The organism is Thioclava sp. NS-SX20 (genome assembly GCF_057380695.1).
Genome location: NZ_CM170816.1, coordinates 2,628,000 through 2,741,248, shown reverse-complemented (window position 1 = coordinate 2,741,248; position 113,249 = coordinate 2,628,000). Strand labels below are relative to the sequence as shown.

At 60.3% G+C, this 113,249-nt stretch carries 105 protein-coding genes, 5 tRNA genes and 3 rRNA genes (2 of these 113 cut by a window edge); 61 read left to right on the top strand and 52 right to left on the bottom strand.

The window, feature by feature from the left end; translation table 11 throughout:
- Positions 1-730 carry the 5' portion of a LacI family DNA-binding transcriptional regulator gene (locus AC2ISB_RS13485; RefSeq protein WP_339108738.1) on the bottom strand. 302 nt of this gene lie to the left of the window's left edge, so the window shows 730 of its 1,032 coding nt (coding positions 1-730); its start codon is at positions 728-730; its stop codon lies off the left edge, out of view.
- 304 nt (positions 731-1,034) lie between these two features.
- On the opposite strand from AC2ISB_RS13485, the gene AC2ISB_RS13480 reads away from it, so the two are divergent.
- The 4 genes from AC2ISB_RS13480 to AC2ISB_RS13465 all read left to right on the top strand — a co-directional run bounded on the left by AC2ISB_RS13480 (position 1,035) and on the right by AC2ISB_RS13465 (position 4,188).
- Positions 1,035-1,111, top strand: a tRNA-Arg gene (locus AC2ISB_RS13480).
- A gap of 293 nt (positions 1,112-1,404) precedes the next feature.
- On the top strand, positions 1,405-2,502 hold the full coding sequence (locus tag AC2ISB_RS13475; protein WP_486575439.1) for a helix-turn-helix domain-containing protein: 1,098 nt from the start codon (positions 1,405-1,407) through the stop codon (positions 2,500-2,502).
- Complete coding sequence (locus tag AC2ISB_RS13470; protein WP_486575437.1) at positions 2,495-3,832, top strand: plasmid recombination protein; 1,338 nt, start codon at positions 2,495-2,497, stop codon at positions 3,830-3,832. Before AC2ISB_RS13475 ends, AC2ISB_RS13470 begins: the two co-directional genes overlap by 8 nt.
- A 62-nt stretch (positions 3,833-3,894) precedes the next feature.
- A complete protein-coding gene (locus AC2ISB_RS13465; RefSeq protein WP_486575435.1) occupies positions 3,895-4,188 on the top strand; it encodes a hypothetical protein in 294 nt (97 codons plus the stop codon).
- A 196-nt stretch (positions 4,189-4,384) separates the two neighbouring features.
- Here the strand turns inward: AC2ISB_RS13465 and AC2ISB_RS13460 are convergent, their stop codons facing one another.
- The 3 genes from AC2ISB_RS13460 to AC2ISB_RS13450 all read right to left on the bottom strand — a co-directional run bounded on the left by AC2ISB_RS13460 (position 4,385) and on the right by AC2ISB_RS13450 (position 6,725).
- A complete protein-coding gene (locus tag AC2ISB_RS13460) occupies positions 4,385-5,590 on the bottom strand; it encodes a hypothetical protein (protein ID WP_486575433.1) in 1,206 nt (401 codons plus the stop codon).
- Positions 5,591-6,237: 647 nt separating this feature from the next.
- Positions 6,238-6,423, bottom strand: coding sequence for a hypothetical protein (locus AC2ISB_RS13455; RefSeq protein ID WP_486575432.1), 186 nt, complete (start codon positions 6,421-6,423; stop codon positions 6,238-6,240).
- Positions 6,420-6,725 carry a zinc ribbon domain-containing protein gene (locus AC2ISB_RS13450; protein ID WP_486575430.1) on the bottom strand — a complete coding sequence of 102 codons (306 nt, stop codon included), beginning with the start codon at positions 6,723-6,725 and terminating at the stop codon, positions 6,420-6,422. Before AC2ISB_RS13450 ends, AC2ISB_RS13455 begins: the two co-directional genes overlap by 4 nt.
- Positions 6,726-6,821: 96 nt before the next feature.
- Here AC2ISB_RS13450 and AC2ISB_RS13445 point away from each other — a divergent pair, with 96 nt between their 5' ends.
- From AC2ISB_RS13445 to AC2ISB_RS13435, 3 genes are all read left to right on the top strand, one after another.
- Positions 6,822-7,067 carry a helix-turn-helix domain-containing protein gene (locus AC2ISB_RS13445; RefSeq protein ID WP_486575428.1) on the top strand — a complete coding sequence of 82 codons (246 nt, stop codon included), beginning with the start codon at positions 6,822-6,824 and terminating at the stop codon, positions 7,065-7,067.
- A gap of 138 nt (positions 7,068-7,205) precedes the next feature.
- A complete protein-coding gene (locus AC2ISB_RS13440; RefSeq protein ID WP_486576803.1) occupies positions 7,206-8,567 on the top strand; it encodes an AAA family ATPase in 1,362 nt (453 codons plus the stop codon).
- A gap of 1 nt (position 8,568) precedes the next feature.
- The gene (locus tag AC2ISB_RS13435) at positions 8,569-9,162 is read left to right on the top strand and encodes a hypothetical protein (protein WP_486575426.1); all 594 of its coding nucleotides are present in this window, start codon (positions 8,569-8,571) and stop codon (positions 9,160-9,162) included.
- Between the two features lie 137 nt (positions 9,163-9,299).
- On the opposite strand, the gene AC2ISB_RS13430 is transcribed toward AC2ISB_RS13435, so the two are convergent.
- Positions 9,300-9,881, bottom strand: coding sequence for a helix-turn-helix domain-containing protein (locus AC2ISB_RS13430; protein ID WP_486575424.1), 582 nt, complete (start codon positions 9,879-9,881; stop codon positions 9,300-9,302).
- 136 nt (positions 9,882-10,017) lie between these two features.
- Between AC2ISB_RS13430 and AC2ISB_RS13425 the strand changes: the two genes are divergently transcribed.
- Positions 10,018-10,242: a hypothetical protein gene (locus AC2ISB_RS13425; RefSeq protein ID WP_406735753.1), complete on the top strand. Its 225-nt coding sequence runs from the start codon at positions 10,018-10,020 to the stop codon at positions 10,240-10,242.
- Positions 10,243-10,481: 239 nt separating this feature from the next.
- Positions 10,482-11,567, top strand: coding sequence for a tyrosine-type recombinase/integrase (locus AC2ISB_RS13420; protein ID WP_486575422.1), 1,086 nt, complete (start codon positions 10,482-10,484; stop codon positions 11,565-11,567).
- Positions 11,568-11,731: 164 nt separating this feature from the next.
- Here AC2ISB_RS13420 and AC2ISB_RS13415 read toward each other — a convergent pair whose 3' ends face one another.
- Entirely contained in the window at positions 11,732-13,318 is a 1,587-nt protein-coding gene (locus tag AC2ISB_RS13415; protein ID WP_486575420.1) for a TniQ family protein, read from the bottom strand.
- 53 nt (positions 13,319-13,371) lie between these two features.
- Positions 13,372-13,551: a TniQ family protein gene (locus AC2ISB_RS13410; RefSeq protein ID WP_339108732.1), complete on the bottom strand. Its 180-nt coding sequence runs from the start codon at positions 13,549-13,551 to the stop codon at positions 13,372-13,374.
- 478 nt (positions 13,552-14,029) lie between these two features.
- On the opposite strand from AC2ISB_RS13410, the gene AC2ISB_RS13405 reads away from it, so the two are divergent.
- The 5 genes from AC2ISB_RS13405 to AC2ISB_RS13385 all read left to right on the top strand — a co-directional run bounded on the left by AC2ISB_RS13405 (position 14,030) and on the right by AC2ISB_RS13385 (position 18,033).
- Complete coding sequence (locus AC2ISB_RS13405) at positions 14,030-15,436, top strand: aminotransferase-like domain-containing protein (protein ID WP_486575418.1); 1,407 nt, start codon at positions 14,030-14,032, stop codon at positions 15,434-15,436.
- A gap of 101 nt (positions 15,437-15,537) precedes the next feature.
- A complete protein-coding gene (locus AC2ISB_RS13400) occupies positions 15,538-16,074 on the top strand; it encodes a pyridoxal-phosphate dependent enzyme (RefSeq protein WP_486575416.1) in 537 nt (178 codons plus the stop codon).
- Positions 16,075-16,120: 46 nt separating this feature from the next.
- Entirely contained in the window at positions 16,121-16,417 is a 297-nt protein-coding gene (locus tag AC2ISB_RS13395; RefSeq protein ID WP_486575414.1) for a pyridoxal-phosphate dependent enzyme, read from the top strand.
- Positions 16,418-16,437: 20 nt separating this feature from the next.
- The gene (locus tag AC2ISB_RS13390; RefSeq protein ID WP_486575412.1) at positions 16,438-17,652 is read left to right on the top strand and encodes a benzoate/H(+) symporter BenE family transporter; all 1,215 of its coding nucleotides are present in this window, start codon (positions 16,438-16,440) and stop codon (positions 17,650-17,652) included.
- Positions 17,653-17,814: 162 nt separating this feature from the next.
- On the top strand, positions 17,815-18,033 hold the full coding sequence (locus tag AC2ISB_RS13385; protein ID WP_486575410.1) for a hypothetical protein: 219 nt from the start codon (positions 17,815-17,817) through the stop codon (positions 18,031-18,033).
- Positions 18,034-18,303: 270 nt separating this feature from the next.
- Here AC2ISB_RS13385 and AC2ISB_RS13380 read toward each other — a convergent pair.
- The 5 genes from AC2ISB_RS13380 to AC2ISB_RS13360 all read right to left on the bottom strand — a co-directional run bounded on the left by AC2ISB_RS13380 (position 18,304) and on the right by AC2ISB_RS13360 (position 22,766).
- Positions 18,304-18,380: transfer RNA gene (locus tag AC2ISB_RS13380), tRNA-Pro, on the bottom strand.
- Positions 18,381-18,441: 61 nt separating this feature from the next.
- On the bottom strand, positions 18,442-19,443 hold the full coding sequence (locus tag AC2ISB_RS13375) for a DMT family transporter (RefSeq protein ID WP_486575408.1): 1,002 nt from the start codon (positions 19,441-19,443) through the stop codon (positions 18,442-18,444).
- Between the two features lie 160 nt (positions 19,444-19,603).
- Positions 19,604-19,924, bottom strand: a complete 321-nt coding sequence (locus tag AC2ISB_RS13370; protein ID WP_339108726.1) for a DUF6280 family protein — start codon at positions 19,922-19,924, stop codon at positions 19,604-19,606.
- Between the two features lie 309 nt (positions 19,925-20,233).
- Positions 20,234-20,968, bottom strand: a complete 735-nt coding sequence (gene ygfZ, locus AC2ISB_RS13365) for a CAF17-like 4Fe-4S cluster assembly/insertion protein YgfZ (protein ID WP_486575405.1) — start codon at positions 20,966-20,968, stop codon at positions 20,234-20,236.
- Between the two features lie 55 nt (positions 20,969-21,023).
- Positions 21,024-22,766: an ABC transporter ATP-binding protein gene (locus tag AC2ISB_RS13360; RefSeq protein WP_406721580.1), complete on the bottom strand. Its 1,743-nt coding sequence runs from the start codon at positions 22,764-22,766 to the stop codon at positions 21,024-21,026.
- A 186-nt stretch (positions 22,767-22,952) separates the two neighbouring features.
- Between AC2ISB_RS13360 and AC2ISB_RS13355 the strand changes: the two genes are divergently transcribed.
- Positions 22,953-24,158 carry a pyridoxal-phosphate-dependent aminotransferase family protein gene (locus tag AC2ISB_RS13355; protein ID WP_486575403.1) on the top strand — a complete coding sequence of 402 codons (1,206 nt, stop codon included), beginning with the start codon at positions 22,953-22,955 and terminating at the stop codon, positions 24,156-24,158.
- 22 nt (positions 24,159-24,180) lie between these two features.
- On the opposite strand, the gene AC2ISB_RS13350 is transcribed toward AC2ISB_RS13355, so the two are convergent.
- The 3 genes from AC2ISB_RS13350 to AC2ISB_RS13340 form a co-directional block, all read right to left on the bottom strand.
- Positions 24,181-24,570: a DUF305 domain-containing protein gene (locus AC2ISB_RS13350; RefSeq protein ID WP_339108722.1), complete on the bottom strand. Its 390-nt coding sequence runs from the start codon at positions 24,568-24,570 to the stop codon at positions 24,181-24,183.
- A gap of 103 nt (positions 24,571-24,673) precedes the next feature.
- Entirely contained in the window at positions 24,674-25,786 is a 1,113-nt protein-coding gene (locus tag AC2ISB_RS13345) for a pyridoxal phosphate-dependent aminotransferase (RefSeq protein ID WP_486575401.1), read from the bottom strand.
- Positions 25,787-25,831: 45 nt separating this feature from the next.
- The gene (locus AC2ISB_RS13340) at positions 25,832-26,098 is read right to left on the bottom strand and encodes a DUF1674 domain-containing protein (RefSeq protein WP_406721577.1); all 267 of its coding nucleotides are present in this window, start codon (positions 26,096-26,098) and stop codon (positions 25,832-25,834) included.
- A gap of 85 nt (positions 26,099-26,183) precedes the next feature.
- On the opposite strand from AC2ISB_RS13340, the gene AC2ISB_RS13335 reads away from it, so the two are divergent.
- From AC2ISB_RS13335 to AC2ISB_RS13280, 12 genes are all read left to right on the top strand, one after another.
- Positions 26,184-27,458 (top strand): RsmB/NOP family class I SAM-dependent RNA methyltransferase, encoded by a 1,275-nt coding sequence (locus tag AC2ISB_RS13335; protein ID WP_486575398.1) that lies wholly within the window; start codon positions 26,184-26,186, stop codon positions 27,456-27,458.
- A 115-nt stretch (positions 27,459-27,573) separates the two neighbouring features.
- The gene (locus tag AC2ISB_RS13330; protein WP_406721574.1) at positions 27,574-29,355 is read left to right on the top strand and encodes a heparinase II/III family protein; all 1,782 of its coding nucleotides are present in this window, start codon (positions 27,574-27,576) and stop codon (positions 29,353-29,355) included.
- A gap of 16 nt (positions 29,356-29,371) precedes the next feature.
- Entirely contained in the window at positions 29,372-30,958 is a 1,587-nt protein-coding gene (gene purH, locus AC2ISB_RS13325; protein ID WP_339108718.1) for a bifunctional phosphoribosylaminoimidazolecarboxamide formyltransferase/IMP cyclohydrolase, read from the top strand.
- 48 nt (positions 30,959-31,006) lie between these two features.
- Complete coding sequence (locus AC2ISB_RS13320; RefSeq protein WP_486575396.1) at positions 31,007-31,273, top strand: hypothetical protein; 267 nt, start codon at positions 31,007-31,009, stop codon at positions 31,271-31,273.
- A gap of 60 nt (positions 31,274-31,333) precedes the next feature.
- Positions 31,334-31,828 carry a signal peptidase II gene (lspA, locus tag AC2ISB_RS13315; protein ID WP_339108716.1) on the top strand — a complete coding sequence of 165 codons (495 nt, stop codon included), beginning with the start codon at positions 31,334-31,336 and terminating at the stop codon, positions 31,826-31,828.
- 52 nt (positions 31,829-31,880) lie between these two features.
- Positions 31,881-32,414, top strand: coding sequence for a DUF3035 domain-containing protein (locus tag AC2ISB_RS13310; RefSeq protein WP_339108715.1), 534 nt, complete (start codon positions 31,881-31,883; stop codon positions 32,412-32,414).
- A 126-nt stretch (positions 32,415-32,540) separates the two neighbouring features.
- The gene (locus AC2ISB_RS13305; protein ID WP_406721572.1) at positions 32,541-33,881 is read left to right on the top strand and encodes a M16 family metallopeptidase; all 1,341 of its coding nucleotides are present in this window, start codon (positions 32,541-32,543) and stop codon (positions 33,879-33,881) included.
- Positions 33,878-35,179, top strand: coding sequence for a M16 family metallopeptidase (locus AC2ISB_RS13300; protein ID WP_406721571.1), 1,302 nt, complete (start codon positions 33,878-33,880; stop codon positions 35,177-35,179). Before AC2ISB_RS13305 ends, AC2ISB_RS13300 begins: the two co-directional genes overlap by 4 nt.
- A gap of 85 nt (positions 35,180-35,264) precedes the next feature.
- Positions 35,265-37,205 (top strand): DNA mismatch repair endonuclease MutL, encoded by a 1,941-nt coding sequence (gene mutL / locus AC2ISB_RS13295; protein ID WP_486575394.1) that lies wholly within the window; start codon positions 35,265-35,267, stop codon positions 37,203-37,205.
- 17 nt (positions 37,206-37,222) lie between these two features.
- Positions 37,223-38,653, top strand: a complete 1,431-nt coding sequence (locus AC2ISB_RS13290) for a DNA recombination protein RmuC (protein ID WP_486575392.1) — start codon at positions 37,223-37,225, stop codon at positions 38,651-38,653.
- A 69-nt stretch (positions 38,654-38,722) separates the two neighbouring features.
- The gene (locus AC2ISB_RS13285) at positions 38,723-39,067 is read left to right on the top strand and encodes a DUF3775 domain-containing protein (RefSeq protein ID WP_339108710.1); all 345 of its coding nucleotides are present in this window, start codon (positions 38,723-38,725) and stop codon (positions 39,065-39,067) included.
- Between the two features lie 139 nt (positions 39,068-39,206).
- The gene (locus tag AC2ISB_RS13280; protein ID WP_406721568.1) at positions 39,207-40,172 is read left to right on the top strand and encodes a hypothetical protein; all 966 of its coding nucleotides are present in this window, start codon (positions 39,207-39,209) and stop codon (positions 40,170-40,172) included.
- Positions 40,173-40,292: 120 nt separating this feature from the next.
- Here AC2ISB_RS13280 and AC2ISB_RS13275 read toward each other — a convergent pair whose 3' ends face one another.
- Positions 40,293-40,979: a response regulator transcription factor gene (locus tag AC2ISB_RS13275; RefSeq protein ID WP_339108708.1), complete on the bottom strand. Its 687-nt coding sequence runs from the start codon at positions 40,977-40,979 to the stop codon at positions 40,293-40,295.
- Positions 40,980-41,167: 188 nt separating this feature from the next.
- Between AC2ISB_RS13275 and ribA the strand changes: the two genes are divergently transcribed.
- Both ribA and AC2ISB_RS13265 read left to right on the top strand, forming a co-directional pair.
- Positions 41,168-42,241, top strand: coding sequence for a GTP cyclohydrolase II (gene ribA / locus AC2ISB_RS13270; protein ID WP_406721567.1), 1,074 nt, complete (start codon positions 41,168-41,170; stop codon positions 42,239-42,241).
- Positions 42,241-42,771, top strand: coding sequence for a L,D-transpeptidase family protein (locus AC2ISB_RS13265; protein WP_339109457.1), 531 nt, complete (start codon positions 42,241-42,243; stop codon positions 42,769-42,771). The genes ribA and AC2ISB_RS13265 overlap by 1 nt, the downstream gene beginning before the upstream one ends.
- Here the strand turns inward: AC2ISB_RS13265 and AC2ISB_RS13260 are convergent.
- Both AC2ISB_RS13260 and AC2ISB_RS13255 read right to left on the bottom strand, forming a co-directional pair.
- On the bottom strand, positions 42,768-43,427 hold the full coding sequence (locus AC2ISB_RS13260; RefSeq protein WP_486575389.1) for a YggS family pyridoxal phosphate-dependent enzyme: 660 nt from the start codon (positions 43,425-43,427) through the stop codon (positions 42,768-42,770). The two genes, AC2ISB_RS13265 and AC2ISB_RS13260, sit on opposite strands and share 4 nt — an antisense overlap.
- 121 nt (positions 43,428-43,548) lie before the next feature.
- Positions 43,549-44,565, bottom strand: a complete 1,017-nt coding sequence (locus tag AC2ISB_RS13255) for a porin (protein WP_486575387.1) — start codon at positions 44,563-44,565, stop codon at positions 43,549-43,551.
- Between the two features lie 329 nt (positions 44,566-44,894).
- On the opposite strand from AC2ISB_RS13255, the gene AC2ISB_RS13250 reads away from it, so the two are divergent.
- The 6 genes from AC2ISB_RS13250 to AC2ISB_RS13225 all read left to right on the top strand — a co-directional run bounded on the left by AC2ISB_RS13250 (position 44,895) and on the right by AC2ISB_RS13225 (position 52,260).
- A complete protein-coding gene (locus AC2ISB_RS13250) occupies positions 44,895-45,431 on the top strand; it encodes a DUF3576 domain-containing protein (protein WP_406721564.1) in 537 nt (178 codons plus the stop codon).
- A gap of 150 nt (positions 45,432-45,581) precedes the next feature.
- The gene (gene leuS, locus AC2ISB_RS13245) at positions 45,582-48,137 is read left to right on the top strand and encodes a leucine--tRNA ligase (protein ID WP_486575384.1); all 2,556 of its coding nucleotides are present in this window, start codon (positions 45,582-45,584) and stop codon (positions 48,135-48,137) included.
- Positions 48,124-48,621, top strand: coding sequence for an LPS assembly lipoprotein LptE (gene lptE, locus AC2ISB_RS13240; RefSeq protein ID WP_339108702.1), 498 nt, complete (start codon positions 48,124-48,126; stop codon positions 48,619-48,621). The genes leuS and lptE overlap by 14 nt, the downstream gene beginning before the upstream one ends.
- A gap of 57 nt (positions 48,622-48,678) precedes the next feature.
- Positions 48,679-49,701, top strand: a complete 1,023-nt coding sequence (holA, locus tag AC2ISB_RS13235) for a DNA polymerase III subunit delta (RefSeq protein WP_486575382.1) — start codon at positions 48,679-48,681, stop codon at positions 49,699-49,701.
- A complete protein-coding gene (locus AC2ISB_RS13230; RefSeq protein WP_486575380.1) occupies positions 49,698-50,879 on the top strand; it encodes a TIGR03862 family flavoprotein in 1,182 nt (393 codons plus the stop codon). Before holA ends, AC2ISB_RS13230 begins: the two co-directional genes overlap by 4 nt.
- 145 nt (positions 50,880-51,024) lie before the next feature.
- Positions 51,025-52,260, top strand: a complete 1,236-nt coding sequence (locus tag AC2ISB_RS13225; protein WP_486575378.1) for an MFS transporter — start codon at positions 51,025-51,027, stop codon at positions 52,258-52,260.
- Positions 52,261-52,322: 62 nt separating this feature from the next.
- Here AC2ISB_RS13225 and AC2ISB_RS13220 read toward each other — a convergent pair whose 3' ends face one another.
- From AC2ISB_RS13220 to AC2ISB_RS13205, 4 genes are all read right to left on the bottom strand, one after another.
- On the bottom strand, positions 52,323-53,000 hold the full coding sequence (locus AC2ISB_RS13220) for an outer membrane protein (protein ID WP_486575376.1): 678 nt from the start codon (positions 52,998-53,000) through the stop codon (positions 52,323-52,325).
- A 3-nt stretch (positions 53,001-53,003) separates the two neighbouring features.
- Complete coding sequence (locus AC2ISB_RS13215; protein ID WP_486575374.1) at positions 53,004-53,675, bottom strand: phosphatase PAP2 family protein; 672 nt, start codon at positions 53,673-53,675, stop codon at positions 53,004-53,006.
- Positions 53,676-53,759: 84 nt separating this feature from the next.
- Positions 53,760-54,647 carry an SDR family oxidoreductase gene (locus AC2ISB_RS13210; RefSeq protein WP_406721558.1) on the bottom strand — a complete coding sequence of 296 codons (888 nt, stop codon included), beginning with the start codon at positions 54,645-54,647 and terminating at the stop codon, positions 53,760-53,762.
- Entirely contained in the window at positions 54,644-54,946 is a 303-nt protein-coding gene (locus AC2ISB_RS13205; protein ID WP_339108695.1) for an Rdx family protein, read from the bottom strand. Before AC2ISB_RS13205 ends, AC2ISB_RS13210 begins: the two co-directional genes overlap by 4 nt.
- An 89-nt stretch (positions 54,947-55,035) precedes the next feature.
- Between AC2ISB_RS13205 and ade the strand changes: the two genes are divergently transcribed.
- The 4 genes from ade (at position 55,036) to AC2ISB_RS13185 (ending at position 59,760) form a co-directional block, all read left to right on the top strand.
- Positions 55,036-56,829, top strand: coding sequence for an adenine deaminase (ade, locus tag AC2ISB_RS13200; protein WP_486575372.1), 1,794 nt, complete (start codon positions 55,036-55,038; stop codon positions 56,827-56,829).
- Positions 56,826-58,301, top strand: a complete 1,476-nt coding sequence (locus AC2ISB_RS13195) for an AMP nucleosidase (RefSeq protein ID WP_486575370.1) — start codon at positions 56,826-56,828, stop codon at positions 58,299-58,301. Before ade ends, AC2ISB_RS13195 begins: the two co-directional genes overlap by 4 nt.
- A gap of 173 nt (positions 58,302-58,474) precedes the next feature.
- Positions 58,475-58,762 carry an HU family DNA-binding protein gene (locus AC2ISB_RS13190; protein ID WP_339108692.1) on the top strand — a complete coding sequence of 96 codons (288 nt, stop codon included), beginning with the start codon at positions 58,475-58,477 and terminating at the stop codon, positions 58,760-58,762.
- A 77-nt stretch (positions 58,763-58,839) separates the two neighbouring features.
- Positions 58,840-59,760, top strand: a complete 921-nt coding sequence (locus AC2ISB_RS13185) for a DMT family transporter (RefSeq protein WP_406721555.1) — start codon at positions 58,840-58,842, stop codon at positions 59,758-59,760.
- Between the two features lie 87 nt (positions 59,761-59,847).
- Here the strand turns inward: AC2ISB_RS13185 and AC2ISB_RS13180 are convergent, their stop codons facing one another.
- Complete coding sequence (locus AC2ISB_RS13180; RefSeq protein WP_486575368.1) at positions 59,848-60,462, bottom strand: hypothetical protein; 615 nt, start codon at positions 60,460-60,462, stop codon at positions 59,848-59,850.
- Between the two features lie 183 nt (positions 60,463-60,645).
- Here AC2ISB_RS13180 and AC2ISB_RS13175 point away from each other — a divergent pair, with 183 nt between their 5' ends.
- The 5 genes from AC2ISB_RS13175 (at position 60,646) to AC2ISB_RS13155 (ending at position 63,592) form a co-directional block, all read left to right on the top strand.
- Complete coding sequence (locus AC2ISB_RS13175) at positions 60,646-60,897, top strand: GlsB/YeaQ/YmgE family stress response membrane protein (RefSeq protein ID WP_339108689.1); 252 nt, start codon at positions 60,646-60,648, stop codon at positions 60,895-60,897.
- 110 nt (positions 60,898-61,007) lie between these two features.
- Positions 61,008-61,376 carry a hypothetical protein gene (locus AC2ISB_RS13170; RefSeq protein ID WP_339108688.1) on the top strand — a complete coding sequence of 123 codons (369 nt, stop codon included), beginning with the start codon at positions 61,008-61,010 and terminating at the stop codon, positions 61,374-61,376.
- Positions 61,377-61,551: 175 nt separating this feature from the next.
- Positions 61,552-62,820: a lytic murein transglycosylase gene (locus AC2ISB_RS13165; protein ID WP_486575366.1), complete on the top strand. Its 1,269-nt coding sequence runs from the start codon at positions 61,552-61,554 to the stop codon at positions 62,818-62,820.
- Between the two features lie 36 nt (positions 62,821-62,856).
- Positions 62,857-63,417, top strand: a complete 561-nt coding sequence (locus tag AC2ISB_RS13160; protein WP_406721552.1) for a DUF4202 domain-containing protein — start codon at positions 62,857-62,859, stop codon at positions 63,415-63,417.
- A gap of 34 nt (positions 63,418-63,451) precedes the next feature.
- Positions 63,452-63,592, top strand: a complete 141-nt coding sequence (locus AC2ISB_RS13155; protein ID WP_486575364.1) for a hypothetical protein — start codon at positions 63,452-63,454, stop codon at positions 63,590-63,592.
- 16 nt (positions 63,593-63,608) lie between these two features.
- Here AC2ISB_RS13155 and dapD read toward each other — a convergent pair whose 3' ends face one another.
- Complete coding sequence (gene dapD, locus AC2ISB_RS13150) at positions 63,609-64,436, bottom strand: 2,3,4,5-tetrahydropyridine-2,6-dicarboxylate N-succinyltransferase (protein WP_406721551.1); 828 nt, start codon at positions 64,434-64,436, stop codon at positions 63,609-63,611.
- Positions 64,437-64,575: 139 nt separating this feature from the next.
- On the opposite strand from dapD, the gene AC2ISB_RS13145 reads away from it, so the two are divergent.
- The gene (locus AC2ISB_RS13145; protein ID WP_339108684.1) at positions 64,576-65,424 is read left to right on the top strand and encodes an LOG family protein; all 849 of its coding nucleotides are present in this window, start codon (positions 64,576-64,578) and stop codon (positions 65,422-65,424) included.
- A 6-nt stretch (positions 65,425-65,430) separates the two neighbouring features.
- Here AC2ISB_RS13145 and AC2ISB_RS13140 read toward each other — a convergent pair whose 3' ends face one another.
- From AC2ISB_RS13140 to AC2ISB_RS13110, 7 genes are all read right to left on the bottom strand, one after another.
- Positions 65,431-66,156 carry a gamma-glutamyl-gamma-aminobutyrate hydrolase family protein gene (locus AC2ISB_RS13140; RefSeq protein WP_339108683.1) on the bottom strand — a complete coding sequence of 242 codons (726 nt, stop codon included), beginning with the start codon at positions 66,154-66,156 and terminating at the stop codon, positions 65,431-65,433.
- Entirely contained in the window at positions 66,153-67,127 is a 975-nt protein-coding gene (locus tag AC2ISB_RS13135) for an amidoligase family protein (RefSeq protein ID WP_486575361.1), read from the bottom strand. The genes AC2ISB_RS13140 and AC2ISB_RS13135 overlap by 4 nt, the downstream gene beginning before the upstream one ends.
- Positions 67,128-67,246: 119 nt before the next feature.
- Positions 67,247-67,576, bottom strand: a complete 330-nt coding sequence (locus tag AC2ISB_RS13130; RefSeq protein WP_339108681.1) for a DUF3140 domain-containing protein — start codon at positions 67,574-67,576, stop codon at positions 67,247-67,249.
- A gap of 118 nt (positions 67,577-67,694) precedes the next feature.
- Positions 67,695-68,876 carry a dual-specificity RNA methyltransferase RlmN gene (gene rlmN, locus AC2ISB_RS13125; protein ID WP_339108680.1) on the bottom strand — a complete coding sequence of 394 codons (1,182 nt, stop codon included), beginning with the start codon at positions 68,874-68,876 and terminating at the stop codon, positions 67,695-67,697.
- 168 nt (positions 68,877-69,044) lie between these two features.
- The gene (lpxK, locus tag AC2ISB_RS13120; protein ID WP_339108679.1) at positions 69,045-70,046 is read right to left on the bottom strand and encodes a tetraacyldisaccharide 4'-kinase; all 1,002 of its coding nucleotides are present in this window, start codon (positions 70,044-70,046) and stop codon (positions 69,045-69,047) included.
- Between the two features lie 25 nt (positions 70,047-70,071).
- A complete protein-coding gene (locus AC2ISB_RS13115; RefSeq protein WP_486575358.1) occupies positions 70,072-71,262 on the bottom strand; it encodes a 3-deoxy-D-manno-octulosonic acid transferase in 1,191 nt (396 codons plus the stop codon).
- A gap of 9 nt (positions 71,263-71,271) precedes the next feature.
- Positions 71,272-71,529: a DUF4170 domain-containing protein gene (locus AC2ISB_RS13110; protein ID WP_339108677.1), complete on the bottom strand. Its 258-nt coding sequence runs from the start codon at positions 71,527-71,529 to the stop codon at positions 71,272-71,274.
- 117 nt (positions 71,530-71,646) lie between these two features.
- On the opposite strand from AC2ISB_RS13110, the gene zapE reads away from it, so the two are divergent.
- On the top strand, positions 71,647-72,744 hold the full coding sequence (gene zapE / locus AC2ISB_RS13105) for a cell division protein ZapE (RefSeq protein ID WP_339108676.1): 1,098 nt from the start codon (positions 71,647-71,649) through the stop codon (positions 72,742-72,744).
- Position 72,745: 1 nt separating this feature from the next.
- The gene (locus tag AC2ISB_RS13100) at positions 72,746-73,675 is read left to right on the top strand and encodes a hypothetical protein (RefSeq protein ID WP_486575357.1); all 930 of its coding nucleotides are present in this window, start codon (positions 72,746-72,748) and stop codon (positions 73,673-73,675) included.
- 12 nt (positions 73,676-73,687) lie between these two features.
- Here the strand turns inward: AC2ISB_RS13100 and AC2ISB_RS13095 are convergent, their stop codons facing one another.
- From AC2ISB_RS13095 to AC2ISB_RS13080, 4 genes are all read right to left on the bottom strand, one after another.
- Positions 73,688-74,728 carry an LLM class flavin-dependent oxidoreductase gene (locus tag AC2ISB_RS13095; protein WP_339108674.1) on the bottom strand — a complete coding sequence of 347 codons (1,041 nt, stop codon included), beginning with the start codon at positions 74,726-74,728 and terminating at the stop codon, positions 73,688-73,690.
- A gap of 85 nt (positions 74,729-74,813) precedes the next feature.
- Entirely contained in the window at positions 74,814-76,085 is a 1,272-nt protein-coding gene (locus tag AC2ISB_RS13090; RefSeq protein ID WP_486575355.1) for a bifunctional folylpolyglutamate synthase/dihydrofolate synthase, read from the bottom strand.
- Positions 76,086-76,216: 131 nt separating this feature from the next.
- The gene (gene accD, locus AC2ISB_RS13085; RefSeq protein WP_486575354.1) at positions 76,217-77,185 is read right to left on the bottom strand and encodes an acetyl-CoA carboxylase, carboxyltransferase subunit beta; all 969 of its coding nucleotides are present in this window, start codon (positions 77,183-77,185) and stop codon (positions 76,217-76,219) included.
- Positions 77,186-77,258: 73 nt separating this feature from the next.
- Positions 77,259-78,143 carry a CPBP family intramembrane glutamic endopeptidase gene (locus tag AC2ISB_RS13080; protein WP_486575353.1) on the bottom strand — a complete coding sequence of 295 codons (885 nt, stop codon included), beginning with the start codon at positions 78,141-78,143 and terminating at the stop codon, positions 77,259-77,261.
- Between the two features lie 160 nt (positions 78,144-78,303).
- On the opposite strand from AC2ISB_RS13080, the gene AC2ISB_RS13075 reads away from it, so the two are divergent.
- Complete coding sequence (locus AC2ISB_RS13075) at positions 78,304-79,062, top strand: TSUP family transporter (protein WP_339108670.1); 759 nt, start codon at positions 78,304-78,306, stop codon at positions 79,060-79,062.
- On the opposite strand, the gene AC2ISB_RS13070 is transcribed toward AC2ISB_RS13075, so the two are convergent.
- Positions 79,043-80,944 carry an acyl-CoA synthetase gene (locus tag AC2ISB_RS13070; RefSeq protein ID WP_486575351.1) on the bottom strand — a complete coding sequence of 634 codons (1,902 nt, stop codon included), beginning with the start codon at positions 80,942-80,944 and terminating at the stop codon, positions 79,043-79,045. The genes AC2ISB_RS13075 and AC2ISB_RS13070 overlap by 20 nt on opposite strands.
- Positions 80,945-81,225: 281 nt before the next feature.
- Between AC2ISB_RS13070 and AC2ISB_RS13065 the strand changes: the two genes are divergently transcribed.
- From AC2ISB_RS13065 to AC2ISB_RS13055, 3 genes are all read left to right on the top strand, one after another.
- Positions 81,226-81,747: an invasion associated locus B family protein gene (locus tag AC2ISB_RS13065; protein WP_406721625.1), complete on the top strand. Its 522-nt coding sequence runs from the start codon at positions 81,226-81,228 to the stop codon at positions 81,745-81,747.
- Between the two features lie 218 nt (positions 81,748-81,965).
- A complete protein-coding gene (locus AC2ISB_RS13060) occupies positions 81,966-82,109 on the top strand; it encodes a hypothetical protein (RefSeq protein ID WP_486575350.1) in 144 nt (47 codons plus the stop codon).
- Positions 82,100-83,062, top strand: a complete 963-nt coding sequence (locus AC2ISB_RS13055; RefSeq protein WP_486576802.1) for a recombinase zinc beta ribbon domain-containing protein — start codon at positions 82,100-82,102, stop codon at positions 83,060-83,062. The genes AC2ISB_RS13060 and AC2ISB_RS13055 overlap by 10 nt, the downstream gene beginning before the upstream one ends.
- On the opposite strand, the gene AC2ISB_RS13050 is transcribed toward AC2ISB_RS13055, so the two are convergent.
- From AC2ISB_RS13050 to AC2ISB_RS13025, 6 genes are all read right to left on the bottom strand, one after another.
- A tRNA-Met gene (locus tag AC2ISB_RS13050) sits at positions 83,019-83,095 on the bottom strand. The genes AC2ISB_RS13055 and AC2ISB_RS13050 overlap by 44 nt on opposite strands.
- A gap of 63 nt (positions 83,096-83,158) precedes the next feature.
- Positions 83,159-83,273: ribosomal RNA gene (gene rrf / locus AC2ISB_RS13045) — 5S ribosomal RNA — on the bottom strand.
- A gap of 72 nt (positions 83,274-83,345) precedes the next feature.
- Positions 83,346-86,176: ribosomal RNA gene (locus AC2ISB_RS13040) — 23S ribosomal RNA — on the bottom strand.
- 286 nt (positions 86,177-86,462) lie between these two features.
- A tRNA-Ala gene (locus AC2ISB_RS13035) sits at positions 86,463-86,538 on the bottom strand.
- A 15-nt stretch (positions 86,539-86,553) separates the two neighbouring features.
- A tRNA-Ile gene (locus AC2ISB_RS13030) sits at positions 86,554-86,630 on the bottom strand.
- Between the two features lie 144 nt (positions 86,631-86,774).
- A 16S ribosomal RNA gene (locus AC2ISB_RS13025) occupies positions 86,775-88,242 on the bottom strand.
- Together the 16S, 23S and 5S rRNA genes with 3 tRNA genes alongside form the textbook arrangement of a ribosomal RNA operon.
- 712 nt (positions 88,243-88,954) lie before the next feature.
- Here AC2ISB_RS13025 and AC2ISB_RS13020 point away from each other — a divergent pair.
- Genes AC2ISB_RS13020 through AC2ISB_RS13010 form a run of 3 tightly spaced genes read left to right on the top strand, consistent with a single transcriptional unit; the run spans position 88,955 to position 93,335 of the window.
- Positions 88,955-89,518, top strand: a complete 564-nt coding sequence (locus AC2ISB_RS13020) for a PAS domain-containing protein (protein ID WP_339108667.1) — start codon at positions 88,955-88,957, stop codon at positions 89,516-89,518.
- 6 nt (positions 89,519-89,524) lie between these two features.
- Positions 89,525-92,950, top strand: a complete 3,426-nt coding sequence (locus tag AC2ISB_RS13015; protein ID WP_486575348.1) for a chemotaxis protein CheB — start codon at positions 89,525-89,527, stop codon at positions 92,948-92,950.
- Positions 92,934-93,335 carry a response regulator gene (locus AC2ISB_RS13010; RefSeq protein ID WP_339108665.1) on the top strand — a complete coding sequence of 134 codons (402 nt, stop codon included), beginning with the start codon at positions 92,934-92,936 and terminating at the stop codon, positions 93,333-93,335. Before AC2ISB_RS13015 ends, AC2ISB_RS13010 begins: the two co-directional genes overlap by 17 nt.
- 204 nt (positions 93,336-93,539) lie before the next feature.
- Here the strand turns inward: AC2ISB_RS13010 and AC2ISB_RS13005 are convergent, their stop codons facing one another.
- Together AC2ISB_RS13005 and AC2ISB_RS13000 are read right to left on the bottom strand one after the other, a co-directional pair.
- Positions 93,540-95,198: a BCCT family transporter gene (locus AC2ISB_RS13005; protein WP_486575346.1), complete on the bottom strand. Its 1,659-nt coding sequence runs from the start codon at positions 95,196-95,198 to the stop codon at positions 93,540-93,542.
- A 175-nt stretch (positions 95,199-95,373) separates the two neighbouring features.
- On the bottom strand, positions 95,374-95,547 hold the full coding sequence (locus AC2ISB_RS13000) for a DUF1328 domain-containing protein (RefSeq protein WP_339108663.1): 174 nt from the start codon (positions 95,545-95,547) through the stop codon (positions 95,374-95,376).
- 318 nt (positions 95,548-95,865) lie between these two features.
- Between AC2ISB_RS13000 and AC2ISB_RS12995 the strand changes: the two genes are divergently transcribed.
- The 4 genes from AC2ISB_RS12995 (at position 95,866) to queC (ending at position 99,209) form a co-directional block, all read left to right on the top strand.
- Positions 95,866-96,279 (top strand): phage holin family protein, encoded by a 414-nt coding sequence (locus tag AC2ISB_RS12995; protein ID WP_339108662.1) that lies wholly within the window; start codon positions 95,866-95,868, stop codon positions 96,277-96,279.
- Entirely contained in the window at positions 96,276-97,214 is a 939-nt protein-coding gene (locus AC2ISB_RS12990) for a hypothetical protein (RefSeq protein ID WP_486575344.1), read from the top strand. The genes AC2ISB_RS12995 and AC2ISB_RS12990 overlap by 4 nt, the downstream gene beginning before the upstream one ends.
- A gap of 148 nt (positions 97,215-97,362) precedes the next feature.
- Complete coding sequence (locus tag AC2ISB_RS12985; RefSeq protein ID WP_339108660.1) at positions 97,363-98,418, top strand: AI-2E family transporter; 1,056 nt, start codon at positions 97,363-97,365, stop codon at positions 98,416-98,418.
- A gap of 95 nt (positions 98,419-98,513) precedes the next feature.
- Positions 98,514-99,209 (top strand): 7-cyano-7-deazaguanine synthase QueC, encoded by a 696-nt coding sequence (gene queC / locus AC2ISB_RS12980; RefSeq protein ID WP_486575342.1) that lies wholly within the window; start codon positions 98,514-98,516, stop codon positions 99,207-99,209.
- Here the strand turns inward: queC and mog are convergent, their stop codons facing one another.
- Both mog and AC2ISB_RS12970 read right to left on the bottom strand, forming a co-directional pair.
- Positions 99,210-99,746, bottom strand: a complete 537-nt coding sequence (gene mog / locus AC2ISB_RS12975) for a molybdopterin adenylyltransferase (protein WP_486575341.1) — start codon at positions 99,744-99,746, stop codon at positions 99,210-99,212.
- Positions 99,743-100,972 (bottom strand): argininosuccinate synthase, encoded by a 1,230-nt coding sequence (locus AC2ISB_RS12970; protein WP_406721535.1) that lies wholly within the window; start codon positions 100,970-100,972, stop codon positions 99,743-99,745. Before AC2ISB_RS12970 ends, mog begins: the two co-directional genes overlap by 4 nt.
- A gap of 167 nt (positions 100,973-101,139) precedes the next feature.
- Here AC2ISB_RS12970 and AC2ISB_RS12965 point away from each other — a divergent pair, with 167 nt between their 5' ends.
- Entirely contained in the window at positions 101,140-101,883 is a 744-nt protein-coding gene (locus tag AC2ISB_RS12965) for a hypothetical protein (RefSeq protein ID WP_486575339.1), read from the top strand.
- A gap of 36 nt (positions 101,884-101,919) precedes the next feature.
- Positions 101,920-103,167, top strand: a complete 1,248-nt coding sequence (ilvA, locus tag AC2ISB_RS12960; protein ID WP_339108655.1) for a threonine ammonia-lyase IlvA — start codon at positions 101,920-101,922, stop codon at positions 103,165-103,167.
- 47 nt (positions 103,168-103,214) lie between these two features.
- Here ilvA and AC2ISB_RS12955 read toward each other — a convergent pair whose 3' ends face one another.
- Complete coding sequence (locus AC2ISB_RS12955) at positions 103,215-103,544, bottom strand: Hpt domain-containing protein (RefSeq protein WP_339108654.1); 330 nt, start codon at positions 103,542-103,544, stop codon at positions 103,215-103,217.
- A gap of 155 nt (positions 103,545-103,699) precedes the next feature.
- On the opposite strand from AC2ISB_RS12955, the gene AC2ISB_RS12950 reads away from it, so the two are divergent.
- On the top strand, positions 103,700-104,983 hold the full coding sequence (locus AC2ISB_RS12950) for a PP2C family protein-serine/threonine phosphatase (protein ID WP_339108653.1): 1,284 nt from the start codon (positions 103,700-103,702) through the stop codon (positions 104,981-104,983).
- 16 nt (positions 104,984-104,999) lie between these two features.
- Here AC2ISB_RS12950 and AC2ISB_RS12945 read toward each other — a convergent pair whose 3' ends face one another.
- The 5 genes from AC2ISB_RS12945 to AC2ISB_RS12925 all read right to left on the bottom strand — a co-directional run.
- Positions 105,000-106,172 carry an HlyD family type I secretion periplasmic adaptor subunit gene (locus AC2ISB_RS12945; RefSeq protein WP_339108652.1) on the bottom strand — a complete coding sequence of 391 codons (1,173 nt, stop codon included), beginning with the start codon at positions 106,170-106,172 and terminating at the stop codon, positions 105,000-105,002.
- Position 106,173: 1 nt separating this feature from the next.
- Positions 106,174-108,441 carry an ATP-binding cassette domain-containing protein gene (locus tag AC2ISB_RS12940; RefSeq protein WP_486575336.1) on the bottom strand — a complete coding sequence of 756 codons (2,268 nt, stop codon included), beginning with the start codon at positions 108,439-108,441 and terminating at the stop codon, positions 106,174-106,176.
- A gap of 14 nt (positions 108,442-108,455) precedes the next feature.
- Positions 108,456-109,724 carry a TolC family protein gene (locus AC2ISB_RS12935; protein WP_486575335.1) on the bottom strand — a complete coding sequence of 423 codons (1,269 nt, stop codon included), beginning with the start codon at positions 109,722-109,724 and terminating at the stop codon, positions 108,456-108,458.
- Positions 109,725-109,793: 69 nt separating this feature from the next.
- On the bottom strand, positions 109,794-112,700 hold the full coding sequence (locus AC2ISB_RS12930) for an Ig-like domain-containing protein (RefSeq protein WP_486575333.1): 2,907 nt from the start codon (positions 112,698-112,700) through the stop codon (positions 109,794-109,796).
- 180 nt (positions 112,701-112,880) lie between these two features.
- On the bottom strand, positions 112,881-113,249 hold the 3' portion of the coding sequence (locus AC2ISB_RS12925; protein ID WP_406721531.1) for an NUDIX domain-containing protein. Its footprint extends 87 nt past the window's final position; 369 of the gene's 456 nt are visible here — the last part of the coding sequence; its start codon lies off the right edge, out of view — the gene reads right to left on this strand; the stop codon is at positions 112,881-112,883.

The window sequence follows — 113,249 nt, the reverse complement described above, 5'->3', positions numbered from 1 at the left end:
TCAGGATCGTCTGGGTCATCTCGCGTCCCTTCGCCAGCGCCGATCCACCGCCATAGAATTCCTCATCGGCAATCGACAATCCCGCTGCGGCAAGCCCTTCCTTGAACCCTTCGAAACGCTTCCGTGCGCGATGGTCTTCCGGCATTTTGGACCCCAAGAAGCCGATCCGCTTATATCCCGCCGTCACGATGGCTTCGGCCATCTGCAAGCCCGCACGACGATGCGAGATCCCCACGACCGAATCCACGCCCTCGCCATCGGCATCCATGATCTCGACCACAGGAATACCCGCATTGATCAGCATGGCGCGGGCGGCCTCGCTATGTTCAAGCCCCGCGATGATCACCCCCGAAGGACGCCAGGACAGCATCTCGTACAGAACGCTCTCCTCCTTTTCAGGCGAATAATCGGTCACACCGACCACGGGCTGCAAGCCACTGCCCTCCAGCCCGTCGGAAATTCCGGCCAGCACCTCCGGAAAAACAAGGTTGCCAAGCGACGGGATAATCACCCCCACCAGATTGACGCGCTGCGAGGCCAGAGCCCCCGCAATCTTGTTGGGCACATAACCAAGCTGCTTTGCGGCTTCCAGAACCCTGCTGCGCGTGGTGGCCGACACATCTCCACGGTTGCGCAACACACGGCTCACCGTCATCTCGGAGACACCGGAGGCCTCGGACACATCACGCAGGGTCAACGGGCGGCGTGTATCATTGGGCGGTTTGGTCACGATGATGTCCTCGACTGCTGTTTATTCTTGTTAGCGTCAATTATTTGTCTTGCGCAAGTGCAACCGCTGCGCTATGTTAGCGATAACAGGAGGGGCAAGAATCCGAAAAACCCCGACTGACATAGGCAAGACCGCGTGTAGACTCCGATCGCGGGATCGCTAAGGCAAAGGGGAAGCGGTGGGCCAATTCGCTTCCCCTTTTCATTTTGCGACCATCATTTGTGATGCGAAAAGCAAATAGGCTTGAAACCGATAGCATTTGTGGGCATCAAGACCCTGCCTCAAGACCAAGTCAGTCTTGCGGGGCCCCGTGGCTCAACTGGATAGAGCAGCCCCCTCCTAAGGGGCAGGTTACAGGTTCAAATCCTGTCGGGGTCACCAATTTTCGCAGCAATTTCAGAAACTTGCGCGACGCACCCTGCAGATACCTGCAATATCATGCGCCGGATTACGCGCGACTACGGGGCTGATCCCCGAACATCCGGTACAAAACCTGTACAGCACCCTTGGCCATCAGGTCCAGTGCAGACAAACGAAAACCCCGGCTCGGCGGCAACCGGAACCGGGGTCAAACGTCAGAAGAAAGCACTCAACTTTCCTACACAGGGTATCGCAACCCCTGCCCGGCGATCAATCGCAAAAGTTATTCCGTATATTTTTTGCGGGGTGCGGGCATGACACACCACCTCACGCATACCGGTTTGCCGCCCGGTCTGGACCGTTGGGCACTGCTGCGATTCCTCAAAACCGCGCGCCGTAAACTCGGCTTGAGCAAGGGAGCCATCGGCTATCTGGCTCTTGCCATCGAGCGCACGATGGATGGCGATTTCGTCACAGGGCGCATCTGCGCCTTCTGGATGTCTGTCACCGAGATCGCGACGTCGCTCGACATGGAGCGCCGTCAGATCGCCCGTATCGAGGCCGAGCTGATGGCCCGAGGGCTCATCCACAAATCCAGCACCACGCGCGGAAGACGTTGCGGCACAAGGCTGCGCGGGCTCGTCCAGCATGAGTTCGGCATCAACCTCGCCCCACTGATCGAGCGCGCGCGGGAGATCAAGGCGATGGCGCTTGCCGTCGAAGACGAGCAAAAGGCCGCGAAAGCCCTCCGCCCACATATCAACAAGCTGTTCCAGCGCATCCGCGATCTGGATGACGAAGAGGCGATGATTGCAGCAGACACCATTCTGCCCAGTCATCGCCCCTCGCTGATCCATGATCTGGCGCGTCTGCAGGACGTGGCGGCGGCGCTTGAGGCGGTTCTGAACGACTATGATAGCGCGGGCGGTCATGCGGAAATGTCCCACCAGTGGGACATTTTGACCCCACCCAATACTCATAAGAAAACAATTCATAAAACCTGTAGTGCCAAGAAGCCGGAAGTAGCTCGGCTGCTCCGCACCACGGCACGGCAGATCTGGCTTCTGGCGTCGGAACCTTTCCGTGAATATCTGGCCTTCTACGCCTCGGGCATGGAAACGGGCGGGCTCCCCGATGAAAGGGCCTTGGTGCTCGCCGCGCAGGACTATGCCCAGAACCTCCAGCTTTCCATGAAGGAATGGCATCGGGCCTGTGAGACCCTTGGCGCGTCACGGGCGGCGCTTTGCCTCCTTATCGCGGATCGCAATGCCCAGAGAAACGATCAGTTCAGGGTCAGGGATGCCGCGCGGGCTTTTGTCGGCATGGTCAGAAAGGAGGCGCGTGAAGGTGCTGTACTGCAGACGCTCCTTGCCGAACTGACCGATTTCAGCACGAGGCATTCGAATGTCTGAGAACAGAGGCAAATCGATCTTCGCGCATAAGGCGACCTTCTCTGCCAAGGGCAACGGCAAGAACATCTCGGCCCGCGCTGTTGCCGAAGAGGCCGAGCGCCTTCAGGGCGCCTGCCCGCATGTGCCAAACCCCTTGCCCCCGATCATCATCGAGGGGATGCGCCCGACCGCCGCTATGGATCTGCTGGAAGAGCGCATCACTCAGCAGAACAAACGCCTGCGCGCTCTGCGCAAGGCGCATCCCGAGCGTAAGGGCGAATATCGCGGCATACGCAATGACACCCATATCCTCGTCGCCAGCGTCTTCAGCTTCCCTGATCCCGTGTCTGACATGATCGAGGAGGAATATCAGCGCTGGCGCGAGGACGTCATCGCCTTCGCCAAGGAGGATGCGGCCAGCAACGGCACCGAGGTACTAAGCGTTGTCGAGCATCGGGACGAAGCGCATCCACACATCCACATTCTGGCAGCTCCGATCTGCACGAATGACAATATACGGATGAACGCCAAGCTGTGCCACGAAGGGCATCGCGACCAGCAGGCGCATATCGATGCCAAATGGTCTGGCTCCCCTTCTCGTAGCTACAAGTTAGCCATGAAGGGCTGGCAGGACCGCTATCACGAGGCGGTCGGCAGCAGGCACAATCAGGCTCGTACCGGCCCGCGTCGTCGTCGCCTCGACCGCAAGTCGTGGAAGGCCGAACAGGAGCGGCTTGGCGCGCAGAAACGCACCGCAGTTGCCCTGCAGCGGGAGGACGTAGCCACCCGAGCCGCAGATGCCGCAGAGAGCCGCCAGAGGGCTGCGCTGGAAGTGTCCGTCGCGCAGATGATCGAAGAGGCGGAGTTGGCGCATATCATTGCAGAGGAAGGGCTGATCGCGGCCCTTGAGCACCGGCAAGCCGCCCCCGAGCTTATCAACCGCCTGAGTGCCCGTCGTGACGGCATGTCACGAACCTACCGACCGGAGGAACGCGCCGAGATGCGAACCGATCTCTGGCCCGCAATCACGGACGGCATCAACCGGCTGCAACAGCCGCCCAACGCGGCTACGCCGGTTGCAGGCTTCGAGCAGCTTTTCAGGCAGCTGGACGACTGGCTGGGGGATCTCGCGCGCATTCGGCCCCGCTGGTTGGCATGGGAAGATTTGGGGCAGGAAATCAGCCAAGAGGCGCGTAAAGCCTTTGATCTCCCCTTCACCCCGATAAATCTGGCCAACACCGTTGAACAGTCGCCCGCATGGAAGCAGCTAGTCGAAAGCGCCAAGACAGGCATGTCGCGCGCTCTAGGCGTCAAAGATCGCCTGATAAGCTTGCTCCCAGGGCGGCGGTGACCCGAGCGCCCTGCACATTTCCCCACTACGCAATTCCGGCTAAATCACGAGGAGAAACTTACATGAAAGACAAACTTCAAGACCTTCAGATGCATGCGCTCAAAGGCGTCCAAGACCTGCTCGCCGAAAACAGTTCCGAGATCTTTCACAGCGAAAGGCTGACCCACCTAACCGACAAACAGCTGCTGGAGGCCGTCACATGGTGGGGCACTTTATCTGAACACGAGAAAGAAGACCGCCGCGAACACGCCGCCAAACAGCGCGCCAGCTTCGGCATTCCGATCCCAGATCAAGACGAAGCATGGCTCGGAGGAGAAGGCTGGGCGGCGGTCTGTTACGAGGACGAGATTGCATAAAAACCAAGCAAAAGATCTCAATTAATCAGCAGTTTTAACTTCGCGAAGATGCTGAGCGGTCATTTATACAGCTTTGAGTGGCAAGCGGCATAAATGACGGCATAAGCCCGCACCTTATGAGGCCAACATTTCAGTCGCTAAGCTCACCCCACGTGGCCGAAGTGCAAAATTGATCTGCAAGGCGCACTAATCATTTTCATTCAGGGGCATAATAGATGGCATCGAGCATGGCCACGCGAGCATCCCAGAGTTCAATATCGCCACCCACCGGTCGCGGCTGATTGAACCAAGGTGCTTGTCGAATGGGCTCAATTACGCACTCCCAATAGTTGTCTAGAGTTATAGCGTTTGCGCATGAGAGAGCTCCGCGCAGACCATTCATGTTTTGGCTGTTTACACACACGAACAAATCAGGGCGCTTCATAGCAAGGAGGCGCGTCGCAGGGGGAAGACGACCTACTCTCGCCGCTTGATCGAAGGCTCGCGTGAAGGCTTCTACGTAGGCGTCGAACTGGTCTCTGGTCACGTCACCGCGTTTTGGAATGGCGTCCAAGGCGGCCGCTAAACGTTCATCGCGCTGCCCTATTAATTGTCTAAACGTTCCGGCACCTATCATCGAGCCGAACCAGCCCCATTCGAAATCAGCGAGGCCCTCTCTTTCAGCCTCATTGCCTCCAAGAATTCCGGCAACTGCTTTACATTCAGCAACTGACAGGTCACCGAAGGAAGCAGTCACCGCGAACATTTTCTGAATTTCACGAACCAAACTCATCCGTCTGTCAAAGTCGTGCTGCTCGTCACGATGGGCAAGCTTCGCGAATTTCTTCCATGTCATAGTTGCGAGCTCAGACGTAAAACGTTTCCGCTCTGCGGGGTCGGGCGGCAAAACCGGGTTTGGCGGTCGCGGCGCTCTGGAAGCAGCCTCGGACTGACGGCGATAAGTCTCTGCCAGTTCTTTTGTAATTGGAAGGTGAAGATGATGATAGGCTGCTAGCTGGCTACGGACCTGAACAAAGAAATCATCATCCGTCGCACCTTTCACGCGCACGCTAGCCTCAATATTCGTCTCTAAACCGCCCTTGGTAAAGTTGGCGCTCCCGACGATAGCCTCTGCTTTGTCTCCTGTCTGAAAATAAAAGATCTTTGGGTGGAAGCAGCCGGGGCGGTTTCTCGCGACGAAGGCATTAGGCACATCGACCAATTCATCAATCAAATCGGGGTCGGTGGCCGAGAAGTCGACGCCGATGAGGACCGATTTAGATTTATGACGGTTTTCTATCAGCCTCTTGGCAACCTCGGTCAGATCTCCCCAAGCAACGGCTATATAAATTTCGTCATGTTTCTCGATAAGTTTGCACAGGCGCTTCGCGATGGCTTTTGCCTCAAGCAGCTTGATCTTCATCTTCGTTAACTAAGCCTTTTCATTCAATTTCAGGATGACAAAATTTGCATTCCAGCGACAAGGAAACGACACCTTCACGCGCTGTCCGTTCAAAGGGATGGCGCGGGGTATCATCAACGACACTAGATCGGTAGGAAGACACCAACAACTTCTTCTTACGCTAGTTGGTCAAAGTACTGAGCCAACCGCCATACCTGAGTTGCGGCTAGCGGCAAGACAGTAATCGCAGCGATTAACCAACCCGCCAGTCACGCAGAAAGCACCATGAGTTAAGAATTTAAGTTGAAAAAAGTGGCGCTATCGCAAACTGAATTGTAGGCCACTCTAGCCCACATTTGCGATTTCGCTAAATATTAGTGACCGACTATTATTTTACGGGTCCCGAGGCGAAGCCCCACCCGTAAAATGTCGAACAGGGAGGCTCGCGCCCCTGTACCCCGCCCCACGCTTTTCAGGTTTCAATCACGTCATTTTTCAAGAGAGTTCTGCGCTTTTATTTCAGGCTCGGCACAGCCTGACTGCCGTCGATGGTGCGGGGAAATGCACCATCGACCGATTAGAATTTTTCGCGCTTCAAGTCGTTCAGATATGCCTCGAACGAGGGGCTGCAACCACGCATCGCACGATGCCTCCGGCTGCATAACGCCTCACTCTTCGAGGTCTTTGTTGGGGATGTCGACTCCGGCATCAACCAGCGCGCGCAGGATGAGTTGCCGCATCGTCATGTCCCGACGAATAGCTTCCATCCGCAGCGCCTTATGCGCATCGGGGCTCAGGGAGAATGCAGCACGGCTCCTCCCTTGAGCGGGCGTCTTGCCACTCGGGTTGCTCATCGGAACCATGCCTCCTGCAGCCTCGGAATCACGCGATGCATCACGAGCCCTATCGTTCCGAACAAGATGATGAACGGGCTGAAGAGCATGAAGAGGATCAGCCCCTCCTTGATCCCCATCGTCCAGGATGTTGATACCGCCCAGCTGGAGATAACCGCGCCAATGGCTGCCACCACGCCCGCGAAGGCGAACATGGGCATCGAATTGGTACGCCACCTTTCCGCCGACCAGCCAGGCTTCAGAATACCCTTCTGGGCACCGCATTTCGGGCATGTTGTCGCGTCGATATGAATCTCGGTCATGCAATGCGGACATTGTTGGGTCATGTGAGGCTCCCAATGTCGAATGAATGTTAAAACAGGTAGAGTTAAAAGCATCATCGCACAATAGCATTGTGCATGAAGACAACCCCCAAGAGCCCTCTGCGAGACACGGTTGCGCGCAATATGCGCAGGCTCCGCGCCGAGCGCGGTTGGTCGCAGGAATTTCTGGCGAATGAATGCGGGCTGAACCGCACCTATCTCAGCGCGGTGGAGCGTTCGGAGCAGAATATCTCCATCGATAACCTGTACCGCGTGGCACAGGGGTTTGGCATTGACACCTGGCAACTGTTGCAAGACACGGAAACTGGGATAGGGGAGTAAATTCTGTCCTATCTCGCACCAACCGTCGACGAGCTTTGTAGTCTGATCTTACGCGGATCCGAGATTTGTTGACCTATCAAGAACCACGTCTTAGACGTGCTACACGCGCCAAGTGCCGCTCAGGATTGAAAGTTGATCATGCAAATAAATTTCAAAAACTTTGGTCAAGCTGGCAGTGGATCAATAACGCTTTCTGATCTGACTGTAATCTGCGGTCCCAATAGCTCCGGCAAAACTTACATCAGTTACGCTGTGTACGCGGCTTTGAAACATTTTGTAGATTTGTTCGACTTTGGGGTGGAAAGCGACGTTATTCGTGCGCTCTTAAAGGGTGAGCCTGTCACAGTTGACCTCCCTCAGGTAAGAAAAAACTTTTCTGAATACTTAGCGACTGCCGGAAAAAACTTTGAACGCGGGCTCAATAGCTTTTTCAATGCGCCTGATGGCTTCTTCGAGAGCTCCGAATTCTCCTTTAAGTTGGCCGAACAAGAGCTTGACGCTGTAAGGGAATACGAAGTCTCAGTAAAAATCTCTAAGGAAGGCACGATTGCGGGGGAAATCGACCCCGATACCGGCAAGCTTACGTTAGCCCTAACTCATAGTGATGAACTGAAGATCCCGCGGCATTTAATTGCCGAACTTATCGACAGCATCATTTTCGGCGCGATCCTAGGTGCAGCTATTCCCTCACCGTTCGTTGTGACTTCGGAGAGAACGGGCGTTGCGCTGTTTTACAAGGACCTCGATTACAATAGCAACGCTATCGTTTCACACCTACGCGGATCAGATAAAATAGATCCCTTGAAGATAATCGAAGCAATGCGTTCGCGCTATGCTCAACCTATTCAAGATAACATTGATATGGTCAGAGATTATGAAAACGTAAGTAAGCGGAAAAGTTTTCTACGGGAAGAAAAGGAAAAATACTCCTATGTCTTTGATGCATTAAATGATTTGCTCAGCGGGGGAAGCTTTCGTTCAAACAACGGACAGCTGGCCTATAGCCCACGCAAAAAGCCTAAACAAGCTAAGCTTGTGGTCCCCCTTTATATCGCATCTTCTTCGATCAAGTCGCTATTTTTAGTCGACATGTACATAAACCATGTCGCTCGTGAGAACCAAATTCTGATTATCGACGAGCCGGAACTAAATTTGCACCCTGATAATCAGGTTAAATTTGCTCGCCTTATAGCTCGCCTTGTCAATGCCGGCGTCAAGGTCCTCCTGACTACCCATAGCGACTATATCGTTAGAGAAATTAACAATTTGATTTCGATGTCCAGCGTCGGGGAAGAAAAGAGTGATCTCCTACGAAAGTACAAGCTAGCAAACCAGGATGTTTTGCAGCCTTCGCAAGTAGGTGCTTACTGTGCGGATTCGACCCGTGACTTCCGCCCAATGTCCATTTCTCAGTCAGGAATAGACACTGCGATATTCGATAATATCATCGCCGATGAAAATTTGAAGGCGCGTGATATTTACCTATCCATCGAGGAATGAGTTGGAAGCAGCATTTAAAGCCTTACTAAGGCCCGAGTTATTTTTAACAATATCCAGCAATGGAGAATTGCTCGTGCGAGAGCACGACAGTTCTGCGGTATTAAGAGAACTGGTGATCACAGGAGTCCCAGTAGGATCAGTTGCATTCGAGCTCGACCATGCACCCAAAGGCCAGCTTAAAGAAAAGCTGAAGAATGCATTTTCTCAACTTTCCTGTCTGATTTACGGCGAACATAGATTAGCTAACAAAAGCTGTGATTTGGTTCTTGTCACTGAAAACGATGATGGCGTTCAGATTCTTTTGGGCGACCTGAAATCCTGCAGCCCGACTAAATCCAAATGTTCAGCGCAACTTAGAAATTCTGAAATGTTTGTGGAGTATCTTTTAAAACTTCTCGCTGAATATCACGACAAGGCTTTAACACCTAACTTCAAGAAAGTGATATTCTTCGTAGCAAGTGCGACCAATACAAAAGCGCCCACTCAACAAAAAAACCGCCAGTACCCAGATAGCATCAATGGAGTGATATATTATCCCGTAACGCTAGCTGGAAGAAATAACGCCTCGGCGAAAGTAAATTTCCGGCACATCTGACAAGCATCAAACTTCGAGAAAAGTCAGAATTCAGCCGAGAAGCTACGTTAAGCGTGAAGTAGATTTAAGTTAATTGTCACACGATGCGACCTCAAAAAAATCTTCACACATATTTCGAAGCAATCGCTCTTATTTAATTATAATATCCTGGTAGAAGAGAAATACTGAGTGTTAGTTTTCACAGCCTCTTCAATCTCTTCCCATCCAGGTTGGTAGGATAGATCGCGTCTGAGAGTGCGCTGTAGATCCCGCTCGCGCAGAACGGCCTTTACGACGTCGCGCAGCTCAGTCGCCGTTAGGCCCTCTTTCTGGCCGAACTTCGCCCCATCAACCCGTTGGTATGTCTTGTTGATATGCATGGCCATATCCAGCACGTCATCCACAACAACGTCATAATTCACCTTGGATGGCGAACCCATCAGGACAAGCCCAGGATCCACGTCCAGGAACTCGACCAAACGCTGAAGCACAGTTGCAGGCACATGAAGCGTCTCTTGTATCTCGTAGGATTTATATGAACGCAGGCTGATCCCCACAATCTTCGCCAATTGCTGTTGGCTCATGCCTTTCGCGCGACGTGCTTTCTTCAATAGATCGCCCAATTGCCCCGGCTTTTGGCGCCATTCATCCTCAAACGCGCCTTCCGCGTCTATTTGGGGCTCCCAATCCTCCTCCTCGTCATCACCGAAAGGGAGGTCTGGTGGGTTTTTGGGCTTCATTTACGCCATCTCCCTGCAGCTTCTTACAAAAAGTGCAGGATCCTGCACTAAAAATACCAATAAATAACAATGCGTTGACGAAAAGTACTTTTGACTATCATCTGTGAAGCATCCCGCCTTTCAAGAGGAAAATGATATGTCGAAAATCTTTGATCTCGGTCGCACCCCTGAAGAATGGTCCGCGAAGCTCCGCCCGCGCGGCGTCGAGCTCTCGCCCCGCACCCTGCGTTCGAAGGCGCGCGAGCATGGGCAGTATTTCTCCATCGGGCGCGCGATCTTCATCACCCCCGACCAGATGGACGAGATCCTGCTGCGCGAAGCCAGACATGCACAGGATCGTTCCCGACACATCACCCACTGACGCCAGAGACATGGAGGCCAAGCTGTGCAAAATGAACACCAGATCGAAACGGGATCGAAAATACTGGACACCGCCCTGACTCCGTCCGAATGGGTCGACCGTCTCAACACTCGTGGGCTCCGCATCTCCGAGCGTACCCTACGCGAAAAAGCCAATCGCTTCGGGACATGCTTCCGGTTTGGCAACACGCTTCTGATTACCCCAGCCCAGATAGACCAGCTCCTACAGGAGGATCAAAAATGCCGCTCACCCCGTACAAAAGAGGTAACGTCTATTGGGCGCGTGGCTGGATCGAGCTCGAAGGCCGCCCCATCGCTGGGCCATACCGCCAGACTACGTACTCACTTACAGAAGCTGGCGCGCGCGACTGGATAAACATCGAGACCGAAAAGCAGAAGCGCCGCCACATCGTAGGCGACGAGTACTGCATGGATTTTGCGGAAGCGCTGAGCAACTACCCAATTCCGGCCAAAGACGCGCGTCGTTACCTGCTCCTGCTCGATGAGCTCGGCCCCTACCCGCTGAACAAGATCACCGGTGCGCTACTGAAAGATCTCGCCCGCCGCCTGAAGCCAAATGTCTGCGCCGATACGTGGTGGCGCGAGATCATCACACCCGCGCGCGCCGTCATCAACTACGCGCATGAGCATCACGGCACCCCGATGATTAAGGTATCGTCCTTCGACAGTCAGGAACGCATGGCACAGGACCGCAAACGGGGCAGACCAAGCCGCATCACCCGCACACCCTCTACCCGTGCCTGGGTCGAGGCATTCTGCACCCATGCCGATCCCTACAACGCCGCGCTCTTGAGATTCATGTTCGAAACGGCCGCCCGCATCGATCAGGCCACATCGATCCGCCCCAGAGACCTTCACCCTTCGCAACCCAAGGTGCGACTGAAGGCCCAGAAGGGCCATATCGAATGCTGGGTGACGGTGTCGGACGAGATGATGGCGGAGATGCGCGCATTGCGCCCCAAATGCCCGCGTAATCGCAAGCTGGGTACGCTGCAGGAAGCGCGCGTCTTCGGGTACGGCTCTCCGACTGGTTACGCCAAACGCTGGCAAACGATCTGCAAGAAAGCGGATATCCAATATCTCTCGGCACACGCGGCCGGACGTCACGGCTTTTATACCCATCTTGTCGTTCACGAAGGGGTCGATCCCGCCACGGCAGCAGCAGCCGGTAGATGGGCCGATGTCAGCCTTCCGATGAGGATTTATGCCCATGCCAAAACTGATGAAGAACAGCAAATTCGGGCGCGTTTTCGTACAAAACCAGTACAGACACCCGATTCAGTTCATGCTAACATTCTGGGATAAAATGGAGAAACGGGAAATGACAGACACCCTCCTAAGGGGCAGGTTACAGGTTCAAATCCTGTCGGGGTCACCAATTTTCACAACTGCCAATGCACCATAAGCTTGCACGAAATGGCGTTTTTCCATGCACCCCCCTGTCAAGGACTATTTTCAGGGCTTTGTTCTTAGCGTTTGGCCAGATAATCCGCGATGGCAGGCATGCTCTCGTTCCTTAGATAGATCGGCCCCGCATCCAGCCCATCTGGCCGGAATGGTGTCACGCTCGCCGCCGAGAACACCGCGAAGATGGTATTGCGATGCAGTCCCGTCTCTTCTGTAATCATCGTCGGCGTCACGAATCGCTGCCGGAAAGCTGCTATCTCCGTGTCCGACATCATCCACTGGAACCGCGCGGTTTTTACGCTTTTGATCTGGGTGGCTGGGATTTGGCCCGCTTCGATCAGCGTGGTGAAAGCCGCATAGTCCCTCAGCCCGATCAAGCGGGCGAAAGCTGCGGCGGCCATCTGCTGCTCTTGGAGCCCTTCCAGAGCAGCGATCTCGACGACGATCCCATGATAGCCAAAGACCTCTGGCAGCTTCTTGGGCTGGAGGCGTCCCTCGCGGATCGCTTCTACGATCCGGGCAACTGGCAGCCCCACCTGTTTGCTCGCAAGGTGGATGGTTTCCCAGCCGGATGCTCCAGCAGGCAGCGGCGTCGCCATATGTTCCAGATCTTGCAGCAGCGCCAAGGCATCAGGAAGGTGCCAGGGGTTCTTGACCGTCTCGAGCTTCGATCTCGGCACCAAAACACCCTCTGCCACCAAGGCCCTGAATTCCGTCAAAGTTGCCCCTATGCCGTCGCGCATGGCCTTCGGCCCGACCCGGGTCGCGATCTCGCCCAGCAGGTCCGAATGGATCCGCGCATCGAAGATTTTGCGTGATGGCAGGCGTTGGTCGCCTTCCGCGAAAACGCCGGCTTCGGTCAACAGCGCGTCCAGAAGTCCCGGAACGATCTTCATTTCTTGCGACGCGCTCAAAAGCGAATGCACCAGTCGCTCCTCAAGCGGCTGGCCGAGCAAGGGCTCACCTGCGGCGAGCGGCCAGATCCGGATGACATGCGCGCGCAGAAGCGCACGAAATGCGTCAAAGTCCGGATCGTCGCGATAGATATATTCGAGCTTGTCGAACAGGGCGCCAAAGGCGCGGCGGCTTACATCCGGATTTCCATCGTCAGCGGTGCTCAGGATGGTGAAGGCGTCCTCGATCGCAATCGGGCCAGCCGAAGCGTATCGGAAGCCGAGCGCCTTGGCGGACCAGTCATCCTCAGCCAGACCTTGGGCGCACTGGAGCTCTGCCCCTAGCAATCCGCAAAATGTCATCGCGGCAAAGAGCGACTGCTCCGCCAGCCATGTCTGATCCCCGCAGCCCGACAGGCGGTCATCAAGCCAGCGATCATAGGGGGTCGGCTCGATCAGCGGCTGATCCAGCCGGCCGTCGCGCAGATCCGGCCAGATCGCGGTCAGCCGCGCGCCGATATCTTCCCGCACAATCGGCGTGGTCTCCTGCCAGAGCGGCACCCGCATGTGGTTATGCTCCACGCAAACATTGACACCGCGACACAGCCAGCTGCCTTGCATGACCATCTTGCGCAAAGGCGGTCGCTCATCCTTGCTGTCCCCGCGAAGACAGATCGGGCAACCACGGATGATCGGGTTGCGCAAAGCCCGCGACACCATCACCTCGCCCCGATAGCGCATGCGGACATCCCCCATTCGTCTCCTGTCCAGGACAGAAGCTCCGCAAGCTGGTCATCGGTCAGACCGGCTCAGGCGGCGAACGTGGCGATCGCCTCCGGGTCGTGATCCACGATCCGCTTGAAATTGATCCCGATATCCATCGCGAACCCGAAGGCTTCGGTGCCTTGTAACGCAGCCATACGGCAGAAAAAGGAGGGCAGTGTCTCGCGCTCATCAGGCACGACGGTAAGGGAGAGTTTCTTGAGCAAGGGCATGTTCTAATCGAGAAAATGACTGCTTTTGCATACCTCGGGATTTCAGCTGTCCCAAGTCATAATCGCACACCTTATCTTGGAAGTATTATCAAAAATAGGTCAAATCATGCTGCACGGAAAGAAGGGCGGATATCGTTAAAAAACTCCAATGCAGCACATTTCCTTTACTATATACTGATCTTCAGGCATGCCATGTAGCACATTTAGTATATAATTTCGGCGCCGCCTGACTTTTTCAACAATATGGGCGGTTTGCCGACTGTGAGGTCGCGGCATCGCCGCCGCAGCAACCGGCGAATAGCCGCCGTTCACCGGCCTAGGTGTCATTCCGCCCCCAGCCGGAATCGACACATATCTTTCCATTTGTGTCGGGGGCGAGCGATACTCCGGCGACGCAGCATTTAGATGTTGGGCGATTTGAGGAGCTTTCCCGATGTTGTGCCCAGTGACGCGCAAAGGTTTTTGAGACGCGATGAGAAAACTTTCCGAGAAATACATCTATCTGCAAGTTGCCCGGGCGATCGAGGACAAGATTGCCCGAAAGGTTCTGTGCCCAGGGGACAAGATCCCGTCCGTTCGGGTGTTGATGCGCGATGCCGGGGTCAGCCGGAAGACTGTCGAGAAGGCTATCGACGAGCTGCGGCGCCGGGCGGTTATCTACACGCGCGATCGCATCGGTCACTTCGTGGCCGACACCGGGTCGATGCGCAGCAACTGGCTGGATGGCTTCGACGCCGGGCAAACGGACGAGGCGATGGTCGCCCGGCTGATCCTGGGCGGGGAGGAACGCGAGCGGTCCTTTTCGTCGGCGGTTCTCGAGACGGATCTGATCCCGGCGGCGCGGATCGCGACCTTGGCCAAGCAGGCGATCGGACAATCTTGGGACGATTTCGTGACACTGGAATTGCCGCCGGGCAGCGTCCGATTGAGGCGCCTGATCGCGCAGGCTCTGATGCGCCGCGGCGTTCAGTGCTCGGCGGATGATGTTCTCATCACCGAAGGGGACAACACATTCCTGCGCCTGCTGCTACAATTTCTGTCGAAGAGGTTCGGCGCAATCGCGCATGACCGGATCTGCTATTTCGGCTGTCTGAGGGCCGTCGAGGGGCTGCAGCTTTCGGTGCATAAGCTGGAGTCCGATAGTGTGCGTGGCTTCGATACCGAGCGCGCGATCGAGCTTATCGAAGCGGACAAGATTGGGATCCTGTTCGTCAATCCGACCCTGAGCAATCCGTTGGGTTACACCTTGCCCATCGAGGACCGGCGCCGGCTGGTGATGGCTGCGCAGGCGCATGAATGCGTCATTATCGAGGATGATGTGTTCGACGGACTTCTCGAGGGCAAGGACAGTCCGCCGCCCTTGAAAGCCTTCGATGAGACCGGATGTGTCCTCTATCTTGGATCGCTCTCCAAGATTTTGGCACCCGGATTGCGGGTCGGGTGGTGTCTTCCGGGGCGCTTTCATGCGGATCTGACAGGCAAGCTGCTGTCCGAGAACCACTGCACCTCGACCCCTGGACAGAGGATTGCGGAGCGGCTGATCGGCTCGCAGATGCTCGAGGACCACTTGAAGGGCGTGCGCCAGATCTTCGCCCGCCAAAGGCAGGAGATCCTTGGCCTCATTCAGACCCATTTCCCCGCTGGAACGCAAATTTCCCGCCCGCTGGCCGGAGGGGTCTATTGGATCACGCTGCCCGATCGCACCGATGCCGAGGCCTTTTTCTCGACGTTGGAAGCGCGCGGGATCGAGGTTTCGCGCGGCACGATCTTCGGGGCGCCGCGGACCCCGGCAAGCTTTCGGCTCTGCGTGACGCGGAGGCTCTGTGTCTCGTCGCGCGCGGTGTTGATCGAGATCGGCGAGATCGCCGCGAACTGCTGAAATCCCCGGGTCTGTGTCTCTCCGAAATCGGCCTCTGTGCCCCTTTTGGTTGAGTTGGCACACGCATAGGCTGCACAAAATTTCAATCCTACGAGGTGGCTATGCTAGCGGCTGCAACGCGCTCGCTTTCACAAGATCGGCAAATCGGCGATACGGGGTTCCTGTGGAACCTGATCAGCCCGACGCAATTCGCCGAGATCGATTTCGGGCCGGATCTGAATGTCGTGGTGAAGTTCGAGGGCTCGAACCCGGGCGGGTCGATCAAGTTGAAGACGGCGCTTGCGCTGGTGGCCAATTGCGAAGCGGCCGGTCGGTTGCGCCCCGGCGGTCATGTGATCGAATCCTCTTCGGGCAATCTGGGTATTGCCTTGGCCATGGTCTGTGCCAACCGCGGGTACAAATTCACCTGCGTGGTCGACCCAAATGCCGCGAAAGACAGCCTCGAGTTGATCCGGGCGCTCGGCGGCAATCTTGTCGTCGTCTCCGAAAGGGACGCGAATGGCGGCTATCTAGGAAGCCGGATCGCCTATATCGAGACCGCGCTGGCGCGCGATCCGGCGCGCTCCGCCGTTGGTGCAGTGGCTCTTCCGGCCGGCGGCGCCGTCGCCATCGAAGCGATTATGGTGCTCGGCAAGTGATGAAGGTGTTCGCAGGTCCTGAAATGTCCGAACCCGGCAACAGATCATGACCGTTCATTTAACGAACCCGCAGTCACGGGCGCATGCGTTGCAATGCGTGCGCTGTGGCAGGCGTCATGTCGAAGTATCCGACGATCAGGTGTTGGATGCCATGCGTCTCATGGCACGCTGTGGCTATCTGGTCGAACCCGCAGCCGCGGCGGCCTGCGCTGGCGCGATCCGTGCGCGCGAACAGGATCTGCTGGGGCCGCGGTCCGAGGCCGTAATCGTCAGTACCGGCAATGGTCTCAAGGACATCTCCAGCCTGCGCCGCATGATCGCCATGCCCTATGCCCCCAAATGAGTACAAAAGGTCAACTTCCCGTGTTCCAGAAACTCCTTGAAGATACATCGCTCAGTGCGATCACCGCTGGCCTGGTGGCCGTGATCGTCTCCTATGCCGGGCCTCTGGTCATCGTGTTTCAGGCCGCCAAGACGGCCGGTCTGAGTGATATGCAGCTGGCCACATGGATCTGGGCGGTCTCGCTTGGCAGCGGCATTGCCGGTTTGATACTGAGCCTGCGCTACAGGCTTCCGATCATCACCGCCTTCTCGACACCGGGGGCGGCCCTTCTGATCGGTGCTCTGGGCATCTATTCCTATCAAGAGGCGATCTTTGCCTTTCTGGTCACCGGCGCGCTCATTCTTGCCTTGGGATTTTCGACGGGATTTCAGCGGTTGGTGTTGAAGATGCCCCCGCAGATCGCGGCGGCGATGCTGGCGGGGATCCTGTTGCAGTTCGGCTTGCAGCTGATCGGGTCGATGCAGAAAACCCCGCATCTTGTCATTCCCATGGCGGTGGTCTTTCTGCTTGGCCGGCGGTTCTATCCGACCTATGCGGTGATCGGCGCCCTCCTGATCGGTCTCGCGATAAGTCTGATCGGGGGCGAGGTGGACACCCACACCATGCAGCTCGCGATCGTCCATCCGGTCATGACCTGGCCCACCGTGTCGCCCGGGGCGCTTGTCGGGATCGCAATCCCGCTCTTCGTCGTGGCCATGGCCTCCCAGAATATTCCGGGGCTGGCTGTGCTCGAGGCAGCGGGCTATTCGCGGCCGCCCGTCACGGGGATCCTGCAGACCACGGGCGCCGTCTCGGTGGGCCTTGCGCCGTTCGGCTCGCATGGGATCACGCTGGCGGCCTTGACCGCGGCCATCTGCACTGGCCCCGAAGCCCACAAGGACCCCTCCAAACGCTATGTCGCCGGTGTCTTTTGCGGCATCTTCTATATCATCTTCGGCCTTCTCGGCCCCTCGGTCGCCAGTCTGATCCAGTCTCTTCCAGTGGAGTTCATCTCTGCCACGGCCGGGCTTGCCTTGCTCTCGGCACTGACCAATGGACTGACAGGTGCACTGAGCAATGCCGAGCATCGTGAGGCGGCGATGATCACTTTCCTTGTGACGGCATCGGGGATCGTGGTCTGGGGGATCGGGTCGGGGTTCTGGGGTCTGATCGCCGGTCTGATCGCCCTCGTAATCATGAGAAGCCGTCTGTCAGAGGTCCTGCGCAAGGGCGGTCGCGGAGCGCGCCTGCCGTAAGATGTGCCATCTGCCACTGACGAGGCGGCTCGGCCGTAGGGGCTTGGTCGCCGGAATGGATGCGCCGATCGGGCACATGTTTGAACACACAGTCATCTGCAACAACAACGATAGGCCATCCTCGTCGCCAGCGTCTTCAGTTTCCCCGACCCCGTGTCTGACATGATCGAGGAAGAATACCGGCGCTGGCGCGAAGATGTCATCGCCTTCGCCAAGAAGGATGCGGCCAGCAATGGCACCGAAGTGCTGAGCATTGTCGAGCATCGGGACGAAGCGCATCCCCACATCCACATTCTGGCCGTCCCCATCTGCACGAATGACAATATGCGAATGAACGCGAAGCTGTGCCACGAAGGGCAAGCACCACAGCCACGGCCCTGAGTTCTGGGCGACACTGAGCGCCGCTGACCCTGACTGGGAGCGCAAGAAGCAACGGCTTGATGCCGATGTCGAGCGGTTGATGGCGGCATAACGGGCGCGCAGGTGGGGAGGTGATAGCGGCCTACCAGTGCATATCGGCAGAGTAGCTTCAGCAAAAGAAGAAAAATCGATCCCGCCGGATCAGTGCACTGCCCTGCAGTGATTGCCAGAAGTGATGAAAGACAGTGTCCAATCAGGAAGACTATCGTGGCAATCCACAATTTCGGGAAATGGTCGGAGCGAGAGGATTCGAACCTCCGACCCCCTGCTCCCGAAGCAGGTGCGCTACCAGGCTGCGCTACGCTCCGACCGTGGGCGGGGATGTATCGCTCCGACGACATAAGATCAAGAGGAAATCTGCCTGCCGTTTCATTTTGTTTCCCGACCCCGCATCTCGCGTCCCGGACCCGGCGTCACGGGCCGCTTGAGCAGCCGCCCCAGAAGCGACGAACGGGGCGCATAGGGCATCTCCAGACGGTGGCGCGTATTGAGCACCGGCATGTTCTGCGAAGTGCCCGCGCTTTTCTCGCGCAGGACCATATAGACGCCCGAGGCAATCACGACGCCCGCCCCGACAAGGGTCGTCAGATCTATTCCCTCGCTGAAGAACAGGTAGCCGAAGACCACGGCCCAGATGATCTGGCTGTATTGCATCGGCGCGACAATCACCGCCTCGCCCTCGCGATAGGCCAGAATGGTGATGAAGCTTGCAGTCAGCCCGAATAACGCGATGGTTCCCATCAGGGCGAAATCGGTCATGTCCATCGGCACGTAAACGAAAGGCAGCGCCATGCCCATTGCCAGAAAATTGCCCATCATCGGGTAGATCAGCAAAACGATCGAACGCTCCTGCGTCCCGATCTTGCGCACAATGACCGAAGCCAGCGCCGTACAGAAGGCCGAGAGCACGGCGGCCAGATGCCCCAGTGCCAGATCCGCCTGTCCGGGGCGCACCACGATCAGCACACCGGCAAGACCGACCGCAATCGCCACCCAGCGCCGCAACCGGACCGTCTCGCCCAGAAGCGGGATCGACAGGATCGTCACCAGAAGCGGTGTCGCGAAGAGGATCGGATAGACCTGCGCCAGCGGCAGCGTCGAGAAGGCATAAAACGCCGTCAGCCCCGCAATGATCATACAGACAGACCGCAGGATCACCCAGCCCGGATAGGCTGGCCGCAGATGCCCCGCCTTTTTGTCGTTGAGCATGATGAATGACAGGATGGGAAAGCTCAGCAAGGCGGCCACAAAGACGATCTGGATCGCCGAGAACTTGCCGCCCAACCCTTTTACGATCGCATCATGCGACGCATAGATCGCCATCGCCAGCAGCCCGTAAAGCGCGCCCTTCAGATTGGATTTTTCCTGCATTACCTGCCTGTCCTCTTCCCGAAAAGACAGGCTAGCGACGGCCTCGTAGGTTTCAAGCCATCATTTGGACATAGCGGGCGTTTTAAAAACAAAAGACCCCGACGCCAAACGCCGGGGTCTTTTGAAGAGACGATCTTGCGGCGGAACCTCCGCCTGAAGATCAGGCAGCCTCGGCTTCTTCGGCTGCCATACGGCGTTCGCTTTCCTCACGCGACAAAGCGACAGAGGTCCGAATGCCCTTGGAAACGAATTCCATCAGGCCGCTGACAACCCGTTCGTTGGGGTCGATACCGGCACAGGACAGAACCTCGCGGCCATCGCGCGAGCGTGCCCAGCGTGCAATCTGCTCTGGGCCATTTCCGTATTTCTTATCGTCGGCAATCGCATCATCCAGAGCTGCCAGAACGACGGCAGCAAACAGCTTCCGTGCGCGTTGACCTTGTTCATAGTTGAATGCGGAGCCATCCACGAAATCGCGCATTATTCCGTCCTTGTATTATTGCTCTTGCGTTTCCGGGCGTGACGGTCATGTAGGCTGCTTAGCTTCCGATTCGATACAGCCAGCAAATCATATCTGATATGCACGCAGGGAATACCTTGTTGCAATAGCCGTGAATACGGTAGAATTTTATCTATCGAACACAATATGTAGTAGTTTTTATAAGTAGGGTCACATTGTGGCGCACGTTAACCAATTAACGCCGAGCTGTGCTCCGAACGCAACGGGCGCATGGCTCACAGATAAGTGACGGGGAAATCCGGCAAACCTGTCCGCTTTCCCCCAAGACACTCAACCATACGAGACCAGCGCATCGCCCGCCCGCATCTGCGCACCCGCGCGATCAAGCCGCAGATAGGCGATGGCATGCCCGCCGGACTGGGTGAACAGGACCCCCGCAGGCTTCTCTCCGGCGCGGATCTCGGTTCCGGGTGCGGCATGCCCGGTAATCGCGACCCGCACCAGCCCCTTACGCAGCTCGGTCTTGTGCTTCATCCGTGCGGTCACTTCCTGCCCCACATAGCAGCCCTTGCGGAAATCCACACCATGCAGGCGCTCGAACCCCGCTTCCAGAATGAAGGTGTCGGGCGTCAGCTCGATCCCAGTCTCGGGGATACAATGCTCGACGCGGATCGCGTCGAAATCACTGCCATCATCGCCCTCGGTCTCGCCATAAAGCCGCCAGCCCAGCGCGGGATGACGCGGGTCCATCACAGCCCCGTCGGGCCTGACCTCCGAGGTGCCGCGATACAGCTTGAGGTCCGTCTCCGAGATCTCGGCCTTGGCGCGCAGCTTATACATCATCAGGCGGCGGACCGTCGCCTCTGCCAGCCCCGCATCAATATCCAGCAGGATCTCCTCGCCCCACGGCACCAGCAGGAAATCGGCCAGATATTTCCCCTGCGGCGTCAGCAGCGCGGCATAGACCGGCCCGTCCTTCAGGCGCGTCACGTCATTGCTGACCAGCCCTTGCAGGAAATGCTCGCGATCGGGACCGCTGATCTTGTAGATACGACGCTGGCTCATGATGGTCTCCTTTGCGCCTGATATAGGCCCGCAACGAAGACGCGTCTATGGGGGCTCACTCGATCAACTGCATCGCGCAGAGATCGGCATAGGTGCCGCCGCGCGCCAGAAGCTCTTCATGCGTCCCCTCATCCTCGACACGGCCTTCGCGGATCACCACGATCTTGTCGGCATTGCGCACGGTGGACAACCGGTGGGCAATCACCAGCGTCGTCCGCCCCACAGACAGCTTCTCCAGCGCTTCGGACACCCGTTTCTCCGACGCCGTATCCAGCGCCGAGGTCGCCTCGTCCAGCAGCAGGATCGGCGCATCGCGCAGGATGGCGCGGGCAATCGCCACCCGCTGGCGCTGCCCGCCCGACAGAGCCGAACCACGCGGACCGGCAGGCGTGTCTATCCCCTCGGGCAGATCCTGCGTGAACTCGCTGACATAGGCCCCGTCCAGCGCCTGACGCAGACGCTCGTCGCTCACCGTCTTGCCCAGCAACACATTCTCGCGGATGGTCTCGTCAAACAGGGCCGCATCCTGCGCCACGGTCGAAAACATCTGGCGCAACTGGCCCAGATCCAGCGTCCGGATATCTGCGCCCCCCAACAGGATCTGCCCCCCGTCAGGGTCCAGCAAGCGTGACAGAAGCGCGAAAACGGTGCTTTTCCCTGCGCCGGACGGGCCAACCAAAGCCGTGGTCTGGCCCTCTTTGGCGGTGAAGCTGAGCCCGTGCAGAACCTGCGTTGCCCCATAGGACAGCGTCACGTTTTCCACCGTGATATCCAGCGAGGCCGGAACCTGTGCCGGATGCAGGGGCGCGGCCACCGTCGGGTGCAGATCGAACAGCGTATAGATCCGCTCAAGGCTTGCCGCGGCGGTCTGCCATTCACCGGTGCCCGCCGCCAGTCGCCGGATCGGCTGGAAGGTCAGCGTCATCGCGGTGAAGAAGGACATGAACTCCCCCACGGTACGCTGCCCCGACAGGATGCCATGCCCTGCCACCACCAGCACGGCAAAAAAGCCAAGCCCCGTCACGATATCCACCATTGCAGGGATCAGCGCACGGGTCGCGGCCATCTTGATCTGCTGACCCATGATCCGGTTGACCAGCACACGGAAACGTCCTGTCTGCTGGTCCTCGATCCGGTTCAGCTTGACCGCGTTGATACCGTGGAACATCTCGTCCAGCCGCGTCGCGCGCTGGCTGGAACTGTCGCGCATCTGCATCGTCTTGCGGCGGATATAGCGCTGCGCGATGACCGCAGGAGCCAAGAGCAGCGGAAAGCCAACCATCGCCACCAGCGTCCAGACCACATCCACCCCCAAAGCCACGGCCATCAGACCGACAAGCGAGATCGCGTCGCGCCCCGCACCGGTGATGAAGGCTTTCCAGATATTCTGCACCGCCTGCGTATCGCCCTGAATCCTCTCGATCAGCGCCCCGGGCGGATTGATCTGGAAAAAGGACTGGTCCAGCCGCAACACATGCCCCACCAGATCGACCTGCATCGCTGTCGATGTCGATTGCGAGATTTTCGTCATGATCGTCTTCGAGGCGATCGAGGTGGCCGCACGGATCAGGAACAGCGCAAAAACCGCACCGCCCGCCCAGTAGATCAGCCCCGGCTCCTTGCCGGAGAACACCTTGTCGAACAATGGCTGCAAGAGCCAGCTCAGCGCCCCCAGCGTCGAGCCTTCGACCACCATCAGCAGCAAGGCGATCGCCATCCACCCCACATGCGGACGCAGATAGTCGCGCCAGATCCGGGCGACCATATGGCGCGAGGTATAGATATTTCGTTTGGCCATCTATCGCTCCTGCGGGAAAGGCTCGGTCGCGCGGTTTTAGCCCAGCCCTTGCACCCCATGCAAGTTCGCCTGCGAAACAGGCAGTTGTGCAGGCTGGCAGAGCTTTACTTTGTATCGTCACAAAGCTGCGGATTGACCCTGCCAAATGGAGTTTTTACCGATAGGTCAACCACAGGGAGACACCCAATGAGCCTTGCCAATGGCCGCACCTATCTTGCCATCCCCGGCCCCTCGGCCATGCCCGACCGCGTGTTGCGGGCCATGCATCGCGCCGCCCCCAATATCTATGAAGGCGAGATCGAGACCCTTGCCGCCGGTCTGGTGCGCGACCTGAAATCCGTCGCGCTGACGCGCTATCATTGCGGCATCTATATCGCGAACGGCCACGGGTTGTGGGAAGCGGTCAACGCCAATCTCTTCTCGCGCGGCGAGACGGCACTGGTGATGGCCACGGGGCGCTTCGGGCATGGCTGGGCCGAGTATGCGCGCCGCATGGGGATCACGGTCGAGATGCTGGATTTCGGGCTGAAATCCCCTGCCGATCCGGCGCAGCTGGAGGCCGCGCTGCGCGCCGATACCGACCGCAAGATCAAGGCGGTTTTCGTGACGCATATGGACACGGCCACCTCGATCCGCAATGACATCCCTGCCCTGCGTGCGGCCATTGATGCGGCAGGCCACCCTGCCCTGCTGGCGGTGGATTGTATCGCCTCGCTGGCCTGCGACGAATTCCGCATGGATGACTGGGGGGTGGATATCATGGTCTCGGCCAGCCAGAAGGGGCTGATGGTGCCGCCCGGTCTGGGGTTCCTCTTTGCCTCGGATAAGGCGCTCGAGGCGGGCAAGACCGCCGATCTGCGCACGCCCTATTGGGATTGGACGCCGCGCCTGTTCCCCGACTATGTCTACGAATATTTCGGCGGCACCGCCCCGACCCACCATATGTTCGGGCTGCGCGAAAGCCTTGATATGATCGCCGAGGAAGGGCTCGAGGCCATCTGGGCGCGCCACGCCACCCTGTCGCAATCGCTCTGGGCGGCCTTTGACGCGTGGTCGGCGGGCGGGCATGACATCGCGCTGAATGTGGCCGACCCCGCGCTGCGCAGCCATTCGGTGACGGCGGCACGGATCGGCGGCGGCAATGCCGAACGGTTGCGCAAATGGCTGGAGGCCGAAGCCGGCGTGACCCTTGGCATCGGGCTGGGAATGGCCGAACCGGGCACCCCCGAAATCGACAGCTATCTACGGGTCGCCCATATGGGCCATGTGAATGCGCATATGACGCTTGGGGTGATCGCCTCGATGGAGGCGGGCCTGCAGGCGCTTGGCATTCCGCATGGTGCGGGCGGCGTGGCGGCGGCGGCCAAGGTGATCGCCCGGCACGGCAGGTAACACCCGCCCCTGACGATTACCCCTAACGATTGCTGTGCGCGGCCATCCAGCCTTCAAGCCATTGCAGGTCGTCCTGCTGCGCCTTGATCAGCTGGGCCGCGCGCTGGCGCATAGCGGGGTCCTCGCCGTAATCACGCACCACCTCGGCCATCGCGATTTCGCTTTTCTTCTGCGGGATCATCTGGCGCACGAAATCCAGATCGACATTGCCGCTATAATCATGCGGCAGGGTGCGCGCCATTCGCGCCCGTGCCTGCTGGAATGCCGCCGTCGAGGGCGAGGCATCGGCGGTGGCCATCGCCGCCTTCGATATCTGTGGATAGCTGGCATCTTGGGCATAGGCCCCGAAGGCCAGCGCAAAGGCCACGGGGCTGAGCATCGCGATCTTGTGGATACGTGTCATGCGGCTCATTTCGGATCTCCTTCTCGGATACCCGAAATCTGGCCCCTCAGGCGGCATTGCGCAAATCACCGCTGGGCGATAGCGCCGTGACGTCAAGCGCCCGTGACATATGTTACAATGCGGCGGCGGCCCGCTCTAGCGCCTCGGGCAGAGCCTTGGCCAGCAGGTCCAGCTCGGCATCCGGCCCGCAGGAGATGCGGATACAGCGGTCCAGAGGCGCCACCCCCGGCATCCGCACGAACACATCCGCCTTGGCCAATTCTGCAAGCACAGCACGGGCATAGGCCCCGTCGCGTCCGCAATCGACGGCCACGAAATTGGTGGCCGAGGGGACAGCTTCCAGCCCGTTTTCGGCTGCGATCTCGGCAATGCGGCCCCGCGCGCCCGCAATCAGCCGCGCCATGAAGGCCGACCAAGTGGTATCGGCCAGCGCCGCCAAAGCCCCCGCCTGCGCAATCCGGTTCACGCCGAAATGATTGCGGATCTTCTCGAATTGGGCAATCAGCTCGGCCGCGCCCATCGCATAGCCGATGCGCGCACCCGCCAGCCCGTAATGTTTGGAAAAGGTCCGCATGCGGATGACGCGCGGATCATCCACCGCCACCTGCGGCACGGCCTCTTCGGGGGCCATCTCGATATAGGCTTCGTCCAGCACCAGAAGACAGCCCTCGGGGATCTCCGCAATCATCGCCTCGATCGCAGCGCCCGTGTTCCATGTGCCCATCGGGTTATCGGGATTGGCGATATAGATCAGCTTGGCACCGACCTCCCGCGCCTTGGCAATCAGCGCCTGCGGGTCTTCATGGTCGCCCTTATAGGGCACCTTGTGCAGCACACCGCCAAAGCCCTCGACATGGAAGTTGAAGGTCGGATAGGCGCCCGCCGAGGTCACAACCGCGTCGCCCGTCTCGATGATCAGCCGCACCAGACAGCCCAGCAGCCCGTCCACGCCCTCGCCCACCACGATGGTGTTTGCGGGGCGGTCATGATGGGCCGCCAAGGCCTGACGCAATTCAAGGCTGGTGCTATCGCCATATTTCCAGACCTCGCCCGCCTCTGCCGCCATCGCGGCAATCGCCCGCGGCGAGGGGCCAAAGCCGTTCTCATTGGCCCCCAGACGGGCGGCAAAGGGGGCACCACGCTCGCGCTCAAGCGTTTCGGGGCCAATGAAAGGCACCGAAGCAGGCAGGGACGAAACGAGGCGGGTATAGCGAGGATATGTCATGCGCAAATGGCTAGCAGGTTCGCGGCCAAGCGCAAGACGGGCGGTTCAGAAATCGACCGCGATGCCCTTCTTTTCCCAATCGCCATAGCGTACCGGCTCGGGGCCGTCACGCCCGCCCAGTTCGGTCGGCAGGCTCTGTGCCTGCGCCAAGCGGCGGCGCTCTTCGGCCTCGGCCAAGGCACGCTGCGCGGCGGGCGGCAGGTCGGGGGCGGGTGTCGGCGGCGGGCCTGCGGGCAGATCCGGCTGGGGCATTGGCGGGGTCGCGGGCGGCAGATCGGGTTGGGGCTCTTGCGGGGCGGCGTCTTTCGACATGGGGCACCTCTTGTCATGAGAGTTGTCTTAACGACCCAACTGATATAGGCCGCGAAATCGATCCTCACAAGCCGGAGGCCAAGCTATGGCAAAACCCGACCCTGCCCGCCGCGCGGCCCTTGGCCTGATTGTTGGCGTGTTTGACGACCATCTGTCGCTGGCCGACCAGATCGCGATGGATGCGCTGGATGGCCTCAGCCCCGGTGAAAAGGCGCGGGCCCAGCGGCTGGCGACCTCGACCCTGCGCCATATGGAGCGGGCCGACAAGATGCTCAAACCCTTCCTCAAGCGCAAACCCACGCCCGATATCATGGCGCTTCTGCGGTTGGCGACGGTCGAGCTATGTGCCGAAGGCGGCGCGGATCATGGCGTGGTGGATGCCGCCGTGACCCTGTGCAAATCGGGCGGTCGCCGCACCGATAGTTTTGCGGGGCTGGTGAATGCCGTGCTGCGCAAGGTGGCCGAGGATAAGGCCCGCTGGGAGACCCTGCCCTATGGCCAGCTTCCGGGCTGGCTGCGCGGGCGGCTGATGTCGGCCTATGGCAAGGTCTCGGTGCAGAAGATGGAAGAGGCGCACCAGCGTCCCGCCCCTGTGGATATTTCCGTCAAGGAAAACCCCGCCGATTGGGCCGAGCGGCTGGAGGGCGAGGTTCTGCCCACGGGCTCCGTGCGGCTGCATCAACCGGGCCAGATCCGCGATCTTCCGGGCTTTGCCGAGGGGGACTGGTGGGTGCAGGATGCGGCGGCCTCGCTGGCGGCCAAGGCGCTGGCGCCCACCGCAGGCATGCGGGTGCTGGATCTGTGCGCGGCTCCCGGTGGCAAGACGCTGCAACTGGCGGCGATGGGGGCGCAGGTCACCGCGCTGGATCTGTCCGAGCGTCGCCTTGCGCGGCTGCATGAAAACCTTGAGCGCTGCAAGCTGAGTGCCGAAGTCGTGGCCGCGGATGCGCTGGACTGGACCCCCGAGGCGCCTTTCGACGCGATCTTGCTGGATGCGCCCTGTTCGGCCACCGGCACGATCCGCCGCCACCCCGAATTGCCCGCCATCAAGGATAGCGCCTCGATCAAGGGGCTGTTCGCGCTGCAAGAAGAGATCCTTGAGCGCGCCATGGGCTGGCTGACGCCCGAGGGGCGGCTGACCTATGTGACCTGCTCGCTTCTGCCCGAGGAAGGCGAGACCCAGATCCGCCGCGCATTGGAGCGCCACCCCGAGTGGGAGGTGATCCGCCCCACGCTGGAGGGCATCGACCCCGAGTGGATCACCGAAGAGGGTGGCTTGCGTCTGCGCCCCGACTACTGGGCCGATAAAGGCGGGATGGACGGGTTTTATGTGGCCACGTTGAAACGGCGGGCAGAATAACGCCCATCATTTGACGCAGGCTAGGCGGGGGCCTCTTGGCACCCCCTTCCGCCCGACGCATAATCGCCGCACTTCAAGCCCGCGCGGCCCCCTAGATAATTCGAGCGACAGAACCTTGGCCAAACCCACAGCCAGAAAGCCGACCCCCTCTCCCAGCGGACAAAAGCGCGCCCGTCTGGCGCAGGCGTTGAACACGCTGGCGGCACGCAGGGCGGCGCGGGGCGCTCCGGCAACGGGGTTCACCAGCCAGCCCGAGCCGCGCACCATCGGCTCTGTCGCACGCGGGCGGCAGCTGATTGGCGGCAACTTCCTGCTGGCGGGCTTTCTGATCGAGGGGCGCGACCGCAGCCCTTGGGATCTGGCGATGCCCGATCCGGCCTTCGAGGAGGCGCTGCACGGTTTCGGCTGGCTGGATGATCTGGCCGCCGTGGGCGACCGCACCGCACGGGCCCGCGCACAGGATTGGGTCTTTGGCTGGATCGACCGCTATGGCCGTGGCACTGGCGCGGGCTGGCAGCCCGATCTGACGGGCCGCCGCGTGATCCGCTGGATCAATAACGCGCTGATGATCCTGCATGCGCAGGACAAACCCAAGGCCGATGCCTTCTTTGCGGCGCTTGGCGCGCAGACCACCTATCTGGCCAAACGCTGGAAATCGGCACCGCCGGGCCTGCCGCGGTTCGAGGCGCTGACGGGGCTGATCTATGCCGCGCTCTCGCTGACCGGCATGCAGGGCCATAGCGCGCAGGCGCTGGCGGGGCTGGCCGCCGAATGCGCCAGCCAGATCGATATCGAAGGCGGTATCGCCACCCGCAACCCCGAAGAGCTGCTTGAGGTTCTGACGCTTCTCAACTGGGCCAAACAGGCGATCGAAGCCACCGGCGCCGCCCCCGATCCGGCCCATCTGGCCGCCATCGAAAGGATTGCCCCCACCCTGCGCGCCTTGCGCCATGCCGATGGCGGGCTGGCGCGTTTTCATGGCGGCGAGGCCTGCAACCCAGACCGGATCGACCAGACGCTGGTCGAAACCGGCATCCGGCGCGGCCCCACCGGAACTCTGGCAATGGGTTTTGCGCGCCTGCATGGTGGCGGCACCAGCCTGATCATGGATGCCGACAAACCACCCGCAGGGGCGGCATCGACCGATGCCCATGCGTCCACACTGGCCTTCGAGCTCACCTCGCGACGCAGGCCGATCATCGTTAATTGCGGCTCCGGCGCGCAGTTTGGCCGTGAATGGCATCAGGCCGGACGGGCAACGCCCAGCCATTCGACGCTGGCCCTTGGCGGCTATTCTTCGTCACGGCTCGGCCCCGAACGCAGCTTTGGCCGCAGCCCGCATAGCTGGCTGGAAGAAACCCCCGAACTGGTCTGGGCCGTGCGCGATGAAGACAGCGGCCAGAGCTGGATGGCGGGCCATGACGGCTATAGCGCCACCCACGGTCTGACCCATCTGCGCCGCCTGTCGCTTGCCACCGACGGCCGCCTGCTGGAAGGGTGCGATTCGCTTTCGGCGGCCACACCGCAGGGGCAAAAGCGGCTGCAAACGGTGCTGGAGCGCGAGAAACTTACCGGCATTCCCTACCAGATCCGGTTCCATCTGCACCCCGAGGCCAATGCCACGCTGGATATGGGGGGCCACGCCGTTTCCATCGCGCTGAAATCCGGCGAGATCTGGGTCTTCCGCCATGACGGGGCGCTAAAACTGGCGCTTGATCCGTCCGTTTACCTTGAAAAGGGCCGCCTGAGGCCGCGCGCGACGCAACAGATCGTGCTTTCAGGCCGTCTTTTGGACGAAAGATGTCAGATTAGCTGGACCTTCACGAAGGCACAGGATAGGTCGCAGGGCACACGCGACCTGCAGTATGGTGCGGATCGCGACGATTCCGACACCTGATCCAAGGATGCTGCCCGTGACCCGTTCCGTTCCGCTCACCCGTGCTTTGATCTCGGTCTCCGACAAGACCGGCCTGATCGATTTTGCCCGCGCACTTTCCGCGCGCGGCGTTGAACTTCTGTCCACTGGCGGCACTGCCAAAGCCCTGCGCGAAGCGGGCATGTCGGTGCGCGATGTGGCCGAGGTCACCGGCTTTCCGGAGATGATGGATGGCCGCGTGAAAACGCTGCACCCCAAGGTGCATGGCGGCCTACTGGCGCTGCGCGACAACGAAGAGCATCTCGCCGCGATGAAAGAGCATGATATCCTGAATATCGACCTGCTCGTGGTGAATCTCTACCCGTTCGAGGCGACCGTCGCCAAAGGCGCGGCATATGACGACTGCATCGAGAATATCGATATCGGCGGTCCGGCAATGATCCGTGCAGCGGCCAAGAACCACGGTTTCGTGGCGACCGTCGTGGATGTGGAAGATTACGACGCGGTTCTGAAAGAACTGGACGAGAATGACGGTGCAACCACCCTACCCTTCCGTCAGAAGCTGGCGCAGATCGCCTATGCCCGTACCGCGGCCTATGATGCGGCTGTTTCCACCTGGATGGCAGGCGCCATCGGCGAGAAAGCCCCGCGCCGCCGTGCCTTCGCTGGCACCATCGCGCAGACCCTGCGCTATGGCGAGAACCCGCACCAGCAGGCGGCCTTCTATCTGGATGGCACGAACCGTCCGGGCGTGGCGACGGCCAAGCAGCTTCAGGGCAAGGAACTGTCCTACAATAACATCAATGATACCGATGCGGCCTTTGAACTTGTGTCGGAATTCGGCACCGAAAAGCCCGCCGTGGCGATCATCAAACACGCGAACCCCTGTGGTGTGGCCACCGGCGAGACCGTGATTGAGGCCTATAAGCGTGCCTTCGACTGCGACCGCACCTCTGCCTTCGGGGGGATCATCGCGCTGAACCAGACGCTGGACGCCGAGACCGCCGAAGAGATCACCAAGATCTTCTCGGAAGTCATCATCGCGCCTGCTGTCGATGACGCCGCCAAAGAGGTCATCGCCAAGAAGAAGAACGTGCGTCTTCTGGAAACCGGCGGCCTGCCGGATGTCTATGCGCCGATCACCACCTACCGCCAAGTGGCCGGTGGCCTTCTGGTGCAGGACAAGGATAACGGCATCATCACGCTGGACGACCTGAAAGTCGTGACCGAGCGCAAGCCCTCGGAGCAGGAACTGCAAGACCTGCTGTTCGCGTGGAAAGTCGCGAAACACGTCAAGTCGAATGCGATCATCTACGTCAAGGACGGCGCAACCGTGGGCGTGGGCGCAGGCCAGATGAGCCGCGTGGACAGCACCCGCATTGCCGCACGCAAGGCCGAAGACATGCAGGAAGCCTGCGGTTTCGACAAGACCCCGACCATCGGCTCGGTTGTCGCCTCGGACGCCTTCTTCCCCTTCGCCGACGGCCTGATCACCGCAGCCGAAGCAGGCGCCACCGCGATCATCCAGCCGGGTGGCTCGATGCGCGACCAGGAAGTCATCGACGCCGCCAACGAGCGCGGTCTGGCGATGGTCTTCACCGGCATGCGCCACTTCCGTCACTAATCCGCCAAAGGCGGGCCTCAGGGTCCGCCTTTTTCCAAACGGATTTCAATGAAACGCTTTGTCGGCTATATCCTGATCGCCATTACCTTTCCGCTTTGCCTTGCCACCCTGCTTCTTGGCCCTCGAATTGCCGGACAAGGCTGTGCCTTCGGCAGCGCGACCGGATGCAGCAAAGGGGAAGAGGCTCTGCTCCTCGCGATGTTTATCGGTCTACCGTTCGGCCTTGGCGGCGCAGGGCTCGCGCTTGGCATCTGGCTCCTGCGCTCATCGAAGAAACACCCGCCCCCCATCACCAAAACGCCATCCAGGCCCTAGATCTCTTGCCCCCGCCCCCGCTTTCGGGGCATAGGGGGATGATTGTAAAAGGGATCACGCATGCGTTTGGCAACTCTCTGGGCCTTGGTCGTTCTGGTGCTCGATCAGGCCTCGAAATATATCGTGGTGCATCTGATGCAGCTCGACCAGCGCTATGCCATCGAGGTGCTGCCTCCTTTCCTGAACTTTCGCATGGCGTGGAACAGGGGCGTGAATTTCGGGCTGTTCTCCGGCGATACCGACTATACGCGCATCCTGCTGATCGCCTTGGCCCTGATGATTTCCGTCTGGGTCGCCATCTGGATCGCGCGCAAACCGCAGACGGCCAAGGTGCAGGCCTCCGCCGGACTGCTGATCGGTGGGGCTTTGGGCAATGTGATCGACCGCATTTTCTACGGAGCCGTGGCCGATTTCATCAACACCTCCCTCCCCGGCTGGCAAAACCCGTTTTCTTTCAACGTGGCGGATATCGCGATCTTCCTTGGCGCGGTCGGGCTTGCGCTCTTTACGGGCAATGAATCGCGCGGCAAAAAAGGACGGTCCAAAGGGGCGTGACGCCCGCTGGACTTTAGGTTATGACGAGGCAGTATCGATGAGGGAGTGGCCAATGTCGGCAGCATCAAATCTCGGGATCGCCCTTGCAGGGGTGCTTTTGCTGGGTGCCTGTGGCGGGTCGAATGTGCCCGAACTGATGAAACTGCGTACCAACCGGCCGGGTCCGGACGAGTTTGCCATTGTGCCGACCAAGTCGCTGCAAATGCCCTCGGACCTGAATGACCTGCCGACGCCGACGCCGGGCGGGCGCAATCTGGTTGACCCGACGCCGGAAGCCGATGCGATTGCGGCCCTTGGCGGAAGCTCCAATGCCCGCACGACCGCAGGCGCGGACCGCGCCCTGATCGGCTATGCAATGCGCAAGGGCACGGATCCTGCGATCCGCAGCCAGCTGGCGGCCGCCGATCTGGAATACCGCAAGGACCATAACGGGCGCCTTCTTGACCGCCTGACCGGCAAGACGCTCTATTATCAGGCCTATGCACCGATGGCCCTTGATCAGGAAGCCGAACTTGAACGTTGGCGCAAACTGAATGCCGCAACGCCGTCGGCACCGCCCTCGGGCGCGGCACAGGCCGCAAAATAAGGCCCGCCCTGCCGCGCAGCTATAATTTCTTCGTTATTTGAGGGGAGTTATCCATCAACTCCCCGTCAAACGACTTGCGGGCCACGGCAACAGGCGACAAGGTAGCGCAAAACACTTGAGGTCCGAATGTTGCGCGCATGGCTTGCCGCTGCCTTTGCCCTGACAGCCCTTCCGGCTGCGGCGGCGGAGGTCAGCTCCTTCACACTGGATAACGGGTTGCAGACCGTGGTGATCGAGGATCATCGTGCGCCGGTTGTGGTCCAGATGGTCTGGTATAAGGTCGGCTCTGCCGATGAGGTGCGCGGAAAATCCGGCATCGCCCACTATCTCGAACACCTGATGTTCAAGGGCACCAAGACCATGGCACCGGGCGAATTGTCCAAGACCGTCTCGGCCAACGGGGGGTCCGACAACGCCTTTACCAGCGATGATTACACCGCCTATTTCCAGCGCATCGCGGCAGACCGTCTGGATCTGGTCATGAAGATGGAAGCGGACCGGATGCATAATCTGCGCATCTCTCCCGATGACTGGAAAACCGAGCGTCAGGTGATTCTGGAAGAGCGGTCACAACGGATCGACAGCAACCCGCAGGCACAGTTCGCCGAACAGATGAGCGCGGCGCAATACCAAAACTCGGCCTATGGCACCCCGATCATCGGCTGGCGCGCGGAAATGGAAGGGCTGACCCGTGAGGACGCACTGGCATGGTATAAACGCTATTATGCGCCCAATAATGCCGTGCTGATCGTGGCGGGGGATGTCACCCCCGAAGAGGTGAAGACGCTGGCCCAGAAATATTACGGCCAGATCCCCGCAAATACCCAGTTGCCGCCGCGCCTGCGTCCGCAGGAACCGCCGCAACTGGCCGAACGTAAGGTCGATTTTCAGGACCCGCGCGTGGCGCAGCCCTCTTTGATGCGGACCTATCTCGCCCCCGAGCGCAATCCCGGAGACCAGAAAGAAGCGGCGGCCCTGACCGTTCTGGCCGAGCTTCTGGGCGGCAATTCCCAGACCTCCGTTCTGGGCAAGAAGCTGATCTTCGGCTCGGGCGAGGCGATCTTTGTCAGCGCATGGTATGACGGAATGTCGATCGACAAGACGACCTTCGGCCTGTCTGTCGTGCCTGCCGCCGATGTGTCCCTGCCCGAGGCGGAAACCGCGCTGGACAAGGCGCTGGCCGATTTCATGGCCAACGGGATCGACCCCGACCAGTTCGCACGGATCAAGACCCAGATCCATGCCAGCCAGATCTATACCGAGGACAATGTGCAGGGCCTTGCCCAACGCTATGGCACGGCGCTTGCGTCCGGCTTCTCGGTGGAAGATGTGCAGAACTGGCCCAAGGTGCTGGAAGCCGTCACCCCCGAAGATGTCATGGCCGCCGCGAAAGACGTGCTGAACAAGCGCAATGCCGTGACAGGCTATCTTGAGAAACCCGCCGCGCAGGAGGCGCCCAAACAATGATCCGGCTTTTCCTTGCAGGCCTTTTCGCGCTGACGCTGTCGCTGCCCGCGCGTGCTCTGGATATCGAACAGGTCACCTCTCCCGGCGGGCTTCATGCCTGGCTTGTGGAGGCGCATGACATCCCCTTCACCGCGTTGCGCATCAGCTTCAAGGGCGGTGCCAGCCTTGACGCGCCCAACAAGCGCGGCGAGATCAACCTGATGACGGCCACGCTGGAGGAAGGTGCAGGCGATATGTCGGCACAGGATTTCGCCGCAGCCGAAGAATCCCTTGCCGCGAAATTCGGCTTTGATGTGGGCGACGATACGCTGACCATCAGCGCGCAGATGCTGACCGAAAACCGCGATCAGGCGGTGGACCTGCTGCGTCAGGCGCTGATCAACCCGCGTTTCGACCAATCCGCCGTGGACCGTGTGCGCGGTCAGGTGCAGGCCATTATCGCCTCGAACGCGCAAGACCCCAATGCCATCGCGTCCAAGACCTTTGCCCATGAGGCCTTTGGCGACCACCCTTATGGCAGCTCGATCAACGGCACCGCCGAAAGCGTGGCCGCGCTGACCCGCGAGGATATGTTTGACGCCAAAGCCCGCGTCATGGCCAAGGACCGGATGGTTGTCTCTGCCGTGGGGGACATTACCGCAGACCAGCTTGGCCCGCTGCTGGACAAGCTGCTGGGGGATCTGCCCGCCAAAGGCGCGGATATGCCAGCCAAGGCCAAGCTGAAACTCAGCGGCGGCACCACGGTGGTGGATTTCGACACGCCACAATCGGTGGTGATGTTCGGTCAGGCAGGGATCGGCATGGAAGACCCCGATTTCTTCGCGGCCTTCGTGCTGAACCAGATCCTTGGAGCGGGCGGGTTTTCCTCGCGGTTGATGGATGAGGTGCGCGAGAAACGCGGGCTGACCTATGGCATCTATACCTATCTGATCGATCAGGATCTGGCGAAGACATGGCAGGGCAGCTTTGCCTCGGCCAATGACAAGACCGCAGAGGCGATCAAGGTCGTGAAAGACCAATGGGCCAAGGCGGCCGATGGCAAGGTCAGCGACAAGGAACTGGCCGATGCGAAGACCTATCTGACCGGCGCCTATCCGCTGCGCTTTGATGGCAATAGCCAGATCGCCAGCATTCTGGCAGGGATGCAGCTTTCGGATATGCCTGTCGATTATATCAACACGCGCAATGCCAAGATCGAAGCGGTCACCAAGGACGATATCGCCCGCGTGGCCAAGCGGCTGCTCAAGGCGGAGGATTTGCGCTTTGTTGTGGTCGGTCGGCCTACGGGCCTGAAATAACCTCCGGAGTAATGACCGAGATATCCACAGGAAAGCCTGCCCGAACCCGTTTCGGGCAGGCTTTATTTATGCTAGGTGTGGTGGCATGACGCTTGACACCCCCAATATCGGCCCGAAACGCCCCGTTATCCGCCAGCTTGACGATGCCGCCGCCAACCGCATTGCGGCGGGCGAGGTGGTGGAACGCCCCTCCTCTGCCGTCAAGGAACTGGTGGAGAACGCCATCGACGCAGGCGCCACGCGGGTGGATGTGGCCTATGCCGATGGCGGCAAGACGCTGGTCCGCATCACCGATAACGGCTGCGGCATGACCGCCGAAGACCTGCCGCTGGCGCTGTCGCGCCATGCGACCTCGAAGATTGACGGCTCGGATCTGCTGAATATCCATACCTTTGGTTTCCGCGGCGAGGCCCTGCCCTCGCTGGGGTCGGTCGGGCGGCTGACCATCACCTCGCGTGCGGAAGGCTATGATGCGGCCACGATCACCGTGAACGGCGGGCAGATCGGCGCGGTGAAACCGGCGGCGCTGAACCGTGGCACCGTGGTCGAGCTGCGCGATCTGTTCTATGCGACGCCCGCGCGGCTGAAATTCATGCGTACCGACCGCGCCGAGGCACAGGCGATCTCGGATGTGATGAAGCGGCTGGCGATGGCCGAGCCGAAGATCAGCTTCACCCTGCGCGATATTTCCGAAGGCCGGCGCGAGCGCGAGATCTTCCGCTTTGACGCCGAGCAGGGCGAGATGTTCGATGCTTTGGGCATGCGACTGGCGCGGGTCATTGGCCGCGAATTTGCCGATAACGCAATCCGGATCGACGCCGAGCGCGAGGGCATCCGGCTGACCGGCTATGCGGCGTTGCCCACCTATTCGCGGGGGGCAGCGGTGGAGCAGTATCTTTTTGTGAACAACCGCCCCGTGCGGGACAAGATGCTGATCGGCGCCCTGCGCGCGGCCTATATGGATTTCCTCTCGCGCGAGCGTCATCCGGCGGCGGCGCTGTTTGTCAGCTGCGATCCCGAGCGGGTCGATGTCAACGTCCACCCCGCCAAGGCCGAGGTCCGTTTCCGCGAATCCCAAGTGGTGCGCGGGCTGATCGTCTCGGGTCTGCGGGCGGCTTTGGGGGGCGCAGGGCATCGTGCCTCGACCACGGTGGCCGATGCGACGCTGGCGGCGTTCCGCCCCGAAGCGATGCCCGAAGCAAGCCCCCAACAGCCCAGCTTTCCGCGTGTTTACCAGATGGACCGCCCCAGCATGGGGGCCACCCGCGCAGCCTATGCCGCCCAAGCGCCCGATTTCCAGCCCGCGCCCGCCTATCCGGCCCGCGCCTACCCTTCGCAACCGCAGGACGGCTTTGCCGAAACGACCGCCTTCCACGAGGCCCAGCCCGGCTATGCCAGCCCCTCGGCACGGTTTGAAACCGCCCCCGCCCCTGCCGATCTGACCGCCCGCCCCTTGGGAGCCGCGCGCGCCCAGCTGCATGAAAACTACATCGTGGCCCAGACCGAACGCGGTATGGTGATCGTGGACCAGCATGCCGCCCATGAGCGTCTGGTCTATGAGCGCCTCAAACGCCAGATGGCCGAAAACGGCGTGCCCGCTCAGGCGCTATTGATCCCCGAGATCGTCGAGCTGTCGGCAGGCGATGCTGCCCTTCTGCTGGAACATGCCGAGGTGCTGGCCAAGCTGGGCCTCAGCATCGAGGAATTCGGCGGCCATGCGATTGCCGTGCGCGAAACCCCTGCGATCCTTGGGGAAATCAACGCCGAAAACCTGCTGCGCGATGTGCTGGACGAGCTGTCCGATCTGGGCGACAGCCAGCTGGTGCAGGCCAAAATCGAGGCTGTTCTGTCGCGTATGGCCTGCCACGGGTCCATCCGCTCGGGGCGTCAGATGCGCGCCGAAGAGATGAACGCCCTGCTGCGCGAGATGGAGGCCACGCCCCATTCCGGCCAGTGCAACCACGGCCGCCCCACCTATGTGGAACTCAAACTTTCCGATATCGAGCGGCTGTTTGGCCGCACCTGACCCAGTGGACCTGACCTGTGCAAACCCTGCTGAATGATCCTGTGGCGCTGGGGCTTGCGGCCCTTGCGCTTGTGCTGCTTCTGGCGCTGGTCGCCACATTGCGCCGTGCAGGGCGAGCCGAAGGTGCGCTTGCACAGGCCCGCGCTTGGGAGGGCGAGGCGCGGCGCATGCGCGAGGCGCTTTTGATCGAGGAAGCCAATTCCCAGCGTCTGCCCGATGTGATGGACGAGCTGCGCCAGACCCGTGCGCGGCTGGAGGGCGAATATCGCCACCGCGTGCAGGCCGAACAGGCCTTCCATTCGCTCAAGCGCGAACATGAGGCGCGGCTGGAAGAATTGCGCGGCATGAAGCGCGAGATCGAGGACCGGTTTTCCCATGTGGCCTCTGGCGTTTTGCAGCAGAACTCCGAAGCCTTCCTGCGGCTGGTCTCCGAGCGATTCCAGACCCATCAGCAGGGCGCGCGTGAGGAACTCGACCGCCGCAGCAAAGCCATCGAACATCTGGTGAAACCGCTGGACCAGCGTCTGGGCGAGATGGGTGTGAAGATCGCCGAGCTGGAAAAGGCCCGTGGCGAGGCTTACGGCGCGATCCATCAGCAGGTGCAGGCTCTGGCCGAGGGTCAGGCGCATCTGGGCCTTGAGACCCGCAAGCTGGTGCAGGCGCTGCGCGCGCCAAAAACGCGGGGCCGCTGGGGCGAGATGCAGCTGCGTCAGGTTTTTGAAATGGCGGGCATGACGGAAAATGTCGATTTCCATCTGGAACAGCATGTGGCCACAGATGAGGGTGCGCGCCGCCCCGATGCAGTGGTGCATATTCCGGGCGGGCGCTCGATTGTGGTGGATGCCAAAACACCGCTTGAGGCCTATCTGGATGCGCTCGACGCCGAGACCCCCGATCAGCAGGCCGCGCAACTGGCCCGCCACGCCAGCCATATCCGCACCCATGTCAAACAGCTCGCCTCCAAATCCTACCAGTCGCAGATCGAGGGCACGCCCGATTTCGTGGTGATGTTCATTCCCGGCGAAACCTTCGTGTCGGCCGCCGCCGAAGCCGATCCCGGCCTGATCGACTATGCCTTTGCGCAGAAGGTGCTGATTGCCACGCCCACCACGCTGATGGCGTTGGTGAAGGCGATCGCTTATGGCTGGCAACAGGAACGCATGGCCCGAAACGCGTTGGAGGTGCAGAAAACCGCCCGCGACCTCTATGACCGGCTGAAGGTGTTCGGCACCCATATGGATGGAATTGGGCGCGCGCTCACCCAGTCGGTGGACCGCTACAACAAGGCCGTCGGCTCGCTCGAGGGGCGCGTGCTGCCCGCCGCGCGGCGCTTCGAGGTGATGGGCGTGGTGCCCGAGGAAAGCAGCATGGACAGCCCCGGCTTTGTCGAAGCCCATCCGCGCGGCCTCTCTTCGCCGCTTCTTGCCGATGATACGTCGCAAGCCTGAGATCCAAACGATTTCGCTTGCCGGAGGATCGCGATAGCGCAACACTACCGCTATATGGAGGACTTTCCCATGATGACGCTATCCCCGTCCAAGCTTGCCACGATCATCATCCGTGCCCGCAAATTCGATGCCGATATTCCCGGCAGTGGCAAGGCGCGCGAGCTGAAAAGCTTTATCGCGGCCCTGAACGAGGACGAACAGGCCGAACTGACCGCAATCATGTGGATTGGCCGCGATACCTACGAGCCGGAAGATCTGGACGAAGCCATCGAAATGGCGAAAACCGAGGCTACCGTCCCGACCGAGGACTACCTTCTGGATAACCCGCTTCTGGCCGACCATCTGGAAATGGGCGCCGACGCGCTGGGGATCGATCTGGATGCCGCAGAGGAAGAGACCTTCCCCACGGTCTGAGCCGCGCCGGAAAACATGGACCGGACATCTCTATTTTTGTCAGATTAGTGAGGCCGCTTAGGAGTTTTGTCGTCTCTGCGGCCTTGCACAGCGACCTAGGTGCAGGCTACGAAAGAGATAGTTCTTTCGGATCTTTGGCATGCGCGCGCTTTTTTGTCTGATTCCTGCTTTGCTCTGGGCCGAGACGGCTTCTGCCCTGCCGGATGGCGGGTTCCTGCTGGCGACCCCCATTCTTGACAGCCAGACGACAGACCCGCGCTATATCCATCTGCAGATTGACGGCACCACCATTACGGTGACCTATGCCTCGGTCAAAACGCCCGATGTCACGACCTGCCGCGATACCGGCTATTGCGACATGCTCTGGGATGGGCTGAAGCTGCGCTATTCCGAAAAAGACGGCACCATCAAGATCACCGATCGCAATGTCACGCGCGACGACAAGCCCAGCGATGCCAATCGCAAAAGCGGCGATCCGACAGCCGATCAGAAACTCTATTACGAGCCGCTGATCCGGCGCATGAACGGTGCCAAGCTGACCGGCGATGCCGCCGGAGGGTTCACCCTGACCACCGATCTCGGCCAGACCAAATTCACGCCGCTCCCGCGCGAAGGCCTGCCCCTGCTGACGGCATGGGTCAACGAGACCGGTGCGGATATGGACCAGCTCGACTATTGTGACGTGCCGCAATTCTCGCAGCTTTATACCTTCGATGCGGGGCGCAGCTTCCGCGAGGCGCTCGAGGTCTTTGCCGCGCTACAGGCCTCGGAGGCCGCCGCCAACCGCATGGGACTGATGGAGCCTCCGGACGAGGCATCAAACCGCGAAACTCTGGGCAGCGCCTTCGAGGCGCGCCGCCCCGCAACCATTCTGGAAATGGCGATGTGGCGGCTGACCATCGAACCCGAGACGCCGCTACAGGATATCATCGAAGATATCAGCCGCCAGATCGGCACACCGGAATCTATGGCGGTCGTAACGCCCCTTATTCCCGCGCTTCCCGCCGCCGCAGCCTATAAGGCCAAACTGCGCGCGATCCGCGACGCGGGCACGCCGCTGAATGCGCCGCTCTGCATGGATATGACCTTGGGGCTGCGGCAATAGCATCTGTGGCGGCGACATCCCTGCCCGAGACATCGCGCAAATGCAAAGGCCCCACCCGAGACGGGTAGGGCCAGTTCGCCAGAGTTTTCCCTTAGAGACAATAAGTGAAAAGGCGAAGGGTCAGGCGGCCAGTCGATAGCCGCCGGATTCGGTCACCAGAAGGCGCGCATTGGTGGGATCGGGCTCGATCTTCTGGCGCAGGCGGTAGATATGGGTTTCCAGCGTGTGGGTGGTCACGCCCGCATTATAGCCCCAGACCTCATGCAGCAGGATATCGCGCGGCACCACACCATCGGGGGCACGGTAGAGGAACTTGAGGATATTCGTCTCTTTCTCGGTCAGGCGGATCTTCTTGTCCTTATCGTCGACAAGCAGTTTGAGCGAGGGTTTGAACGTATATGGGCCAAGCTGGAATACGGCGTCTTCCGACTGTTCATGCGTGCGCAGCTGGGCGCGCAGGCGGGCCAGAAGCACGGGGAATTTGAACGGCTTGGTGATGTAGTCATTGGCCCCCGAGTCGAGACCCAGAATGGTATCGGCATCGGTGTCATGGCCGGTCAGCATCACGATGGGGCATTTCACGCCCTGCTTGCGCAGCTTCTTGCACAGCTCGCGACCATCGGTATCGGGCAGGCCCACATCGAGGAGGACCAGATCATAAAGACCCGCCTTGGCCTTCTCGACAGCTTCGGCACCATTGCCCGCTTCGAAGACGTCGAAATCCTCCGTCGCGACCAGTTGCTCGGCCAGTGCTTCGCGCAGATCGGTATCGTCATCCACCAGAAGGATTTTCTTCAAACCTGACATTCATGCCTCCGTTCCGGCGGACAGGCCCGTCAAGGGTCACGGCACCGCCAAGTCGTTACTTACATTCTTCGGGTTAGACTTTGTGCCGATGCGCGAATTCGGCAAGGGGGGTGAAATCTTTCTCACGCGGACGTGTCAAAATCACGAGATATGTTTCAATTTGTTTCAGCCCCCGCTATCAGTTTCGCATGATGACCGGTTCTCTTTGCCCCTCGCCTGCCGAACGACTCAATCGCGCCCGCGCCGATTTGCGCATGGGGCTGCCGGTCGTGCTTGATGAAACGACGCTGGCCGCCTCGGTGGAAAGCCTCGATCCGGCGCGCCTTGCGGCGATGCGTGCGCTGGGGCCGCTGACCCTTGCCATCACCTCATGGCGGGCCGAAACGCTGAAGGCCCGCGTCTATGACGGGGATCTGGCCCGTATCATGGTCCCCGAAAGCGCCGATCTGCGCTGGCTACAGGCCATCGCGGACCCCGCGGACGACCTTGCAACCCCGATGAAGGGGCCCTTCAGAACCCAGCGCGAGGACGACGCCTCGGTTGCGCGAGCCGCGATCCGCTTGGTGAAATCGGCCCAGCTTCTGCCTGCCGCGCTTCTGGTTCAGGTGGCTGACGCGCCCGAGGGCCTGACCCGCCTGACCGTCACCGAAGCGATGGAAGGCATGGCGAACGAGGCCCGTTTCGCGCCTGTCTCTGCCGCACGGGTGCCGTTGCGGGCCTCCGAAGCGGGGCGCGTGCATGTGTTCCGCCCCGATAATGGTGCCGAAGAGCATTATGCCATCGAGATCGGCGCGCCCGACAGGATGAAGCCCGTTCTGGCGCGGCTGCATTCGGCCTGTTTTACCGGCGACGTGCTGGGGTCCCTGAAATGCGATTGCGGCCCGCAGCTTGATGCCGCCTTGCGCCAGATGGGCGAGGCAGGGGCCGGTGTCCTGCTCTACCTCAACCAAGAGGGGCGCGGCATCGGGCTGGCCAACAAGATGCGCGCCTATTCGCTACAGGATCAGGGATTTGACACGGTGGAGGCCAATCACCGGCTGGGCTTTGAGGATGACGAGCGCGATTTCCGTATCGGGGCGGCGCTGCTGAAACGGCTGGGCTTTTCCCAGACGCGGCTGCTGACGAACAATCCCAAGAAGGTCGCCATGTTGCAAAGCCACGGCATAGATGTGGTGGAGCGGGTGCCGCTGAAAGTCGGGATGAGCCGCTTCAACGCCAATTATCTGGCAACCAAAGCGGCAAAATCGGGGCATATCCTGTGATGCGCCTCACGCCGCGGGGGCTGTGGATGCGCGGGCGGGTTCTGCCGGTGGAAATCGGTCGTGGCGGGCTGTCGGAGGACAAGCACGAGGGCGACGGGGCCACGCCGGTCGGGACGCTCCGGATTGTCGGCATGCGCTACCGCGCCGACCGGATCGCCGCGCCTGCGGCCTGGGCCATACCCATCGGGCCGCGCGATCTGTGGTGCGATGCCTCCGGCCATCCCGCCTATAACCAGCAGGTCCGCGCCCCCTTCCCTGCCAGCCACGAGATACTGCGTCGCGCCGACCCGCTTTACGATATCATCCTGCTGACAAGCTGGAATTACCCGCAGGCAGAAGACGGCAAAGGCTCCGCCATTTTCCTGCATCAACGCCGCCGCGCGGGCTTTCCGACGGCGGGCTGTCTGGCCTTTCGCCGCGATCACCTGATCTGGCTGGCGCAGAATGTGGAACAGGGCGAGACCCTCGTGATCCCGCCCCTTGCCTGTTACCCGCATCGGCACACGGCCAAGCCGCGCGACAAGGCCTAGGCTTTAGTGTAATCGCGCGCGCCGAAAATGGCCGATCCCACACGCACATGGGTCGCCCCCGCCGCAATCGCGTCCTCGAAATCCGACGACATCCCCATCGACAGCCCCCAAAGCCCGTTGCGGCCTGCCATCTCGGCCAGCGCATCGAAATGCGGGCGGGCGGGGGCGCCCTCGGGGGGGATGCACATCAGCCCCTGCACCGGCAGGTCCATCGCAATCAGCTCTTTCACGAAGGCGTCCAGATCCTCGGGCAGGATACCGGCCTTCTGCGGCTCGCGGCCCGTATTCACCTGCACGAAAAGATCGGGCGTTTCACCGCGCTCCTGCGCCAGATGGGCCAGCTTCTTGGCCAGCGACATCCGGTCGACCGAATGGATCGCCTCGAACAGCTCGACCGCCAGCTTGGCCTTGTTCGATTGTAGCGGCCCGATCATTTCCACCCGCACATCGGGATAGGTCTCGCGCCAGCTTGGCCATTTGCCTTGCGCTTCCTGCACGTAGTTTTCCCCGAACAGCCTGTGGCCCTGCGCCAGAACGGCCTCGACACGTTCGGCAGGCTGGACCTTGGAGACCGCGATCAGCTGCACCGACCCCAGCGCACGCCCCGCACGTTTCTCGGCGCTCGCGATGCGCTCGATAATGTCTTCCAGCCCCATGATCCTGTCCTTTGCCTAAACCTCGTCGGGCGCAAGACACCACGCGACAGACAAAAAGGCAAAGCACAAATGCAAAAGAGCGGGCACAAGGCCCGCTCTTTCCGTTCAATCCGGTTAAGGATTAGAACGAGAACTTCATGCCGAGGTCGTACATGACATCGGTGTCGTCCAGGTTCGAGTCAGCGATACCGCCTTTGACCGACAGACCGCCGCCCAGATCGTATTCTGCGCCCAGACCGTACCAGGTCACGTCGTCCGAACCGTCTGCGAAGTAGGTGTTGTCGTCCAGCTCAGCGTATTGGACGTAGCCACCGAAGGTCCATGCGTCCATGGTGTAGTCGGCGCCGATTGCGAAGTAGTTGTCAACCGGGTTGTCTTTGCCGCCTTTGCCGTAGACTGCTTTCACGTTCAGGTCGTTGAACGCGCCAACAAATGCCAGCTCAACCTGGTCCATTTTGTTTGCGGTGTCTGCCGAAACAACAGCGGTTGCTGCGTCGTAGTTGTACAGGCCGGTGACGAAGTTGCCAGCATCGTTGCTGTCAGCATATTCGTAGCCGATACCGAAGGTGTAGTTCTGCCAGGTGTAGGCAGCTGCAACAGCCATCTCTTGGTGATCGTTCTGATCGGTGTAGCCTTCTTTGCCATCCGAGAACGATGCTGCCAGCGAGATCGGGCCGGTCGAGTAGGTGTACAGCAGAACGGGGTTTTCGTTGCCTGCGATACCGAGGTTGCTGTCGCCGGTCAGGTACGCGATGTCGTTGCCGAGACGGCCTTCTTCGTCGCCCAGATCGGTGTAGCCAACTTCGTAGAAGTCGCCCCACAGTGCTTCGGGTGCGCCAACTGCGTCGCCCATTTCAACACGACCGAACGAACCCGAAACGAACACGGTGCCCGCGCCGCCTTTGGATGCCGAAGCGCCGTTTTCGTCTTCTTGGTCAACACGGAACGAACCGCCGAATGCGATACCCGAGTCCGACTCACCCGACAGGGTGAATTTCACACGTGCACGGCTCGAGAAGTTGATCGCGTCGTCAACCGACTTGACACCCATACGGCCGTCGCCCGAAAGCGAAACTTCTGCTGCTGCGACGCCTGCGGACAGGACCAGAGCGGTCGTCGCGAAGAGAACCTTTTTCATCGTTTTCCCTCATTGTCTCTAAGGTCAGCCCCAACTCAGGGAAATCCGAATTGGGTATGGCAGTCTTTTCACCCTCTGCGCCGCGCAATGCAACGAAAAGCAAAGCCTCGTGAGCACAGGCATATTTGCGTGGTGCACTCTTGCCACACCCCGCTACACGGCGCGGCCCCGCCAATGCGCCCTTTTCCGGCAGTGTGATGACGAATGTTTAAAGGGAAATGCCTTGTCCCCTCTTGGGCCATAAGATAAGGACAAAACCAATAGACGACACTAGATCCTGCGCGCGTGTATGAAGTGTGTGTGGCAGGCGATCAGGGGGCAGCGTTTTGATGACGATCCAAAAGACCATCCGCATGACGGCAGTTGGCGGCCTTATTCTGTCTCTGGCTGCATGCGGCCATAATTTCACGTGGAATCAGAAAAATGCGCCCGAGGGCGGATATCGCGATGTTTCGAAAGAATCGCATATGAGCGATGATGTCGAAGGCGCGACCCGCACGAATCCGGCGGATCGTGGCCCGCGTTCGACGCTGTTCGATCTGTTCAAAAACAATGACGACCCGAATGTGACGGTCGAGGTGAACAAATATATCTGGCAGGCCAGCCTTGATGTGCTCGATTTCCTGCCGATCCAGTCGGTCGATCCGTTCACCGGCGTGATCGTCACCGGCTATGGCACCCCGCCCGGCGGTGGCCGTGCCTATCGTGCCACGATCCATGTCACGGACCCGGCACTGGATGCGCGCTCGTTGAAAGTCGCGCTCGAATCGCGTGGCGGGACGGTATCGGCGGAAACCGTGCAGGCGGTCGAGGATGCGATCCTGACCCGCGCCCGCCAGCTGCGCGTGGCCGATTCGAAGCTGTAAGCGGCCCCGACAGAGGTTCCGAAACGCCCGGCCAAGTGCCGGGCGTTTTGCATAGGGGCCATGCTTTATCCCCAAGCTGTCTGGACCTTGGCCCTGTGGACAGTGTAGCAAGCACGTAAATACAGTAATTCGCAGCTCAAGGGGCGAGACATGGCGCAATACGCACCGAGCCAGACCGAACAGAAATGGCAAGACGCATGGGCGGAGGCCGGTGTTTTCACCGCCAAGCCCGATGCCGATAAAGAGAAATACTATGTGCTCGAGATGTTCCCCTATCCGTCGGGGCGCATCCATATGGGCCATGTGCGCAACTACACCATGGGGGATGTGGTTGCCCGTTACAAAATGAGCTGCGGTCTGGCCGTGCTGCACCCGATGGGCTGGGATGCCTTCGGGATGCCCGCCGAGAATGCCGCGATGGCCTCGGGCGGTCATCCGAAAGACTGGACCTATGCCAATATCGAGACGATGAAGGGCCAGCTGCGCCCGCTGGGCTTCTCGCTTGACTGGACGCGCGAATTCGCGACCTGCGATCCGGAATATTACGGCCAGCAGCAGGCGATGTTCCTTGATATGCTGGAAAAGGGTCTGGTCTATCGCAAGAATGCCGTCGTGAACTGGGATCCGGTCGATATGACCGTTCTGGCCAACGAACAGGTGATCGACGGCAAGGGCTGGCGCTCGGGTGCGGATGTCGAGCGTAAGGAACTGACGCAATGGTTCTTCAAGATCTCCGATATGGCGGGCGATCTTCTGGACAGCCTCGAGGGGCTGGACCATTGGCCCGAGAAGGTGCGCCTGATGCAGGCCAACTGGATCGGCAAGTCGCAGGGTCTGGAATTCGGCTTTGAAACGCTGAACGCGCCTGCCGGCTTTGAGACCATCGACTGCTATACCACCCGTCCCGACACACTGATGGGCGCGGGATTCGTCGGGATCTCGCCCGATCACCCGCTGGCGAAAGAGCTGGAGAAGGGCAACCCGGAGTTTGCCGCTTTCCTCGCCGACTGCCGCAAGGGTGGCACCACCGAGGAAGCCATCGAGACCGCCGAGAAGCTGGGCCGCGACACCGGCATCCGCGTGAAACACCCGCTGGACCCGAATTGGGAGCTGCCCGTCTGGGTCGCCAACTTCATCCTGATGGATTACGGCACCGGCGCGATCTTCGGCTGCCCCGCCCATGACGAGCGCGATTTTGAATTCGCCACCAAATATTCGCTGCCGATCACCCCTGTCTTCACCGCCGAAGGCGCGGAAGAGGCGGCGCTGACCGAGGCCTTCGTTCCCGCCAAAACCGAGAAGGTCCGCTATATCCGCGGCTTCGCGGGCAATGACCTGCAAACCGGCGAAGAAGGCGTAGCGGCTGCCATCAAGGTTGCCGAAGACAAGGGCTTTGGCAAAGGCGTGACCAAATTCCGCCTGCGCGACTGGGGCCTGTCGCGTCAGCGCTATTGGGGCTGCCCGATTCCGGTTGTCCACTGCCCGACCTGCGGCGTGGTCCCCGAATCGAAGGCCAATCTGCCCGTCCGCCTACCCGATGACGTCACTTTCGACGTTCCGGGCAACCCGCTGGACCGTCACCCGACGTGGCGCGATTGCACCTGCCCGAAATGTGGGGCCGCGGCCAAGCGTGAAACCGACACGATGGACACCTTTGTGGACAGCTCGTGGTATTACTCGCGCTTCACCTGTGCGCGGGCCGATACGCCGACCACCGACGAGACCAAATACTGGATGAATGTCGATCAATATATCGGCGGCATCGAGCATGCGATTCTCCACCTGCTGTACTCGCGCTTCTTCGCCCGTGCGATGAATGAGACCGGCCATCTGCCCGATTCGGCCCGCGAGCCCTTCAACGCGCTGTTCACCCAAGGCATGGTGACCCATGCGATCTTCAAGACCACCGGAGCAGACGGTCGCCCCGTCTATCACTATCCCGAACAAGTCGAAGAGCGCGAAGACGGCACCTATGTGAAGGAAACGGGCGAGAAGGTCACCGTGGTGCCCTCGGCCAAGATGTCGAAATCGAAGAACAACGTCGTGGACCCGATGAATATCATCCGCGATTTCGGCGCCGATACCGCGCGCTGGTTTGTTATGTCCGACAGCCCGCCCGAGCGTGATGTCGAATGGACGGCGGCCGGTGCGGAAGCGGCCAGCAAATTCCTTGCACGTGTCTGGCGCATTGCCAATGACATCGCGGAAGGGGCTGATGGCGATGCAAAGGCCGATGAGGACCTGATGCGCGCGACCCATAAGGCCATCGACGAGGTGACCAAATCCATCGAAGGATTCGCCTTCAACAAGGCCATCGCGAAACTCTACGAACAGGCGAATACCCTGTCGAAGACCAATGCCTCCAATGCGGCCCGCCGCGAGGCGATGAAGCTGACCGCTCAGCTGATGTCGCCGATGGTGCCGCACCTGGCCGAGGATATCTGGGCGCTGATGGGCGGTGAGGGTTTTGTCGTGAAGGCCGCTTGGCCCAAGGCCGATCCGGCGCTGGTGGTGGATGACAACGTCACCCTGCCGATCCAGATCAATGGCAAGCGCCGCTCGGAACTGAGCGTGCCGAAGGATATGCCCAAAGACGAGGTTGAAAAACGGGTTCTGGCAGACGAGCATGTGCAAAAGGCGCTGGCCGGTGGTCAGCCCAAGAAACTGATCGTTGTTCCGGGGCGTATCGTCAATGTGGTCATCTAACCGCCGAACCTTCCTGCTGGGGGCGCTTGCCGCCCCCGCTTTGGCCGCTTGCGGCTTCACTCCCGCCTATGGCCCGCAGGGCGGTGGCGCGAAACTCCTGTCGGCCTTGCAGGTCGATGCCCCCCAAAGCCAGGACGACTTCGCCTATCGCCGCCGCCTGTCCGAACGTCTGGGTCCGGCGCAAACTCCGCGCTACCGCCTGTCCTACACGATCACCACCGGCGTCATGGGGCAGGCCATTAGCCAGGACGATGTGACCAACCGCTATTCGCTCAACGGAACGGCCACCTACCGGCTGTATGATATGGCCAATGATGCGGTCCTGTTGACGGGGCGTGTCAGCTCCTTCACCAGCTGGTCGGCAACCGGCACCATTGTTGCTACCCAGACCGCCGAGCGCGACGCCCATAAACGCCTGATGCGTATTCTGGCAGACCAGACCGTGACACGGCTTCTGGCGCAGGCCGGATCGCTTCCCGAATAACCCCATGCGGGCCGTTCCGGCCTTTGCAAGCAAGACCGGCCCAAGAAAGACTCTGGCATGAAACTGACCGGCGCCGCCGCCACACGCTATTTTGCCAAGCCCGATCCAGACCGTATGGGACTGCTGATCTTCGGGGCGGATGCGATGCGGGTGGCCTTGCGCCGGCAAGAGATGTTGAAGGCGCTTCTGGGGCCCACCGCCGAAGAAGAGATGCGGCTGACCCGCATCGAAGCCTCCGAGCTGCGCCGCGACAGTGCCTTGCTGGCCGATGCCGTCAAAGCCGTGGGCTTCTTCCCCGGCCCTCGGGCGGTTTTCGTGGAACAGGCAACCGACGGTCTGACCGATGCCATCGCAGCAGCGGTCAAGGACTGGCATGCGGGGGACGCACAGATTGTGGTCACCGCAGGGTCGCTGACCGCCAAATCCAAGCTGCGCAAGGTCTTCGAGACCCACCAGAACGCCTATGCCATCGGCATCTATGACGACCCGCCCTCGCGCGAGGAAATCGAGGATATCCTCAAACGCGCGGGCATTGCCCAGATGACGCCCGAGGCGACGACAGACCTACATAACCTCGCCCGCGCCCTTGATCCGGGTGACTTCCGGCAAACGGTTGAAAAGCTTGCGCTTTATATGTATGGCGAAAGCGCCCCTGTCACCCCCGCCGATATCCACGCCTGCGCGCCCGCCACCATCGAGGCAGGCACGGATGATCTGTTGAACATCGTTGCCGAAGGCCGCGCCAATGAGCTGGGGCCCATGATGACCCGCCTGACCGGTCAGGGTATCCAGCCCGTCGCACTTGCCATTCAGGCGCTGCGCCACTTCCGCGCCCTCCATGCTGCGGCCTCTGACCCCGGCGGCCCCGGAGCAGGCATCGCCAAGATGCGCCCGCCCATCTTCGGCCCACGCCGCGACCGGATGCAAAGACAGGCGCAAAGCTGGGGCATGTTCCGTCTGGAAGAGGCACTCCAGATCCTGATCGAGACCGACCTCACCCTGCGGTCCGCCTCGCGCGCACCGCAGATGGCCCTGATCGAGCGTGCCTTCCTGCGGCTGTCGATGATGGCCAGACGATGACGGCGCTGGTCATTGGCGCAGGCCCTGCGGGGCTGATGGCCGCCGAACAGATCGCCCGCGCAGGCCATGCCGTGACCTTGGCAGATGCCATGCCAACCCCCGCCCGCAAATTCCTGATGGCGGGCAAATCGGGGCTGAATCTTACCAAAGCCGAACCGCCCGAGGCCCTTGCCGCCCATTACCCCGAGGCATGGATCCGCCCCTATGTCACATCCTTCGGCGCCGCGCAGATGCAGGCCTTCGCCCGCGACCTCGGCATCGACATCTTCACAGGCTCCAGCGGACGCGTCTTCCCCACCGGCATGAAAGCCTCGCCCTTCCTGCGCGCTTGGCTCGCCCGCCTCGACAGCCTCGGCGTCACAAGACACCAGCGCTGGCACTGGACGGGCTGGGACGGCACCGCCGTCCTTTTCAACACCCCCGACGGCCCGCAAAGACTGACCCCCAAGGTCTGCGTCCTCGCCTTGGGCGGTGCCTCATGGCCCAAACTCGGCTCGACAGGCGGCTGGACCGACGCGCTCAAGGCAAAAGGCGTCCTCCTCACCCCCTTCCAACCCGCCAATATGGGCTTCCACATCGACTGGTCGCCCCATATGCACCCCCATTTCGGCAGCCCGCTGAAATCCATCGCGCTCATTACCCCGACCCGCAGCCTGAAAGCAGAATGCGTTCTCTCCACCAGAGGGCTGGAGGGCGGCGGCATCTATGAACTCTCGGCCGAATTGCGCAATGGCGCCCCGCTGGCACTGGACCTGCTGCCCGACACGCCACTCGACGCGCTTGCACAGAAACTCGCCAAACCCCGCGGCAAGGCAAGCCTCTCCAACCACCTGCGCAAAGTCACCAGACTCGACCCGACCAAGCTGGCACTCCTGAACGAATGGGCCCGCCCGCTCCCACAAGACCCATTCCAACTGGCCCAACGCCTGAAACATCTCCCCACCCCCTTGGGCGCCCCCTTCCCGATCGCCGAAGCCATCTCCACGGCAGGCGGCATCGCCGCCAAAGCCCTGACAGACAGCCTCGAACTCACAGCCATCCCCAACACTTTCGCCGCAGGGGAAATGCTCGACTGGGAGGCCCCGACAGGCGGCTACCTGCTGACCGCCTGCTTCGCCACCGGATATGCCGCAGGCCGCGCCGCCGCCCGAAGGCTCTCAACCCTTCCAGCTGCCTGACCTTCCAGCTGCCTGAAATATCCCGGGGTGAATGGCCCGCAAGGGCCAGAGGGGCAGCGCCCCTGCCGCGATTGTATCCATCACAAGCCCCCGCTTGACGCGCCAGAGCATTCCCCCGACTGTGGCCGCAAGACAGGGAGCCCCCATGCAAAACCAACGCCTTTTCACCCCGATCCTGATCGGATCCGCCATTATCCTGATGATCAGCTTCGCCGTCCGCGCAAGTTTCGGGGTCTTCCAGATCCCGATCGCCGAAGAGTTCAGCTGGCCCCGCGCCGAGTTCTCGCTCGCCATCGCCATCCAGAACCTGTTCTGGGGGATCGGCCAACCCATTTTCGGGGCCATCGCCGAACGTTTCGGCGACCGTCGGGCAATCATTCTGGGGGCCTTCCTTTACGCCGCAGGGCTGGTCTTTTCCTCCTTCGCGACAACGGCTCTGCAACACCAGTTTCTTGAAACCCTCGTCGGGTTCGGCATTGCGGGCACAGGCTTTGGCGTCATCCTCGCCATCGTCGGGCGGGCCAGCTCCGACAAGAACCGGTCTCTGGCGCTTGGCATCGCCACGGCCGCAGGGTCGGCGGGGCAAGTCTTCGGTGCCCCTCTGGCCGAGATCCTGCTGGCCTTCATGAGCTGGCAGAGCGTCTTCATAATCTTCGCCCTGATGATCCTTGCCACCCTCTCCCTGCTGCCCATGCTGCGCGCCCCCGAGGCCAGCGCCCCGAACGGTCCGAGCGAAAGCATGGGGCAGGTGCTGGGCCGCGCGTTCCGCGACCCGAGCTATTCGCTGATTTTTATCGGCTTCTTCTCCTGCGGCTACCAGCTTGGCTTCATCACAGCGCATTTCCCCGCCATGATTACCGAAATGTGCGGCGCCATCGCTCCCGGCTCGCTTCTGGCAGGGCTCGGCATCGAGACAACCTCGGCGCTTGGGGCGGTCTCGATTGCCGTCATCGGCATGGCCAATATCGCAGGCACCGTCTTTGCGGGCTGGGCCGGCCATCGCTGGTCCAAGAAATACCTGCTGGCCACGGTTTATCTGGGCCGGACGATTGCGGCAGGGGCCTTCATCCTGTTGCCGATCACCCCCGCCTCTGTGCTGGTCTTCTCGCTGGTGATGGGCGCGTTGTGGCTGGCCACGGTGCCGCTAACCTCGGGGCTGGTGGCCCAGATTTACGGGCTGCGCTATATGGGCACGCTCTACGGGGTGGTGTTTTTCAGCCATCAGCTTGGGGCGTTTCTGGGCGTCTGGCTGGGCGGGCGGTTTTACGACATCTACGGCAATTACACCGCGGTCTGGTGGGTGGGCGTAGGGGTCGGGCTGCTCTCGGCCATCATCCATCTGCCCGTGAGAGAACGCCCGCTGGACCTGCAAACCGCCTGAGCCAGCACGCAACGAAAGCCCCGCATCTGCGGGGCTTTTTCTTTCAGGCACCGCTTGTCGCGTCAGAACGCATAGCTTACCCCGATATTCACCGCATTGGTGACAAGATCCGTCGTCAGGCTGCCGCCCTGCTTGAAATCCACATCATTGCGCGACCATGTAAACTGGTATTCGCCAAAGGCCGACCAGCGTTCGGTAAAAGCATAGCTGACGCCCGCGCCCAGCCGGACCGCAGGACCGCCCAGCTGATACCCCCAGGTGCGGTCATTGGCCGTCACCGTCTCAACATGCGGGATGGACACCCCGACCCCTCCCAGCACATAGGGCGTCACCTCTGGCCGCAGCACACCGGGCCAGCGATACATCACATTGACCGTGGCGATATTCAGCCCGTCCGAAAACTCGAAATGCGACATACCGGCCTTGGCCAATGTGGCGCGATCGGCATAGACCTTGGTATGCGTAAACTCCGCGCCCCAGCCAAAACGGGCATCCTGCCAGCGGGTGATACGCGCCCCCCAGTAATAGGGGGCCGTCCAGGAGTTCCCGTCCCAACCGGCTGTAAAGTCGCGGTCACCAAGGTCGAGATGATCGCGGATCCTGACCCCCGAATGCGGAGCGGACTGGCCGCCCAGATAGACCGAGACGTCCGTTTCTGCCAATACGGGTTCAGCCAGCGCAAGCCCCGCGCACCCGCAGGCGACAATTCCGCAGGCAACGCCCCTTGCACGGACCCGCATCGCTCATACTCCCTTTCTGGCACGCAATGGCTTGGCCCGACGCAGCGCGAAAACCTGCGCCGGAAGCCCCGCTCCTGCGGCAAGAACCGGACGCATCCCGCGACGGGCTGCACGACCCGCCGCTTTCGCGCCCCGTCTCAGCACCCGCCGCATGAAGCTTTCGCGCCGGAACAGGCCATTGCAGGCGATCCCCCAGATCGCGCCCGCCAGAACCTGCCAGATGTCATGATTATGCGACTGGATACGGCTGGCACCGGTGAATGCCGCCGCCAGAATCACCGCCCCCTTTGCCACAGGGCTGGAAAGCAGGCAGCTGTTCACAAGGCTTGCAGCCCCGAATGTGGCCGTCGCGGTATGGCCCGAGGGGAAGCCATAAGGCTTGCCATTGGGCCGCGTGTTCAGCGGAATATCCCCAAGCGTGCGTTTGGTGCCGTGAATTCCGGCAAACAGCACCGCATAGCGGCCCAGATATTCGAGGCCATTGCCATTGGCGATCTCGCAGCCCAGCGCCAGAACCGGCAGCGCGATTTGCAGGTGGTCACCATAGCGGCGCGGGCTGGGTGGGCTAAGCGCGATCACCAGCGCCAGAATCCCCATCACCAGAAGCGGCACCCGCTTTGCACGCAGGCGGCGGCCCGAAGACAGGGAAAAGCTGCGCAAAGGCTGGTTGATCATGGACCACTCCACAACATAAAACGTTGTGGAGAGTTTTCGGAAACGAACCTTACAACCAGATGACAGCCTGTCGGAAAAGGCCGTCTAGCGCGCGTCCTGATCCAGCCCCTGATCTAGCAGAGCCTGCAATCCGGTGCGATAATCGGGGTATTTCAGTGTAACGCCCAGCTCATCCTTGATGCGGTCGTTCTTCACGCGGCGCGATTCCGAATAGAAGCTGCGCGCCATCGGCGACATCTCGGCGCTATCGAAATCGACCACGGGTGGTTTGGGCAGGTTCAGCAACTCGGCAGCATAGGCCAGCACCTCGCCCGGATCGATGGGGCAATCGTCGCAGACATTCCACGCCCCCGCCAGATCGCGGCGCAGGATCGCGGCATGGACCACCTGCGCGATATCCTCGACATGGATGCGCGAAAACACCTGCCCCGGTTTGTTGATGATACGGGCCTTGCCTTGGCGCACCTTTTCGAAAGGACCTCGTCCCGGACCATAGATACCCGCCAGCCGGAACAGATTGACCGGAATATCGGCAATCTGGCCCAGACGCGTCCACATCTCTTCGGCCTGAAGGCGGGCGCGCCCCCGCGCGGTAGAGGGCGTGCGCTCGGAATATTCATCCACCCAGCCGCCCTCACGGTCGCCATAGACGCCGATGGTGGACAGATAGCCCATCCATTCGAGCTGCGGCGCATGGGCGATCTCCATCGCGGCGCAGGCCAGCACTGGGTCCATCTGGTCCTCGCCACGCTCGGGCGCCACGGATGACAGGATATGCGTGGCCTCATCCAGAGGCAGCACCGACGGATCATCAGGCGCGGTCCAGAGGATCGGCTTCACCCCCTGCGCCTCGGCCAAAGCGGCGCTTTCTTCGGTGCGGACGGTGCCATAGACCGTCCAGCCATTCTCGATCAGTGCAGGCGCAATCGCGCGGGCCGAATAGCCATGCCCGATGGAAAGAAGGGTCTTCATGGCTTTGCCTCGCTATGTTTGTCGATATGGCCCAGATCGCGGTCGGGTTCGATCACATCGCGGATGCGGCGCTTGATCTCTTTGGGTTCGGGGAAGCCGCCATCGCGCTTGCGCTCCCAGATCAGATCGCCATCCAGCCGGATTTCATAGACCCCGCCATAGCCGGGGATCAGCGAGACCTCGGCCAGATCTTCGGTGAAGGTCTGCAACAGTTCCTGCGCCATCCATCCGGCGCGCAAAAGCCAGTTGCAGCCGGTGCAATAGGTGATCGAGATCTTGGGTTTTCGCATCTGTGTCATACGGAAGATGTAGCGCGGACAAAACGTCAAAACAACGCATGATGTTCGCACCATCTTGCGTTGTGGAAAAACCCAAGACACAGTGGGACATGGATATGAACACACTGAAAACATGGCCCGAAGCCGCCACGCGCCTGATTGCCGTGGCCGCAGGGCGCGCGCCCGCCGATCTGGTGATCCGTCAGGGCAAATGGGTCAATGTCCACACCCGCGAGGTGCTGGACGGCCATGATATCGCGATTGCCGATGGCCGCATTGCGGCCGTAGCCCCCGATCTGTCGGCCTCTATCGGCCCCGAGACAGAGGTGATCGAAGCCAATGGGCGCTTCATGCTTCCCGGCCTATGTGATGCGCATATGCATATCGAAAGCGGCATGCTGACACCGGCGGAATTTGCCGCAGCCGTGATCCCGCATGGCACCACGACCATGTTCACCGACCCGCATGAGATCGCCAATGTGCTTGGCCTTCAGGGCGTGCGAATGATGCATGACGAAGCCGCCCTTCAGCCGGTGAATATCTTCACCCAGATGCCGTCCTGCGCGCCCTCGGCTCCGGGGCTGGAGACGACGGGCTTCGAGATTTCTCCCGAGGATGTGGCCGAGGCGATGACATGGCCCGGTATCATCGGCTTGGGCGAGATGATGAACTTCCCCGGCGTGGTCAATGCCGACCCCAAGATGCTGGCCGAGATTGCCGCAACGCAGGACGCGGGCAGGACGGTGGGCGGGCATTATGCCTCGCCCGATCTTGGCGCGCCCTTCCGCGCCTATGTCGCAGGTGGTCCGGCGGATGACCACGAGGGCACCTGCGAGGCCGATGCCATTGCCCGCATGCGGCAGGGGATGCGCGCGATGGTCCGGCTCGGGAGCGCTTGGTATGATGTGGAAAGCCAGATTACCGCCATTACCGAAAAGGGTCTGGACCCGCGCAACTTTATTCTTTGCACCGATGACTGCCACTCCGGCACTTTGGTCAACGAAGGCCATATGAACCGCGTCTATCGTCATGCGGTGGATTGCGGGGCCGATCCGCTGGTGGCGCTGCAGATGTGCACGATCAACACCGCCACCCATTTCGGACTGGAGCGCGAGCTGGGCTCGATCACGCCGGGCCGTCGGGCGGATATCATCCTGTCCTCGGACCTCAAGACCCTTCCCGTCGAGCATGTCATCGCGCGGGGGAAAACGGTGGCGATGGAGGGCACGCTGATGGTCGAGTGCCCGCATTACGACTGGCCGCCAGCGGCTCGGCAGACGGTGAAGCTGGGCAAACGGCTGGACGCCGATGACTTCATCATCGCAGCGCCCGAGGGCGCCAATGAGGTCACCGCCCGCGTGATCGGGGTTGTGGAAAACCAGGCGCCGACCCGCGCGCTGACCGCCACCCTGCCCGTCACCGAGGGCCGCGTGGAGGCCCAAGGCGAGGTCGCCCAGATCGCGCTGGTCGAACGCCATCGCGCCACGGGGCAGGTCACCAACGGCTTTGTCTCGGGCTTCGGCTATACAGGAAGGATGGCGATGGGGTCCACCGTGGCCCATGACAGCCACCATATGATCGTCGTGGGAACCGACCGCGAGATGATGGCCAAATGCGCCAACCGTCTGGGCGAGATGGGCGGCGGGATTTCCGTCTGGAAGGATGGCGAGGAGCTGGCCTCGGTGCCGCTGCCGATTGCGGGGCTGATGTCGGATGATCCGGCGGCCACCGTGGCGGGACGCGCCGATGCGATGGTCGCGGCGATGGCCGCCTGCGGCTGCACCCTGAACAACGCCTATATGCAGCACAGCCTGCTGGCCCTTGTGGTGATCCCCGAAATCCGGATCTCGGACCTTGGCCTTGTGGATGTGACGAAATTCGAACTGACGGAGCTTTTTGAATGAGTGAGCGCCTCGAAATCCAGATGCCCGCAACCGCCGAGCCGGAATTCTTTGATGATGCGAAGGCCGCCGTGGCCCGTGTGATCGCGCTTTACGAAGAGGCGACCGGCTTTCTGCTGGAGAAGTTCAACGCCACGATGGAAAGCGGTCAGGCCGCCACGCGGTATCGCGCCTTCTATCCGGAAGTTAGGGTCACCGTGGCCTCGCATCTCAAACATGACAGCCGGCTGAGCTTTGGCCATGTGCCGGTGCCGGGGGTCTTTGCCACCACGATCACCCGCCCCGATCTGTTCCGCAACTATCTGACCCAGCAGCTGGACCTGATGATCCGCAATCACGGCATCAAAGTGCAGGTGGGGCCTTCGAACACCGCGATGCCGGTGCATTTCGCCGTGGCCTCACGCCCCGATGTGACCATTCCACAGGAAGGCGCGCTGGATTTCTCGCTGCGCGATGTCTTCGATGTGCCCGATCTGGCGAATATGAACGATGACATCGTCAATGGCACCTTCACTGTGGGGCCTGATGGCACCAAACCTCTTGCGCCCTTCACGGCGCAGCGGGTGGATTATTCGCTGGCGCGGCTGTCGCATTACACCGCGACCTCGGCCGAGCATTTCCAGAACCATGTGCTGTTTACCAACTACCAGTTCTATGTGGATGAGTTCGAGAAGATGGCCCGCGAGAAACTGGCTGATCCGTCTTCGGGTTATACCAGCTTTGTCGCTCCGGGGAATTTCGAGATCACCGATCCTCAGGGCGATATTCCGGGGCTGGCGAAACTGCCGCAGATGCCCACCTACCACATAAAGAAACCCGATGGTCAGGGGATCACGCTGGTCAATATCGGGGTCGGCCCGTCGAATGCCAAAACCGCGACCGACCATATTGCCGTGCTGCGTCCGCATGCCTGGCTGATGGTGGGCCATTGCGCGGGGCTGCGCAATTCGCAGAAGCTGGGGGATTTCGTGCTGGCCCATGCGTATCTCCGCGAAGACCATGTGCTGGATGATGACCTGCCGATCTGGGTGCCGATCCCGCCTTTGGCCGAGATTCAGGTGGCGCTTCAGGATGCGGTGGCCGAGGTCACCCGGCTTGACGGCTATGAACTCAAGCGCATCATGCGCACAGGCACCGTGGCCAGTATCGACAACCGCAACTGGGAACTGCGCGACCAGACCGGCCCCGTGCAAAGGCTCAGCCAGTCCCGCGCCGTGGCGCTGGATATGGAAAGCGCCACGATTGCCGCCAACGGGTTCCGCTTCCGTGTGCCCTATGGCACGCTTCTCTGCGTGTCGGACAAGCCGCTGCATGGCGAGCTGAAGCTGCCCGGCATGGCCACCGAATTCTACCGCACGCAAGTGGCCAACCATCTACAGATCGGGGTGCGCGCGATGGAACTGATCTCGGCCATGCCGCTGGATCGCATCCACAGTCGCAAATTGCGAAGCTTTGAAGAAACCGCCTTCCTCTAAATGGGTCTCGCCTGCCAATCATGCAGAATTCATGTATCGCGCGCGATTTTTCGCGCGTGACATATGAAAAACCCTTGCAGGCGCGCGAAAAACCGTGTGTTACAAGGCCCACGAGCGATTTTCGCGCCTGATAATTGATCCCGCAAAAGCGGGGCGACAAAGAGGAATATTTGATGTCGAAACCGATGACCAAAACCCAACTGGTGACCGCTCTGGCCGAAACCATGGGTTCGGATAAGAAGACTGCATCGGCAGCTCTGGATGCGATCAGCGAAATCGTGACCAAAGAAGTGGCTGAAGGCGGCGCTGTGACGCTTCCGGGTCTTGGCAAATTCATGTGCAAAGATCGCCCCGAGCGTCAGGTCCGCAACCCCGCCACCGGCGAAACCATGACCAAACCGGCAGACCGTCAGGTGAAAGTCACCATCGCAAAAGCGCTGAAAGACTCGGTCAACGGCTAATTTCGCCGACAAACGACATCTTGGAGAGGGTCGCCGTTACTTCGCGCGGCCCTCTTTTCGTATCGGATAGGACAATCATGGATTTCCGTGCAATTTTCATGGGGCTGGCCTTTGCCCTGATGTGGTCTTCGGCCTTCACGTCCGCCCGGATCATTGTCACCGAGGCCCCGCCAATGGCGGCGCTGGCCGCGCGGTTCCTGCTGTCGGGTCTTGTCGGATGCGGACTTGCCGCCGCTTTAGGCCAGAGCCTGCGGCTCAGTGCCGCCCAATGGCGCGGCGTGATCATCTTCGGCCTGTGCCAGAACGCGATCTATCTGGGGCTCAATTTCATCGCGATGCAATGGGTGGGGGCCTCGGTTGCCTCGATCATCGCCTCGACCATGCCGCTGATCGTGGCCGGACTGAGCTGGATCGTATTGCGTGACCGGATGAAGCCGCTCGGTCTTGCCGGTCTGGTGCTTGGCATTATGGGAGTTGCCATCATTATGGGCGCGCGTCTTTCGGGCGGGATCAGCCCGATGGGGGTGGCATTGTGCTTTGCGGGCGCAATGGCGCTGGCCGTGGCGACCTTGGCCGTGCGCGGCGCGACCTCGGGGGGCAATGTGCTGATGACCGTCGGCTTGCAGATGTTTGTCGGAGCCATTCCGCTCAGCCTGCTTTCGGCCTTCTTCGAGCCGCATGATATCATCTACACACCGAAACTGGTGATCGCCTTTCTGTATACCGCCTTGGTGCCCGGTGTTCTGGCGACGTGGGTCTGGTTCCTTCTGGTCGAGCGTCTGGGCCCGATCAAGGCGGCCACATTCCACTTCCTGAACCCCTTCTTCGGCGTCGCACTCGCCGCGATCATCCTGCACGAACCTCTGGGCTTGGGCGATTTCATCGGTGTGGCCGTGATCACGCTGGGCATTATCGCCGTGCAATATTCCAAACGCAGCCCCTCGCAACTGAAGCTGACCCCCAGCACCGCCCAAGAGCCCGCCCCCTCTGGCCACTAGGGGCTTGGCCCTGCGGGCGGTCGCGCCAGAGGGGCTGGCAGGCGCGGGCGTCCGCTTTCCGCCCCTCGCAGAACAGAACCGGCGGGCTTATTTCAGGATGGCGCGCAACCGTTCCAGCGCGGCATCGGCCTTGGCGGCAGACTCGGCCAGCCCGTCGGCCACATCACCGCGCAGATCGTCCGTCATACTGTCGCGGCGCAGGATCTTGGCACCGGACCGCGTCACCGATGTCAGATTGGCCAGCGTATGCGCGATGTCCCGCAATTCCTCGCGCAGGTCGGTTTCGGTCCGCCTGCGGATATCCGTGCGCTTGGCACAGATCAGGATATGCTGGATCCGGTTGTCACGATCTTGCAGCGGCATCATGGTGACATCCCAATGGGTGGCATATCCCGCCCCGTGCCAGACCGTCTGGAAACCGCTCCGCTGCCCCTGAAACGCCAGATCGATACAGCTCCGCGCGGTCGCCCCGTCCGGACCCTCAAGCACATCGGCCCAAGCCTGCGTACAGATCTCGACAAATCCGGTATCCCCCAACAAGACCCCGTGCCGATGGGCGGCCACGATAAGGTTCTGCCTGTCGAGGATCAGCGCACAGGTCTCTGCCGGCGGCGTCGCATCCGTGCCGGATGTCTCGACCTCGGTATATTCGGCAGGGGCCGAAAATCCCTGCGCCTGCAGAAATTCCTTTACCAACAACATAGGCTTGTTCCGCTGAAATCGTCGTTCTGCGGCCAGTATCGGAAAATCAGGCCTTTTCATCAATAATTTTCTATAGTTTCAGCCCAATACGTTAGGACAAAAACAAGAGATATCGAGCAGGGCGGGAACCGAATCCGCTGGCAGGTGTTGTTAGCTCAAACGCAGTTAGCTTGGAGTAGTAACATGGCCGGACTTGGTTGGATTGCAGCAATTATCGTGGGTGGCCTCGCCGGATGGATCGCTGAGAAGCTGATGCATTCGAATATGGGCCTGCTGATGAATATCGTTCTGGGCATCGTTGGTGCCGTTGTTCTGAACTTCATCCTGTTCGCCATTGTCGGCACCACGATGGGCGGCTGGATCGGTCAGCTGATCGTTGGTGTGATCGGCGCCTGCCTGCTGATCGGCGGCTATCGCATGATCCGCCGCGCCTAAACGCGCCCCGCCTTCATTGTCTCGGAAAAGCCTGGCCCTCTTGGGTCAGGTTTTTTCGTTTGACGCGACGGGCTGCGCTTTCTAAGCGAGAGAAAAAGGAGCGCGCCCTGATGAGTGACAAACCCGTATCCGACAAATCTGTCGAGCCCCCGAAAAAGCCCAAACGCCCGCAGGAGGTCTATACGCTGGTCGTCGAGGTCGGGCGCTGCGCCAATGACGGCCTGCCCAAAGGGGCGACAGGCGGGGCGCTGATGTGCTTTGCCTCGGGGGTCGACGAGGCCGAAGCCGTGCGCGAAACCGTGGCAATCCTCAAACAGGCCGAGCTGGCCCCGCTGGATGTGAACAGCTACGGCACCTTGGCCGAGCGCGAAAAACAGGGCCATGAGGTGGGCGAGGACGAGCGCGCCCTGATGCAGCGGGCTCTGGACGAGAATTCGGTTATCGTTGCGCAGATGACCCCGTTCTTCAAAGACAGCTAAGCGCCCCATACCGGACCTGCGCCTGACTGACGAGAAACGGGTGGCAAGAAGCTGCTGCCCGTCCTGCTCTTTCACGCGGGCTCACAGCGGCTTGATTGCAACCCAACGGCGTCCTGCTACACTGGTCACAAAGGCGGCATATAAGCCGCGTGTTCGAGCAGAAAAAGGGACGCCCATGTTTCGTGCCGCTAAAGTGACTTTCATCTCTCTGATGGCTCTGACCAGCCTGTCGGCCTGTGCGGGGCCGGTCGATGTCTCGCCGCGCCCGATGGTGCGGGGGGCGGATCCGGTGGCAGATCCGGTGCCGGATACCGATCCGGCCACGCAGGCCCGTTTTCAGGCTTGGGTCAATAATTTCCGCAGCCGTGCCCTGTCGAGCGGGATTTCCGAACGCACATGGGACCGCGCCACCCGTGGCATCAAATATAACCCCAAAGTGATCGAGCGCGACCGCTACCAGTCCGAGTTCACCAAATCCATCTGGGACTATCTCGACAGCGCGGTCTCCGATACCCGCGTTGCCAATGGCCGTGCGGTTCTGGCGCAAAACCGTGCCGCGCTTGACAAGATCGAAGCGCGCTACGGGGTGCCCAAAGAGGTCGTCGTGGCCGTATGGGGGATGGAATCCAATTACGGGGCCAATCGCGGCAAAATGGCTGTGGTGTCCTCGCTGGCGACGCTGGCCTATGATGGCCGCCGTGGCGAGTTTTTCGCCAAACAGCTGATTGCGGCGCTGCAAATCATCGATGCGGGGGATATCGATGCCGACCACATGACCGGCTCTTGGGCGGGGGCGATGGGCCATACCCAGTTCATCCCCACCTCCTATCTCAGCTATGCGGTTGATTTCACGGGGGATGGCCGCCGTGACATCTGGTCGAACGACCCGACCGACGCCTTGGCCTCGACCGCGTCCTATCTGGCGAAATCCGGCTGGCAGCGCGGGCAGGAATGGGGCCGCGAAGTGGTGCTGCCCGCAGGTTTCAACTATGGCCTGACGGGCAAGGGAACGCGCAAGACGGCAGCGCAATGGGCGGCACTTGGCGTGCGTGATGCGCAGGGCCGCGCGCTTCCCGATATGGGCGCCACCTCGATCATCGTGCCGGCAGGGGCCAAGGGACCGGCCTTCCTGATTTCGGGCAATTTCCGTGCGATCCTGCATTACAACAATGCCGATAGCTACGCGCTGGGGGTGTCGCATCTGGCGGACCGGATCGCGGGCAAGGGGCCCTTCGTGCGGGATTGGCCGCGCACCGGAAAACCGCTGAGCGAGGCCCAGAAGATCGAACTGCAAGAGCGCCTGACCGCGCGCGGTTTCGACACGCAGGGCACCGACGGCAAAATCGGGGCCAATACCACCGAGGCAATCGTTGCCTACCAGCGCTCGGCGGGTCTGGCACCGGACGGGTATCCGACATTGGAACTCTTGCAGACCCTGCGCTAACGCGCTTTCATGGCGGGACCAGTTAGGAGCCCCGCCATGACGACCCAGCTAGAGACCGCTTTCGCCGCCATTGATGCCGCAAATGCGCAAGACCCCAATCTGGAGGACGGCCAGCCTGCCGCCCTGCTATACGGTCAGCGCATGAGCGCCGAGCAGGCGGCGCTGTGTCCCCATGCCTCGGACCGCCTGAAAATCGCGGCGCGGGGCCAGCATATCGAACGCTGGACATTGCCGCGCGACACCTATCCACAAGGTCGTGCAGGCTATCTGGAATGGCGTCGCGAACAGGGCCGCAGGCATGCCGCCCGTGTGGGGGCGATCATGGCAGAGGCGGGCTATGGGGCCGAGGATGTCGCGCAGGTCGAAAAGATGCTGCGCAAGGAAGGGATCAAGCGCGACACGGAAGTGCAGGCGCTGGAAGATATCATCTGCTTTACCTTCATCCGCCATTATCTGGGCGGGTTCGCGCAGACCCAAGAGACGGAGCAGCTTCTGGAGATCGTCCGGAAAACTGCGCGTAAAATGTCGCCCGAGGCGCGCGAGAAAGCCCTTGCCACATTCGAGATGCCCGAGGCCTTCGCGGCAGCCTTTGCCTGAGGCTTTGCCCCGGATTTTGCCCTGACTTTATCAGATGATGTCGCCAGAGCCGGAGCCGTTCGCGGAAAGCCGCTTCCGGTCTGCCCCCTGTCTGGGCGTGGCAAACGTGCGGCTGTTTACGAAAACAGCCCCCGAAGAGATCTTCGAGGGCTGTCTGGCAGAATGGCAGCCCTGAGGGGCTGCACCGGAAGTCAGTCGCGCAGCAACTCGTTCACGCCGGTTTTCGAACGGGTCTTTTCGTCCACACGTTTCACGATCACGGCGCAATAGAGGCTGACGCCGTTTTTCGACGGCATGGAGCCCGAGACGACCACCGAATAGGGCGGCACTTCGCCATACATCACTTCGCCGGTTTCACGGTCCACGATCTTGGTCGACTGGCCGATATAGACGCCCATGCCCAGCACCGAGCCCTCGCGGACGATCACGCCCTCGACAACCTCGGAGCGCGCACCGATGAAGCAGTTGTCCTCGATGATGGTCGGACCCGCCTGCATGGGTTCCAGCACGCCGCCGATGCCGACGCCGCCCGACAGGTGCACGCCCTTGCCGATTTGTGCGCAGGAGCCGACGGTCGCCCAAGTGTCGACCATGGTGCCCTCATCCACGAAAGCGCCCAGATTGACGAAGGACGGCATCAGCACCACGCCCTTGGCGATATAGGCCGATTTGCGCACGACGCAGTTGGGCACGGCGCGGAAGCCTGCGGCCTTCCACTGGTTCTCGCCCCAGCCTTTGAACTTGCTGTCGACCTTATCCCACCAGCCGCTGCCTTGCGGGCCGCCTTCGTGGATTTCCATGTCTTTCAGGCGGAAGCCCAGCAGCACGGCTTTCTTCGCCCATTGGTTCACATGCCAGTTGCCGTCTGCCTGCTTTTCGGCCACGCGCAGCTTGCCCGAATCCAATGCGTTCAGGGTATCGGTGATCGCCTCGCGGGTCTCGCCGGTGGTTGCGGGCGTGATCGTGTCGCGGGTTTCCCAGGCGGCTTCGATGGCCGCTTCAAGCTGTGCATTCGACATGGTCTTCTCCAAGCATTTCGATTGAGACCCGTAATGCCAGTGCTTTCGGAATTTCTCAATGCAAAACCTGTTTTATGGGAGTCTGGCAGAACCGCGACAAAGCGCATAGGTTCGCCGAAATTCAGAAACAGGAGTTTTCATGGCCAGCGAACACGACCCCGCCTTTCAGGAGCCGCATAATTCGACGCTGCGCGACAGTGTCGAGGATGCCCGCTCTGCCGAGCGTGTTCCCGACACGCCGCAGACCCGCTCGCCCGCCTACAAGCTGGCCTTCACCGATAAAGACTTCCTGATGCGCGAAGAGCTGCGGCCCGTGCGCCTGCAGCTGGAACTGCTCAAGCCACAGCTCATCATGGATGAACGTGGCATCGAATCGACGGTGGTCATGTTTGGCGGCGCACGCATTCCCTCGCCCGAAAAGAAAGACACCGCCAAGACACCGCAACTGGCCGAGCTGACAAAATATTACACCGAGGCCGAACGGTTTGCCGAACTGGTCACCGCCCGTTCGCTTGAGGCCTATGGCCGCGAGCTGGTGGTCTGCACGGGCGGCGGCCCAGGGGTGATGGAGGCCGGCAATCGTGGCGCGCATAAAGCGGGAGGGGAATCTATCGGGCTGAATATCCTGTTGCCGCATGAACAGGCCCCCAATGCCTATGTCACCCCTGCCCTGTCCTTCAACTTCCACTATTTCGCCATCCGCAAGATGCACTTCCTGATGCGCGCCGCGGCGATCGTGGTCTTTCCGGGGGGCTTCGGGACATTGGACGAGATGTTCGAAAGCCTTACCCTGATCCAGACCCGACGGATGAAACGGGTGCCGGTCATCCTGTTCGGCCGTGAATTCTGGCAGAAGATCATCAACTGGGAGGCGCTGGCCGAGGCAGGCACCATCGCGCATGAGGATCTGGATCTGGTGCGCTTTGTCGAGACGGCAGAAGAGGCGATGGCCGTACTGGAGGCTTTCCACCCCGAGTGTGAATGCTGACCCCGCCTAAAGGGTCAGCGCCTCGGCACTGACTTCGGCAAGCTGCGCGCGATCCTCCCGACAGGCGCGCGCAGCCGCCACCAACGCCCGAAACAGCGCGCGCTGACGGCGGGCATAGGTGAGATATTCGGGATGCCATTGCACCCCCAAGGCAAAGGGATCGGCGATCCGTTCAATGGCCTGCACCATTCCCGAGGGGTCGCGCGCCGCCACCACCAGCCCCTCTCCCAGACGGTCCACGGCTTGACTGTGCAGCGCGTTCACCCGCATCGGCGCCGCCCCTGTCAGCTGGGCCAGTCGGGTGCCCGCAATCACCTGCACATCCTTCTTGGGCAAGAGTGTCGAATATTTGCGCGCGCCATAATGGCTGTAGGCATCCTGATGCAGCGTGCCGCCCAGTGCCACATTCAGCATCTGCGACCCGCGGCAAATGCCCAAAACCGGCTTCCCCAGATCGAAGGCCTGCGCCACCACCCCCGCCTCGAGCCTATCGCGCGCGGGGTCCAGCACGGCCGTTGTGACCAGCTCTCCGCCATAAAGCTCGGGCGAGATATCATCCCCGCCGCCCACGATGACACCGTCCACCTGCGTTGCATCGGCCTCGCCCCGCGTGCTCCAGCGCACCGAACGTCCCCCCGCCAGCCAGACCCCGAAGGCGATGAACGGAAAGACCCGCCAGCCGGTTTTCACCGAAGTGGTGACCCCGATCACAGGGCGCATCCCGCGGCTCATCCGATCAGATCCGCATCGCGCAGGATGCGCCCGACATGTTCGGGCCAGCCCAGACCAAGGAAGTTCATGCCGCTATGCTCGGCGGGCCAGTCACGGCAAAGCTGCCGCAGCACCGCTTCCTTGCTGGCCACCTGTTCGACGAGCCACCAGCGGCGCCATTCGTAATCCAGCGACCATTGCGGGTCCGAGATACGGCAATCGGGCAGCCGGAAGTGGAAAGCGGGGCGCGGATTGACCGTGCCGCCCTTACCATCGCTTGCGGCAATGATCTCGGGATGCAGCTCGACAAAGACCGGCAGCATATCCAGCCCGTGATTGCGCGACAAAGTGGCCTCGCGATAGGCGCGGATCACATCGGGCAGGGAAGCCTCCGGCCCGAGTTCCACCAGATGGCGCACCAGCTTTTCGGGATAGCGGTCGGTAAAGGGCAAAGCCTGCCGCGTCATCTCGATGGGAAGCGCCCGCCGCATCCACGGTTCAAGCAGCGCGTAGGCCAGAAGCGGGCGCACCACATGGTCCGGCCCCGCAATCGAGGGGTTGAAATGCACGCCAAAGCCGTAAAAGGCGCTGGCTTCGCTGCCCAATGCCCCGCGCTCGCGCAGCGTTGTCAGAAAGGTGGAAAGATCGGCAAGCTGCTCCAAAGTCAGCGGCTGGGTCACGATCTCGACCGGAAGCACCTCGCGCCCGAGCCGCATCCCGAGATCGCGCAGCGGACCGGAAAGCGATTTGCGCAACGCGATGTCCAGATAGATATCCAGATCACCGATCCGCGTGCCACGCACCTTCCAGTCATCCCCTTCGGCGCGCTGTGCCGTGCCTCCCAGAAAAGTGGCGGCAAGTCGGGCCGTTTCCGCCTCGTCCAGACCGGCAAATTCCACCTCGACGCCGATACGGCGCGGGGTGCCATCCGGTCCGGTCCTATCGGGCAGCGGGGCAAAACGCGCTGGCGCGGCGATCCTTATATCGGTCATTCTCGTCTCCGTCCTATCCGGTGAACGCATCCCATCACGGAAACGTTCCCCAGATGTGACCGCCTTGCGCAACGCGGGATTTCGACACCGGTCGCGGAAAAAGCGTCAGGGACGGGGCGTCAGTATCGCAAGGGATCGTGGCCGCAATTCATCAAAGCATAGCGCCAAGCGGCCTGCTGCGACAGATCTGCCGGACGGCCTGCCGCCAAGGTCCGCTCGATATCAAAGGTGATCTCGCGCATCTTGCTCCATTCGGCGGCGGTCAGATCGGTGGGCTTGAGGCGCGCAAGCTCCAGCACCTTCAGCGCCGTCAACTGGCCGTTCTGCCCCAGCATCGCACAGGCGCTGCGGCTTTCCTCGGTGTCCAGCCATGCTTCCAGCTCGGCCGGTTTCATATTCATCAGATCGTGCCAATCATCAAGAATGTCGCGCTGTTCATCCTGCGTCATGATGCCCCCCAGTTCAGGAATTGATCCGGAAAGAACGCCGCGCCGCAGCATCCGGTTCCCGAAAAATTTACGGAACCGTCACAATGCAAAAGGCCGCCCCGAAGGGCGGCCCGAAGGCTTACAGACCGGCCTCGGATTCGATGTCCTTGCGAGACTTCCGCGCCCGTTCAGTGGCGGATTTCAACTGGCCACAGGCGGCCATGATATCCTCGCCACGCGGGGTGCGGATCGGCGAGGCATAGCCCGCTTTATAGATGATATCCGCAAACCGCTCGATCCGCTCCCAATCCGAGCGCTGATAGGGCGCGCCGGGCCATTCGTTGAAGGGGATCAGGTTGATCTTGGCGGGAATGCCCCTGATCAGCTTGATCAGACGGCGCGCGTCCTCATCGGTGTCATTCACATCCTTCAGCATCACATATTCAAAGGTGATGCGTTCCGAATTGGACAGGCGCGGGTAATCGCGCAGCGCGTTCAGCAGCGCCTCGATATTCCAGCGCTTGTTGATCGGCACCAACTTGTTGCGCACCTCATCGGTGGTGGCGTGGAAGCTGATCGCCAGAAGGCAGCCGATCTCTTCGGCGGTCTTGGCAATCTCCGGCACCACGCCCGAGGTCGACAGCGTGATCCGGCGGCGAGAAAGCGACAGCCCCTCACCATCCATCACCACTTTCATCGCATCTCGGACGTTATCGAAGTTATAGAGCGGCTCGCCCATGCCCATCAGCACGACGTTCGACACAAGGCGCTGTTCGTTCTTGGGCGAGTTCTGCTCGGGCCATTCGCCAAGGTCGTCGCGCACCAGCATCAGCTGGCCGACAATCTCGCCCGCGGTCAGGTTGCGCACCAGTTTCTGCGTGCCGGTATGGCAGAAGGAACAGGTCAGCGTGCAACCCACCTGAGACGACACGCACAGCGTCCCGCGCCCCTCTTCGGGGATATAGACGGCCTCGACCTCATGCCCGCCCTGAATGCGCAGCAGATATTTGCGGGTGCCATCCTCCGAGATCTGACGCGTCACCACTTCGGGCAGGCGGATCTCGAACTTGGCCTCCAGCATCTCGCGGTAGGCTTTGGCCAGATTGGTCATCGCGTTGAAATCGCGCACGCCCCAGTAATAGACCCATTGCCAGATCTGGCCTTCACGCATCTTCGCCTGCTTCTCGGGCGTGCCAGCCTCGATGAGCGCCGCGCGCAGCTGCGGGCGGGTGAGGCCAACAAGATTGATCTTGTCGGAAGAGAGGTCTTTACGCGGGATCGTCAGCACGTCCTGCGTGATCGGTGCGGATGCGTCGGTCATGGCGATTTCCTGAAAATGAGTGGCCCCTATACAAGATTCGGCGCAAAATTCAAATAGCAAAGGCGCACAGGCCCAGCGCATCGGTCCCCGGGCCGCAAACCGGCTTGGTTATCGCCCCTGCAACTGTCCAACGACGGGCCAACGTCACCTGCGCCCCGCCCTCCGGCTTCAGCCCTGCCGAGGAGGGATCAGGCCCCTGAGCACATCGCGCAACATGGCCTTTTGCGCAATCTCCAGCCGCACCGGAAGCGTCAGCACCTGCGGTCGGAAACTTGCCGGAAGGCGCACGGCGTCCTTTTCCGTGGTGACAAGCTGCAGTCCGGACTGTCTCGCCTCCAGCTCCAACCGCGACAGAAGCTGTCGGGTAAAGGGCTGGTGGTCATCCAGCGCCTCGCACCGCTGAAGATCCGCGCCGAGGCCGCGCAGTGTGTCGAAAAACTTCTCGGGATGCCCGATGCCGGCAAAAGCAAGGCAGGCCAGCCCCTGCCAGTCCATGCCGGTGGCCAGAGGTTGCAGACTGGCCTTGAGATGCGGACAGGGCAAGGCATCGCCCCAAAGGGTCTGGAACCGCATCTGGGCCGCCTCGTTCCCGATCGACATCAGCAGATCCGCGCGCGCAAGCCCCGTTGCAACAGGTTCGCGCAAAGGGCCTGCAGGCAGACAGCGACCATTGCCGAAGCCCTTATGGGCATCCACCACCACGATCGTCAGATCCTTGACCAAGCCGGGATTCTGGTGACCGTCATCAAGCAAGATGACATCCGCACCCGCAGCTTCGGCGGCCTCGCCCCCACGGGCGCGGTCTTTTGAAACCCATGTCGGGGCAAAGGCGGCCAGTAGCAGAGGCTCGTCGCCCACCTCCGCCGCCTGATGGCGATCGGGATCAACCTGCACCGGCCCCTCCAGATGGCCCCCGTGCCCGCGGCTGACAATATGCGGGGTCAGCCCTTCCTCCTGCAGCATCTGCGCGATGGCGATGGTGGTCGGGGTCTTCCCCGTGCCGCCCGCATTGATATTCCCGACACAGATCACCGGCACCGAAAGGTGAACGCCCCTATGCGCAAGACGCTTCTGCGTGGCTTTCGCGGTCACATGTCCTAACGGGGCCAGCAATCTTGCCATAAGGCTTGGCTGTGAAGGGGCGCTATACCAGAAGGCGGGCGGGCGCATGGGCGGCTCCGATCATGACAGGAAATTAGGGCGCGGCGGGAAGGGCCTGATGGATGGCATCGATCAGGGCTTCTATCGCGCCCGCACCAGCGGTTTCAACATCCCAGGCATTGCGGGCCAGAAAGGCGGCGCGATGCGGGGCAAGCAGGTCGATCACCGCTTCGGACAGATCGTCCTTCGAGGTCAGGCGCTTGCTGGCCTGACCGGCCTGAAGCTCGTGATAGGCGGCCTCGAAGGCGCCGGTATCCGGCCCGTGCAGCACCGCCGAGCCAAGAGCGGCGGCCTCCATAGGCGAGCGCGGCGCGCGCGACTGGCCACTGAAGGTGCCGCCGATATAGGACAGCGGGGCCAGCCGGTACCACAAGCCGTAATCATCGGGGTCATCGGCAATGAAGACCTGCGTATGCGGGTCCGGCTCGCCCTCCAGAGAGCGCCGCGCGACATGCCAGCCCTCATCCGTCAGCCTCTGCGCCAGCTCCACGGCATCGCCGGAACTGTCGGGGGCCAGAAACAGCAGCAGCCGGTGGGCATGGCGCAGGGCCTGCATATGGGCCTCAAGCACCATGTCCATCTCGTCCTCGGGCACCGAGGTCGCAAACCATGTGGGGCGGTTTTGCAAAAGATCGCCCATCGCCACCAGCTCTTTTCCGGAACAGCTTAACGGCGGCGGCGGCAGCGACAGCGGGCCGCAGGCGATCAGCCGGTTCGGATGCGCGCCGAGGCCGATCAGATGCAGGTTTTCCTCGGTGGTCTCGGTCAGAATGGTATGGACCATGCGCAGCAGCCGCGCGGCATAGGCGGTTCGGGGATGGTGCCCGCCCACCAGAATGATCGGGATCGCGTGGCTATGCGCGCCCGAAATCAGCGCAGGCGGCAGATCCTGCCCGATCAGCAGCACCAGATCGGGCGCCCAGACCGTGAGCGCGGCGTGGATATCGGCATTGGTATCGGGCGGATCGGGAAAGGGATGGCATTCCCGCGGCAGCGCCACACGATCCAGCAAAGCCGCAGGACCTGTCACGATAAACGGACGGTCCGCCAGACGCCCGATCAGCATCTGCAGCACAGCTTCGATATGGGGAAGGGAGGAAACGCCCGACAGCCGGACCCAGATGGGTGGCTTCGTGCGGCCTGCAACGGGCGTCAGACGCTCGGGCAGGGCAGATGGCCGGTTCAGCCCCGACAGTTTCAGGTGCAACCAGAGCGGAACCGGCATGATAGGGTATCAGAACCCGAGTTCGGCGGTCGGCGCCGCTTCCATTTCTTCATCGCGCAGGCGATGGAGATGCGCGATGAAATAACGCATATGGGCGTTATCCACGGTGCGCTGCGCTTCGGCTTTCCAAGCGTTGAAAGCTTCCGCATAATTGGGATAGATCCCGACGATGTGGATGTCTTTTACGTCGCGAAAGACGGTCTTCTGCGGATCGATGAGTTCGCCGCCGAACACGAGATGCAGACGTTGCGTCGGAGATTTGGGCATTTCGATGAACCTCTCTTGTGAGAATGGCGCGACCCTAGGCCAAGCGCGCGCGCTTCTCAAGGTATGCAGCGCATTTGGTTGCTTTTCAAATGCGTGAGCAAGAGATACCTAATTGCCATGACACAGACACTTTCCCAGATCTACGAGGCCCGCGTGGCCGAGGGCACCCTGCGTGGCGATGATGCGCAGCGCGCCGTATTACCGCTTCTGGAGCGCGTTCGCCGCGATCTGGAAACCCTCCCCGAGACCCCGCCCAAAGCCGGATTTTTCGGTATGTTCGGCAAAAAAGCCGCGCCGCCGCAGATCAAGGGGCTGTATCTTTGGGGCGGCGTAGGACGCGGGAAATCCATGCTGATGGACCTGTTCTGCGAGGCGGTCACAGCGCCCAAGCGCCGCGTGCATTTCCACGCCTTCATGCAGGAAGTGCAAAACGACATCGAGAAAGCGCGCAAGGCCAAGGTCGAGGATGCGATCCAGCCGGTGGCAAAACGAATCGCTTCCGAGCTGAAACTGCTCTGTTTCGACGAGATGCAGATCACCGATATCGCCGATGCGATGATCGTGGGGCGGCTGTTCGAGTTGCTGTTCGAAGCGGGTGTCGTGGTGGTGACCACCTCGAACCGCGTGCCCGAGGATCTGTATAAGGACGGGCTTAACCGCCAGCTTTTCCTGCCCTTTATCGCGATCCTGCGCGACAAGCTGGAGGTGCACGAGATCATCTCGGTCAATGACTACCGCCAGAACCGTCTGTCGGGGCAGCAGGTCTATTTCACCCCCGCCGACCGTGAAGCCAAGACGCAGATGGACAGCCTTTGGGCTGAACTGACCGGCGGCCATGACGAGAAACTGTCTCTGGCCCATAAGGGCCGCGAAATCACGTTGCCGCATTACCACAATGGCGTGGCGCGCGCGTCGTTCTGGGATCTATGTGCCGCAAATTTGGGCGCTGGCGACTATCTGGTTATCGCCGAAAATGTTCGCGTTTTGTTTTTGGACGGGATTCCCAGTCTGGATTCATCTAAATTTAACGAGGCTAAGCGTTTTGTAACCATGATCGATGCGCTCTACGAGGCGAAGGTCCGGCTGATTGCCTCTGCAGCAGCCGAACCCGAACATCTCTATAACGAGGGCACCGGCAGTTTCGAATTTGAACGCACCGCCTCCCGTTTGCGCGAAATGCAGGCCGCGGATTGGGGGCAAGACCACGGAGACTGAGATGCAGGCCCTAGAGCGCGATATTTCCCGGATCGAAGAGATCGAAGCGGTTGCCCGAGATCTGAAACGCGCTCTGAACCTGTTACCCGGCTGGGCGGGCACCCGTGTGGAAGAGGTGCTGCGCCTGACCCCAGACCGCGCCGTGGCGGTCATCCGCCGCCGCGACGAAAGCTTTGTGCTCAAGCAGTTCTTCGGTGACAAGGGCCCTGCCCGCGCCACCCTGATGGCCGAGGCTCTGGGCCATGCGGGCCATATGCAGGACGGGGCGCATCGGGTGGTGGCGCTGGTGGCCTCTTTCGCCTCGCAGGGCATGATCATCATGGGCCGCACCCCCGGTCTCCGGCTGGATCGCGTCCTCAAAGATGCCGCCCCCGATATGCGGCTGCGGCTGGTCGGGGCGGCGGGACACTGGCTGGCACGCTACACCGCGCCCACCCGCGAAGAAGGCCGGTTCTACGCCACTTTCTGGCTGCGCCAGATCGAGGACCTTCCGCACCGGCATATGCAGGGCGAGGCGCGCAGGCTATCGGGCGAAATCCTCGACAAACTGGCCCGTATGGCGCCCGATCTGAATGGCAAGATGGTGCTGCGCGCCCGCAGCCACGGAGATTTCGTCGACCGCAACCTGAATGTCGCCCCTGACGGGAAAACGCTCTGGGGCTTCGATATCGACCGGTTCCCGCTCCTGCCGATTGCCCGTGATGTGGCACGTTTCCTCAGCTGGCGGGCGAGCGACCGCGCGGAGCATCTGGGGCGCGCCGGCCTGCCGGTCGACGAGGTTACGGCCATGTCGGCAAGCGATGTCCTGCCGCAGGCCGAATGGCAGGACATGGTGCCCTTCTTCGCGGGCGAGACATTGGTCCGCCGGTTTGCCGACCGCCTCGGCGACACGGACCGCCTGATCCCCGTCGCCAAGGCGTGGCTTGGCTGATCGGCGCGGCCCTCAGCTTCTGGGCATCTGGTCAAGGATCTCGCGCACGCGCGGGATCACCTTCGTGCCGTAAAGCTCGATATTGCGCAGGATGGCCGAGGCTTTCTGCGGACCCGAGCTGTATTTCAACTGGAACCGGCTCAGCCCCAGCGTCGCCACTGTCGAGGCGATTTTCAACGCGACCGTCTCGGGCGCGCCGACATAAAGCGAGCCATGTTCGATCTCGCGCAGGTAATCCTCGCGCCGCAGCGGCGGCCAGCCCCGCGAGGCGCCAATTGACGCATGCATCTTCTGGTAGCCCTCGAAATAGGTCTCGCGGGCAAGCTCGTCGGTTTCGGCCACAAAGCCCGGACTATGCACGCCGACCTCTTTCGGCGTGGTCCCCATCTGCGCATGGGCGCGGCGATACAGATCCACCAGCGGCGCGAAGCGCGCGGGCGCACCGCCGATGATCGCCACCAGCAGCGGCAGATCATGCGCCGCCGCCGAGACGATACTCTCGGGCGAGCCCCCCACACCGCGCCATGTCCGGATGGGGGCTTCGGGGCGCGGATGGACCGTGGCGTTTTTCAGGGCAGGCCGGAAGCGGCTTTCAAAGCTCACCTTCTCGTTGCGGATCAATGTGACGAACTGTTCGAACTTCTCGTCAAACAGCGCCTCGTAATCCTCCAATGCGAAACCGAACAGCGGAAAGCTCTCGGTAAAGGACCCGCGGCCAAGGGTGACTTCGGCGCGCCCCTGCCCGAAGGCATTCATGGTGGAAAACCGCTGGAACAGGCGGATCGGGTCGTCCGAGCTGAGCACCGTCACCGACGTTCCGACCTTGATACGCGAGGTCTGTGCCAGAATGGCCGACATGATCGGCTCCGGCGAGGAGATCGCGAAATCGGGGCGGTGATGCTCGCCCAGACCAATGAAATCGGCCCCCGCCTCTTCGGCCAGAACCCCTTCGGCCACGGTATTGCGGATCACCTGCGCCGGCGACAACCGCGCGCCGCTATCGTCGGTCGTGATATCCCCGAATGTATCGAGGCCAAGTTCGAGATGGGTCATGAAAGGCTCCTTCGCTGGAGCACAATCTAGGCAAAACGGGGCCAGCTCCCCAGCCCCTTTCCCGCACAGACCCTGTTCAAAAAGATCAGCCGTTCTCGCGCAGCACAGCGCCCGCCAGATAGAGCGAGCCGCAGATCAGCACCCGCGCATGGGGATCTTTCGCGACAATATCCGCCAGAGCCTGCGCAACCGTCTCTGCCTCGGCCACATGGGCAAAGCCCGCGCGGGTGGCCGCCTCTGCGGTGGCCTCTGCCGGAAGGGTATTGGCCTCACCGGGGATGGACACAGCCGTCAGGCTCCGGGCGCGCTTGGCCAGCGGATGCAGATACCCCACGATATCCTTGGTATTCAACATGCCGCAAATCAGATGCGTAGGGCGGGCGGGCAGGCGGTCCAGCGTTGCCGCAATCACCGCGCCTGCGGCAGGGTTATGCCCGCCATCCAGCCACAGCTCCGCACCTTGCGCGGCCTCGACCAGAGGGCCGGTCTTCAGCTTCTGCATCCGTGCGGGCCACTCGGCCTGTGTCACCGCCGCCTCACAGGCGGCCTCGTCACAGCCGAGGAAACGCAGCGCCGTCAGCACGGCGCCTGCATTCATCACCTGATGCGGGCCGGGAAGATTGGGCAGCGGCAGATCCAGCAGGCCGGTCTCGTCCTGATAGACCAGACGCCCCGCCTCTTCGCGCACATGCCACTGCTGGCCATAGGCCAGAACCGGCGCGCCCAGACGCGCGGCGCGGGCCTCGATGACCTCCAGCGCCTCGTCATGCTGCGGGCCGATGATCACCGGAACCTCGCGCTTGATGATGCCCGCCTTCTCGGCGGCAATCTCGGCCAGAGTCTCGCCCAGATATTGCTGGTGGTCCAGATCGACAGGCGTGATGATCGACAGCGCAGGCGTGATCACATTGGTCGCATCCAGCCGCCCGCCAAGCCCCACCTCCAGCAGCGTGTAATCCGCCGGATGGCGCGAAAAGGCCAGAAAGCCGGCACAGGTGGTGATCTCGAAAAAGGTGATATTCCCGCCGTTGTTGCGGGCCTCGCATTCATCCAGCATGGCAGAAAGCTCGGCCTCGGAAATCAGCTCTCCGGCCAGACGGATGCGCTCGTGAAAGCGCGCCAGATGCGGCGAGGTATAGGCATGGACCGATTTGCCCGCCGCCTCAAGCCCCGCGCGGATCATGGCTTGGGTCGAGCCCTTGCCATTGGTCCCCGCAATATGGATCGCGGGCGGAATCTTGTCCTGCGGCTCGCCCAAAGCGGTCAGCAGACGCTCCATCCGGTCCAGTGTCAGATCGATGATCTTGGGATGCAGCCCCATCAGACGCTGCAGGATGATATCGGACGTGTCCCTCATGAAAGCCCCCTCAGGCATAGGCAATCAGGGTGCGCCAATGGCGCATCCCTGCGCGGGGGCGGGGGCTCGATGCCCGCGGCGCCGCGACCCGCCGATATCGTGCAAACGCCGGGTCGCTCCGGCGCGACAGGTCAACCCTTGGCGTCCGCCGCAGGCTGGGGCGCGGCTTTGGCGGCGGCAGGCGCCTCCTCAGCCACTTCAGGCACCTCTGCCTTGATTTCCGGCGCAGGCAGATCGGCGGCGATCGCAGGCGGCATGTTCATCATCATACGGATGATGGTGATCAGTTCCTCACGCAGCTCCTTGCGGGGCGTCACGCGGTCCAACATACCGTGATCCAAGAGATATTCGGCGCGCTGGAAGCCCTCGGGCAGCTTCTCGCGGATGGTCTGCTCGATCACACGCGGGCCTGCAAAGCAGATCAGCGCATTGGGCTCGGCAATCTGCACATCGCCCAACATCGCATAAGAGGCCGTCACCCCACCGGTGGTCGGATGGGTCAGCACGACGATATAGGGCAGTCCCGCTTCGCGCAGCATATCCACAGCCACGGTCGTGCGCGGCATCTGCATCAGCGACAGGATCCCCTCCTGCATCCGCGCACCACCGGCGGCCGAAAACAGCACCAGCGGGCGGCCCAGTTTCACCGCGCGTTCCGCTGCGGCCACAATCGCATTGCCGACATACATCGACATCGACCCGCCGATAAAGCTGAAATCCTGCGCAGCCGCCACGATGGGGGTGCGACCGATCTCGCCCTCGACCACCAGCATGGCTTCTTTCTCGCCGGTATTCTTCTGGGCGGCTTTCATCCGCTCGGGATATTTCTTCTGGTCCTTGAAATGCAGCGGATCGACGATCGGCTCCGGCACTTTCACCTCGGTGAAGATGCCACCGTCAAACAGCGCCTCGAAGCGCCTGCGGGGGCTGATCGCCATGTGGTGGCCGCAATTCGTGCAAACATTCAGGTTCTGAGCCAGTTCGCGGTGAAACAGCATGGACCCGCATTCCGGACATTTCGTCCAGAGATTTTCCGGGATCTCCCGGCGCGAGAAAAGCGAATTGATCTTCGGGCGGACGTAGTTCGAGATCCAGTTCATGTTCTTGCGGCCCCTTTGGCTCCTATTGCGGTCCAGATAAGACGGGTCGCGAAGAAATGCAATCAACCAGCGTTCAAACCCGCAGGCTCAGGCGGATCAAAAGCCATGAAACCGTAATTGACGCACCATCGACCAGCATTGCTGGGGCGATTGTGTTAAAATCTTGGAGGTTCGCCACAATACTGAACAGGGCAACCCCGTCGATATGGCCGTAATAACTGACCAGCAGGATCGCCGAGAGGTTATTGACCAAATGGAAGGCCAGCGCCGCGCCCAGATTGCCGGTCCGTGCGGTCAGATCCGAGGCCAGAACACCGTAGAACGCCGCCCAGATCACCGGCCACAGCGCCTGTGCCCCATAGGTGCCCGCGTCGTAATGCAGCACCCCGAACAGGATCGATGGCCCCCCCATGCTGATCAGGACATTGTTGTTCGACCACGCGCCCAGCTGCTGCATCAGAAAGCCGCGAAACAGCACTTCCTCGGAACAGATCTGCACGAAGACAAGCGGGATAACCACAGGCCACCACGGCAGCGCCGCCGACAGCGCCGTGGCATGACCGACATCCGGTGCCCGTGAACCGATCCACGCCACTACCACCCCCAGCGCCAGCAAGGGCCAGAAGGCACGGCGGAAATCGCCCCCCCATCCGGCGCCGAACAGGCTGTTGGCGGGGCGTTTGCACAGATATTGCGTGACAATCAGCACGCCAGCCACAAGCGGCAGAAAGCTTGCCAGCAGCACGGTGACGCCAAAGGGGCTGGAGCCGGTGGCAATTTCCTGCAACCGGAAAACCTGCGCCATCCCCGTCATATGGGCGAGGCTCATCCCGATCAGGGTCGAGGCCCCCAGCGCATAGATCGCCATAATCGCGAGAATCCCGACAAGGCTGCGCCAGAGTTCGGCGGTGGCACGGGCGGGGGCGGTGTAGCTGGCAAGCAGGGGATAATGGGGCACGTCAGATCCGGGCGGTTACAGAATATGCCGCACAGTAAGAGCTTTGCGCGGCCTTGTCATCAAACGCTCTTTCGGGTTGCGCCTCTTTACATTCCCTGCTGGCCGGCAGACAGTCGCGATCCTGTTTTTCCCACATCCATACGGCCTTAGGGAGGTTCCTGTGTTTGAAGTCTCGTTCGATCTGGCCATGCTGCTTTTGGGAGCCGCTTTTCTGGCGGGGTTTGTGGATGCCATTGCCGGAGGGGGCGGGCTGATCACCGTGCCGATCCTGATCATGGCAGGGGCCTCGCCGCTACAGGCGCTGTCCACCAATAAGGTGCAGGGCGTCTTCGGAGCCGCCACCGCAGCTTTATCCTACGCCGGATCAGGGCATGTGAATTTGCGGACACAATGGAAGGCGGCGCTTTTGTCGGGCTGTGCGGGTCTGCTGGGCGCAGTCCTTGTGTCGAAGATCCCGACCGACGGGCTGCGTTATGCGCTGCCGGTGATCCTGATCGCGATTGCCGCCTTTTTCGCCTTCCGTCCGGGTCTGGGGGACGAGGACCGCGCCCAGCGTATGCCCCCCGCCACCTTCACCGCCTTCATCGTGCCCCTGATCGGCTTTTACGATGGCCTGATCGGCCCCGGCACGGGGAGCTTTTTCATGATCGGCTTCGTGATGCTGGCGGGCTATGGCGTGCTGAAGGCCACCGCTCATACCAAGCTTCTGAATTTCGCCTCCAATACCGGCGGGCTGATCGGCTTTGCCGCGATGGGCGCCCCTTGGTGGATCATGGGGCTCTCGATGGGCGTGGCGCAGATTTTCGGGGCGCGGCTGGGCTCGCATATGGCCATGAAAAACGGGGCCCGACTGATCCGCCCGCTGCTGGTGGCCACCTCGAGCCTGCTGGCGCTGAAGCTTATCTGGGATCTGCTGTAACGCCCGCGCCCTCCAGCTCGTAAGGCAGGGCAAATTCCTCCAGCCTGTGGCGCAGCTGCGCGTGATCACATTCGGGGGCGGTCCGGATATGCGCCACAAGCCCGCGCCTGCGGTCCTGACGCACCTCCGCGACATGCGCTGCCAGTCCGGCTTCGGCCAGAACATCCGAAAGCACGCGCTGGATCGCCCGACGCCGGAGTTCGGGCTTGAAGATCTTGCCCACCGCCGTCTTCGGCAGTTCCGGCAGGATTTCGATATGTTTGGGAATGGCGGCGCGTTCATGGACATGCTCGCGCAGATAGGCCATCAGCTCGGCCTCGCTGACCTGATGGCCCTGACAGAGTTCGACATAGACACAGGGCAATTCGCCCGCAAAGGCATCCGGCTGGCCGATGGCACCGGCATTGGCAATCGCGGGGTGGCGGGCCAGCGGCTCTTCGATCACCGCAGGGTCGATATTATGCCCACCGCGAATGATCAGATCCTTTGCCCGCCCCGTGATCCAGAGATAGCCATCGGCATCGATACGCCCCAGATCACCGGTGCGCAGGAAGCCGTCTTCGGTATGGCGGGCCTCGCCATTGGGGCAGGCATCCTGTGCCACCCCGGGATTGCGCACACAGATCTCGCCGATCTCGTCCACGGCACAGGCGATCTCGTCCCCGTATTCCTGACGCCGGATACTGACCTGCGTATAGGGCATCGCAATACCGATAGAGCCGATCTTCTTGACCCCGTCGGGCGGGTTCACGGCCACCAGACAGGTGGCCTCGGTCAACCCGTAGCCTTCGGCGATCTCGACCCCCGTGGCGGCGGTGAAGCGGTGATAGAGCTCGCGCGGCATCGGCGCCGAGCCCGAGATCGCGATCCGCAAGGACGAGATATCAGCATCGACCTTGCGCTGCATCAGCGCCGAACAGGCCGTGGGCACGGTGATCAGGAAGGTCACCTTCCAGCGTTCGATCAGCTTCCAGAAATTGTCGAACACCCCTGCCCCGCGATAGCCCGCGGGCGTGGGGTAGATGACATGCGCGCCGCTGGCGATGGCCGACATCAGCACCGGATAGGCCGCAAAAACATGGAACATCGGCAACGGACACAGCAGCACATCCTCTTCGGTGAACAGAAGATGCCCGCCCAACCAGCCGTTATAGATCATCCCCGAGACCCGATGCTGGGCAATCTTGGGTGCGCCCGTGGTGCCACCGGTATGGAAAATCGCCGCGATACGATCTTCGGGCGGATCATCAAAGACCAGACGGTCCGCAGGCTGGCTTGCGCAGAGGCTATGGAAATCGTGATAGCGGCGGTTTTCAAGCCGCGTCGTTTTGGGCCGCAGGAAAGGCACGGCCAGCCGTTTGACCCCGCGCAGATAGCGCGCCAGATCGATCTCGATGATATCGGTGACCTCGGGCGCATCAGCCAGGGCCTGCGCCATCTTCTGGGCGATATCGGTCTGGGGAAAGGCGCGCAGGGTGATCACCACACGGGTTCGGGTCTCGCGCAGGAGCGCCGCGATATGTTCGGCATCCAGCAGCGGGTTGATCGGAAAGATCGTCGCTGCCACCGTGCCTGCCAGAAAGCTGATCACGGCTTCATTGCAATTTGGCAGCACATAGGCCACGCGGTCCTCCTGCCCGATCCCGCGTGCATGGAGCGCATTGGCCAGCCGGGTCACCGCCGCCAGAAGCGCGGCCCAGTCCAGAGTTTCGGCAGGGGCTTTGGGGGCCGAGAACAGCTGGAAGGAAATCGCCGGGCGCTGCGGATGCGCCTGCGCCGTCTGCGAAAGGAAGCGGTGGATCGTGGGCGCTTTGGGACGGTCGGGCCAGGACATCTCGGCCTCGACGGTCTGGCGATCCTCTAGGGTCTTAAAATGTCTCATCGCGCGACATCCCACTGGTCAAATAATACCCGCCTCAAGCGTGATTGTGCTGGTCTAACGAATTTGGCAGGGTAAATCCACGGCCTGCTTGCGCGCAGATGCACGGGAAATCGGAAGAATGCCTCAACAATGATGTGAAATTCATCCACAGGGGCTTTCCTGTAGGGTCAATTTTGCGCTACTATCCGCAAATCGAGTTGAAATCCGTTTCACGCTAAGAAAAAGAGCATAAGCCATTCTGGCGGGACCGAGGCACCAAGCAGCTGGAGGCTGTATCTATGATGAATTCCGTTCTGCGCACCACTGTTGCCGTGGCGATGACCTGTGCGGCCATGAGCCTGCCTGCATTGGCGCAGGAAACCACCAACCGTGTCGCTGCTGAAACCGACTGGAGCGTCTTTGTTGAAAACAGCCCGAAAGAATGCTGGGGCGTTTCGGCACCGAAGACGACCGTGAACACCAAAGACGGCAAGCCGGTTCAGGTGCGCCGCGGTGATATCCTGCTCTTCGTCACCTTCCGCCCGGGCAAACAGCCCGAAGTGTCTTTCATGGGCGGCTATCCCTTCGCAGGTGGCTCGACCGTGGATATGACCGTGGGCAGCAACACATTCAAGCTGTTCACCGATGGCGAGGGCGCATGGGCTGGTTCTCCTGACGAGGACAAGAAGATCATCGCAGCGCTGAAAGCCGGTGCCGATGTCAAGCTGACCGCCCATTCCGCGCGCGGCACGCAAACGCAGGACACCTTCTCGCTCATGGGCTTCACCGCCGCAATGGGCGAGGCGGAAAGCCGCTGCAAATAAGCGAACGCTTAAGTTAATAAAAAACGGGCCAAACGGCCCGTTTTTTATTGCCGCGATACCGGTGCGGTTTTCGCCAAAATCCAGGCACAAGCGGGCCGGTGATGTTCAGAGAACCGGCCTGATTGAGCACATCGCACGCGGAGGCGATCTTCAGGCGCAATGCCATACGCCTGAAAACCTCTGCGCTAAACCGCTATTTTCACGGGCTTTGGCCAAAGATGCCCCTCCGTACAAATAGCGGACGCCTTTCCGATGCGCAGTCCACCCGGATCGCTGCCGCCATCGCCAGCACCACGTCGCAGATCGAGGCTCTCAATACGGATCATGCAAAGACCCAGACAGTCGAGACGGGATGCGGTTAGTGAAGGATCCGGCGAGCGGTAAGCGTCAAGCCCAGCTCAATCCACCCGAGGAATGGGTCATCAAGGAGGTCGAGCATCTACGGATCATCGAAGATGACCTTTGGCGCCGCGTGAAGGCACGGCAAGACACCATCCGGGAAGAGATGAACCATACCGCGCAGGATGACACACCGCTGCGCCGCGATTTCGCGCGCCAACCGAAGTTCCTTCTCTCCGGCCTGATCAAATGCGGCTGTTGCGGTGGCAACTACATCCTGATCAACCGCACCCGCTACGGGTGCTCCGTCTCCCGGAACAAGGGACTGGCAGTCTGCGACAACCGCGCGACCATCGGGCGAGAGGACCTCGAAGCCCGCGTGCTCGGCGGGCTGAAGGATCGCCTGATGCACCCGGAGCTGATTGCTCTGTTCGTCGAAGAATACCGCCGCGCCTGGAACGACGCGCTGGCTGGGCAGGTCGTGCAACGCGCCAAGGCCGAGCGTGAGCTTGCCCAGCTGGAGCGGAAGATTTCAGGTATATTGGCGGCGGTCGAAGACGGGATGTATGATCCATCGATGAAGGCACGAATAGAGACGCTGAAGGCCGAGAAGACACGGTTGACACTTGCCGCGGCGCCCGAGCCCCCTGCCCTGCGCCTGCATCCGGGACTCGCTGAGACCTATCGGGCGAAAGTGGCGGATCTGGCATCGTCGCTGTCAGACCCGGCGCTCCAGCTTCAGGCGAGCGAGGCGCTTCGCGGGTTGATTTCGCAGGTACGGCTGATGCCGGATGCCGCTGCCATGGACGGGCACGCGATCGCGCTTGTGGGGGATCTGGCTTCAAATCTTACGTTGCAGGAGGCGGAAACGGCGCAAACCCCGCGGAATACGAGGCGGTGTGTTGGCGGTGATGTTGGTATGCAAGTAACATTGGTTGCGGGAGTAGGATTTGAACCTACGACCTTCAGGTTATGAGCCTGACGAGCTACCGGGCTGCTCCATCCCGCGTTATTGTTTGTCTCGTTTGGGGGGTGTTATCGTTATATAGAGATGATTGACGCTCTTTGCTAGGTTTGGCGGTGACCTACTCTCCCACGTCTTAAGACGCAGTACCATTGGCGTGTTGGCCCTTAACGGCCGGGTTCGGAATGGGACCGGGTGTATAGCCAGCGCTATGACCACCAAACCGAGTAAAGAGCGTGCAAGTCAAGTTGTATGCATGATTTTGATCTGTAGGAGTGTCTGTCTACTACTGGATCAAATCAAGCCAATCGGGCAATTAGTACTGGTCAACTGAATGCATTGCTGCACTTACATCTCCAGCCTATCGACGTGGTGGTCTTCCACGGCCCTCAAGGGATACCTAGTTTTGAAGGGGGCTTCCCGCTTAGATGCTTTCAGCGGTTATCCTGTCCGGACATAGCTACCCAGCACTACCGTTGGCACGATAACTGGTCCACCAGTGGTCCGTTCACCCCGGTCCTCTCGTACTAGGGGCAACTCTTCTCAAGTATCCTACACCCACGGCAGATAGGGACCGAACTGTCTCACGACGTTCTAAACCCAGCTCACGTACCTCTTTAAACGGCGAACAGCCGTACCCTTGGGACCTGCTCCAGCCCCAGGATGAGATGAGCCGACATCGAGGTGCCAAACGGTGCCGTCGATATGGACTCTTGGGCACCATCAGCCTGTTATCCCCAGAGTACCTTTTATCCGTTGAGCGATGGCCCTCCCACTTGGGACCACCGGATCACTATGGCCGACTTTCGTCTCTGCTCGACTTGTCAGTCTCGCAGTCAGGCAGGCTTTTGCCATTGCACTCAACGACCGATTTCCGACCGGTCTGAGCCCACCTTCGCGCGCCTCCGTTACTCTTTGGGAGGCGACCGCCCCAGTCAAACTACCCGCCACACAGGGTCCCGGATCCGGATAACGGACCGCGGTTAGACATCAAGAGTGCGAAGGGTGGTATCTCAAGGATGCCTCCACCGGAACTGGCGTTCTGGTTTCAAAGGCTACCACCTATCCTGCACATCACAATCCTGATGCCAGTGTGAAGCTGTAGTAAAGGTTCATGGGGTCTTTCCGTCTAACCGCGGGTAGTGTGCATCTTGACACACAGTTCAATTTCGCTGAGTCCACGTTTGAGACAGCGGGGAGATCGTTACGCCATTCGTGCAGGTCGGAACTTACCCGACAAGGAATTTCGCTACCTTAGGACCGTTATAGTTACGGCCGCCGTTTACCGGGGCTTCAATTCAGAGCTTGCACCCCTCCTTTTAACCTTCCGGCACCGGGCAGGCGTCAGACTGTATACGTCGCCTTACGGCTTCGCACAGCCCTGTGTTTTAAGTAAACAGTCGCCACCCCCTAGTTTGTGCCCCCCACCACTAGTTGCCTAGCGATGGGGCCTCCTTCTCGCGAACTTACGGAGGCATTTTGCCGAGTTCCTTAAACGTGGTTCTCTCAAGCGCCTTGGTATTCTCTACCAGTCCACCTGTGTCGGTTTCGGGTACGGTCTTATAGAGAGGCTATTTCCAGGGACCTGTAGGCTGCCCACACAATCCGATAAGTGTGAACAACGGTTCAGATCCGTCACCATCTCACGGCCCAGGAATATTAACCTGGTTCCCATCGACTACGCCTTTCGGCCTCGCCTTAGGGGCCGGCTTACCCTGCTCAGATTAGCTTTAAGCAGGAACCCTTGGACTTTCGGCGACAGGGTCTCTCACCCTGTTTGTCGCTACTCATGTCAACATTCTCACTTCTGATCACTCCACCGGATGCCTTACAGCCCGGCTTCACAGTCAGAACATTGCCTCCAATGTATCCGAGGATACTAAGGAGGCAGCGTTCTATATCACAGAACGCTCCGCTACCACGCACTTCACAGTGCATCCAAAGCTTCGGCTCGTGGCTTGAGCCCCGTTACATCTTCGCCGCAGGACCTCTTGACTAGACCAGTGAGCTGTTACGCTATCTTTAAAGGATGGCTGCTTCTAAGCCAACCTCCTGGTTGTTTTGGAAGTCCCACATGCTTTCCCACTTAGCCACGAATTGGGGGCCTTAGCTGTTGGTCAGGGTTGTTTCCCTCTCCACGACGGACGTTAGCACCCGCCGTGTGTCTGCCGATCAGTTCTTCCCGGTATTCGGAGTTTGCTTAGACTCAGTAAGGCTGTGGGCCCCCATCATCCATGCAGTGCTCTACCCCCGGGAGAATACAATCGACGCGCTACCTAAATAGCTTTCGCGGAGAACCAGCTATCTCCGAGTTTGATTGGCCTTTCACCCCTAGCCACACGTCATCCGGACCCTTTTCAACGGGTGTCGGTTCGGACCTCCAGTTGGTGTTACCCAACCTTCATCCTGCACATGGCTAGATCACTCGGTTTCGGGTCTGATCCCACGAACTCGTCGCCCTTTTAAGACTCGCTTTCGCTGCGCCTACACCTATCGGCTTAAGCTTGCTCGTAAGACCAAGTCGTTGACCCATTATACAAAAGGTACGCCGTCAGAGCTCGAGGCTCCTCCGACTGCTTGTAGGCGTCCGGTTTCAGAAACTGTTTCACTCCCCTCGTCGGGGTGCTTTTCACCTTTCCCTCACGGTACTGGTTCGCTATCGGTCAGTAAGGAGTACTTAGCCTTCGAAGGTGGTCCTCCGATCTTCAGACAGGATTTCACGTGTCCCGCCCTACTTAATACGTCCTGTTGAGCTTCGTATACGGGGCTATCACCCATATTGCTGGACATTCCAGACCATTCTACTCACTCTCAAGGCTCGGCTGGTCCGCGTTCGCTCGCCACTACTAGCGGAGTATCATATTGATTTCCTTTCCTCCGGGTACTTAGATGTTTCAGTTCCCCGGGTTCGCTCTTAAAACCCTATGTATTCAGGTAATAAGTCCCTGGTTATGCCCGTTGTAAATTACCAAGGTAATTACAACAAACATTCAGGTGGGTTTCCCCATTCGGAGATCCATGGATCAAAGCTTATTCTCAGCTCCCCATGGCTTATCGCAGAGTATCACGTCCTTCATCGCCTCTTACTGCCAAGGCATCCACCAAACGCCCTTCTCGCGCTTGATTTGATCCAGAAGAAGATAGACTTCTTCCTGTATCAAAAGCATGCATACTATTCCCGCTGATGATCTATGATCATCAACATTGGTTAGTGTACTTGACTTGAACAACATCGCTGCTTGCAGATCGAACTGCTGTCACCCGTACTTGGGCAACCCGCGATGCTGATGTTTAATTTCATCTCTATATACGATATCAAACCGTCCAATCGGACGAGCAAACCGTTCATCACTTGAACGTCTTGCTGATCTGATTGGATCAATTCCATCTTTGGTTTTGTCATCGGAAGTTATGGTGGAGCCTAGGAGGATCGAACTCCTGACCTCCTGAATGCAAATCAGGCGCTCTCCCAGCTGAGCTAAGGCCCCATAAACTGTGGAAAGTGGTGGGTCGAGGAGGACTTGAACCTCCGACCTCACGCTTATCAGGCGTGCGCTCTAACCACCTGAGCTACCGACCCATTCCTGGACCGAAGCCCTTGGCATTTTTCCGACTACTGAAGAGATATGAGGACGGCCTGGCCGTATATGTTTGAGGCTCTGACTGAGCCTCATGCTAAGTGTTTCACGAGCAAGGCAAGCCAAGCTACTAGAAACATCCTTAGAAAGGAGGTGATCCAGCCGCAGGTTCCCCTACGGCTACCTTGTTACGACTTCACCCCAGTCGCTGAGCCTACCGTGGTCCGCTGCCTCCATTGCTGGTTGGCGCACGGCCGTCGGGTAGACCCAACTCCCATGGTGTGACGGGCGGTGTGTACAAGGCCCGGGAACGTATTCACCGCGTCATGCTGTTACGCGATTACTAGCGATTCCGACTTCATGGGGTCGAGTTGCAGACCCCAATCCGAACTGAGACGACTTTTTGGGATTAGCCCATTGTCATCGCCATTGTAGCACGTGTGTAGCCCAACCCGTAAGGGCCATGAGGACTTGACGTCATCCACACCTTCCTCCGACTTATCATCGGCAGTTTCCCTAGAGTGCCCAGCCGAACTGCTGGCAACTAAGGACGTGGGTTGCGCTCGTTGCCGGACTTAACCGAACATCTCACGACACGAGCTGACGACAGCCATGCAGCACCTGTCACTGATCCAGCCGAACTGAAGGAAAGTGTCTCCACTAACCGCGATCAGGATGTCAAGGGTTGGTAAGGTTCTGCGCGTTGCTTCGAATTAAACCACATGCTCCACCGCTTGTGCGGGCCCCCGTCAATTCCTTTGAGTTTTAATCTTGCGACCGTACTCCCCAGGCGGAATGCTTAATCCGTTAGGTGTGTCACCGACAAGCATGCTTGCCGACGACTGGCATTCATCGTTTACGGTGTGGACTACCAGGGTATCTAATCCTGTTTGCTCCCCACACTTTCGCACCTCAGCGTCAGTATCGAGCCAGTGAGCCGCCTTCGCCACTGGTGTTCCTCCGAATATCTACGAATTTCACCTCTACACTCGGAATTCCACTCACCTCTCTCGAACTCAAGACTAGCAGTATTAAAGGCAGTTCCAAGGTTGAGCCCTGGGATTTCACCTCTAACTTACTAATCCGCCTACGTGCGCTTTACGCCCAGTAATTCCGAACAACGCTAGCCCCCTCCGTATTACCGCGGCTGCTGGCACGGAGTTAGCCGGGGCTTCTTCTGCTGGTACCGTCATTATCTTCCCAGCTGAAAGAGCTTTACAACCCTAAGGCCTTCATCGCTCACGCGGCATGGCTAGATCAGGCTTGCGCCCATTGTCTAAGATTCCCCACTGCTGCCTCCCGTAGGAGTCTGGGCCGTGTCTCAGTCCCAGTGTTGCTGATCATCCTCTCAAACCAGCTATGGATCGTAGGCTTGGTAGGCCATTACCCCACCAACTACCTAATCCAACGCGGGCCGATCCTTTGCCGATAAATCTTTCCCCCGAAGGGCACATACGGTATTAAACCCAGTTTCCCGGGACTATTCCGTAGCAAAGGGTACGTTCCCACGCGTTACTAACCCGTCCGCCGCTAGATCCGAAGATCTCGCTCGACTTGCATGTGTTAGGCCTGCCGCCAGCGTTCGTTCTGAGCCAGGATCAAACTCTCAAGTTGAAAGCGATTTACATCGCTAACCTTGACGCATGAACCTTCGCACATCGTCTATCCAATTGGATAAACGCTTTCTGCTTACCGTTCTCACTTGCGTGAAACCGACAAACAGTGAAGCTGACACTCACATCATCGAGCTAGACGCCCTAGTGAGCCGATATGCAAACGATCATTTAGTCGATCATCGACCAAACCGCCCGCATATCTCTTCAGTAAAACCATCAATGTCAAAGAGCCGAAGACAAAAATTACCAGCAGCACCCAATCCTCAGGTGCTAACCGCCAACCTAATCTTCCGAATTTCTATCACTTCAACCGCTCCAAACCGTCTCTTTCGATCCTGTCTGCCGCGGCTTCCGCGCCCCGCTGCGTCGTCTGCCGCTGCGGTGAAGCGGTATTTACGGAGAACACCCACAACCCGCAACCCCTTTTTTCACAAAAACAGACCAAAAACCAAAAAAATCAACTAAACAACTGAAATTAAAGTATATATTTCGAACAGTTTTATGACGCCAATCCCCAACACACCCAAAACCACAGGAATCACCCGCCCCAACACGAAAATAAACCCACCTCAAAGCGCTCCTGAACGCCCCCTCAAACCCCAGACACCCTGAAGAAGCATGTCCTTCCCCACAGCCCCCTACAGGATTGCCTTCGGGCTTCTTCCAGTCGTGGCTTGCCAACGCCGCTCCGCGATGCACATTGTGGTCCTATGAACCAGATAGACGCCCCCAGCGCTGACCCCAGCGATCTCCCCCCCGCGCTCGAACGTTATTTCGAGCGGAGCCGCATTGCGCTGGCGCTTTCTGAGATGAACGAGGATGTGCCGCTTTGTCTGGTCAATCATGCCTTCCTCGACCTTACCGGCTACGAGACACAGGACGTGCTCGGACGTAATTGCCGGTTCCTGCAGGGGGATGACAGCGATGCGGCGGATAAGGCCGAGCTGAGCAAGTTCATTCATGATGACCTGCGCGACAGTGGACGGTTCCATATTCTGAACTACCGCAAGGATGGATCGCGCTTCCATAACCTTGTCTTCATGTCGCGGCTGCGCGACGAGGAAGGGGTGACGCGCTATATACTGGCCTCGCAGTTCGATATGTCGCCGGTTCTGGACCGCGCACGGCTGGATGCCAATGATGCGACATTGGCGCGCAACATCTCGGATATTGACAAGATCGCCAAGGAATACGGGCTGGCGATGATCAGCTCGGCGCAGCTGATTGCGGATTCTATTACCCTTATTGCACGTTTAAGCGTTCCCAGGACTTAAGACCCAATGGACGAAGTTGATACAAACCGGATTTGCGTGGTGGGCATCGGTGCCTCGGCCGGCGGCCTCGAGGCCATCCGCGAGATGCTGGCGCAGGCCACGCCCGATGCCAATTTCGCCTATGTGGTGATCCAGCATCTCGACCCCAATCACGAGAGCCTGCTGGCCGAGCTTCTGGGGCGGCAGACCGCGCTGCAGGTGACCCAAGCCACCGATGGGGTGCGGATCGAACGCGGACGCGTCTATATCATCCCGCCGGGACACGGGCTCTCGGTCGAGAACCGCGTGTTGCATCTGACCGATTTCGAGCAGCCCCGCGGGTTGCGCCGTCCGATCGACGATTTCTTTGAAAGCCTCGCACGCGATCAGGGGCGCTATGCGGCCTGTGTCATTCTGTCCGGCACGGGGGCCGATGGCAGCGCCGGTTTGCGCGCCATCAAGGAATTCGGCGGGCTGTGCGTTGCGCAGGACCCCGAAACCGCGCGCTATGATGGCATGCCGATGTCGGCCAAGGCGACGGGGCTTGTCGATTTCATCCGCGCGCCGGGCCGGATCATCGAGACCATAAGCCAGTTCTATTCCCATAGCTCGCTGCAACTGGACGATGTCCAGCTGGGCCAGTCCATCGAAGCGCTGGTGCCCGATATCTGTGCTGTCGTCCGCAAAACATCGGGGCATGATTTCGCGCTCTACAAGATCTCGACACTGACCCGCCGGATCGAGCGCCGCATCCGTGTTCTGGGACTGAGCGATGCGCTTGACTACCTGCGCCGCCTGCGGGTGGACGCGAACGAATGCGACAAGCTGTTCCGCGAGCTGCTGATCAACGTCACCCGCTTCTTCCGCGACCCCGAGCAGTTCGAAGCCCTACGCCAGCGGGTGATCGAGCCTCTGGTTCAGGAAAGCACACGCGACGAGATCCGCGTCTGGATCCCCGGCTGTTCCAGCGGCGAAGAGGCCTATTCGATGGCCATGCTGTTCCATGATGCGCAGCAGCGTGTCGGCCATCATCAGCAATTACAGATCTTTGCCACCGATATCGACGAACAGATGCTGCGTATCGCGCGTCAGGGCACCTATCCGCAAGCCGCGCTGGCCGACATCCCCGAACCGTTCCGCGACCTTTATACCGTCGGGCGTGACGGGAAATTCCAGATTGTCTCGCATCTGCGCGACCGTGTGCGGTTTTCTCTGCATAGCGTTGTGCGCGATCCGCCATTCTCGAATATCGACCTGCTCTCCTGCCGCAATCTGCTGATCTATTTCGGCGACAAGTTGCAGGCCGAGGTGATGCCGATCTTCCATTTCGCGCTGCGTCCGGGGGGCACATTGTTCCTGGGTCCGTCAGAAACGGTGGGCCAGTATGACAAGCATTTCATCCCCACGGCGGCCTCCGCGCGGATTTTCACCCGCGACGACAGCCGCTCGTCCTATCCGCTGCTGATCAAGGGACAGGCCGATCAACAGCAGACCAGCCGGATCCACCTGGGCGAGAAGGATGACAGCCCCAATATGCCGCGCACCAGCACCACAGAGGCCGAAGCGCGGCTGCTGAACGCCTATGCCAACCCTGCAATGGTAGTGGACCGTTCGGGCAAGATCCTGAAGACCAGCGGCAAGCTGAGCAAATATCTCGATATCGATCTGCTTGATACCCATGTGCGCCATGCGCAGTCGGTGGCCCGCCCCGGCCTGAAGGAAGCCATTTCGGCCGCGATCCGCCATGTGGCCGAGACCGGGCGCAAATCGGTCAATCGCGACCTGTCCGCGCATTCCGAATTCGGCGTCCAGAAACTGGAGCTGCTGGCCGAGCCCCTGCCGGACCGGTCGATCCTGCTGGTGTTCCGCGATGCGGCGCGGTTCACACCGATCGAGGATCACGATTTCGACGAGGTCGAACCTTCGGACAGCCATGTGCAAAGTCTTGAGGAAGAGCTTCGCGCAACCCGCGCCCGCCTGCACACCACCGTCGAGGAGCTCGAGACCGCCAATGAAGAGCTGAAAAGCTCGAATGAAGAAATGATGTCGATGAACGAGGAGCTGCAATCGACAAACGAGGAGCTCTCGACCGTCAATGACGAGTTGAAGAACAAGATCGAAGAGCTGTCCGTGGCCAATGCCGATTTGCAGAACTTCTTCGCCTCCACCGCCCTGCCCCTGATCGTGGTGGACCAGCGCCTGCATATCCGCAATTACACGGAATCGATCCTGACGCTCTATCCGTTCCGCCACGGCGATCGCGGGCGTCCGCTGACCGATGTGACAAGCTATCTCAACGAAAACACCGAGATTTTCGAGGCGACACGGCAGGTGATTGCCCGTCAGCAGGTCCAGCAACTGACCATCACCCAGCGCGAAAGCGACAAGACATGGTCTTTGGTGATCAACCCCTACCGTATCCGCAGCGGCGAGATTGACGGCGCAACGCTGGTTTTCACCGATATCTCGCAGGCCCTGACGCTGGAACAGGAACTGGCCCGCGAGGGCGAGCGGCTGAAGCTGGCCCTTGAGGTCGCGGGGCTGGGTGTCTGGGAATATGACCGCCGCGCCAATACGCTGGATATGGACGCGCGTTGCCGGTCACTGTTCCGGCTTGACGAAAACGACGATCTGTCGAAGCCCCGCACCCTGCTGCGCCATGTTCTGCGCGACGACCGCGAGATCCTGCGCGACGGCCTGCGGCAGATGGCTGGCCCCGAAGGCAATATGGATATCGCGATCCGTCTGGACACCAAGGACCTCTCGCCACCCACGCTGAAAATCGTCGGGCGCCGCCTGTCGCATGACGCTCTGGGCCGCCGTGTCGGGGTGATCTTCGATGTGACCGATGCGCAAGAGGCGATGCAGATCCGCGAGACCATGCTGCGGGAAATGAACCACCGCGTAAAAAACATGTTCTCCATCATTTCGGGAATGACGCGCATCGCGGGGCGCAAGGCAGGCTCGGTCAAGGAATTCACCACCGAGCTGGAACAGCGCATCGCCGCCCTTGCACGGTCGCATTCACTGACCCAGTCGGGGGATACCGGTCGCGGCCTGATGCTGCGCGAAGTGGTGAAAGTGGCGCTGGAGCCCTACGAGAAACAGGCCGAAATCCGGATTGACGGTCCGGAGGTCTATGTCCAGACGAAAGAAATCAACGCCCTGTCCCTGCTTTTCCACGAATTAGCAACCAATGCCGCGAAATATGGGGTTCTGGGACCAACGGAAGGCACACTTCAGGTAAGCTGGACGGTTGCGCCCAAAAACAAATTGATTCTTGAGTGGAACGAACTCTATTCCAACCGCGTTATCCCTGGTGAATCGACGATTGGAAGCGGGTTCGGATCGACCCTGATCAAACTTTCCGCCGCGCAACTCCACGGCGATATCGAGGTCGAAACGAGCGAAGAGAAACGAACCACTAGGCTAAGCTATGGGCTGTCAGACTAACGAGCATGTACAAAAAACTGTCCTGATCTGCGAAGACGAGCCCATTGTCGCAATGGATCTCGAGATGATGGTCGGGGATATGGGCTATCGGGTGATAGGCCCCTGCGCTTCCCGCTCGGAGGCACGGACAATGATCATCAAGGAGCGCCCGGATGTAGCGATCCTTGACGTACAGTTGCGCGATGGCGAGGTGTTCCCTCTGGCCAAGCGCCTACAGGAATGCGGCACCAGTCTGGTTTTTCAATCCGGTCACAGCCGCGCCGAAGAAATCGAGACGCGCTTCCCCGGTGCCATTTTCTGTGAAAAACCTGTCTGGGGGCATCAGCTTGAAGAGGCGCTACGCCATTTTCTGGACGGCGAACAAGAGCCCGACCTCGCCGAGTAAGCCGGCCGCACAGCCGCCCGACCGGATGCTCTTCATGAAACAAAGACCCCTTGCGGGTCTTTTTCATTTCGAGCGGGTCTTTTTCATTTGCAATGCCCCGTGCGGACGCACCGTAGGGCCGCTGTGCTATACGGGATAGCTTCTGGAACACTGCAAACGGGCAAGGGGCGCAGTCCGGCGCCCCTTCCTGTGTCTGGTGTCGTGTCAGTCGAATTCGGACAGTCGGGGGCGCTTGCCGATTGTCACATGGTCGATATCCTCCGCCGCAAAGCCGCGGATCAGCGACGGGATCATCATGGAGACCAGAATGAAGATCGGCAGACCGACCACGGTGATAACCTGCTGCAGCGCGGTCAGACCGGCATCACCGGCCAGAACGATCAGCATAACGGCCACCAGCCCCTGCGCGACCCCCCAGAACACACGCTGCGGCACAGGCCCCGGCTCGGGGGTGCCGGTGCACAGCATGTCCACCACCAAAGAGGCCGAATCCGCCGAGGTGGCAAAAAAGATCGCCACGATCACCACGCCGAAGCCCTGTAAAAAACCGGCCCACGGGAAGTGCTCGAAAAAGGCGAACATCGCCAAGGGCACGCTTTGGGCGACAGCCGCACTGATCTGACCGGCCTGATCCCCCATCGCCGCACGGGCGGCAGGGCCGATACCGTCGAAATCCATCGCCTGCCAGCCAAAGATCGCAAACCAGATCAGGGTGAAAAGCGAAGGGGCGGCCAGCACACCGAAAACGAATTCGCGGATCGTACGCCCACGCGAGATCCGCGCGACGAACAGTCCGATGAAGGGCGACCAGGTCACTGTCCATGCCCAATAGAAGACAGTCCAGCTTCCCTGCCAGCCCCAGCTCGGAGTTGCGGGATTCTCATCGGCCAGCATGTCGTTCCAGAAGGCCAGACGCGGCAGATTTTCGAAATACAGCCCGAAGGTTTCCACCACGCCCCGCAGCAGGAACAGCGTCGAGCCGGTCACCAGCACAAACACCATCAGCGCCACGGCCATACCGATATTGAGGTTCGAGAGGAACTTCACCCCCTTATCGAGCCCTGCGGTGATCGAGCCAACGGCGACCCCTGTCAGGACGGTCAGAATGATGACCTTGAGCACCGTGTCATCGCGCAACCCGAACAGGGCCGACAGCCCCGCCGCGATCTGGCTTGACCCCAGCCCTAGCGAGACCGCCACGCCAAAGAGCGTCCCGAGGATCGCGGCAATATCGATCGCCTTCCCCCAAGGGCCGTAAATCCGCTCTTTCAGAAGGGGATAGAACACCGAACTGACACGGATCGGCAGGTCGTAGCGATTGATGAAATAGGCGAAGGCCAGACCGGGAAGTGTGAAAATCGTCCAAGTGTGCAGGCCCAGATGGTAGATCGCAATCGACATCGCGTCCTGCGCGGCCTGCGTGCTATAGGGTTCGACCCCCGGCAACGGTGGTTTCGAGAAATGGCTGATCGGTTCGGCCACGCCCCAGAACATCAGCACGGTGCCGATCCCACCGGCAAACAGCATCGTGAACCAGCTCAGATTGGAATATTCGGGACGGGAATCGCGCGGCCCCAGCCGGATATGACCATGACGCGACATCGCCGCCCAGATCAGAAATCCCAGCCAGACATTGACGCCGAGGATGAAAAACCAGCCAAGATTGACGGTGATCCATTCGCGTCCGGCAGCGAAGGCATCGCCAATCGGACCCGGCGCGATCACCAGCAGGATGACAAAGGCAACCATGAAGAGTGCCGAGATGAAGAATATATAAGGATCGGTTCGCAAACCGAGTTTGCGCACAAGTGAATGCACGTCGTTCTCCCTGTTTCGGGCTCGGGGGACGTGCCACCCAAGCATTGCGTTTCTTGAACGTCGTCGTTCGTGATCGGGAGAAATCCCGATCAGGGCGGGTCATTACCTAGAGCAATTTTCGCAAAAACCCAACCAAGGACCGGTTTCAGGCCCGGTTCATGCGAAAAAGGCCGCACCTGTAGAGATGCGGCCTTTTTGCATTATGCGTATTTCGTTCCGATCAGACCGGCGGTTTGCCGCGGATCGCGCGGGCCACCATAGCCACCACGAACAGGATCAGGAAGATCACGAACAGGATCTGCGCGATCCCTGCGGATGCACCGGCAATGCCCCCGAAACCAAGAGCGGCGGCGATCAGTGCGATAATAAGAAATGTAAGAGCCCAGCCAAGCATAGGAACCTCCATCGGTTGTTTCTGGCAATCATCTTGCGTTCTGGCAGGTCAACGTTGCATTTTGCTCGGAGGTTCCGCGAAAAGATTGCAAAATCCAACGGGAACCCGAACGCCCCGAGCGGCGTTTGCGCGCGCCCGCTCCAGTTCCCGGATTTCGGCCCGTTCCCGTTTTTCCCGACTTTTCCCTACCGCGCGAGGCCCGACAAAAAGACGCAACCCCCGTCGCGCCTTGGGAACCTTCCCCGAGATCGGGCGTTTAGCTGCCAGATGCGGGTCAGCCGACTTCGCCTCGCCCCCAAGACGACCAAAGAGTAAATTATGAACGAACATCACCCCGAACATACGACCAGCCCCGACACCGGCCTGACCGATACGGCGCTGCGTGCCTTTGAAAAGGGCCGTCAACTCGGGCGGGATGAGATGGCCTTTGCCCGTGCCGAGATCGCGCAGGCGGGGGCCAATCTGCGTGTTGCGGCAGTATGTCTGGGTATCGCCCTTGCAACGGCTATCGCCCTGCTTGCGGCCCTTTCGCAAACGCTGGTCTATGCGCTTCAGGCTGCGGGGCTTGCCCCCGTCTGGGCGGCCCTGATCACCACCGTTCTATTGATGCTTCTTGGAGGACTTCTGGCGCTGCGGGCCTTTGTGCTGCTGCGCCGTGCTGCGGCGACCCCGCAAACAATCATCACCAAAATCTCTGCCGATCTGCAGAATCTCAAGGAGAGCCTGAAATGAGCGAGAAAGCCACCATCAAGGAAATCGAAAACCGCCTGAACAAAGACAAGGCCGATCTGGCCGGTACGCTGGCCGATCTAACGGGCCGCGTTGCACCGGGTCTTCTGGCCGAGCATGTGTCTGACTTCATTCGTGAAAACGCGACCCCCTATGCCAAACGCGCCGAAGCGACCATCCGCGAGAATCCGGTGGCCTTTGCCTTGGCGGGCGCAGGTCTGGCATGGTTCCTTCTAGGCCGCAAAAACGGTGCGGAAACTGCGGAAACCGGCTCTGTTGCAGCGGCAGCCGAAAGCGCGGCCAATGACTGGTCGGAAGAGATCGACCGCCTGCGGGCCAGCGCCACGCTGCGTCTGCGCGAACTGGAAAGCGAAGCCGAGGACAATGCCCAATCGGGCCGCGATTTCGTAAAGGAACGCGCCGATATGATCTCGAAATTCTCGGGCGATGTGCGCACGAAACTGTCCAAGGATCTCGAAGACCTGTCTGCGGAGGCCCGCAAACATGTGATCGAAGCCCGCGAGCGCGCTTATGCCGCCAAGCTCAAGGCGCAGGAATACGGCACCCGCGCCGCAACCGAGACGCGCCAGTTCGTGTCCGACCATCCGGTGGTCATCGCGGTGCTGGGCCTTGCCGTGGGCGCTGCCGTTCTTGCCGCAATGCCCAAGGACAAGCTGCGCAATACGGCAGCAGGCCCCTATATCGACCGCGCCAAGGAAGAGGCGATGTCGTTCTATCGCGAAGAGAAAAAACGCGCCGAAGAGCTTGCGGCCCGCGTGAAGAAAGAAGCGCTTGATGCCGCGCGCGACGTTGCGCGCAGCGCCGAGAAGGAAGGGTCGGACCTTGGAGACCGTCTTGCGGAAGAATTCTCCAAAGAGGCCAGCGCTTCGGTGAAAAACCTGCGCAGCCATCTTCAGACCAATGGTGTGGCGCATTAAGCGACAGAGAAATGCATGCAGGAAAGCCGGAGGAAACTCCGGCTTTTTTGATTTTCTGAAATCCGAATAACCTGTTGTGAAATTTATGCCTTCCGCAGGAACAAAGGCGAAAATTCAGACGTTGGGCGCGAAACAGAGGATATCTTTCATGAGTCGCCTAGAGACCCTGTCACGTATTGCCGTCATCTTTTTAGGGGCGGTCGGCGTTGTCTTCGCGCTCGTACAGGTGGAAAGCATCTTTGCCCCGATGATCCTTGCACTGGTCGCGGGCATCGTTCTTTCACCCGTTTCCGACACATGGGAGAAAATGGGGTTCTCGCCCGTCTGGGGGGCGCTGACTTCGCTAATCTTCTCATTGCTGATCGTGGCGATGATTGTCCTGATTTTCCAGCCTCTGGTCTATCAGATCGTGGATCAGGCCCCGAAGGTCTGGCAGGATATGCGCTCGACCATCGACAGCTATAAAAGCGCCATCTCCAATCTCAACTCCATGAGCGACCGCATTCAGGAAGCGGTCAGCGATTCTGCGGCCAAGACCGGAGAAGATGGTGGCGGGGTGCAAATGCCGACGCTCTCGGATGCGCTGATGCTGGCCCCTTCGATGTTCGCACAGTTTCTGGTGTTTATCGGCACGCTCTTCTTTTTTCTGCTGACTCGCAGCGAAGTCTACGCTTGGGTCGCGCGCCATCTGTCGGAACCGGCGGACCGCGCAACAACGGCCAAACGTCTGCGCGCGGCAGAACGCAAGGTGTCGCGTTACTTCCTGACCATTACCCTGATCAATGCGGGCCTGGGGCTGGCAACAGGGCTTGTTCTGACTGCGCTTGGCATGCCCGGTGCGATGCTCTGGGGGCTTGTCGCGTTTCTTATCAACTTCGTGCTCTATATCGGTCCGGCCTGTCTGATCGTGGCCTTGGTCTTTGCAGGCGTCGCGGCCTTCGACGGCTTCTATTCACTTCTGCCCGCAATCCTTTACGCCAGCCTGAACGCGATGGAGGGCCAGTTTGTGACGCCTGCACTCGTTGGCAAACATATGCGCCTGAATCCGCTGCTGGTCTTTCTCTCGCTGATCTTCGGGATCTGGCTCTGGGGACCGGTAGGCGGGATTGTGGCGATTCCGCTTCTGCTATGGGGGCTGGTGCTGGCCGATGGCCTGCCTGAAAGTCAGGCGGAACGGCTTATGGCCACCAAGATCACCGAATAACACCGTGCAAGGCCCCTTGGTTTGGCGCAGCTTCCGCGCTAAACCCTGATCTCCGGTCGCAGCCCACCCGGATGCATCAAAACAGGGAAGCTTTCATGAAAACCATCGTCATCTGTTCCGGCGGCCTCGATTCCGTCACTCTGGCCGATAAGATCGCCGCCGAACACAGCCTTGTCGGGCTGGTGTCCTTTGACTACGGCCAGCGTCACCGCAAGGAACTGGATTTCGCCGCCTGCGCGGCCCAGCGTCTTGGCGTCAAACATGACATCATCGATATGCGCGGCATCGGGGCTTCGCTGACCGGATCGGCGCTGACCGATGATGTGGATGTGCCCGATGGCCATTACGCCGAAGAGACGATGCGCATCACCGTCGTCCCGAACCGTAATGCGATCATGCTGACCATCGCTTTCGGGATTGCGGCGGCCCGTGGCGCCGATGCGGTGGCAACAGCCGTGCATGGCGGCGACCATTTCATCTATCCCGACTGCCGCCCCGCCTTTACCGAGGCCTTCGAGGCGATGCAGAAACAGGCGCTGGATGGCTATGCCGATGTGTCGCTTTTCACACCCTTTGTTCGCGTGCCGAAATCGGCGATTATCGAGGAAGGCGCACGGCTGGGCACAGATTTCGCCCAGACCTGGTCCTGTTATAAGGGCGGGGAAAACCACTGCGGGCGCTGCGGCACCTGCGTCGAGCGGCGCGAAGCCTTCGATCTGGCGGGCGTAACCGATCCGACTATCTATGACGATCCGGACTTCTGGAAAGCTGCGGTGGAAAAAGCGCGCTGATTACTTCGCCTTCGGGCGGAAGGCTTTGATCTTGGCGGGGTCTGTCTCGATATATCCCGCCTCGATCAGATCAAGGCAATAGGGCACAGCGGCGAAAACGCGGTTGAGGCAGGTCGCTATGGCTGAGGGCTTCCCCGGCAGCGTAATGATCAGCGATTTCCCTGCAATGCCCGCAGTCTGGCGCGACAGAATGGCCGTGGGCACTTCTTCCAGCGAGGCGCGACGCATTTCCTCGCCAAAACCCAGCAGTTCCTTTTCCATCACATCGGCCACGCCCTCGGGCGTCTGGTCGCGGGGCGCAGGGCCGGTGCCGCCGGTGACAAGGATCAGATCGGCCTCTTGGCCCACCAGTTCGCGCAGCTTTTCGGCCACGCTTTCGCGCCCGTCGGGGATGATATGGCGCGAGATGCTTAGCGGCGAGGTCACCACGCCGCCAAGCCAGTCTTCGCAGCCCGGACCGCCCTTGTCCTCGTAGTCCCCCGCAAAGGCGCGGTCGGATACGGTGACAATGGCGGCATGGGGCTGCGATTTGCTCATTTTGCCACGCGCGCGTTGCGGGTCGCGATCAGCTTCAGACGCAGGGCGTTCAGGTTGATGAAGCCCGCCGCGTCCTTCTGGTCATAGGCGCCTGCATCTTCCTCGAAGGTCACGTGCTTCTCGGAATAGAGCGAATACTCCGACCAGCGCGCCACGGTGCGGGCCGCGCCCTTGAACAGCATCAGCTTCACGGTGCCGGTGACATATTCCTGCGTCTTGTCGATCAGCGCCTGCAGCGCCTCACGCTCGGGCGAGAACCAGAAGCCGTTATAGATCAGCTCGGCATAGCGCGGCATGATCGAATCCTTCAGGTGACCCGCACCGGAATCCAGCGTAATCTGCTCGATGCCGCGGTGTGCTTCCAGAAGAATGGTGCCGCCGGGGGTCTCGTAGACGCCGCGCGATTTCATACCGACGAAGCGGTTTTCCACGAAGTCCAGACGACCAATGCCGTGCTTCTTGCCCAGCTCGTTCAGCTTGGTCAGGATCGAAGCCGGGCTCATCGCCTCGCCATTGATCGAGACGGCATCGCCCTTCTCGAACCCGATCTCGATATATTCAGGCTCGTTCGGCGCGTCGAGAACCGGATCATCGGTGCGCTGGTAGACGTAATCGGGCGCCATATCGCCCGGATTTTCCAGAACCTTGCCCTCGGAAGAGGTGTGCAGCAGGTTCGCATCCACCGAGAAGGGAGCCTCGCCACGCTTGTCTTTGGCAATCGGGATCTGGTTCTTCTCGGCGAAGTCCAGAAGTGCGGTCCGCGAATGCAGGTCCCATTCACGCCAAGGCGCGATCACCTTGATCGAGGGATCAAGCGCATAGGCGGCCAGCTCGAAACGGACCTGATCGTTGCCCTTGCCGGTCGCGCCATGCGCCACGGCATCGGCACCGGTTGCCTTGGCGATTTCCACCAGACGCTTGGAGATCAGCGGACGCGCGATCGAGGTGCCCAGCAGGTAGAGACCTTCGTAAACGGCATTGGCGCGGAACATCGGGAAGACGAAATCACGCACGAATTCTTCGCGCACGTCTTCGATGAAGATGTTTTCCGGCTTGATGCCCAGCATCTCGGCCTTCTTGCGTGCGGGGTCCAGCTCTTCGCCCTGCCCCAGATCGGCGGTGAAGGTGACGACCTCACAGCCATATTCGGTTTGCAGCCATTTGAGGATGATCGAGGTATCGAGGCCGCCGGAATAGGCGAGCACGACTTTCTTGGGCGCGGACATTGACATCTCCCGAGGAACAGATTTTGACGTGGGGATAGAGCGTTTTTTTCTGTGCTACAAGGGGCCGATGGCTTTTAGCGCGTTTCATTCTGTGATCCGGATCCGGCCTGCCCAATATCCAATCGACTAAAGCGCCCCTGAAATTTTATCTGCCAAGAAGCTCGTTCATGTATATATCGATCCTGAAATTGTCGCTGCACTTCCTTGCAAGCCTCTATCGCAACTACAGATCCATCCTCAAATGGCCGGCTATTCTTTGTCTGATAGCCGTGATCAGTGAGACGATCTTCTACCTCCCGCATGGCTCTGCACCAGCCAGCCTGACCGCCCAGTATATGGCGGGCTTTTATACGATTGTCCTTTTACTTCTGGCCTATACTCATGTTTCGCTTGCACTGCCAAAACTGGCTCTGGAAGGGGTGGTCATGTCACAACCACGCCAAAAGGATGTGCTGGCACAATGTGGGAGGGTCATCACCCTTACCCTGACCTCTGCTGCTTTCGTAGCTGTCACTGTACTCCTCGGCATGGGCACGATTCGAACGCCAATTGGCTTTCCACTGACCTTTTGCCTCATTCTGGCTGTAAGTGGCGTGATCTTTGCCCTTTTCATTCCACTAGCTGGCAGAGCAATCGGCAAAACCGATCACTCCCTCTTGGCGGGCATACAGATCATGAAGCGCACACCCTTTCTGATGATCGGCCTTGCTCTAACCCTTGCACTTGCCAATAATTTTCTGGCTATCCCGATGAGTCTATTGGCGCTCCTGACAGTGGCGCTTCCGGATGAGATTGCATTGGTTCTCCATATTTTGCTTTACAACCTTACCATCGGTTGCTCGACCATTCTCTTCCTTGCAGTGACGACGGCCGCCTATCAACAGCTCTGCCTGCGCAATCGCGTTATTTGACTTGCGCCTTTTTCAACCATGCGTATTCCATGAGCCATGACAGATTTTGCCCTGAACGCCCAAGCCTCCGCCCGCGCGCTGCGCGACCTTTTCGAGCCGACGCCCCTGCTGCGGAACGACTTCCTGTCCGAGCGCTACGGGGCGGATATCTGGCTCAAGCGCGAAGATCTGACGCCCGTGCGCAGCTACAAGCTGCGCGGAGCCTTCACCGCGATGCGCAAATTGCGCTTGGCCGACCCGAGCGCGGATCATTTCGTTTGCGCCAGCGCTGGCAACCATGCGCAGGGTCTGGCCTATGCCTGCCGTCACTTCGGGGTCAGGGGCACAATTTTCATGCCGGTGACAACGCCGCAGCAGAAGATCGATAAAACCCGCAGCTTTGGCGGGGATAACGTCGAAATCGTGCTGACGGGGGATTATTTCGACGACACTCTGGCGGCCAGCCAAGCTTTCTGTGCAGAGGCAGGCGCGCATTTCTTGGCGCCTTTCGACAATAGCGATGTGATCGAAGGTCAGGCGACCGTGGCCGTGGAACTGCTGGACCAGCTTGGGCGCGCGCCGGATTTCGTCACCATTCCGGTGGGCGGCGGCGGGCTGTCAGCCGGTGTCACGCGCTATCTCGGGGCCGCCAGCCCCAAAACGCAATTCCGCTATGTCGAACCTATGGGCGGGCGGAGCCTCCATGCCGCCTTGGAAGCCGGTGAACTGGTCACCCTGCCCCATGTCGACAGTTTCGTAGACGGCGCGGCTGTGGCGCGGATTGGCCAGACCCCTTTCGAAGCCCTGCGCGACGTCCCCGCAGATCATGTGTTCGGCGCGCCTGAAAACCGGATCTGCCGAACCATGCTGGAGCTTCTCAATGTCGAAGGCATCGTGTTGGAACCTGCGGGAGCGATGTCGATCGACATGCTACAGGACATGCGCGACGAAATTGCCGGCAAGACTGTGGTCTGTATCGTTTCCGGAGGGAATTTCGACTTTGAACGTCTGCCCGATGTCAAGGAACGGGCGCAGCGCTATTCGGGACTGAAGAAATATTTCATTCTGCGTATGCCGCAACGTCCGGGCGCGCTCAAAGATTTTCTGCAGATGCTTGGTCCGCAGGACGATATCGCCCGCTTCGAATATCTGAAGAAATCGGCCCGCAATTTCGGTTCGGTGCTGATTGGCATCGAAACGCGCGATCCGACGAGCTTCGGCAAATTGACCCAGCAGCTTGATCAGGCCGGCTTTACATATCGCGATATTACAGAAGATGCCATTTTGGCCGAGTTTCTGATCTGACGCGAACGCCCCCCACCGATCCGCTGATTGGTGGGGGGCTGACGATATCAGGCCGCGCTGAGGAACTCGCCCACGCGGGCCATGAAATCTTTTTTGGACGCCGCATAGATATCGAGAATCGCGGAGACATCCACTTCGGACGACCGGCCTGCCGCAGAAAGCCGTTCGCCCTCTTGGCACATCACGCCAAAAGCACGGAAGCCGAGATTCCACGCAGAGCCTTTGAGGAAGTGCAAATCTTCTTCCAGCTTTTCGGGACGGGTCCCCAAACGCATGACCACACCCTCGACTTCGTCCATAAAGAGCTCGACGACTTCACCGAAGCCATCTGCCCCAATTTCGGATTGCAACTCGGCAACCCGATCCCAATCGATCATCTGAACCTCCACCAAAGGGCAACACCACCAGCGACAAGGCTAGGCAAGAAAACTTGCCAAAAACTTAAGCGCGGAAACTTACTGGGATTTACGCCAAATTAAGAGTGGCTGCGCCAAAGATGGCCATCAGTAGTGTCACGAGGAGCGGAATCGGCTTGCAGGATCCTCTGTATAAGCTTTCGCCGGCCACCCAAACGCCGGACGAGAATGCGCGCCGCAGCGTGCTTGTTGTCGATGACAGCAAAATGCAGCGTCGTATTCTATCGGCGCAGCTTTCACGGTCCGGCTATGATGTCACCGAAGCCGCCTCTGCCGAAGAGGCGCTTGAGATTTGCCAGCAGTTCGAGCCGGATATCGTCATCTCCGACTGGATGATGACCGGCATGTCCGGTGTGGAATTCTGCCGTAAATTCCGTGAAATGCCGCGGGCAGGTTATGGCTATTTCATTCTGCTGACATCCAAATCGGAAAAAGCCGAAGTGGCACTGGGTCTGCAAAGCGGGGCCGATGATTTTCTGGCCAAGCCGGTCAACGGGAACGAGTTGCGCGCACGCCTGCAGGCCGGTGACCGGATCTTGCGTATGGAGCGCGAACTGACGCGAAAGAACCAGCTTCTGAGTTCGACGCTGGATGAGCTGAAAACCGTACATGAAGGTATTCGGCGCGATCTATCCGAGGCACGGCAGCTCCAGCAAAGCCTTGTCAAAGAAAGATACCGGAGCTTCGGCAGCTCGGAGGTAACGCTCATGCTCCGGCCCTGCGGTCAGGTGGGCGGTGATCTTGTAGGCTTTTTCCCGATCAATGCGCGGCGTGTCGGGCTTTATGGCATCGATGTCTCCGGCCACGGTATTACATCGGCCCTGATGACCGCGCGGCTTGCGGGGTATCTTTCGGGCTCTTCGCCCGATCAGAACATCGCCTTGGTCCTCTCGGATTTCGGGATCTACGAAGGCATGGACCCGGGCGAGCTGGCGACCTATCTCAACAAACTCGTTCTGGATGAAATGCAGACCGAGAGCTATTTCACGATGGTCTATGCCGATGTGGATCTGGTCTCGGGCGAGGTTCTGATGGTGCAGGGCGGGCATCCACATCCCGTCAAGCAACGCATTGATGGCACGATAGAGCTTCTGGGACAGGGCGGCCTGCCTGTGGGGCTGATCGAGGAAGCCCAATATGAGACGTTCTCGACCGTGCTCGAACCCGGCGAAAGGTTGATTCTGATGTCGGATGGCATCACGGAAGCAACCGCGCATGACGGCCAGTTGCTTATGGAGAACGGGCTCGACAGCATGCTGAAGACGCTCTCCAATCTCAACGGCAACGGCTTCCTTGATGCGCTTTACTGGGAGGTCGAGAATTACGCCGATGGCAATCTGACAGATGATGTCTCTGCCGTTTTCTTCGAATTCAACGGCGCGAAGCGGAACGCGGACTGACCCTTCGCGCGGAGGCTTACGGTTCGCGCAGGGCCTCGCGGGATTTGTAGAGCGGCTTGAGCAGATACTGCAGAATGGTCTTCTCGCCGGTATGCAACTCCACCGTCGCCTGCATGCCGGGACGGATTTCCAGATTGCGCTGGCGCTCTGTCAGATCAGACAGGTCCACACTCAACGTAACCTCGTAATGTGGCTGCGCATTTGGGTCTTTCTCGTCTTTGAACGTATCGGCAGAGACCACAACCACCTTACCGGTCAGGCTGCCATAGATCGTGTAATCATAGGCCGAAAGCTTGATCGTGGCATCCTGCCCCGCACGAACATTCGCAATATCTTTCGGTGCGATCTGGGCGTCGATATACAACTCTTCGCCCTCGGGAATGATCTGCATGATCTGCTGGCCCGGCTGAACGACACCGCCGATCGTGGTGACCGATAGCTGGTTGATGATCCCCCGCATCGGGGCCACCAAAGTGGTGCGGCCCAGTTGATCTTCCGAAAGTTTGAGTTGCTGACGCAGGGTGCCCAGCTTGTTCAGCGTATCCGAATAATCGGAGGCCCGATCCAGCTCGGTTTTGGTAATGATTTCATTGAGCTGGTTCTGTGCATCCTCGAAGGCCTTGCGCGATTTGGTTACCTCGATCAGTGGTGCAACCTGCTTTTCATACATGCGTTCAACAAGGTCACGCTCTGCCTTTGCCTGTGCAACCACGGCTTTCGCCCCCGACACACGGGCGTGATAATCTTCCAGCCGCGCCTCAAGCAGCCCCGATTCCGAGGCGATGATATCGGGCACAAGGCGGATCTGCTCTCTGGTCGGGTTGAAAATCAGCGTATCTTTCATCTCGGCTTCAAGCCGCATCTGGCGGATTTCAAGCCCCGCGATCTGGTCCCGCAAATCATCGGTCTGGGTCTGGTATTGCGTGGCATACAGCTTCGCCAGCACCTGCCCCGCCTCGACATGATCCCCCTCGGCCACATCCAGCTCTGCCAGAATTCCACCCTCGAGGTTCTGGATGATCTGCGGGCGCGACGACGACACGATCTCCCCCGGACCGCGCACAATCTGGTCAACCCAAGCCATTGAAGCCCAAAGCAGAAAGATCGCAAGTGCGATCCCGACCAGCCAGACAGTCATGCTCATCCGTTTGGTGCGGGTAAGGATCACACTGGGGTCGATCGTGGCCATGTCAGGTTCCGGTTTTCGCTTTGGTGAGGTGGGCCAGAACCGCATCACGCGGGCCGTCCACTGCCAGTTTTCCATTCTGCAGGATCAGGGTGCGCGAGGTCAAAGACAGGATCGGCACGCGGTGCGTCGCGATGATCGCAGTGCGACCTTCCAGCCACGATTGCAAGCGGCTGACCAATGTGGCCTCCAGCGTCGTGTCCAAGGCCGAGGTCGGCTCGTCAAGAATGACCACCGACGGATCCTGCAACCAGAGCCGCGCCCAGCCAATGGATTGGCGCTGCCCGACAGACAGCCCCTCGCCACCATCGCGCAGGGTCAGGTCCAGCCCCTTCGGATGGCTACGCACAAACGGCCCAAGCCCTGCAAAATCCAGCGCCTCATAGAGGCGGGCATCATCGCGTTCCAGCTGGGTCAGGTTCAGGTTTTCCCGCAAGGACCCCGCAAACAACCGGACATCCTGACTGAGATAGCCCAGAGAGCGGCGCAGATCGCGCGGATGGAGCTGGCCGATATCGATCCCGTCCAGCAAAATCCGCCCCGCTTGCGGATCATAAAGCCCCGCCATCAGCTTCAGGAGCGTCGACTTGCCGGACCCGTTAGTGCCCAGCACGGCAACCTTCTGCCCCGGAGGGATCTTCAGGTTGGGAATATCCAGCGTCAGGGAGCTGTCCTGATCATATTGGAAATTCACATGGCGCATCTCGTATTCGCCCCGCACCTGCTCGGTGCGCAGATAGGAACGGTCATCGGCCTGCGCCTGATCGGATTCGATGATCGCATCCAGCCCGTCCAGCGCATGTTTGACATTCGACCAGCGTGACAGCGTGCCTGCAAGCTGGGTCAGGGGCGACAGTGTGCGCGAGGTCAGGATCCCGATGGCAATGATCGACCCGACCGTAAAATCGCCCGAAAACACCTTATAGGTCCCGATCACCACGGCGGTGATATAGGTGCCCTGCTGGACCATCTGCGCCCAATAGGTCAGGGCCGCGGCCAGCTTGCGCTGTTCGGAGGATTTGATCGCCGACAGGGTGATCAGCTCTTCCCAGATCCGTTTGAACCGATCCGCCCCGCGTGAAGTGGCCACGGTTTCATGCTCGTAGATCGCTTCGTGCAGCAGACGGGACGCGCGCACCGAGGCGCCTTGGGTTGCTTCGGTCAGGCGGATCATCTTGCGCTGGAACAACAGCCCCGGCAGCACCATCAGGACCGCCCCCGCCAGAAGAACCCAGATCAGCGAGCCGCCGATAGAGGCCACCAGAAACAGGAAAACGAACACGAAAGGCACGTCCGCCAGCGTGCCGATGGTCGAGGCAGTGAAAAACTCGCGGACCGAGGAAAACTCGCGCATGGCCGAGAAAAGCTGGCTGGGCGAGCGTTTACCCGGCGCGACCTTCATGCCCAGCAGCCGTTCCATCAGCAATTGCTGGACCGATAGCTCGATCTTGCGACCTGCCATATCCATCAAGCCCGAGCGCGCGACTTTCAACGCCATCTCGAGACCAAGCGCCAGAAACGCGCCCAGAGCCAGAACCCAAAGCGTGGCCGTCGACTGGTGCGGGATCACACGGTCATAGACCTGCAGGCTGAACAGCGCCACGGCCACCGCCAGAAGGTTCGCGAAAAGCGACCCGACCGCCACCTCGACAAAAGCACGGCGCTGTTTATGGAACGCCCCCCAGAACCAGTGCTCGCGCTCGGACGAAATCTTGTGGCGGTCCTCAAGCTGCTTAAGCGAGGTCCGCGCACGGATCACGGTGCCGGTAAAGAAGCTGACAAATTCGCCCACCGGCACTTCGGCGCGCTGGTCCTTACAGGTTTTGTCATAGACGAACAGCGTCTGGCCATCCTGCCCGATGACCAGAACCATCTGGCCATTGCTCATCTGCGCCAGTGCGGGCCATTGATCGGGCGTGATCGAGGGGATCTTCTCGACCGAAGACACAAGCCCCGCCACCCGCAGAACAGCCGCAATATGCTCGGGCTTGATCTCGGCGGCCTCCTTGGCATCGCCGGTCAGCGCCGCCGTCGCCTCGCCCACCGCGCGTAGCATCTGTTCGAGAATGTCGATGGCCGGAATATCGGCCCCGAGAAGTCCGGCATAAAGCGCGGCCAGCTCGGCACGGGCGCGGGCACGATCCGAGGTTCTCTGACCGGCGGGCGGCTTCGCAACCGGAAGTTTAGGGTCGCCAGCGGCAGAGCGCAGCTCACCATTCGCCCCACTGATATGGGACGCATTGATGTCGAATGCTATGATGCGCTCTGCCAAAACTCTCTACCCTGCTAAATGACGCTCCCGTCGACAAGGAGCCCGTACCGGCGTGCGATTTCTAGCCTTATCAGGGCGATATCGTACTTTTGTCCAGCCAAGTCCTGCCGCATCTCGGCATAATTTTCAAATTGGTTAACAAGCTCCATCAGGCTGCGCCCGCCCAGACGGTACTGCTCGGTGTAAAGCGCAAGGCTCTTTTCCATTTCGGCAACCACATTGGCATCCCGCCCCTGCTTCGCCTCTGCAGCCGTCAGCTTGGATTTCAGCGTCACCACATCCTGATAGGCTTCCTGCCGTGCCTGTTCGACCTGCTGCTGCGCCGATTGGCGCGCCGCATCCAGCGCCTTGAGCTGATCGCCCGTGCCGAAACCGAACCCGCTGCTGGTGCCAAGATTGACCCCCGCATCCGGTTTACCGCTCCCGACAGAGGCGCTGGCCGACAACCCCGGCAACAGCCCCGCACGGCTGATCTTTGCTTCGGCGACGGTCAGGCCACGATTGCCTTCGGCTTCTTTGACGCTCAGCGCATCGGGCAACGGATCGGGAATATTCAGCGCATCGATTCCCCGCGCAGGCACCGCAGCGCCGCCCGTCATGGACTCAAGCTGCGCAATCTCGGAGCGGGCGGTGTCGCGCAATGCGGCCTCGGTGGCCTGCATATCGATCAGCTTCTGGGTCAGCACCCGCTGCTCGGACATATCCGACAGGCCGCCTTCCACGCGCTGGCGCATGATATTGTCATATTCTGACAGCTTGTTGCTGGCCTGCGTGGCCGCAGCGCCCTCGGCTTCGGCCTGACGGGCCTTGATATAATGGGCAAGTGCCGAATAGACCTTGTCGTTGTAATCCGAAGACAGCTTCACCGCTGCCAGTTCGACATCGGCTGCGGCATATTCGCGCTCGGCCCGTTTGGCGCCATTATCAAACAGCACCTGATCCAGAACGATCGACGTCGCCAGATCCCCCAGCGAGGTCAGGCTGACGCCCGGTTTCAGGGTGGGCAGCCAGTTTTTCGATTTGGCCTGAGCGGTCAGTTTCTTGACGACAAGTTCGGACTGGGCGGCACTTTTCTGGTAGCCCAGAACCGCTTTGGCGACCTGATCATAGGCCCCACCCGCAGGCAGGACAGAACGTCGGGACGCCAGATCGCCGATAATCGCAGAGCTTTGCGCCGTCACACCGGGAGGCTGTTCGGCAAAGCCGTTCTCGGAGGGCGCATAGGCAGACCGGCCAGAGGGAAACGGCGTCCCTCCGCCCAGACAACCAGAAAGAGAGGTCATCACGACACTCAGAAGTGCCGCCCGGACGAGAACCGTCCGGGAATTGCACATATCAGCCATCTACCCGCCTTAGATTACAGAGGTCGTGATGCTGTCATCGACATAAAGCTTCGCATCGCCGTCATCGAGCGTGTAAAGCGTGTAACCATCCATATCGCTTGTGTCGGATTTGGTCATCCCCGAGACACTGACGGTATCATCGGAGTCCCCCTCGATGATCAGCGTGTTTTCCGCACCGGTCAGGGACTGGATCTGGTCGCCGCTGATGGTCAGGTTCACATCCGCCAGATCAAGGTCGATCTTGGAGAAATCGAACTGGTCCAGACCGGCGCGCGACAGATCAAGATTGACCTCGGTTTCGCTGGAAACGGTCAGGGTCGAACTTTCATTGCCTGCCGCATCAACATCCGTCACCGCGAAATAGGTGCTCATGGCCTGCGACGAGAAGGAATAGATGTCCTCGCCCGAACCGTCATTCGCGGCGGTTGCGGTATGCGTCAGCTCGGTCACCGTCCCATCGCCGGAGATTGCCGACACGGTGTAGCTATCAGCCTCGCCATCGGAGTCGGTATAAAGGGCACGCACGGTGCTCGACCCGTTGGTGGACCAGGTGACATCGGGCGCTTCGGGCGCTTCGAGGTCATAGCTGAAGGTGCCGGAGGTCGCGGTATCGCCTTCAAGCGTGTTGCCATGTGCATCGACCGCGGTGATCGAATAGGTCGCCGTGCCGGTGCCTGCGGGCAGATCATCGGTGCCGAATGTGGTCGTCCACGTCCCGTCGGCCCCGACCGTCACCGTCTGGGTCGCACCGGTTTCGGTGATCGTCACGGTGATGGTCGACCCTGCCTCGACAGTGCCCGAAATCGCGAACCCGCTGGCCGCTTCGGCGCTGTTCACGGTGTTATCGGCCGTCACCGAGTTGACCGAGAAGTTCTCGACAACCGTATCGAAGACGACATCCAGCGTGGTCGAACCGCTATTGCCATATGCATCCACGGCGGTCACGGTCAGGGTTTCGGTTGCCGCGGCACCCTCGGGCAGGCTATCCGCCGGAACCGTCGCGCTCCAGGTTCCGGTCGCCGAGTTCACGGTTGCCGAAATCTGGCTGCCATCCGCCAGCGTCACCGTCACCGATTGCGCCCCGACTTCGACCGTGCCGCTCAGCACAAGACCGCCAGCCCGCTCGGTGGCGTTGACCACGTTATCGGCCAGATCATCATTGGGCGTGCTGGTCGAAACGGTCAGCGTATCCAGAACGGTGTCCACCTTGATCGTCTGGCTTGCGCTGGCCGTATTGCCATAGGCATCGGTTGCGCTCACGCTGATCGTCGCGGCAGAGCTATCGGCAGGCACTTCGGAGGCGCTGAAATTCGCGCTCCAGGAGCCATCGGCACCGGCAACGACCGTGCGCGTGCCCGAGCCGAAGCTGACAGTGACCGTGGCCAGTGCCTCTGCGGTCCCCGTCAGGATCACGCCGGAGGTTTCCGAGCCGCTGATCACGTTATCGCCCATCTGCGTGCTGTCGATGCCCACCGACACCGAGCTATCCACCGTTACGGATTTCGTAGCGGTGGAGACGTTGCCCGCATCATCGATTGCGGTCACGGTCGCCACATAGCTGCCGCTCGACAGCGACGAATCCGTGACAACCGCGCTCCAGTTTCCGCTGGCATCGACCGTTGCATCATAGATCTTGCCGTTGATCGACACGCTGACCGACGTCGCGTCCAGATCGGTCGTCCCCGAAAGGGTGAAGCCCGAAGAGGCTTCTGCCGCGCTGACCACATTGTCAGCGGTCACATTGGCCGAAGAGAAGGATACATTGAGTTCGGTATCGACGACCAGAACATCGTTAAGAACGGTGACGTTCCCGTTCACATCGGTCGCGGTCACCACCATATCCGTCGAGTATTCGCCCGCCGGAAGCTGGTCTTGCGTGAACGTCACGCTCCAGTTGCCATCGGTGTCAACCGTGGTGCTTTGTTCCTGACCGTTGATCGTGACCGTAATCGAGGCCCCGGCCTCGCCCGTCCCGCCAATCGAGATACCGTCCGCATATTCGGCCAGATTCTCGATATCGGAGGTCGATTCCGCACCATAGGTCACTTCGACCGCAGGCGGCGTCATGTCGATCAGGAAATCCGGACCATCAAGGGTGTATTCCGTTCCGCCAGGCGACGTTACCACAACGGTCGAGGTCATATCCCCATCCGACGGGAAGGTATCATCCTCGAAGGTCACGGCCCAGTCGCCATTCTCGTCCACCGTGGTCTCGATCGTCTGGTCCCCCAGCGTCACAACAACGGTCGATCCGGGCTCGCCGGTACCGCTGACCTCGGCCTTGGGATCATCGGTATTGGTGGTCAGCGTGTAATCGGCATCGGGGTCATTGACCGTCGGAATGATGGCATCATCATCACCATCGTCGCTACCACCGGTGTTTTTGTCTTTATCGTCACCTTCATCGTCGCCACCGCCGCTTGCCAGCGCAACCGCGCCCGCAGCCGCCGCACCGCCTGCCAACAACGGACCAAGTCCGAGCAGCGGAGCAAAGCCGGCCATACCGGCGGTATCTTCCTCGACCGGAGCAAGAATGTCGTCGCCATCCAGGAAGGCCAGCTCGTCATTGGGGCTCCACTTGCCGATGATTTCCGGCTCGGAGTAATTGGCAAACAGCACGCCGTCGCCGCTATCTTCCAGATTGACCTGCGTGATCTCGCCATCGGCAGAGATATACAGCGTGTTGGCAGGGGCCTCGAAAAAGCCTGCCAGATCCACAACGCGACCGTCGGTCAGAACGACGTGCAAATCGCCGCCAGCGCGTTCATATTTCAAAATATTCGTTTTGCGCAGATTCAACGAAACCGCGTCGCCGCTCCCGACCTGGATAAAATCGCCAGCACCATCGCCTGCAACCGTTCCACGAGAAACGCCGCCCGTAACATCACGGACGGCAAAGTCCACTGACTTTGCCATGAGTCTTGCTCCGCCTCAAAAAAGATGTGCAGCTCTTTTGACTGCATTTGTTTTTGCTCTCCCAAGCGGTAGCGGATTTTCGCTGACAAGCCTAGTTAAATGTCTCTTAACGTCAATTAATGGCCATACTTATGACGCGAGGGCCACGCATGTGACAAAAATACGCCACATTTTACCTGCTCATTTTCTTGGCATCCGCAGCCCGAAAACCTGCGAAATAAATTGCCGGTCACTTTTAGATGATAGCGTTTCTATAGCCTTATCAATATCTTGCCATACTGCCCTATGCCCTTTTTCTGTAGGGGCACCATAGCAGACCGTCGGTCGCGCAACATGGATCAGGCAGATTTTCTCAGCCCACATATTATAATCTGGCATATAGACGAAACGCCGATAGGCACCGATCCTGCGGATGCCGGAAATACCCCAGCCGGTCTCTTCGCGCACCTCCCGATGCAGCGCCGCAAGCGCCCCCTCGCCGGGATCGATTCCACCGCCCGGAAGCTGAAATTCCGGCACGGGCTTCTCCTGATGGGTAAGCAGCACCTG

Coding starts and splice junctions, on each gene's coding strand:
- AC2ISB_RS13475 (WP_486575439.1), top strand. CDS start 1,405: ATGACACACCACCTCACGCATACCGGTTTGCCGCCCGGTCTGGACCGT.
- AC2ISB_RS13470 (WP_486575437.1), top strand. CDS start 2,495: ATGTCTGAGAACAGAGGCAAATCGATCTTCGCGCATAAGGCGACCTTC.
- AC2ISB_RS13465 (WP_486575435.1), top strand. CDS start 3,895: ATGAAAGACAAACTTCAAGACCTTCAGATGCATGCGCTCAAAGGCGTC.
- AC2ISB_RS13460 (WP_486575433.1), bottom strand. CDS start 5,590: ATGAAGATCAAGCTGCTTGAGGCAAAAGCCATCGCGAAGCGCCTGTGC.
- AC2ISB_RS13455 (WP_486575432.1), bottom strand. CDS start 6,423: ATGAGCAACCCGAGTGGCAAGACGCCCGCTCAAGGGAGGAGCCGTGCT.
- AC2ISB_RS13450 (WP_486575430.1), bottom strand. CDS start 6,725: ATGACCGAGATTCATATCGACGCGACAACATGCCCGAAATGCGGTGCC.
- AC2ISB_RS13445 (WP_486575428.1), top strand. CDS start 6,822: ATGAAGACAACCCCCAAGAGCCCTCTGCGAGACACGGTTGCGCGCAAT.
- AC2ISB_RS13440 (WP_486576803.1), top strand. CDS start 7,206: ATGCAAATAAATTTCAAAAACTTTGGTCAAGCTGGCAGTGGATCAATA.
- AC2ISB_RS13430 (WP_486575424.1), bottom strand. CDS start 9,881: ATGAAGCCCAAAAACCCACCAGACCTCCCTTTCGGTGATGACGAGGAG.
- AC2ISB_RS13425 (WP_406735753.1), top strand. CDS start 10,018: ATGTCGAAAATCTTTGATCTCGGTCGCACCCCTGAAGAATGGTCCGCG.
- AC2ISB_RS13420 (WP_486575422.1), top strand. CDS start 10,482: ATGCCGCTCACCCCGTACAAAAGAGGTAACGTCTATTGGGCGCGTGGC.
- AC2ISB_RS13415 (WP_486575420.1), bottom strand. CDS start 13,318: ATGGGGGATGTCCGCATGCGCTATCGGGGCGAGGTGATGGTGTCGCGG.
- AC2ISB_RS13405 (WP_486575418.1), top strand. CDS start 14,030: ATGAGAAAACTTTCCGAGAAATACATCTATCTGCAAGTTGCCCGGGCG.
- AC2ISB_RS13400 (WP_486575416.1), top strand. CDS start 15,538: ATGCTAGCGGCTGCAACGCGCTCGCTTTCACAAGATCGGCAAATCGGC.
- AC2ISB_RS13395 (WP_486575414.1), top strand. CDS start 16,121: ATGACCGTTCATTTAACGAACCCGCAGTCACGGGCGCATGCGTTGCAA.
- AC2ISB_RS13385 (WP_486575410.1), top strand. CDS start 17,815: ATGATCGAGGAAGAATACCGGCGCTGGCGCGAAGATGTCATCGCCTTC.
- AC2ISB_RS13375 (WP_486575408.1), bottom strand. CDS start 19,443: ATGCAGGAAAAATCCAATCTGAAGGGCGCGCTTTACGGGCTGCTGGCG.
- AC2ISB_RS13370 (WP_339108726.1), bottom strand. CDS start 19,924: ATGCGCGATTTCGTGGATGGCTCCGCATTCAACTATGAACAAGGTCAA.
- ygfZ (WP_486575405.1), bottom strand. CDS start 20,968: ATGAGCCAGCGTCGTATCTACAAGATCAGCGGTCCCGATCGCGAGCAT.
- AC2ISB_RS13360 (WP_406721580.1), bottom strand. CDS start 22,766: ATGGCCAAACGAAATATCTATACCTCGCGCCATATGGTCGCCCGGATC.
- AC2ISB_RS13355 (WP_486575403.1), top strand. CDS start 22,953: ATGAGCCTTGCCAATGGCCGCACCTATCTTGCCATCCCCGGCCCCTCG.
- AC2ISB_RS13350 (WP_339108722.1), bottom strand. CDS start 24,570: ATGAGCCGCATGACACGTATCCACAAGATCGCGATGCTCAGCCCCGTG.
- AC2ISB_RS13345 (WP_486575401.1), bottom strand. CDS start 25,786: ATGACATATCCTCGCTATACCCGCCTCGTTTCGTCCCTGCCTGCTTCG.
- AC2ISB_RS13340 (WP_406721577.1), bottom strand. CDS start 26,098: ATGTCGAAAGACGCCGCCCCGCAAGAGCCCCAACCCGATCTGCCGCCC.
- AC2ISB_RS13335 (WP_486575398.1), top strand. CDS start 26,184: ATGGCAAAACCCGACCCTGCCCGCCGCGCGGCCCTTGGCCTGATTGTT.
- AC2ISB_RS13320 (WP_486575396.1), top strand. CDS start 31,007: ATGAAACGCTTTGTCGGCTATATCCTGATCGCCATTACCTTTCCGCTT.
- lspA (WP_339108716.1), top strand. CDS start 31,334: ATGCGTTTGGCAACTCTCTGGGCCTTGGTCGTTCTGGTGCTCGATCAG.
- AC2ISB_RS13310 (WP_339108715.1), top strand. CDS start 31,881: ATGTCGGCAGCATCAAATCTCGGGATCGCCCTTGCAGGGGTGCTTTTG.
- AC2ISB_RS13305 (WP_406721572.1), top strand. CDS start 32,541: ATGTTGCGCGCATGGCTTGCCGCTGCCTTTGCCCTGACAGCCCTTCCG.
- AC2ISB_RS13300 (WP_406721571.1), top strand. CDS start 33,878: ATGATCCGGCTTTTCCTTGCAGGCCTTTTCGCGCTGACGCTGTCGCTG.
- mutL (WP_486575394.1), top strand. CDS start 35,265: ATGACGCTTGACACCCCCAATATCGGCCCGAAACGCCCCGTTATCCGC.
- AC2ISB_RS13285 (WP_339108710.1), top strand. CDS start 38,723: ATGATGACGCTATCCCCGTCCAAGCTTGCCACGATCATCATCCGTGCC.
- AC2ISB_RS13280 (WP_406721568.1), top strand. CDS start 39,207: ATGCGCGCGCTTTTTTGTCTGATTCCTGCTTTGCTCTGGGCCGAGACG.
- AC2ISB_RS13275 (WP_339108708.1), bottom strand. CDS start 40,979: ATGTCAGGTTTGAAGAAAATCCTTCTGGTGGATGACGATACCGATCTG.
- ribA (WP_406721567.1), top strand. CDS start 41,168: ATGATGACCGGTTCTCTTTGCCCCTCGCCTGCCGAACGACTCAATCGC.
- AC2ISB_RS13265 (WP_339109457.1), top strand. CDS start 42,241: ATGCGCCTCACGCCGCGGGGGCTGTGGATGCGCGGGCGGGTTCTGCCG.
- AC2ISB_RS13260 (WP_486575389.1), bottom strand. CDS start 43,427: ATGGGGCTGGAAGACATTATCGAGCGCATCGCGAGCGCCGAGAAACGT.
- AC2ISB_RS13255 (WP_486575387.1), bottom strand. CDS start 44,565: ATGAAAAAGGTTCTCTTCGCGACGACCGCTCTGGTCCTGTCCGCAGGC.
- AC2ISB_RS13250 (WP_406721564.1), top strand. CDS start 44,895: ATGACGATCCAAAAGACCATCCGCATGACGGCAGTTGGCGGCCTTATT.
- leuS (WP_486575384.1), top strand. CDS start 45,582: ATGGCGCAATACGCACCGAGCCAGACCGAACAGAAATGGCAAGACGCA.
- lptE (WP_339108702.1), top strand. CDS start 48,124: ATGTGGTCATCTAACCGCCGAACCTTCCTGCTGGGGGCGCTTGCCGCC.
- holA (WP_486575382.1), top strand. CDS start 48,679: ATGAAACTGACCGGCGCCGCCGCCACACGCTATTTTGCCAAGCCCGAT.
- AC2ISB_RS13230 (WP_486575380.1), top strand. CDS start 49,698: ATGACGGCGCTGGTCATTGGCGCAGGCCCTGCGGGGCTGATGGCCGCC.
- AC2ISB_RS13225 (WP_486575378.1), top strand. CDS start 51,025: ATGCAAAACCAACGCCTTTTCACCCCGATCCTGATCGGATCCGCCATT.
- AC2ISB_RS13220 (WP_486575376.1), bottom strand. CDS start 53,000: ATGCGGGTCCGTGCAAGGGGCGTTGCCTGCGGAATTGTCGCCTGCGGG.
- AC2ISB_RS13215 (WP_486575374.1), bottom strand. CDS start 53,675: ATGATCAACCAGCCTTTGCGCAGCTTTTCCCTGTCTTCGGGCCGCCGC.
- AC2ISB_RS13210 (WP_406721558.1), bottom strand. CDS start 54,647: ATGAAGACCCTTCTTTCCATCGGGCATGGCTATTCGGCCCGCGCGATT.
- AC2ISB_RS13205 (WP_339108695.1), bottom strand. CDS start 54,946: ATGACACAGATGCGAAAACCCAAGATCTCGATCACCTATTGCACCGGC.
- ade (WP_486575372.1), top strand. CDS start 55,036: ATGGATATGAACACACTGAAAACATGGCCCGAAGCCGCCACGCGCCTG.
- AC2ISB_RS13195 (WP_486575370.1), top strand. CDS start 56,826: ATGAGTGAGCGCCTCGAAATCCAGATGCCCGCAACCGCCGAGCCGGAA.
- AC2ISB_RS13190 (WP_339108692.1), top strand. CDS start 58,475: ATGTCGAAACCGATGACCAAAACCCAACTGGTGACCGCTCTGGCCGAA.
- AC2ISB_RS13185 (WP_406721555.1), top strand. CDS start 58,840: ATGGATTTCCGTGCAATTTTCATGGGGCTGGCCTTTGCCCTGATGTGG.
- AC2ISB_RS13180 (WP_486575368.1), bottom strand. CDS start 60,462: ATGTTGTTGGTAAAGGAATTTCTGCAGGCGCAGGGATTTTCGGCCCCT.
- AC2ISB_RS13175 (WP_339108689.1), top strand. CDS start 60,646: ATGGCCGGACTTGGTTGGATTGCAGCAATTATCGTGGGTGGCCTCGCC.
- AC2ISB_RS13170 (WP_339108688.1), top strand. CDS start 61,008: ATGAGTGACAAACCCGTATCCGACAAATCTGTCGAGCCCCCGAAAAAG.
- AC2ISB_RS13165 (WP_486575366.1), top strand. CDS start 61,552: ATGTTTCGTGCCGCTAAAGTGACTTTCATCTCTCTGATGGCTCTGACC.
- AC2ISB_RS13160 (WP_406721552.1), top strand. CDS start 62,857: ATGACGACCCAGCTAGAGACCGCTTTCGCCGCCATTGATGCCGCAAAT.
- AC2ISB_RS13155 (WP_486575364.1), top strand. CDS start 63,452: ATGATGTCGCCAGAGCCGGAGCCGTTCGCGGAAAGCCGCTTCCGGTCT.
- dapD (WP_406721551.1), bottom strand. CDS start 64,436: ATGTCGAATGCACAGCTTGAAGCGGCCATCGAAGCCGCCTGGGAAACC.
- AC2ISB_RS13145 (WP_339108684.1), top strand. CDS start 64,576: ATGGCCAGCGAACACGACCCCGCCTTTCAGGAGCCGCATAATTCGACG.
- AC2ISB_RS13140 (WP_339108683.1), bottom strand. CDS start 66,156: ATGAGCCGCGGGATGCGCCCTGTGATCGGGGTCACCACTTCGGTGAAA.
- AC2ISB_RS13135 (WP_486575361.1), bottom strand. CDS start 67,127: ATGACCGATATAAGGATCGCCGCGCCAGCGCGTTTTGCCCCGCTGCCC.
- AC2ISB_RS13130 (WP_339108681.1), bottom strand. CDS start 67,576: ATGACGCAGGATGAACAGCGCGACATTCTTGATGATTGGCACGATCTG.
- rlmN (WP_339108680.1), bottom strand. CDS start 68,876: ATGACCGACGCATCCGCACCGATCACGCAGGACGTGCTGACGATCCCG.
- lpxK (WP_339108679.1), bottom strand. CDS start 70,046: ATGCGCCCGCCCGCCTTCTGGTATAGCGCCCCTTCACAGCCAAGCCTT.
- AC2ISB_RS13115 (WP_486575358.1), bottom strand. CDS start 71,262: ATGCCGGTTCCGCTCTGGTTGCACCTGAAACTGTCGGGGCTGAACCGG.
- AC2ISB_RS13110 (WP_339108677.1), bottom strand. CDS start 71,529: ATGCCCAAATCTCCGACGCAACGTCTGCATCTCGTGTTCGGCGGCGAA.
- zapE (WP_339108676.1), top strand. CDS start 71,647: ATGACACAGACACTTTCCCAGATCTACGAGGCCCGCGTGGCCGAGGGC.
- AC2ISB_RS13100 (WP_486575357.1), top strand. CDS start 72,746: ATGCAGGCCCTAGAGCGCGATATTTCCCGGATCGAAGAGATCGAAGCG.
- AC2ISB_RS13095 (WP_339108674.1), bottom strand. CDS start 74,728: ATGACCCATCTCGAACTTGGCCTCGATACATTCGGGGATATCACGACC.
- AC2ISB_RS13090 (WP_486575355.1), bottom strand. CDS start 76,085: ATGAGGGACACGTCCGATATCATCCTGCAGCGTCTGATGGGGCTGCAT.
- accD (WP_486575354.1), bottom strand. CDS start 77,185: ATGAACTGGATCTCGAACTACGTCCGCCCGAAGATCAATTCGCTTTTC.
- AC2ISB_RS13070 (WP_486575351.1), bottom strand. CDS start 80,944: ATGAGACATTTTAAGACCCTAGAGGATCGCCAGACCGTCGAGGCCGAG.
- AC2ISB_RS13065 (WP_406721625.1), top strand. CDS start 81,226: ATGAATTCCGTTCTGCGCACCACTGTTGCCGTGGCGATGACCTGTGCG.
- AC2ISB_RS13060 (WP_486575350.1), top strand. CDS start 81,966: ATGCCCCTCCGTACAAATAGCGGACGCCTTTCCGATGCGCAGTCCACC.
- AC2ISB_RS13055 (WP_486576802.1), top strand. CDS start 82,100: ATGCGGTTAGTGAAGGATCCGGCGAGCGGTAAGCGTCAAGCCCAGCTC.
- AC2ISB_RS13020 (WP_339108667.1), top strand. CDS start 88,955: ATGAACCAGATAGACGCCCCCAGCGCTGACCCCAGCGATCTCCCCCCC.
- AC2ISB_RS13015 (WP_486575348.1), top strand. CDS start 89,525: ATGGACGAAGTTGATACAAACCGGATTTGCGTGGTGGGCATCGGTGCC.
- AC2ISB_RS13010 (WP_339108665.1), top strand. CDS start 92,934: ATGGGCTGTCAGACTAACGAGCATGTACAAAAAACTGTCCTGATCTGC.
- AC2ISB_RS13005 (WP_486575346.1), bottom strand. CDS start 95,198: ATGCTTGGGTGGCACGTCCCCCGAGCCCGAAACAGGGAGAACGACGTG.
- AC2ISB_RS13000 (WP_339108663.1), bottom strand. CDS start 95,547: ATGCTTGGCTGGGCTCTTACATTTCTTATTATCGCACTGATCGCCGCC.
- AC2ISB_RS12995 (WP_339108662.1), top strand. CDS start 95,866: ATGAACGAACATCACCCCGAACATACGACCAGCCCCGACACCGGCCTG.
- AC2ISB_RS12990 (WP_486575344.1), top strand. CDS start 96,276: ATGAGCGAGAAAGCCACCATCAAGGAAATCGAAAACCGCCTGAACAAA.
- AC2ISB_RS12985 (WP_339108660.1), top strand. CDS start 97,363: ATGAGTCGCCTAGAGACCCTGTCACGTATTGCCGTCATCTTTTTAGGG.
- queC (WP_486575342.1), top strand. CDS start 98,514: ATGAAAACCATCGTCATCTGTTCCGGCGGCCTCGATTCCGTCACTCTG.
- mog (WP_486575341.1), bottom strand. CDS start 99,746: ATGAGCAAATCGCAGCCCCATGCCGCCATTGTCACCGTATCCGACCGC.
- AC2ISB_RS12970 (WP_406721535.1), bottom strand. CDS start 100,972: ATGTCCGCGCCCAAGAAAGTCGTGCTCGCCTATTCCGGCGGCCTCGAT.
- AC2ISB_RS12965 (WP_486575339.1), top strand. CDS start 101,140: ATGTATATATCGATCCTGAAATTGTCGCTGCACTTCCTTGCAAGCCTC.
- ilvA (WP_339108655.1), top strand. CDS start 101,920: ATGACAGATTTTGCCCTGAACGCCCAAGCCTCCGCCCGCGCGCTGCGC.
- AC2ISB_RS12955 (WP_339108654.1), bottom strand. CDS start 103,544: ATGATCGATTGGGATCGGGTTGCCGAGTTGCAATCCGAAATTGGGGCA.
- AC2ISB_RS12945 (WP_339108652.1), bottom strand. CDS start 106,172: ATGGCCACGATCGACCCCAGTGTGATCCTTACCCGCACCAAACGGATG.
- AC2ISB_RS12935 (WP_486575335.1), bottom strand. CDS start 109,724: ATGACCTCTCTTTCTGGTTGTCTGGGCGGAGGGACGCCGTTTCCCTCT.
- AC2ISB_RS12930 (WP_486575333.1), bottom strand. CDS start 112,700: ATGGCAAAGTCAGTGGACTTTGCCGTCCGTGATGTTACGGGCGGCGTT.